This is a genomic window from Salinivibrio sp. ES.052 (genome assembly GCF_900141775.1).
Classification (GTDB): domain Bacteria; phylum Pseudomonadota; class Gammaproteobacteria; order Enterobacterales; family Vibrionaceae; genus Salinivibrio.
Window position 1 is genome coordinate 806,444 of the sequence record NZ_FSRI01000001.1, and the last position, 115,343, is coordinate 921,786.

Consider the following 115,343-nt stretch of genomic DNA (forward strand, 5'->3'; position numbering starts at 1 on the left):
TTGTTTGCGCTTAACGGACACACTCGGTGGCCAAACCGTGTGGCGGCCAAATAGCGGTGCGGTTGATGCGTTCGCGATTGATCGCACTCGCGAGGCGCAAGCGCAATCGTTAGCCGCCAAGAATGGTTTAGCCCGCCGACCGATTGTTCAACTCCCCGAAGGGTTGCTTGTGCCCTGGGTGCCTGGAGAGCCGCTTTCCGATCTAGACGGTGACCATCAATCGATCCTTATTCACCTTTTAGCACGTATACATAATCTGCCTACTGATTTAGAGCGTTCGCCCGTCGAGGCGCAATGTGCCCATTATGAGACGCAGTTGTCTGCGAGCGTGAGATCACGATTGAACGCCTTAAAAGGCTGGGTATTACAGCAGCATCCTTCACCAAAGGGAGAGGAAAAAGTTGTATGCCACATGGATTTAGGGGCTTACAACGTTGTGATCGCGGAGGACGGAACACCATGTGTGCTGGATTGGGAGTATGCGCGGGTGGCAGATGCCCATCTCGATATTGCCTTGTTCTGTCGTGCGAATGGTGAGGTGCCAGACGCCGTGGTCGAGCAATATTGCATGATTCGGCATATCGACAATGTGAGTCATACACTGGCCCGCGTGAATGCATGGTTGCCTTTTACCGATTATTTGGCGCTATGCTGGTATGAGGTAGGCGCAAAACTCTATGGGCTGCCTGCGTATAAAGAGGCCGCTGATGCGCTTTATGAGCAGCTCTCAGCTGAGGGGCAAGCTAAAGCATAACAAGGAGAGAATGATGGACAAAGAGCGCTGTCGACGTTGTCGAATCGGATGGCTGGTGGGCTGTCTGTTGCTACTCGTTGGGTGCACGACTGAGTTGGCTTATAATACCTTGCCTTTTTGGAGCCACTATTATCTCGACGATATCATCCACTTAACACCCACGCAGTCGCGTCATGTAAAAGCGGATCTCGATGCTATCCAACAATGGCACCGGACGCACGAGTTGCCTCGCTTGGCAGAGCAGTTAGGGTTATTAGCGGCACAAAGCACCGAGCATCAGACCTGGGATCAATTGCGAGACCACCAAACTGCGTTCAAGGCACGACTACAAGCCACCTTGAATGAAATGGTGCCAGCCACCACACGCCTACTACAAAGCCTTGATGATCGCCAAGCTGAGCGGTTAACCCAGTTTTTAAAAGAAGAAATTGAAGACGCACAGGCTCGGCGTGACGAGGAATCACCGCAATCATGGCTGTCAGACCAAGAAGAAGAGCTTGAAGAGCGTACTGAGCGTTGGGTGGGGCATACACAAGATAGCCAAATGCCTTTTTATGTAGAGATGGCCGAATATCAACAACGTGCTATGCCGACTTTCATCAAAGTGCGTGAGCAGTTACAAGCGCGTCTATTTGGTTTGATAGAAAACCGTCAACAGGATGATTTGGATACCCAACTCTATCAATGGGTGGACGATCTGGTCGCTTGGCGTGGTGGTAAAGGGACTCAGACGGATATGGCGATTTATCGATCTCGCCGGCTAGATTGGCTGCTCAGATTGGATAAAAGTTTGAATGACGATCAGCGTTTGCATTTGATGGAGGAGTTACAGGAGTGGGAATCTCGGTTGCAAGAGATGGCGGAGCAAAAATAACCCGATCGCCCCTAGGGTGATCTTGCTCATTTTTGCATTCAAGCAGCTATGCTATTGATAGAGGGCGTAACCTTCTCAGCCGAACTAGCAAGGACAGCTTATGATCATCTATCTGCATGGCTTTGACGCCACCAGCCCAGGCAACCACGAAAAAGTGCTTCAATTACAATTTGTTGATGACGACGTTCGTACGATCAACTACAGCACACTTCACCCCAAACATGACATGCAGCACTTACTCAAACAGGTGCAAACGCAGATCGATGCAAGCCGAGATCCTAATCCGCTCGTATGTGGCGTTGGCCTCGGCGGTTATTGGGCAGAGCGCGTTGGGTTCCTGTGTGGGGTGAAGCAGGTGATCATTAATCCAAACTTACACCCTTATGAAAACATGCAGGGGAAAATCGATCGTCCTGAAGAATATGAGGATATTGCGACCAAATGCGTCACGGATTTTCGTCAGCGTAATCAACAACGTGCGCTCGTTATTCTATCACGTGAGGATGAGGTGCTGGATAGCCAGCGGAGTTATCATTTACTCTCTCCGTTTTATCCGGTTTGTTGGGACGAATCACAAACGCATAAATTTAAAAACCTCTCTCCTCACTTGCAAGCGATTGCTCAATTCAAACAGTCCGCTTAATCATTGAGCTCGTAATGAGGCCTTTGTTACGAGCGTTTGTTGTTATTTTCCTACATTAAATCCTGTCATAAAACGAAGACAAGGGTCGAAGTGGCCGCCATTTTACGGCAAAATAAGCATGCGTGATGACGAACAACACAGCAATAAACCACACGCAGTAACACAACTTATGTTGTTAGTGACTGACAAAGTTTGTTAATGACTGGCTTTGTTCATGACTGACAAAGACCCCATTTAGCGAGTCGCCATCGTGCGGCTAGCCTTTGTTTTTTTAATTAGGGTAAGGATGTAGAAGTGACCAAAATTATCGTTGTCGGTGGAGGCGCTGGGGGTTTAGAGCTTGCTACCAAGCTGGGTCGAACCTTGGGCCGCAAACGCCGTGCTGAGATCACTTTAGTCGATAAAAACAGTAGCCATCTATGGAAGCCCTTGTTGCACGAAGTTGCAACGGGGTCGATGGACGAAGGCGTCGACGCACTAAGTTATCGCGCTCATGCGAAAAATCATGGCTTTGACTTTCAAATGGGTACTCTATGGGATATCGATCGTGAGCGTAAGGTGATTACCTTGGCGCCTATGTACGATGAAAATAACGATCTATTGATGCCAGAGCGTGAGCTTGAATATGACACCTTGGTGATGGCGATTGGCTCAACCTCTAACGACTTTAACACCCCAGGGGTCCGTGATAATTGCATCTTCCTGGATAACCCCAAGCAGGCTCACCGTTTTCGTCGTGAAATGAACAATGAGTTTATGCGATTACACGCGAAACACGGAGAAGGCAGTGTTGATATAGCCATCGTGGGTGCGGGTGCAACCGGCGTTGAGCTGTCGGCAGAGCTTCATAATGCGATCAAAGAGTTGCGCAACTATGGCTTCCGTGATTTGGATAACTCTAAACTTAATGTCACCTTGGTTGAGGCTGGGGAGCGTATTTTGCCGGCACTCCCCCCGCGAATTTCTAGCGCGGCGCATCAAGAGCTATTAAAGCTAGGGGTCACGGTGAAAACCAACACCTTTGTGGTGAAAGCGGATGAAGATGGCCTAGAAACCAAATCGGGTGAACGCATTCATGCTGACATCATGGTGTGGGCCGCGGGAATTAAAGCACCTGATTTCCTAAAAGATATTGCCGGCCTTGAGACAAACCGCATTAATCAATTGGAAGTGAAAAATACACTACAGACGACCCGAGATGATGACATTTTTGTGCTCGGTGATTGTGCGGCGTGCACGCAAGAAGACGGCAGTAAAGTACCACCACGCGCACAATCCGCGCATCAAATGGCCAGCCGTTGTTTCAGCAATATCGTTGCCAAAATGCATGGACGTGAACTAAAGCCGTATGTATTTAAAGATCATGGCTCTTTGGTTTCACTCAGCCGCTTCTCGACCGTGGGTAGCTTGATGGGCAATCTGACCAAAGGATCAATGATGATCGAAGGGCGCATTGCACGTATGGTGTACATCTCGTTGTATCGAATGCACCAAATTGCGTTACATGGTTATGTGAAAACCGGCTTGATGATGCTGGTCGGGCGCATTAACCGTGTTTTACGCCCAAGCTTGAAGCTACACTAGAGACGATAACACGCCTTCCTCGAAACTGGGGCTTGTCCCCGGTTTCTTTGTAAGGCAGTGCTTATGCGATAATGGTTGCTCAATGGGGCGAAAGTCGTCACAATGGCGCCGCAATCAAGATTATTGATATCACTTCTAGAGCAACCCTCCTGAACGCCGAGTTTTCCTCATACAACGATATTGATATTCATGCCCCTAAGCGACGGGTAGGGTGTCTACGCGTGGCGACATTTTTTTATTTATTGAGATCAATTGATGAGTTTCTCCTCTTTAGGATTATCTGCACCACTACTTAAAGCTGTGCAAGAGCAAGGCTATACCACACCGTCACCGATTCAGGCTAAAGCGATTCCCGCGGTGATTGAAGGCCAAGATGTGATGGCTGCAGCACAGACGGGGACGGGTAAAACCGCTGGGTTTACGTTACCCATTTTAGAGCGTTTACAAGCGGGTAAACGCGCGCGTCCTAACCACGTTCGTACCCTGATTTTAACGCCAACGCGTGAGTTAGCAGCACAAGTTCATAAAAACGTTGAACAATACAGTCAATATACGCCACTGACATCTTTGGTGGTGTATGGCGGGGTGAAAATCAACCCGCAAATGATGAAACTGCGTAAAGGGGCTGATGTCCTCGTGGCCACGCCGGGTCGCCTATTGGATCTGTATAATCAGAATGCAGTGAACTTTTCGCAGCTTGAAGTATTAGTCCTGGATGAAGCCGACCGCATGCTGGATATGGGCTTTATTCGTGATATCCGTAAGATTTTGGCTGCTTTGCCGGCTAAACGTCAAAATTTATTGTTTTCAGCCACCTTCTCGGATGAGATCCGTCAGCTTGCTAAAGGCATGGTTAACAACCCGGTAGAAATTTCGGTTAACCCAGCTAACCAAGCGGCGACCAGTGTTGAGCAATGTATTTATCCAGCCGATAAAAAACAAAAAGCGCCGATGCTCTTATCACTCATTGCTGACAATAACTGGCAGCAAGTGTTGGTCTTTAGTAAAACCAAGCATGGTGCCAATCGTCTGTCTCGTTATTTAGATGAGTACGGCGTCAAAGCTGCTGCGATTCACGGTAACAAGAGCCAGGGCGCGCGCACCAAAGCGTTAGAGCAATTCAAAACCGGTGATGTACGTGTGCTCGTCGCGACCGATATTGCCGCGCGTGGCATCGATATTGCGCAGCTACCGCAAGTGGTTAACTTTGATTTGCCTCATGTCGCGGAAGATTATGTCCACCGTATTGGGCGTACGGGTCGTGCAGGCGCGGTTGGCCATGCAATTTCCTTGGTCTGTGCCGATGAAGCCAAAGATTTGTTTGCGATTGAACGTCTGACCAAGCAAGTCTTACCGCGCCTTAGCCTTGAAGGGTTCCCGGTGGCTAATCCACTGCCGGAGTCTAAGTTAGATACGCGACCCCTGAAGCCGAAAAAACCGAAGAAGCACGTTCAGCATCAAGATGGACAACGCTCAGGTGAGAAAGCGCGTGGGCATAAGCCGATGAGCAAAAATCGCCGCCATACCGATAAACCCAGTGGTGGCAAGCCGGGCTCTGGCAACACGTCGCGATCGCGCAGCGATGCGAATTCAGACAATAAACCACGTCGCGCTCGCCCATCGGGTACGAAAAGCAGCGCATAATGCGGTGTCTGTTTGCTGATGGTTAAATAGAAAAAACCGGCTTTTAGCCGGTTTTTTTGTCTTATATCACCTTAGCCAGTTGCGCCAATACCTTATCAATGGCATCACCAACCTTCGCCACGTACTCAATGGTTTCTTCTGCCTCATCGATCACTACTTGTGCTTGGCGTGCATGGGCGATAAGGCGATCTAATGCGTGGATATCATGCTCAAGTTGTTCGCTGTGTGCGGCAATCATGGCCGTATGGTAATCGTAGAGCCGCTCACCCAGCTGTTCCCTTTTCTGTTGTAATGGCACCAACTGTGGCCCAACAAGCGTTCGGCTTAAAAAGCGATCGAGGCTGTCGTAATTAGCTTTAAGCAGATGATAGCTCGCTTCTTTTGGGCTCATGGCTTACTCCTCCAACGGTTTTTGAAAGTCTTTGAGCGCATCGAGGTGACGCTTGGTGGTCGCAATGGCACGACGAGCCCCTTGTCGGGAAGCCGTGTTATCGAGCGTGAGCGAGGCAATGATAGCGTCATGCATTACCACATAATCCGAGAGGGCAAGATCTAGTCGTGCGAAGTGGGCTTCCAGCCCGAGTAGCTTTTGCTTGATGAGATAGCCATGATGGTACGCCTTAAGTCGCTGATCATAAGAGGTATGCAGAGTGACACAGCGCGTCTCGTGACTTTGCTGGCAGCGATTTGGATTGTTCAGCAGTTGCATACGAATCGATAAGGCTTGATTCAAAGCCACCCGCGTGGCCATTTGCCAATGCGGTAGATCTTGCCGCAGGCGAGCAATGGTTTGTTGTATCACCGGTTGCCCCGCCTCCATGACTGCACGTAACTGTCGATGGCGAGACGTTTCGGTCAATGCGCGGCCGAGCGCATTGATGCCGGTTGAGACGATTGAGATATCGGCTTCTTCAATCCCTCCTATATCACGAACAAAAGGGTTATCGGTGAGAGAGGTCAGGGTGTCATGTAATTGCTCAGCCTCCTGGTCGATTCGCGCATTGTGCCCGTCTGATGCCAGTGCGTAGAGGAGATTGGCGTAGCGAGTCAGATCGGTTAGGGCTTGTTGTTGCCCCGAATGTTCAATGGCCGTGATGGCGAGATCGGAAGCCGGGATCCCATCGCGTACTGCGCGCGATAGAATGGCGTCGACACGCGCTTGTTCCGCAGAGCGGTAGACAGATGCTAAGGCGTGATGGACGCTGACTGCCTGCGTCGCATAGTCTTTGACCCGTTGCTTCGATGACAGGGATGTGCATCCTGCCAAGATGATGAAAGCGGCAACCATCATAAGACAACGAAATCTTGTCAGTGCAGAGGGAAAAGGTGTTTTCATGTTAGTGCGATCATCCACAGATCAATAAAACTTAATGAAGTGTGGCTGCTGCGTGGTGATTATAAATGCAAAGAAAGGCTTTTTATTGAATGTGGCATCAATAGCAACAAGTGGTGAAATTGATTTCTTTATTTATTACATAAAAGTGAGGGGTATAAAAAACGCCTTGTCATCGCAGTGGGCGACAAGGCGGTTATCAGGCATCCGTTGGTGTGGCTAGTTTGCTTTACGTACTTGAATAATCATTCCCATCATGGGGTTATCCAAATAATGGGTCTCACCACTGCGCATCCGGCGCTTGTGGGTAAAGCCATAAGGCTGTAAAAAACGCTCAATATGGTACTGTTTCTGTACTTTTTGCAGACCCGCAACTTGAACCTCTTCGTTCTGATTAACTGGCGCGTCCGCTGTTTGTAACGGCATGTCAATAATGCCTTCAACGAGGGCTCGACGTTCACTGGGTTGGCGCAAGATCATATCGGCTTCGACAAACAAATAGTGTTGAACGTACACGCGCAATGTACCATCCAGTTCAAATAATCCCTGAGTCGCAGAAGAGGGCGCTGATAAGTTTTCTTCTTCCCAACTTGCCTTTGTTAAACCGTCAGATGTTGTTTTGTCCGGCTGAGGGCGGGCTTTGATAGGGGTCCCGTCGGTATAAAAGCGATCGCTGAAGTCTTGTCCTGCCGTTACGCGTAATAAGGGCAGCGCTGAACGACCGCTGTCATCTTGGCGCCAAGCGACGTGAACCATGGGAGTAAAACCGGCATGGTTGGCGAGTTTATTGTAGGCATTATTTAATTGCCATTGGCTCTTTGGTAGCGGCGTTAAGCCAGCACTTTGTAGTGCACGTTGGCGCGTCACCGAGATCGCGTTTTGTACCTTGAGCGCTTCGGCTTGCGGTGGCCAGTTCTCTTGCACACTGGCAGGATCTTGATTGCGCTTAAAGACGATAAGCTCGACATCATAAAGCCGTTTGGCCCAAACCGGTTGGCTTAATGAAAGCAGCAATAACACCATAAGTCCTTTAAGGCCTGTGGTTGAGCGCCAATCTTTAGTGGGGCGTTGATGATTTCTCACTGGTTACTCCATTTTTAGTGACAAGCGATGAGGGTGTCGCTTGTCACTTTGGTTTGGCAAAAGCCTGATTTGCAGACGCGCTAGGCGACTAACTGATGGCTCGAAAATTGAGTCAACAGCTCATCAATAAAGTTCATTCGCTCCCGGCGATCGGTAAGGGATTCCACAAACTTTATTTTAGTTGGTCCATCGAATTTAAATTTGTCTGGGCGTGATTGTAACAGCCCAACCAAAAATCCGGGATCAATTTGCGCGTTATCATGGAACTCCACCATGCCACCGCGTTCGCTGGCTTCGATCTTTTTCACCCCTAAACTGGCAGCGCGTATCTTGAGTTGCTGGATATGGAGTAGATTTTTGGCGGCATCCGGGAGCAATCCAAAGCGATCGATGAGCTCCACTTGGAGTTCATTAATATCATTGTTGGATTTCGCGCTGGCGATACGTTTGTACATCGACAAGCGCATATTAATGTCCGGAATATAGTCATCGGGCAAGAGCGCAGGGAGACGTAGCTCAATATCGGTTTGCTCGTTGAGCAGGGCATCGAGGCTTGGCTCTTTGCCTTCTTTTAAAGCTTCAACGGCTTGCTCTAGCATATCCATATAAAGGGTAAAGCCAATGGATTGGATTTGACCGCTCTGCTCATCTCCCAGCAATTCCCCGGCACCACGTATTTCTAAATCTTGGGTCGCGAGGGTAAAACCGGCCCCCAAATCTTCGAGTGATGCAATTGCTTCGAGTCGTTTAACCGCATCCTTCGTCATGCGTTTTGGGTGTGGCGTCAGTAAATAGGCATAGGCTTGGTGGTGCGAACGGCCAACACGGCCACGCAATTGGTGGAGCTGCGCCAAGCCAAAGTGATCGGCGCGATCAATGATAATGGTGTTGGCCGAAGGGATATCAATGCCGGTTTCGATAATGGTGGTACACACCAGTACATTGTACTTTTGGTGATAGAAATCACTCATGATCTTTTCCAGCTCACGCTCTCGCATTTGACCATGTGCAACGGATACCCGTGCCTCGGGGATCATGTCGCTGATGTCGTTAGCCGTTTTCTCTATCGTATCAATGTCATTGTGCAAAAAGTACACTTGCCCACCGCGCATGATTTCGCGCAGCAGCGACTCTTTGATCAGGTTGTCTTCGCGTTCGCGGACAAACGTCTTCACCGCTAAGCGACGTGAAGGCGGCGTGGCAATAATCGACAGATCACGCATCCCGCTCATCGCCATGTTGAGTGTCCGTGGGATGGGGGTGGCGGTGAGCGTGAGAATATCAACATTGGCACGCATGGCTTTGATTTTCTCTTTTTGACGAACGCCAAAACGGTGTTCCTCATCCACGATGAGTAAGCCGAGATCCCGTAAGGAGACATCCGACTGCAACAGCTTGTGGGTTCCAATCAAGATATCGACTTTACCTTCAGCACAATCGGCCAAGATGGCCTTTTGCTCTTTCGCAGATTTAAAGCGCGACAGTACTTCCACGCGCACAGGTAGGTTAGCGAAGCGATCTCTAAAGTTTTCAAAATGCTGCTGAGCGAGCAAGGTGGTCGGGACTAAAACGGCGACTTGCTTGCTATTATTGACGGCAAGGAATGCCGCTCGCATGGCCACTTCTGTTTTGCCAAAGCCCACATCACCGCAGACCAAGCGATCCATGGCGATAGGACGGCACATGTCTGAAAGCACGGCATTGATAGCTTGTGACTGGTCCGTTGTTTCTTCAAACGGGAACGTGGCCCGGAACGATTGATAGGCCTCTTTATCGTGTTTGAAGGCAAAGCCGGGCTTGGTTTCTCGTTTGGCATAAACATCAAGAAGCTCGGCGGCCACATCACGGACTTTTTCTGCTGCACGACGGCGGGCTTTTTCCCACGCTTCACCGCCCAGTTTATGTAATGGCGTAGACTCTTCCGCTCCACCCGAATAGCGGCTGATTAAATGGAGTGCACCAACTGGGACATACAATTTGGCTCCCTGTCGGTACTCGAGAGTCATGTACTCGGTTTTTAGGCCACCGGCTTCGAGTGTTTGCAACCCTTGATAACGTCCAATCCCATGTTCTAAATGCACCACTGGTTGGCCTGGCTTGAGCTCTGCCAAGCTGCGGATCACCGCATCATTACTGACGGTTTGTTTGCGTTTATCCCGGCGGCGTTGTTGTACCGCGCGTTCACCAAACATGTCGCTTTCGCAAATGAGTGCAAATTGGCGCTGGTTATCGATGAAACCTTGATCCACGGGCCCAATGATTAAGCTAAAGCGGCCGGATTGTGATAGTGCTTCGGGTAAACTGCTGGCCACCATAGGGCGGATTTTCGCTTGCGCAAGCAGATCAAGCAGCGCCTCACGACGACCTTCTGATTCGACCGAGAAAACCAGATTGCCGCTAAATGATTCGCTAAATTGGCGCAATGCGGCCAGCGGCTCTTTGGCCTGATGATTCACGGTTAGTGATGGCAGTGGCGAGATATCAAGGTTCTCTCTCCCTACCTTTTCAGTGACGCTGTCACTTTCAAGCTTTAAGCGTGGGTAGTTTTTGAGTGTGGCGAACAGTGTGTCTTTGCTCAGCCATAGCGCATCTGGAGGAAGCAGTGGACGAAGAGGATCGACGCGGCGCTGGTCATAGCGAGTGGCAACATCTGCTTGAAAGTGGCTGACAGCCGCATCAATATCGCCAACCGATAACACCAGTGTGTTGTCGGGCAAATAGTCGAACAAGGTTTCTGTTTGCTCAAAAAACAGTGGTAACCAATATTCAATGCCAGCGGGCCACGTTTTTTTACTGACTTGTTGGTAAATGGATTCAGGCTCTCGCCGTGCTTCAAAGTGTTCACGGAAACGGCCGCGAAAGTACTCGACGGCGGCATCGTCAGTGGGAAACTCATGGGCTGGCAGTAATTGGATCTGCGTGAGTTCACCGGTTGAGCGCTGGTTTTCAGGGTCAAATTGGCGAATGGTATCGACTTCATCGTCAAAAAAATCAATGCGATAAGGCTCGTCGCTTCCCATTGGGAACAAATCAAGAATTGAGCCGCGGCTAGCAAATTCACCGTGCTCCATGACTTGATCAACATGGCGATACCCAGCATCAGTGAGCTGATCGCGCAGCTTTTCAAGCGAGAGGATATCGCCTTTTTTCACCATTAATGCATGTTGGTGCAAAAATTGTCTGGGCGTCACCCGTTGCAGTGCGGTGCTTGCTGGTGCGATTAAAACTCCAGTTTGCTGATGCGGCAATTGATACAGGCAGGATAGGCGCGCCGATATAATATCCTGATGTGGGGAAAAGCTGTCGTAAGGCAAGGTCTCCCAATCAGGGAACAGATCGCAATGGCCTTGGGTAAATTGACGGATCGCCGGCTGCAATCGGACGGCCGTTTGGTTATCAGGCACCAATAGAAAAACCGGGCCGGTGTGCTGCTGGACAAGGGTGGCAATGGCGAGCGGTAAGGCTGCCCCTGATAGATTACCGAGTTGTTTAACGTCGCCTGGCCCCGTTGGCAGGGTGAATGCGTAAAGAGGTTGTTGGGTCATGAGTTTAACTGCTTGATTGTTTTCGGTTTTGTGCGCGTTTTTTTAGGAGTTTTTGCTGATGATGTAAGGCGGCACGAATGAGCGTATCTCGATCTTCTTCCAGTAACCGTGTGTACTGGATTTGGATCAAATGTTTTGGCTGATTTTTATCGCTGTCAGCATGCGGCTCACATCCGGTAACCACGCCATAGCAGTAGATTGCTGTGGGTGGATAATCGAGAAAGATCTTCACACGGGCGTGAGCCCCGATTTCTAGTGGTGGTTGGCTAAGATATGAAAAGCTACTGGCCCCAAAAGCATGAGTAATAAAGCGATGAGAGGGATGATCTTCATGACTTAGCATGTAGCCCATCATCAGAGTGATTTTTTCGTTTTGTGCTTGTAAAACGCGGAACAATGCTGAGGCGTTATCTGGTTCGACAGCATGTAAGTCTTTTTCTACATCGGCGTCGAGCTGGCCGCATTGGCTGGCTAAGCGAAATGGCGCAGGGATCTCTGCCATAAATCCATCCGCGTCCGGCTGCGGTTGATTATCTGCGAGTGGCTCAACATTAATACGAATTGCCGCTCGCACAGAAAAATATTCGTCTTGGCTCATCACTGTGCCTTACATTGCAGTTGTATTAATGATTATCACGCACCCGTCGCGAGAGGTAAAGGTTATAGACACTTTCTTCATCGGGCGGGACTTGTGTCTTGGTTGTCATCTCGGGTTAAATGCAGCGGTTAACTTGGCGAGCATCTATTGGACAGGTATGCTTGCAGCGAATCAAAACAATCAGCTAGGTGCGCTATGTATCAACCTTTGTCGGTGTTTATTGGCCTGCGTTATCTACGTGGCCGATCAGCCGATCGCTTTGGGCGTTTTGTCTCGTCAATGTCCACCGCGGGGATCGCGATTGGCGTGTTGGCGCTGATCACTGTGTCGTCCGTGATGAATGGCTTTGAAGCTCAACTCAAAGGCCGAATATTAGGGGTGTTACCCCATGTTATTATCGCTAATGGCCAGTCAGAGCCGTCTCAGGCATCGATAGCGCAATGGCCACATGTTATGGATACGGCACCGATACAAACCACTGACGCGGTGATTCAGAGCCGAACAGGTTTGAGTGCTGGCTTGCTTGAGGGCATTGATCCAGAGGCGAATGAGCCATTGGCCTCGCACCTATTACAAGGCGATATATCGGCGCTGCGCAGCGGGGATTACAAGCTGATGATTGGCCGCAGTATGGCGTCTGAACTGCAGTTACGTATGGGTGACTCAGTCCGAGTCATGGTGACGAGCGCCAGTCGTTTTACGCCCATTGGCCGGATCCCCGCGCAGCGATTATTTACTGTTGCCGGAATTTTTCATACTGGTACGGACGTCGATAGCCAGTTAATGCTTGCCAATATTGACGATGTGGCAAGGCTGAGTGGTATCGCACCGGCTCAAGCTAACGACTTACGTCTGTTTCTCGATGACCCCTTTGCCATCACCCAGCTGAAACAGAAGGCGGATCTTGCGACTTGGACAGACTGGCGCCGTTGGCGTGGCGAACTCTTTCAAGCGGTAAAAATGGAAAAAAACATGATGAGTTTGATGCTAAGCCTGATCATTATTGTGGCGGCGTTTAACATTATTTCTGCGCTTATTATGGTGGTGATGGAGAAGCAATCAGAAGTGGCCATTCTAAAAACCCTAGGCATGCAGGATCGAGACATTGTTGCTGTCTTTGTTGCTCAAGGCAGTTTAAGTGGGGTGTTGGGCGCAGCGGTGGGTGGTTTGCTCGGTGTGCTCTGTTCTTTTTATATCAATGAAATTATGGCTGTTTTTGGTGTAAATTTGTTGGGTGACGGCTTGGCATTACCCGTGGTGGTTAATCCTTTTCATGTGGCCATGGTTTTAAGCTTAGCTGTATTGCTAAGTGTTTTGGCGACCTTATTTCCTGCGTTTAAAGCGGCATCTGTTCACCCTGCTGAGGCACTGCGTTATGAGTAAATCTTTGTTGTCCTGTCACCGTGTCAGTAAAACCTATCAAGAAGGCGGGCTGTCGACGTGTGTGTTAAACCAGGTGTCACTGACCATTGCGCCGGGTGAGCTAGTGGCGATTGTGGGCTCATCCGGCTCGGGCAAGAGCACCTTATTACATACGCTTGGGACGCTTGATGCGCCGAGCGAAGGGGATGTGTGGATCGAGGATGAGTTGGTGAGTGCAATGTCAGCGACCCAGCAAGCTACTCTGCGAAATCAAACGTTGGGGTTTGTTTATCAATTCCATCACCTACTCGCGGATTTCACGGCACTGGAAAATGTCATGATGCCTCTGCTCATCAACAAAGTCAGTCATAAAGAGGCATCTGCGCAAGCCACTGCGATGTTAACAGCGGTGGGGGTTGGGCATCGACTTAGCCATCGTCCTTCTGAATTATCCGGAGGGGAGCGTCAGCGTGTGGCGTTTGCACGTGCGCTGGTGAATGAGCCGAAGCTAGTATTAGCCGATGAGCCAACGGGTAACTTAGACCATGCGACGGCGTTGGAAATCTATGACTTGATGCGAGAGCTAAACGCGAAGCATGACATTGCCTTTTTAGTGGTCACGCATGATAGCGAATTGGCGGCAAAGCTCGATCGCCAAGTCATGATGCAAGATGGCAACCTGGTTGTTCAGGAGGCATCATGAGGCCCTTATCTTTGGCGATAGGGCGTCGTTTTAGTCGGGCTCGGCAACGAAATCGCTTAGTGTCGTTTATTTCTCTCTCGTCGGTGATAGGCATTGCGGTGGGGGTCATGGTGATCATTGTTGGTTTATCGGCCATGAACGGGTTTGAACGTGAACTTAATCAACGTGTACTGTCAGTTGTGCCTCATGCGCAAGTGTTTGGGGTTAATGGCCCTATTGATAACTGGCAGCAAGTACAAAGACAAAGTGAGCAGCATCCACAGGTGGAGGCGGCGGCGCCTTACGTTGAACTCACCGTACTGATGGAGCATGGTAGTGCCTTAAAACCCGCACAAATTCGCGCGGTGGATCCGATGTCCGAACAAGCCGTCAGTCGTATTGGTGAATATATCGATGGGGGGTGGGAAAGTTTGCAACCCGGTCAATCCAGCCTCGTGCTTGGCCAAGGTATCGCATCACAACTAGGAGTCAGTCAGGGAGACTGGCTCACGGTGATGGTGCCGGCGACAGATAGCAGTCTGCACCTACGTGCTCCTAAACGAGTGAGAATGCAAGTCGCTGGACTATTGCGTCTGGGGGGGCAGATCGATCATTCACTGGCATTGATGCGGCTTCAGGATGCACAAGCCATTATGGATATGGGGGCGTCGGTCACCGGTGTGTCTCTCAAGGTCTCGCCCGTTTTACAAGCTCGACACATTGTGCGTGAGGTGGGTCAAACCTTGTCGGCGTATGTATATTTAAAAGATTGGACCAGTGAATTTGGCTATCTCTATCGTGACATACAGTTAGTGAGAGCCATTATGTACCTCGTGATGGTATTAGTGATTGGTGTCGCTTGCTTTAACGTGGTGTCAACGTTAATGATGTCGGTGAAAGATAGGGCTGCGGATATTGCTATATTGCGCACAATGGGTGCGGATGACCGACTGATCCGGCGTATATTTATTTGGTACGGTTTGTTTTCCGGTGCGCTTGGCAGCTTAATCGGCAGTGCCTTGGGGGTGGGGATTGCGAGTCATCTCACCGCGATGTTGTCTCACGTTGAGCAGTGGATAGGGCATCGTTTTTTGTCAGGAGACGTGTATTTTATTAACTTTTTACCCAGTGAGTTACACCTGTCCGATGTGTGTCTGGTGAGTGCGACTGCGATTCTGCTTAGTTTATTGGCGGCGTGGTATCCAGCTCGTCGCGCTTGTCAGTTACAGCCGGCTGCTGTGCTCAGTGCTAAATAATCGTGTTTAGTTGATAGTCACGAGATTGTGCATATCACTGAACGAAAAAGAGCCCGTTTGAAACGGGCTCTTTTTGATCTGTCTCGCCGAGACGAGGCTAGCGTTCATCACTTCTTGTCTAGCATGTATTCTGGCTCGCACTGTCGCAAATCGGTACTTGTACGGAGATAAAAAGGTTGATTAGTCTACGTGCAGATGATTATGAGGGCTTGTTCGGTTTGGGAAGCACTTCTTTGATTTTCTTGGGCAAGCGCAGCTTGCGTTTCTGCCAGCTTCTCACCACGGAATAGCGCCACAAGCCCCGGACGGTGAAATAACCGAAGACCGCTAAGATTAGCCCACTGGTCACACACCCCAACAAAAAAGGTGGGCCAATATGGCTCATTTGTTCTGCAAGATAATGCCACGATAACTCGAAGTGAAACGGGTAAGGCGTGGTGTTCATCATCCAGGTGCCAAGTTTATAGGCAAGGTAGAAGAGGACGGGCATGGTTATCGGGTTACTGACCCAAACCAAGGCCACGGCTAAGGGTAAGTTCACGCCAAACAGAATAGCGAGGCCGGCGGCCATGATCATTTGGCTAGGTAGCGGCACAAACGCCATAAACAGCCCTACCGCAAACGCGCCAGATGCAGAGCGCCGATTAAGGCACCACAAGTTGGGATCATGCAACAGGCTACCAAACACGCGCAGCGCCTTGTTGTCGCGCAATGCCTCACGTTTTGGCATATAGCGTTGAAAAAACTTCTTGGGCATACCTGCTTACATTACCTGGAAATTATGCGATGAAGCTGACCTTTACGCTAACAGCGGCTCTCACTTTGCTATCGCTACCTTGGTGGCCGAGTTTACCGCCGCTTTGGGTCTGCATCATTACATGCATTATGTTCTGTTTCGGATGTAAAACACGCTGGTGGTGGCTTGCTGGGAGCGCGCTAGGGCTCACTTGGGCTGTATTATCCGCAAACCTGTATCAAGCAGACGTGATCCACATCATTTCAAACCAAAAGGATACTACAATCACAGGGACTGTGGGCACCCTTTTTACTGCGAATTCGGGCGCGCAAGCGATTATTTTTGATGTGGATAAAATTAATCAAGTCAAATTGCCGTCTTTTCGCTCAGCACGGATCCGCGTGTATTGGCAATCTGCGCCATATCCGAAGCAAGGTGAGCGCTGGCGACTCGCGGTGCGTCTTAAACCCCCGTACGGGCGTCTAAATGAGGCAGGCTTTGATGCAGAAGCATACTATGTCGCTCAGCGCATGCATGCTAAAGCCAGTCTAAAAAGTGCAACACAATTAACGACAGACATCACATGGCGTCAGCGGCTACTCGATACGCTGACACCCGTATTATCGCCATTAACATTTGGCCCTCATCTTTTGGCTTTGAGTCTAGGCGTTCGTGATTGGCTAACCACAGCCCACTGGGACACGTTGACACACAGTGGCTTGGCCCATCTTATGGCGATTTCTGGGTTACATATTGGTTTAGCTTATGGTGTGGGCTGGCAATTGGGTCGATGGGCGCGTGTTTGGTTACCACAAAAGCGCCTGTTTATGTGGTTGCCATTATATGTGGCGATGGGCATCGCGATACTTTATGCCGCACTCGCTGGGTTTGCACTACCTACTCAGAGGGCACTGATTGCGTTGGTGCTGGTTTCTGTCGCGAAGCGCCTTGGTGCCAGGATCTCACCCTTCAATCTTTTGCAATTGACGTTGCTATTGGTGTTGCTCCGGGATCCATTGGCTGGCTTTTCGATCAGTTTTTGGCTTTCTTTTGCGGCCGTCGGGGCATTGTGTGTCGCGCATTATAGCTTTTCCCGCTCGGCCCCGTCGGCTCGCTCATTTGGGCGGCAATGGCTTTGGCCATTTTGGCAGTTGTTTATTATTCAAATGGTTCTATTGGTCGGCATGTTACCGCTGCAACTAGCGTTGTTTTCAGGGATCAGTGCAGCTGCGACACCGATTAACCTTATTGCCGTGCCTTGGGTAGGTATGGTAACGGTCCCTTTGGTCTTTTTCTCGATCATACTTTCCATTGGGCCGTTTGGTCGCGCCGCACAATGGAGCTGGGAGTGGGCCAATACCAGCCTTAGGCCTGTGATGGCGCTTGCCGATTATGCGACTGAGAGTTGGCTAACCGTTCCCGTGACATCCTCAGCATGGGCGGTAACTGCTGTTGTGCTCGTGGTGGGTCTTTCCGGCTGGCGATGGCATCGATCAGGACGTGTATTAATGGTCTTACTCGTAGCATTGGTTGCTTGGCGTGAGCCCAAGCGGCCTGACTGGCAAGTGGATGTGTTGGATGTCGGTCATGGCTTGGCCGTGCTAATTAGCAGAAACGATCGTGCAATACTTTATGACACGGGTAATCGTTGGCAGGTAGGCGGTATTGCTCAAGCCGTGATTGCTCCCATATTGGCATATCGTCAGATTGAACACCTTGATGGCTTAATCTTGAGTCATGGTGACAGTGACCATGATGGGGGCGCGGACTTTATTTCAACCACCTATTCACCACATTGGCGACGAGCGAGTGAACGACGCTCCGGTTACCAAGCTTGTGTGGCAGGGCAGAACTGGAGGTGGCAAGGGTTACATTTTTCAACGCTATGGCCGCTTGAACAAGCCAGCCGGGCTGATAACAATGATTCGTGCGTGGTACGTATTTCTGACGGTGAGCGCAGCGTATTACTCACGGGAGACATTGAGAAAAAGGGGGAGTTGGCGCTGTTGGCGTCGTTGGCAGATAAGGAAGCATTGGCCAGTGATATCATGTTGGTACCGCATCATGGCAGTACGTCATCGTCATCTCGCCCTTTTATTCGAGCGGTGAATCCGGATTGGGTTGTCGCATCGACAGGGCTGCTCAATCCTTGGCGATTACCTTCACCACAGGTACGCACCACGTACCAAAACGCCGGTATGATCTGGTTGGATACGGCAGCCAATGGCCAAGTGCGTTGGCAGCGTGTCAATACGGGGTGGCAGTTGATACGCTGGCGCCAAGATCGTCGTGATTATTGGTACCGCCAGATGTTTAAACGACGGCCAGTAAATTTGGACGCAGACCGGTAAAAGAGTAGAATGCCGGTCTGTTTTACACATCAAAACGATTTTAATGAGCGAATATCAAGATAAAACGACCTGGCAGACGTTCAAGCAACTTTGGCCCTATATTGCCAATTACAAGTTAGGGTTAATTGTTGCCATTGTTGCATTGGTGATGAATGCCGCCAGTGACACCCTGATGCTCTCCATGCTAAAGCCTCTGCTTGATCAAGGGTTTACTTATGATGATGTAGGGGGCGATTTCCTAAAGTGGATGCCAGTCTATCTCGTGGTTTTGATGGTGGTGCGCGGTATCTCGAGCTTTGTCTCCGCTTATTGCTTATCTTGGGTTTCGGGGAATGTGGTCATGACCATGCGCCGCCGCATGTTTAACCACTTTATGAAAATGCCGGTGAGTTTTTTCGACCAAGAATCTTCAGGGGCACTGTTATCAAGGATTACCTACGACTCTGAGCAAGTCGCTTCGGCGACCAGTAGTGCGTTAGTGAGTTTGGTGAGAGAAGGCGCGTCGATCCTCGGTTTGATGGCACTCATGTTTTGGTCTAGCTGGCAACTCTCCGCCATTTTATTGGTGATTGCCCCCGTTGTCGCTATCTCTATTCGCATTGTCTCCAAGCGTTTTCGTCGTATTTCCTCAAATATGCAAGATGCAATGGGTTCGGTGACTAGCTCAGCTGAGCAAATGCTGAAAGGGCACAAAGTCGTATTGAGTTACGGGGGTCAAGACGTAGAGAAAAAACGTTTTGAGAAGGTCAGTAATCGTATGCGTCAGCAAACCATGAAGTTAGTGTCGGCTCAAGCGATTGCTAACCCTGTGATCCAGTTGATTGCATCGATGGCGTTAGTGGTTGTCTTGATTTTAGCAAACACTGATGCGATTCGATCAGAGTTGACGGCAGGGACCTTTGCCGTGGTTTTCGGTGCCATGTTTGGTTTGATGCGTCCTTTAAAGTCATTAACCAATGTAACCTCACAGTTCCAACGAGGGATGGCTGCCTGCCACAGCCTGTTTAATCTGATGGAATTAGAGACAGAAAAAGATACGGGTACCCATGAGGCTGAGCAGATTAATGGCGATATTCATGTCGAGGATGTGGTTTTTACCTACCCATCGCGTGAAGCGCCAGCGCTGCGTCATGTCAGCTTTGACTTGCCGGCTGGAAAAACACTGGCATTGGTTGGGCGATCAGGCTCGGGTAAGAGTACCATCGCAAATATATTGACCCGTTTTTACGAACTCGACAGTGGTTCAATTACCCTCGATGGTGTTCCGATTGAACAGTATACGCTGGGTAATCTGCGCCAGCATGTCGCCGTGGTATCACAAAACGTACACCTGTTTAACGACACGGTGGCGAACAATATTGCCTATGCAGCAGTCGATAAGTACAGCCGTGAGCAAATTGAACATGCGGCGAAGCTGGCATATGCTGATGACTTTATCCATGAGTTGGATGACGGTTATGACACCATGATTGGTGAAAATGGTGTGAGCCTATCGGGAGGACAACGTCAGCGTTTAGCGATTGCACGAGCCTTGCTGAGAAATGCGCCTGTACTAATCCTCGATGAGGCCACTTCCGCCCTCGATACAGAATCAGAGCGTGCTATCCAAGCCGCATTAGATGAACTACAAAAAGATCGCACGGTCCTTGTAATCGCACACCGTTTATCAACCATTGAAGAAGCTGACCAAATTTTGGTGGTGGACGAGGGTGAAATTGTTGAACGCGGCAGTCACCAAGCACTGCTTGAGCACAACGGCGCGTATGCCCAATTACATCGTATTCAATTTGGTGACTAAACGATGGTAGATCAGCTTTGGTTTGGCCATCAACGTCCTCTTTGGGCACCACTTTTAAAGCCACTCAGTGCCTTATTTGGGATCATTGCGCGTTATCGCCGACGCCAGTATTTGAATGGTCAGACACCTTGTTATCGTGCTCCCGTTCCCGTTGTTGTGGTCGGAAATATCATGGTAGGGGGAAACGGCAAAACTCCCTTTGTCATTTGGCTGGTGGAGCAGCTTAAAGCCCAGGGTTACCGTCCTGGTGTGGTCTCTCGAGGCTATGGCGGAAAGTCAGAGGAATACCCACTGTTGCTTACCCAAACCACATCACCACGGATTGCCGGTGATGAACCTGTATTGATTACACGACGAACAAACGTCCCTGTCTGTGTGGATCCTCATCGTAGCAACGCGGTCAAACGCTTACTGCAAGAAGGCATCGACATTGTCGTGACTGATGATGGTATGCAGCATTATCGTTTGGATCGCGATCTTGAAATTGTGATCATTGATGGCCAGCGTCGATTCGGTAATGGTCACTACCTACCTCTAGGCCCGTTACGAGAGTCGGTCGATCGCCTGAATAGTGTCGATATGCTGGTGAATAATGGGGGGCCGACTGAAGGCGAGGAGTGGCCCATGCATTTGGTCCCGGGACAGGCGACAAACCTTCGTACGGGACAGACGTGTCCCGCCTCCATGTTACCGGCGGTCGTTGCTGTCGCGGGGATTGGACATCCGCCACGATTTTTTGCCACCTTGCAGCAAATGGGCGTGACGCCGGTACACAGTCAAGGCGTGAATGATCATCAGACCCTCAGCGCCGATGAGCTGGACAGGCTAGCCAAGAAGGGGCAACATTTACTGATGACAGAAAAAGACGCGGTAAAATACCAAGGGATCGCACAAGATAACTGGTGGTATTTGCCCGTAGAAGCGCGTTTACCTGAGGCTGCAGCCCGGGCCGTGCTAGCCAAAATCGAACGTTTGACAACAAACGCGAATAAATAAGAAAGGAACGCTATGGATCACCGCTTGCTTGAAATTGTGGCCTGCCCCTCATGCCAGGGCAAATTGTACTACAACCGAGATAACAACGAATTGATTTGCAAATTTGATCGGGTTGCTTATCCCCTAGTAGATGGTATTCCGGTATTACTCGAATCTGAAGCACGAGAGATATCGTTGGACGAGGTTAAGGGATGAGCCCATTTTATGTGGTGATCCCTGCACGGTTTGGTTCGAGCCGGCTACCGGGGAAACCACTGGCAGATATCGCGGGCAAACCCATGATTCAACATGTGTACGAGCGCGCTCAAGCGGCAGGGGCCAGTCAGGTTATTGTTGCCACTGATGATAAACGGATTGAAACGGCTGTTCGCGATTTTGGGGGCAACGTCTGCTTAACGCGTGCTGATCATGAGTCTGGCACAGAGCGACTGGCCGAGGTGGTGGAGCAATATGGTTTCGCGGATGACGATATTATTGTCAACGTACAAGGAGATGAACCCCTTATCCCCGCGTCTGTCATCGGCCAAGTAGCCGATAACCTAAGCCAGCACGCGGATGCGCCAATGGCGACATTGGCCGTTGCGATCGATAACAGAGAACAAGTCTTTAACCCAAACGTGGTCAAAGTCGTGACCGACCAGCAAGGGTTTGCGTTGTATTTTAGTCGCGCCACCATCCCTTGGGATCGTGCGCACTTCGAGGCCGATACTCCAGAGATCCCGCAAGCCTTATTACGCCATATCGGTATTTATGGCTACCGAGCAGGATTCATCAGTCGTTACATCCATTGGACCCCGAGTCCGCTGGAGAAGATAGAGTCGCTCGAGCAGTTACGTGTATTGTGGCATGGTGAAAAAATCCATGTTGCTGTTGCCGCAGAAACCCCACCGCATGGGGTGGATACACAAGCTGACTTAGAGGCCGTGCGCCATCACTTAAGCGCTAATGAGAGCTGATAAAAAAGCCGCGACACGATCGCGGCTTTTTTGTGGGCAGGTGTCCCGTCCTGAAATACGTTGACATAAAGAGGACTTCTTTATGACAACATCAAGTAATTCAAGCCGTAAGCGCACGCAACGTGATTACACCTTAGCCTTTAAATTAGGCGTTGTAGAGCGTGTTGAAAAAGGCGAAATGACGTACAAACAAGCTCAAGCCCGTTTTGGCATTCAGGGCCGCTCAACGGTACTCGTCTGGCTCAGAAAACATGGTAGACTCGATTGGTCGAAGCCATTTCAGCATCCCCTTATGCCACATTCAAAAGAAACCCCATCCGAAACTATCAAGCGCCTTGAGCGTGAGTTAGCCGAAGAGAAACTGCGTAACCAAATCCTCAATGGTATGGTCGATATCATGGACAATGAGTACGGAGCCGGCCTCAGAAAAAAGTACTTATCCGGTACATCTGGCAAGCCAAAGCCAAAAGTAAAATAAAGTTAGCGGCGGCATGTCGTGCCACAGGCATTTCTCGGCAAGGTGTCTATCAAGCCGTTGCTCGAATGGAAAGCCGAAGAGCTGAACTATCAATCATCAGAGACTGGGTCCAATACTGGCGTAAGTATATGCCGAGGTTAGGGGCGCGTAAGCTCTACGCGTTGGTAAAGCCCAAGCTAGTTGAACACGAAATTAAGCTAGGGCGAGACGGGTTTTTTAGCTATCTGAGAAGCGAAGGCTTACTGGTTAAACCCAAGAAAAGCTACACAAAAACTACGTGTAGTAAGCACTGGATGAAGAAGCATCCTAACCTGCTAAAAGAAGACGGACTGCATGATGCTGCGCATATACTGGTCAGCGACATCACTTATGTTGAATCAGACCAAGGTGTGCACTATCTGTCACTGGTGACCGATGCCAACTCACGCAAGATAGTGGGTCATCACGTTAGCGAAGATATGAAAGTCGACAATGTAGTGAAAGCGCTGAAAATGGCCGTCAAAGATAAGCGCTATATCGGCAATGCGGTACATCACTCAGACCGAGGTTCGCAATACTGCTCAGCCGTTTATCAGAGTGCGCTACAGGAGAGTCAAATCCAGCCGTCGATGACGGATGGTTATGATTGCTACCAAAACGCGTTAGCGGAAAGAGTCAATGGCATACTGAAGCATGAGTTTTTACTGTACCGGTGTAAGACACTGACAGAGCTTAAAATATTGGTAAAAGAATCGATAGCGATATACAACGAAATGAGACCGCACCTAAGTTTAAGTATGGCAACCCCCAATCAGGTGCATAATAAAAAAGGCCAGCTACTGGAGCTGGCCTAAAAACTGTCAACCTATATTAGGACGGGACAAGGTTTAGTTTGAGGGTTGAGCGATAATGTCACGTAATCGCTGCCACGCTTGGCCAAGGCGTTCGTGCCAATACCGTTCAAATTGTTCAAGATATTGCGCTCGTGGACTGTATTTTATCCAGGGCTGCTTAATGCTTTTTTGTGCCATAAAGTTAGTGGGTGCAGGCGTAGGATTAAGACCTGCGCTTTGAAACTCATAGATAGCGCGGTCCATATGCGCGGCCGAGGTGACGAGGACCAAATTACTGCTCCCCACCACTGAAGCGGCTTGATAGGCTTCTTCCCACGTATCTTTCGCGGTTTCGAGTAACAGAATACTGTTTTTATTGACCCCTAGCGCCATCGCGACGCGTGCCAGCATGCGAGCATGGCTAACCTCATAGCCGTGATCATAGCCCGATAATATCAGTTTTGAAGTGGGATACATTCTATGAATGCGGATCCCTTCTGTAAGACGCATCAGTGCTGCACGAGACAGCTCCGAGGTCGGTGGCAGTGCGTCATCAACCACATGACTGTTGCCCAATACCATCACAAAGTCGACCGGTTTCTCTGTGGGGAGAAACGCGGCGTACTGACGCTCTAATGGGCGAAGTAACCCAGAGGCGACGGGTTGAAACGAAGTGAGAAAAATCCCAGCAAACGCAACGAAGATAACCAAAGATGCCAGCCTTTTACGCTGGGAGAACCAAAGCAGGCATAGCCCGAAAAGACCCAACAGTAACAGCGCGGGCAAGGGCATTATCAAGGTTGAGATCAGTTTTTTTAATTCAAACATGCAATGTCGCCCGAAATATAGTCAAACGAGGTATAAATCATGCCATAAACCTTTATTAACGTAAGGCTTGTGACAGAATATACCTTCATACCACTCAATGATAACGAATGCCATTGTGACTGAGGATAAAAATTTCGACGACATTGCCCACAAATTTGTTAAAAACATTTATGGATCGGGCAAAGGCGAAATCCGCCAAGCCGTAGTTTGGCATGACATTGAGCAGATCCTGCAATGCTTTCCGCCTGAGCAGACGCTGCATATTTTGGATGCCGGAGGCGGGGTTGCCCCCCTGTCTCGGCACCTCGCGGCACGTGGTCACAGGGTCACTTTATGTGATCTTTCTTCGCAAATGCTTGACTTAGCCCGCCAGGAGATTGAACAACAGGGCTTACTTGCGCAGTATCAGCTGGTTCATTCGTCGGTGCAGACGATTGGCGACCATTTGAGCTATCCGCCGGATGTGATTTTATTTCATGCGGTACTGGAGTGGACCGCGGAGCCGGAGCAGGTGTTGAAAGACTTGCTTAAGCAACTACGCCCGGGGGGGATCGCATCAGTCATGTTTTATAACCAGACCGGCTTGCTGTTTAAAAACCTCGTCTGTGGCAATTTGACCCATGTTGAAGAGGGAATGCCGCATCGTAAACGGTTTAAACTTCAACCACCGAAAGGCTTGGAGCCAGACAGTGTGTATCAATGGATGCAAGCTAGTGGTATCACACTCAAAGGTAAAACAGGGGTGCGCACGTTTCATGATTACATGCGCGATACCAACATTGGTGATTTTACCTTTGAGCAGGTTATGACGCTGGAGCAGCAACTTTGCCGTCAAGAGCCATTTGTGTCTCTAGGTCGGTATATCCATGTCTGGGGACAACATAGTGCCCCCAGCAATCAAAATGAAAACAAGGACAACGGATGAGTGATCAGGCTCAGTCTTCTCTGTATGGGGAAGACGACGCTCAGACCATACCCGAACTGGTCAGTTGGATTAAACAAAGTGACTTAGGGCTTCAATTACCGCCTGAACGCTTGGCATTCTTGCTGGCCATGGCGGTGATGAGTCAAGAGCGATTAGAAGACGAACTGAGTGAGCATGAATTAGTTGATGTTTTTCGACTGGTCAGTGAGCAGTTCGTCAGCGATGAAGACGGCCGTTTAGGTAACGTCGGTTTTCGTGCCAACAATGCAATCAATGAAATGGTGCAAGCGCGTTTATTAAGCCGCTTTACCAGTGAAATGACCGAGGGTGATAGTATTTATCGCCTGACGCCTCTCGCGTTGGGCATTGCCGATTATTATGCTCGCCACCGTGAATACTCAACATTGAAACTGTCAGTGCAGCTATCAATGGTTGCCGATGAGATAGCCAAAGCGCGCCGCGCGGCAGAAGAAGACGGCGATGCGGCCTTCTGGCGGCAAAATGTGTTTGGTGTGTTGAAGTATTCGGTGGCAGAGATCTTTGACCGTATTGATCTTAACCAGCGTGTGATGGATGAGCAGCAACAGCACGTAAAAGAAGACATTGCGGCGTTGCTGACTCAAGACTGGCAAGCCGCGATCGCCAATTGCGAGCATTTGTTGAATGAAACCTCGAACACCCTGCAGGAGCTGCAAGAAACGCTCCAGGCCGCCGGCGATGAACTACAAAGTCAGTTACTTCAGATCCAAGAGGTGGTCCGTCACCGAGAAGAACTCGATTTTGTCGATGCCATGGTATACAGCTTGCAAATGAAGCTTGACCGTATCGTGAATTGGGGACAACAAGCGATAGATTTGTGGATTGGTTACGATCGTCATGTGCACAAATTTATTCGTACCGCGATTGATATGGATAAAAACCGTGCGTTCAGTCAGCGCTTGCGGCAATCGGTATCGGATTACTTTGAATCGCCGTGGTTCTTAACGTACGCGGATGCAGAGCGGTTACGTGACACCCGAGATGAAGCCTTGGTGCTACGTGACGACGAAGTCACCGGCGATATGCCTGAAGAAGTGACATTTGAGCAATTGACCGTGGTTGACGATTCGCTATCACAGGCGGTTTCAAACATGCTCAACCGTCATCGAGAAACCGGACAAGCGATCGACCTAGGTCGTATCCTAAAAGATTATCTAGCCGAGCATCCTCAAGCTCGCCATTTTGATCTCGCGCGCTTAGTGATCAATCAAGCGGTTCGGATGGGCTATTCCCAATCTGATCTCAACGCGATTCAGCCTGATTGGCAGACGATTAACGACTTCGGAGCGAAGGTACAAGCCAATGTCATCGATAAATATTGAACAGCCAATGCCAGAAGAGTTAGCCCAAGCCATTGCTAACCCTCTATTTCCGGCGTTGGATAGTGCACTGCGAGCTGGCCGCCATATTGCCAGCGACGATTTGGATAACCACGCCTTGCTGATTGAATTTGAGCAAGCGTTAAATATTTTTTATCAGCGCTACAATGCAGAACTGGTTCGGGCACCCGAAGGGTTTTTCTACCTGCGCCCTCGCTCAACCAGTTTAATTCGCCGTAGCGTCTTGTCCGAGCTGGATATGCTGGTGGGTAAAGTACTGTGCTTTTTGTACTTGAGCCCTGAGCGTCTGGCTCAAGAAGGCATTTTTACCACGCAAGAGTTATTTGATGAATTGATGGTCTTGGCCGATGAGAAGGCGTTGATGAAGCTGGTTACTCATCGTGCCACCGGCTCTGATCTTGATCGTGAAAAACTGTTCGACAAGGTCAAAACGTCATTACGTCGTTTGCGCCGTTTAGGCATGATTTTACCTATTGGTGAGGGCGGTAAGTTTCGTGTCAGTGAAGCCACATTCCGCTTTGGCGCTGATGTGCGCACCGGGGATGATCCACAAGATGCGCAGCTGCGCTTAATCCGTGATGGAGAAGCGGTGGTACACAGCCAAGAGCACATTCAATCGAGTTTGCTTGATGATGATTTTGATGAAGATGCTGACGCGTCAGCGGTACAACATTTTGAGGAGCCGACAGCATGAGCCAGCGCGGAAAGTATCAATCACTCACCATGGTGAACTGGAACGGCTTTTTTGCGCGAACCTTTGATATTGATTCACTGGTCACCACCTTGTCGGGTGGCAATGGTGCCGGTAAATCCACCACCATGGCGGCATTTATTACCTCGCTGATCCCCGATCAGACCTTGCTACATTTCCGTAATACCACTGAAGCCGGTAGCTCAAGTGCCTCACGTGATAAAGGTTTGCACGGTAAATTGCAGCCGGGAGCCTGTTATGCCGCGTTAGACGTGGTTAACTCACGTCAGCAACGCGTGTTATTTGGTGTTCGTCTACAACAAGTGGCGGGGCGAGATAAGAAAGTCGATATCAAGCCGTTTATCCTACAAGGCTTGCCGTCTTCGGTGACACCGACCGATGTATTAGTTGAAACATTAAACAACGGCCAAGCGCGGGTACGCCAGCTTAACGAGGTCAAAGAGGCGGCAAGCGCGTATGAAACTGCCCATTTTAAAGCGTTTAACTCGGTCACGGATTATCACGCGCAAATGTTTGAATTTGGCGTGCTACCGAAAAAACTGCGTACTCAACAAGATCGCGGCAAATTCTATCGCCTGATTGAAGCGTCCTTGTATGGTGGTATTTCCAGTGCCATTACCAAGTCACTCCGCGAGTACTTGTTGCCACAAAACGGCGGGGTTAAAAAAGCCTTCCAAGATATGGAAGTGGCGCTGAAAGAAAATCGCATGACGCTTGAGGCGATTAAGCTCACTCAGCGTGATCGGGACCTGTTTAAGCATCTGATCACCGAAGCGACGCATTATGTGGCCTCCGATTACATGCGTCACGCCAATGAGCGTCGTAGCAAACTTGAGCAGGCACTGTCGCTGCGCGCGGAGCTTAACGCCGCACAGCAGACGTTGCAGCAAAAGCAGCAGCATGCGGAAACGATGCGCGCAGAATTAACCGAGCTGGAAGCCGGGCAAGACCATCTCGAGCAAGATCATCAAGCGGCGGCCGATCATCTGCAGTTGGTGCAGTCGGCGATGCGTCAGCAAGAAAAAATTCAGCGCTATGAAGAAGATTTGCTCGAATTGTCTGAGCGACTCGAAGAGCAAATCATGGTGGTGGAAGAAGCTACGGAACAGCTCACCGACGCCGAATTGCGCGCGGCACAAAGTGAAGAAGAAGTGGATAGCCTGAAAACCCAGCTGGCTGATTACCAACAAGCGCTGAACACCCAGCAAACGCGTTCGTTGCAGTATCAACAAGCGGTTAATGCACTAGAAACTGCGCGGCGCCTCACGAAGGATGACTCCCTTACCGCCGAAGAAGCCACGACCTGTTTACACACATTAAAAACGAAAGAGTCGATGCAAACCGATTGTGTCCTTTCACTAAAACATAAACGTGATCTCGCTTCTGCCACGGCCAATCAATTTGAACAAGGCTTAAGCTTACTGCACCGTATTGACCCGTCGGTGAAGCGTGCAGAAGCAGGTTTAAAAGCGAAGTACTGGGTTCAGCAAGCCCGGGAGCGTCGTTATCTTGCTGACAGCCTGAGCCAGCGTCAGTATGAACAACGTGAATTGACACAACGTGTTGAACAGCACCAAAAGGCCAGCCAACTGGTTGCAGACTATCGGGCCCTAACCGATGAGCACCTGACAGAGATTGACGCGGTCGAACAAGCCGTTGTCTTACAACAAGAAAGAAAAGAGGCCCTACAGCAGGACAAAGAGATTCAGGCTGAACGATTGCGAGAGCTGACTAGAACGGAGGAAGCTACAGAGGCGGAGATCCGAGGCCTTGAGGCCAAGGCACCAAGCTGGTTTGCTGCTAATGAAGCGTTAACCAAACTGGAAAGCCAAACCGAAAAAACCTTGGCGGACAGTCAAGCGGTGATGGCTGCTATGCATGCCACGCATGAATCGGTGCGTCAGCAAACCCACCACCAAGAGCAGCTCGCCCGTCAAAAAGCCGAGATAGAGCACGCGATTGAACAGCTGGCGCAACCAGGCGGCAGTGATGATGCGCAATTACAAGGATTGGCAGAGACGCTCGGTGGTACGTTGCTTTCTGAAATTTATGACGATATCACCTTGGGCGATGCCCCGTACTTTAGCGCACTGTATGGACCAGCGCGTCATGCGATCGTGGTCCCTGATCTGAAAGGTGTGAAAGACAAACTGACTGATCTTGAGGCGTGCCCGGATGACTTGTACATCATCGAGGGAGAGGCAGATGCCTTTGATGACAGTGTGTTTGATGCGCAAGAGCTATCTGGTGCGGTGTGTGTCCACCTCAATGATCGCCAGATGCGCTATTCGCGCTTTCCTGCCACGCCACTGTTTGGCCGGGCAGCCCGTGAACATCGCCTTGAACAGCTGCGTGAGCAACGCGATGCATTGGTGGAGGAGCATGCCAAAGCCTCGTTTGATGTGCAAAAGTGGCAGCGTTTGTCACACGCGTTTAGTCAGTTTATTGCTGAACACCTTACTACCGCGTTTGAGCCGGATCCTGAACAGGCCATTAAAGCCTGCCGCGATAAACGTACCCAAACTCAGCGTGCCGTGACCGAAGCGAAACAGGCGCTAGCACAGCACGAGTCAGCGATGTCCCGTTGCCAGCAGGCGATACAGCTTTTGGATAAGCTTCGCTACTGTGCCGACGCTCTTGTCGACACAGACCTGGATGCTCGATTACAAGCTGCCAATGCGCACTTGGACGCGGCGAAACAGGCTCAGATATTTATCCAGCAGCATGGCGAGACCTTGGCTGCACTGGAAAGCAGCCTGGCGACATTAGAAAGCGATCCTGAGCAATTTGATAAGTTGGAACGGGCGTATCAAGATGCCGATGAAGCCTTACAAGCGATTAAGCAACAGCTGTTCGCCGTTGCCGATTTAGCGGAACGTCGTCCTCACTTTGCCTACCAAGATGCGGCAGAGATGCTTACACAAAGTAGTGAGCTTAATGAGCAACTAAAGGCGAAACTGAAACAGGCTGAGCAAGTTCGCCAGCGTGAGCGTGACGCGTTGAAACAAGTACAGGGGCAAAATAGCCAGTACCAGCAGCTGCTCGCGTCGCTAAAAAGTGCGCATCAGTCTAAGCAAGAGACGTTGAACGAGTTTAAGCGTGAGCTTAGTGAGTTAGGTGTGCAAGCGGATGAAGAAGCCTTGTTGCGCGCACAACACCGTCGTGATGCCTTGTATGAGCAAATGCATCAAGCCCGACAGCGGCATAGTGAGCTGTCACGGGGGATCACTTCGCTAGAGATGGAAATCAAATCGCTGACCAAAGATTTGCGTAAATCACTTAAAGAGTACAAAGCACTCCGCCAGTTTGTGGTTAATGCCAAAGCAGGGTGGTGCACCGTATTGCGGATTGCGCGTGATAATGGGGTAGAAAAGCAGCTACACCGCCGTGAAATGGCGTATATGTCAGCGGATGAGCTGCGTTCTTTGTCGGATAAATCCTTAGGAGCGTTGCGCCTTGCCGTTGCTGACAATGAAACCTTGCGCGATGCCCTGCGTGCCTCCGAAGACATCAGCCGACCAGAGCGAAAAGTCTTGTTCTATGTGGTGGTCTATCAACATCTGCGCGAGCGGATCCGCCATGACATTATTCGCACCGATGATCCGGTTGAAGCGATTGAGGAAATGGAAGTCGAGCTGGCGCGCCTTACTGAAGAGCTCACGCAGCGTGAACAACGTCTGGCGATCAGCTCCGAGTCGGTAGCGAACATTATTCGTAAGACGATTCAGCGTGAACAAAATCGGATCCGTATGCTCAACCAAGGGCTGCAAAGTGTCGGGTTTGGTCAGGTTAAAGGTGTGCGTCTCAATGTCTCGATTCGTGACACGCATGCGCAGTTACTGATGGGCTTGGCTGAACATGCTGACCAGCACCAAGATTTATTCGGAAATCCAAACCTGACGTTCTCGGAAGCGATGGCGAAGCTATTCCAACGCCTCAATCCGCATATCGATATGGGGCAGCGTTCACCACAGACCTTGGGTGAAGAGTTGTTGGATTATCGCAACTTCCTGGAATTAGGCATTGAGGTTAACCGTGGCACGGACGGCTGGCTAAAAGCAGAGTCTGGCGCTTTGTCGACCGGTGAAGCTATTGGTACTGGCCAGGCGATTTTGCTGATGGTAATCCAAAGTTGGGAAGAAGAATCACGTCGACTCCGTGGCAAAGACGTCATCCCTTGTCGTTTATTGTTCCTGGACGAGGCGGCCCGTTTGGATGCTAAATCGATTTCGACCTTGTTTGAATTGTGTCATCGTCTGGATATGCAGCTACTGATCGCTGCGCCGGAAAATATCAGCCCAGAACAAGGGACGACGTATAAACTGGTGCGCAAGATCTTTAATGATCGCGAACACGTTCATGTGGTCGGTTTACGTGGTTTTGGTGACGAAAAGCGTCGTGAGTTAGCTAGCGAGCCGGTGATGGAATAATCGCGAAGCGAAAAGAAAGGGGTCACCTTTAGGCTGACCCCTTAGTGTTTTAGTCGGTTTTAAAGTGACTGATCCGTTCTTCTAGCGTACTGGCGTGCTCACGCAAATGATTAACGGTTTTTTCTGTGTTACGTGTACGCTCTGAGACATTGTCAGCCGATTGCGCCATTGCGTTGACATTTTGACTGATCTCATCGGTCACTTGTGTTTGCTGATTGGCCGCGGTGGCGATTTGCATATTCATTTCGTTGATTTGCTCAATCATGGTTTTAATTTGACCCAGCTTGTCGTTGTTTTCGTGGCAGTGCTCGACGCTTTGTGTCACCGCGTCATTCGCTTGGGTCATCCCATCGGCAGCGTCGCGGGTTTCTTGTTGTAAGGCGTCGACCTTGGCGCGAATTTCTTCAGTGGACGACTGGGTTCGCGTGGCTAGGGAGCGCACTTCGTCGGCGACCACGGCAAACCCCCTTCCTTGTTCACCCGCTCGTGCTGCTTCAATGGCTGCATTGAGCGCCAACAAGTTGGTCTGTTCGGCAATTTCTTGGATCACATCCAACACCGACCCAATCGACTCGCTCTCGTTAGAGAGTTTTTCCATTGAGCCAGTGGCTTTATCCATGTGATCTTTCAACGTTTGCATTTGTTGTACTAAGGCTTCGCCTTTTTGACTGCCTTCATTGGCGGTTTGGGTAATCGTGTCGGACGCTTCGGAGGCGTTGCTGGCATGCTCTGATACTTCGCTGATGGAGGCGGCCATTTGCGTGGCGGCGGTTGCGACCTGATTCGAGCTCTTGGCCTGATCGTCTACCTGATCACGCACTACAACGACATCTTCACTGATATCGTTAGCCGATGACAACAGCGTTTTTGAGGCACCATGCGTTTTTTGAATCACTTCGCGGAAGCTTTCGAACATGCCATTAAGGCTGTCAGCGAGCGTCGAAAGCTCATCTTTACTGGTGTGGTGTAAAGCGATCGTCAAATCTTTGCTGTCTGCTACCTGTTGGATGTTGGTTGCCAGTTTCAAAATGGGCGCCCCGATGCTTTTACCCAACCAATACGCCGCCAGCGCGGCAGCAGTGCCAAGCACCAGTGCTGTCAATGTAGTCACGATACCGATGTCGGTGCGCAACTTGGTCATGGCAGAGAAAACTTCGTTGGTATCTTGTTGACTGATCACTGCCCATGTCACCCCGTAGACGTTAATGGGCGAGTAGGAAACGAGCACCTCGGTATTACGATAGCTCGTTTGCGTGATAAACCCTTGCTCTCCACGTAGTGCTCTTTTCACCGCGGGGTTATTAAGGGGTTGATTACCCGCGGCAGAGTCTTGGTAATCAATACGGTGGATGGTGTCGGCATTGAGCCCTTGGCTTTCTAGCGCATTGAGGTAGGCCGCTTTATCGTCACTCAATAGGCGTGGCTGAGTACGTAGTCGGTTATCGGGGCCAACCAATAAGATTTCACCGCTTTTCCCCATTCCAGACTCTGCCCACTGGCCATTATTACTGATCAGTTCACTGATACGGTCGATGGGCATTTGAAATACCAATGCCCCAATTTGTTGGTCGTTTTTATAAACCGGGCTGGCGATAAACGAGGCCGGACTGTCATATGACGGAAAGTAAGGCCGAAAATCCACGAAGCCAAGCTCTCCTTGTGGCGCATTTCTCACCGCTTTATAGGCATCAGCCAATCCGCTGGTTGAATATGGGCCGGTGAGCAGGTTGGTCGCGTAATCCAGCTCTTTATAGACGCTGTAAACAATGTTGCCCTGATTATCGACCAGGAAAATATCGTAATAGCCGAAGGTTTTTAAATAATGCTGAAAGTTGGGGTGAAATACACTGTGGATCTCACTGTAGACGCTACTGTCGTTAGCTTTCGCTAAGGCGTCTTTGTTACCTAAAGGGTGGGGGTTGTCGCTGATATAGGCTTGCTGTAACCGTTTAGCCACAGCAGGTAACTGATTATACTTCTCCATCACGTCGGTCGACGAATCATTAATATCCTGATAGGTCGCACCAAACTGATCGCGGTAATAGCGTGCGAGTTGGCTTTCTTTTTCGGGCGAGGTGATGCTGTCTGTTCCAAGGCCTTTAAAGGCTTGGGAGAACTGTGCCAGCGCATCTTCTGTCATGGTTGAGTCTGACAAGGTGTTAATCTGGTTACCGATGAATTTAAAGTAGTTTTTTATTTCTGATTTTTTCGATGATTTAACGGCAACAAGTTGTGATTTTACCTTTTTATCCAGTGATTGTGAGGATAGCTCGATGGTTCTAAACGCTAAAATAGCCGCCACGGTTAACACACAAGTGAGCGACGCTGCGACGATCGCAAGCGTGATCTTATTGCTGATTTTCATTGTGACACTCCTTCCTACCTCACGTTTTTGAATCTAGTTACGGCAGATAAAAAGTGCATAGAAAAGAGTATTAATTTCGCAAAAAGAGTGAGTGCTTGCCCAAGAAGACAGTCGTTATCGATGGTTTCTAGACAAAAGCAGGGGGAGGCTCGGAGGCCTCCCCAAGAAAAGAGGTGGGTATTTATTCAGTTTTAAAGTGACCGATAGTGTCAGCCAGTCGCGCAGAACGTTGGCTTAAGCCGGTGACGGTTTCGGCGGTGTCATGCGTACGCTGCGAGACGGTTTCAGCCGATTGTGCAATGTCTGTGATACTTTCGCTAATCTCCGTTGTGACTTGCGTTTGCTGTTGTGTCGCATTGGCAATGTGTGAGGTCATCTGATTGATTTCGGTGACCATGTTGGCAATATCAACCAGCGCAGCGTTATTTTGCTGACAGTAGTCCACACAAGCGTCGACGGTCTGGCTGGTGGTATCCATATCTGCCACCGCTGACTGCGTCTCTTGACGTAATGCGGCAATTTTATCGCGAATACTTTCGGTCGAGTCTTGGGTACGTGAGGCGAGGGTACGTACCTCTTCGGCGACCACGCTGAACCCGCGGCCTTGCTCGCCCGCGCGCGCCGCTTCAATCGCCGCATTCAGTGCCAACAAGTTGGTTTGCTCGGCAATCGCTTGAATTACATCAAGCACGGTACCGATTTCTTCGCTTTGTTGCGATAAACGGCCCATGGTGGCCGTGGCAGCGTCCATGCTCGATGATAAGGTGCGGATTTGCTCAACCAGATCGTCACCAATTTGCGAGCCGGTGTTAACGGCTTGGGTGATGTCATCCGACGCGGTGGACGCTTGGTCTGCATATTGAGCAACATCCGTGACCGAGGTGGCCATTTCTGTCGCGGCCGAGGCAACTTGATGGGTATGCTTGACCTGGTCGGCGACGCGATCGCGCATGGTGACCACGTCTTGATTGATGTTGCTCGAGGCTTGGCCGAGTAGCCCGGATGCTTGGTGCGCTTCTTGGATCACTTGCTGGAAGCTGGCGAACATATTATTGAGCGAGCGGCCGAGCAGCGCCATTTCGTCTTTACCTTTATCGGGTAAGCGTTGGGTTAAATCTTTATCTTCTGCAATGGTTTTGATCCGTGTAGTGACCGCAATCATCGGTTTGGCAATATTGCCACCGAGAATATAGGCAATCACGATCGCCACGCCAACGAGCACCAATGACGTAATGACCGTGGCTTTTAAAATGGTGTCCTGCATGGCAGCGACTTGTGATAACGCCTCTTGCTGAGTGATTTGATTGACCAGGGCCCAGCGTTTGCCGAAGACATCGATCGGTGAATAAGCGGTATAGACCGTTTGATTGCGATAGCTCTGTTCCTTACCCGTGCCCGTTTGGCCCGCCAGCGCTTGCGCAATACTTTGGGTCTCGATGGACATTTGTCCCGCAGCGGTACCGGTGAAGTCAATGCGGCGAATCAAGTCAGCGTTGACACCGTTGGTGCGTAGTAAGTTTAAATATGCTGATTTGTCTTCTTGCAAGGCGCGCGCTTCGGTGCGGAGGACGTTATCAGGCCCCACCATAAACATTTCGCCGCTTTGTCCAAAGCCTGCTGACTGCCATTGACCCTGACCACTGATCACGCCACTTAAGCGTTGAATCGGCAATTTGAAGATCAGTACCCCCTGCGTTTCACCGTTTTCTACGATAGGGGTGGCGATAAATGAGGCCGGTTCATCGTAGCTGGGAAAGTAAGGGCGGTAATCAACAAAACTGATGGCACCGGCTTGTGCATCAATTGCCTCTAAAAAGGCATCGCCCATACCGCTGGTGGCATAAGGACCGGCAAATAAACTGGTGCCAAAATCAATCTCTTTCGCTACCGAATAGACGATACGACCATTGGCATCGGCCAACAAGATATCTTGGTAGCCAAAGGTGTCGGCAAAGCGATGATAGTTAGGGTGGTATTGGGTATGTACCTTGTCATACGTGGAGCCATCGTTAGTGGTGACCAACTTGTCTTTCTCACCCAAAGGATGGGGACTACCGCTGATATAAAATTGCTGCAGAGTGCGGGTGGCAGGGGCCAGCGCGGCGAGATTGGAGCGTGCATTGGCGTTGGTATCGTTGCGCGCTTGGTAAACATCACCAAAGGTGTCAGTGTAGTAGTCTTGCAGCGCTCGGCGAGCGGCTCTGTCGGTGCGGACTTCACGGCTGTAGCGTCGATAGGCTTGGCTAAAAGACGCCACCGCATTTTCGGTCATGGTGGAGTCGGCCATTGAGGTTAATTGCTGGCCGATAAATGAAAAATAACTGGTTAACTCAGAGTGCTTGGCTTCGCGTACGGCTTTGAGCTGGCTAATCGCCTGTTCCCGCATTTCATCGCCAAATAGTGTGGTGGTTCGGTTTGCCAACACCGTGGCGGTGGCAACAATACAAATAACACACGCGGAGATGATCGCCGCAGAAACCTTGGTGCGAACTTTCATACTACTAAACTCCTGAAACGTCGTTATGACGGCATCAAATCAAGGCACCTTACTGGCGTAAAGTGGAGGTGGGGGCTTATTCGATAGGGAAATGATATGCTCAAACCGTCAGGTCGCACTCTAGCATTGCCACACTGTGGTATTGGCCAAACTTTTCACCGACATCATTTAGTTGTCCAACTTGTTGGAAGCCAAAGCGACGATGCAATGCCAAGGACGCTGGATTAGGTAGCGTGACGAGAGAATAGGCGCGGCGCAGTGCCTTGTCGCGCATGCTGTCGAGCAGCGTACGCATTAGCTGAGAGCCAACACCACGCCTCCCCGCGTCTGGGGCCGCATAAATGGTGATTTCTGAGGCGATGTGGAAAGCCTGCTTAGAATTAAAGGGGGTATTGTAGGCAAAACCAAGGATGTGTTGGTCTTGCTCGGCCACCCAGGCTTGATAGCAGGAGGACGGATCAAACTGAGCGAACCATTGTTCACGTTCAGCTAATTGCCATGGGCACAAGTCAAACGTAATGGCAGTGTGTGTAATGTAATAATTATAAATCGTATTGATCGCGTCACAATCACGCAATTCCATGCGTCGAATAAGCATTTTCGCTTCCTTTTTACTTTTTTTGCGCGGCATAAGATAACGAAGTTCGCGCCATTCGCCAAGTGTTGGTGATAAATCGCTCACTCGCTGTTTACCTGTTGACCAAATCTCAGCGGATTTTGAGGGAAAACAAATTATCGTGCCGTATCGGCGAAAAATGGGCGGGAAAAGATTGTGGAGGCAAAACGATCGGATTAGCATGAGATCTTCACTTCTTGGCATAAAGGACACGTTTTGTCAGAGTTTAAAGCAACATCTATTTCTCCTGTGGGGCCGTTTTTCTCACCGATGGTGCAGGGATACTGGCGATTGGATGATTGGCAGATGACCCCGCAACAGCGGTTGAGTTTTCTCAAGGCCCATATTGATTTGGGGATAACCACGGTTGATCACGCTGATATCTATGGTGACTATCGCTGTGAGAGCTTGTTTGGACAAGCGATAAAATTGGATCCGAGTGTGAGAAAATCGATCCAAGTGGTCTCTAAGTGCGACATTAAATTGGTCAGTGAGGCAGCGCCTAATCGTAAAATTAATCATTACGACACCAGCTACCATCATATTTTGGAATCGGTGGATAACTCACTGTCACGTCTGGGAGTGGAAAAGCTCGATGTGTTGCTGCTGCACCGCCCAGATGCATTGATGGATGCAGATGAGGTCGTGGAGGCCTTTACGACACTTCGTCATCACGGCAAAGTCTCGCATTTTGGTGTATCCAATTTTACCCCGTCGCAGTTCGACTTACTGCAATCGCGTTGGGATGAGTCACTGGTCACTAACCAAGTTGAAATTAACCCACTACGTTTTGATGTGATTCATGACGGGACGTTAGATCAGCTTCAGCGCTTGCGTATTAAGCCGATGGCTTGGTCTTGCCTTGCTGGGGGAGAACTGTTCAATGGTGATTCTGAGCAGGCAGTGCGTGTTAGAGAGATGCTCAATGCGATCGGTGAAGAGCTAGGTGGCGCGAGTATTGATCAAGTCATTTATGCGTGGGTGATGCGTCATCCATCACAACCTTTGCCGATTATTGGCTCAGGTAACATTGAACGCGTGAAAGCGGCAAAACAGGCTTATGAACTTCAGCTAAGTCGTGAGCAGTGGTACCGCATTTGGATTGCGTCAAAAGGCCACAATGTGCCTTAGTCTATAAGACGATAACCAAACAGTTAATGACAGAAGGCGGCATATTGCCGTCTTTTTTCGTTACAATATCAACATGCCTTGGGCTCTGTCGCCGTGAGGTGACGAGGTTGATGGAGTCAATGGCGACGAATAGCGATAATTCCCTTGCTCTCGTACCGCCATGCTTGGCAGGTTGCCCGGTGGAGACGTCCTGTTTACTCGCCGGGAGCAACTATTTTTTAGCCTGATATTGTGAATTGTGAGAGGTGAGTGCTGACACTTCTAGCAATGGTGCAGCGTCGATGTCGTCGGCATTCATCATTGAAGAAATACGTTGGACTGATGACAACAATAAAGACTGCTCCCACTCTTCCAAGCTTTGAAAACGTGAGATAAAGTTTTCTTGTAATGGCTTCGGTGCTTGCTCTAACGCGGCTTCTCCTTGCTCGGTCAGATGAGCATGCACTTTGCGCTTATCAAGCTCACTACGGACACGAAGAATCAACCCGCGCTTTTCCAACCGATCTAAAATTGTCGTGGCAGTTGCTTGGCTCATGTTGGTGTGCACAGACAGCTTCCTAATGGTCACTTGGCCCAGCTCTTTGATGGCGCGCATCAAAACCAGTTGAGGGCCAGTAATGCCTGACACTTTGTTAAGTTTTCGTGAATGCAGATCTATCGCGCGGATGATCTGCCGCAGCGCAACCAGTACTTCTTCGTGTTTTTCCATTTACTCACCTCCACCAGAAAAAATCGCCAACGAAACTTACAATACCCGCGGTTGGAGTGCAAAGACATCGAGATAAAAATCGACTTTTTATGGTTTTTTTCATTATCAAATAATTAACGTGCTTTCAGTCTATTATAACCCTTAGAGTTCAAATTAAATCTAATTTATTGTTATTTTTGACTGTTTCAGTGAGCAAGCGCAAAAAGTGCCATATAGTCATCAATTTAATGATCGAACAGGTCGGATCTGCATTGCAACGGGTTGCATGAAACCTCACGCATAGTATGGGGATCACACTGAGAACAATGAGATAAATTCTTTGTTGCATTCCGTAACATAATGCTTAGAATTCCTTCATACAAACGATAATGGTTATCATAAACGTTCATATCTAAAGTGAAGGACAACGTACGATGGAATTTACCCCGTTTAACCGCAATCTCATTGCGCTCTCATTATTCGCCGCGCCTTTTAGTGTTAATGCTGCCACGCAGCAAGAGGTAGTTGAACATTACGCAGATATTGCACATGCCGTGTTTGCTGATTCCCACGCCACTGCGGTCACGCTTGATAATACCATTGAAGCTTTTACTGCCAATCCTTCTCAAAAAACTTTTCAGGCAGCCAAAAAGGCGTGGTTGGATGCACGTGTCCCTTACCAGCAATCAGAAGTGTTTCGTTTTGGTAATGCCATCGTTGATGACTGGGAAGGGCAGTTAAATGCCTGGCCATTGGATGAAGGCTTAATTGATTATGTCGCAGGCGGCTATCAAGCCGAGCTAGGTAATGCAGGGGCAACGGCCAACATCGTTGCTAACCAAAGTATTCAAATTGGTGCGACCGATTTAGATGTGGCTGATATTACGCCAAAACTGTTGGCAAGTCTCAATGAAGTAGGTGGGTCAGAAGCCAACGTTGCTTCCGGTTACCATGCGATTGAATTTTTGCTGTGGGGGCAAGACTTAAATGGCACTAATCCAGGTGCGGGCGAGCGGCCATACTCAGACTTTGCTTACGAGGAAGACTGCACGAACGGTCACTGCGACCGTCGCCGCGCGTACTTGAAAGCCGCGGCGGATCTCTTGGTGGATGATTTAGCATGGATGCGCGATCAATGGGCTGAAGGCAATAAAGACAATTACCGTGCGAGTCTACTGGCGGATTCCAGTAAAAATGGCTTACGTAAGATGCTATTTGGTATGGGTTCCCTCTCGCTGGGTGAATTGGCTGGCGAGCGTATGAAAGTGGCATTAGAAGCCAACTCGACCGAAGACGAGCATGACTGTTTTTCTGATAACACCCACAACTCGCATTTTTATAATGAGCAAGGCATTTATAATGTCATGATGGGGACCTATCAGCGCGTTGACGGTAGCAAACTGACGGGGCCGTCAGTATTGGATTTGGTCAAAGGCCAAGATACTGACGCAGCGAACGCGATCAAGACAAGCTTTGAGCAAGCACGTGAACAAGTAAAAACGTTAGTGGTATCGGCGGAAGAAGACAATGTTCACTTTGATCAGTTGATTGCTGCGAGCAACACCGAGGGTAACCAGCTTGTGAATGAATCTATTGCCGCGCTGGTTGATCAAACCAAACACATTGAGAAAGCCGCTCAGATCATCGGCATTGATAATCTCAACCCAGATACCGCGGACCATCAATTCTAATTGTCCGCTAATGATGTTAAGCCCCGTGCCGCGGGGCTTTTTTGCTTTGTCAGGATACAACATGAAGTCCAAAGTCATTGTTTACCTCGGTGCAATCGGCATCAGTGCCTTGGTGAGCACGTCAGTGGTTGCTTTTGAACGCACCTCTGGTGGCCGCACCACGGTGATTAAAGAAGGTGCCAACGCTTTCTCCCAACCTGCCGCTAACCTACCCATGAGCGAGCGCATCGACTTCAGTGTCGGCAACAGCTTTTTTCGTAATCCTTGGGTGAGCTCGCCGGCTTCGACCGATGCGCGTGATGGACTTGGCCCTTTGTTCAACACCAACGGCTGTCAGAATTGCCATATTAAAGATGGCCGTGGCCATCCTCCTTCTCCTGGGGATACCAATGCGGTATCTATGTTGGTGCGTTTGAGTGTGCCAGCAGTGAGCGAAGCCGAACGGCAGAAGCTGATCCAATATGGCAATCTTCCTGAGCCAAATTATGGAGGGCAGTTGCAAGACTTTGCGCTCCCGGGGGCCAAACCCGAGGGTAAGGTCACCATTACCTATTCTGCCGTCCCCGTGACCTTTGCCGATGGTGAGACAGTCACCCTGCGCCAGCCGCATTTAACTGTCACCGATCTTAATTATGGGCCGATGGCAGAAAATATTCAGATGTCGGCGCGGATTGCGCCTCCGATGATTGGATTGGGATTACTGGAATCGATTCCTGCGGAAGACATTTATGCACTGGCCGATCCTGAAGATGCCAATGGCGATGGGATCTCAGGCCGACCTAACCAAGTGTGGGATGTCGAAAAGCAGCGCACTGCGATCGGCCGGTTTGGTTGGAAGGCAGGATTACCCACCGTTAACCAACAAAACGCCGCGGCCTTCAATGGCGATGTGGGATTAACTACCTCCATGTTTCCTCACCACAATTGTATGCCGTCACAGTCTGTGTGCGACGAGATGCCCAACGGTGGCGATCCAGAAGTCAGCGACAATATCTTAGGGTTTGTTGAGTTTTACGCCCGTCATTTGGCTGTGCCAGCGCGTCGCAATATGCAGGATCCGGCAGTGAAAAAGGGGCAAGATATCTTCATTCAAGCCGGCTGCAATGCGTGCCATGTTGAATCGTTCACTACCGCAAAACGACCAGATCTTAAAGCTCTCAGCGAGCAACGTATTCACCCCTATACTGACCTGCTTTTGCATGACATGGGAGAAGGGCTTGCGGATCATCGTGGAGAATTTGTTGCCAATGGTCGAGAGTGGCGCACACCGCCTTTATGGGGCATTGGGTATACCAAAGAAGTAAATGCAGATGCCGCCTATCTGCACGATGGTCGCGCACGCACCCTGATGGAAGCCATTTTATGGCATGATGGCGAAGCCGCCAGTGCGAAACAGCGTGTGCTGGCGATGCCGAAAGCTGAGCGTGACGCCTTGATCGCGTTTTTACGTTCATTATAACAACAATATGCTGGAGTCTTGTCGCATGCGTTTTCGACTCAATCCTATCGCCGCGCTCTCTCTGAGCGCCACGGTATTACTCGGTGGGTGTTTATCTCAAACCGAGACCGGGCCTAATCACGGCCTGTGGCAACTACAAAAACAGCGAAGTGCGCAGTTTCTTTCTGCGACCGCTGAGCTGGCTAAGACCACGCAATCGGTCTGTACTCAGGGCACGCCTATTGATGATGCGCGCCAAGCGTGGAAGACGGTGATGGCCAATTGGATGCCGTTACAAGGGGTAGAAAAAGGTGCTGAGCAGGCCTTGGCGCAAAGTTGGCGTATTCAGTTTTATCCTGACAAAAAGAATACCACTGGGCGAAAAATTAATGCGTTACTGGCCAGTGATACACAGTGGACCGCGGCGGCATTGGCTGAGCAAAGTGTGGCCGTGCAAGGCGTCGGCGCGATGGAGTGGTTGCTTTATGATCAGCAGGCTGACTTAAGCCAAGCGAAACACTGTGAAGTGGCGATGGCGGTCAGTGCTCGCTTGCAACACACCGCATCCGCGCTCAATGCGGCTTGGCAGCAAAATCCTTGGTTGGGCATGCCGCCTTCTATGGCGACAGCAGAAAAGTTAGGGGCGCTGACGCATCAACTAGACTATGTCCTTAAAAAACTCTCCGGTCCTCTGGGTAAACCGGGTTTTCCTAATCCTTATCAAGGTGAGGCATGGCGCTCACGGCATTCTCTCACACTGTTAAGTGAGAGCATCAAAGCGATGCAAACCCAGTACCATGCAGAGGGGGGCATCGAACAAGCGCTCCGAGCGCGAGGCGATGATAAAGTGGCGGATCGTGTCAGTGAGCATTGGCAACTCGCCTATGACAGTTTGCCCACGGATGGAACGCCCCTGTTCGATCGCCTGAATACGGTAGAGGGTTATCGGGATATGTTGACGGTATACAACAATCTTGAATATCTCAAATGGGTACTTGGCGGTCAGGTCGCTCAAGATTTAGGTATTATCGTCGGGTTTAATGCATCAGATGGAGACTAGTTTAAAGCGCCGCCGTTTATTAAAAGCGGCACTGATGGGAGCGGCGCTGCCTACAGTGGTGAATGCGTTGAGTGGTTGTCGTGGCAACAGCACGTCAGCGCGTTGTGAGTTACTCGGCTGCGCGCTGAGCAGTGATGGAACGTTCGCGGTTGTCGGCGCTGACCGTATGGGACAGCCCGTCTTCCGTCTTCCGTTACCCGCGCGCGGTCATGGTGTCGCCGCCCAACGTCGAGAGGTTGGGACTCTGGGTGTGGCATTTGCGCGTCGGCCCGGTCATTTTATGCAGGTGTTTGATTATCAACGTGGCGTGACGTTGTCACAGATAACGGCCAGCGCAGAACGCTACTTTTACGGCCATGGTGTGATTTCTGATGATGGTCAATGGTTATATACCACTGAGGGAAAACGTCAAACCAGCGAGGGCGTGGTCGGTGTTTATCGACTGAGCGCGCGCGGCCAGGTGAAAAAAGTGCGTGAGATAAGCGGCTTTGGGATTGGTCCTCATGAAATCGCGCTGGCGGATGCGAACACACTGGTGGTGGGGGTCGGTGGCATGCATACCGATGGCCGCACCGTGCTAAACATCGATTCAATGTCACCGGCGTTGGTGTACATCGACATTGACACGGGTGAGGTGGTTGAACGTGCTGAGTTAGCCAATAAAAAGCTGAGTATTCGTCATTTGATGGTGTCAAATGAGGGGGATGTGGTGACGGGGCAGCAATACCATGGCGAGGATAATGCCCCCTTGGTGGCCATTCACCGTCGTGGTGAACCGATGAAAATGCTCAATGCCACACCGGAACAGTGGTCTCGATTTAACAACTATGTTGCCAGTATTGCGACCCTCAATGGTTGGATTGTCGCAACCTCACCACGAGGCAACTGCTATGGTATCTGGTCACACGATAGTGGAGATCTGATTGGCCTTCACCCCTTGGTAGATGCGTCTGGAGCGAGTCGCGATGGTGATGTGATCAATCTCAGTTCTGGCAGCGGTAAGATGGTCACCTTGAATAGTGCACACCATCCGGATTACAGAATGACGCCAGTGCGATGGGACAATCACTGGATAACGTTAGTGTAATCAACACGTGCTATTGTATTAAACGGCAGTCTCTTGGGGCTGCCGTTTTTTCTTTCAATGTTTAGGCCCGTAATGCGTCAATTCAAACTATGATTTTGCCTCTGTCGAGTGAAATTTTGCCATAATAAGAGAGAGGATAAGGAGAGGCATATGATGAGAGGGCATGATGCCTGTTTGGCAAATCTTCTGATAGTATTTTGCTTTTTGGCGAAACCAGTTGGTGCCACGGACACCACTGACGATGGGAGTATTCGCTTTCTCGTTGAAAAGGTTGAACAGACACAGCGGGATGATCAAACGTTGTCTGCAGATGCCCATCGCCAACGTGCCTATCAATATGCTCGAGATTGGATCGAAGCCGCCGCGCCAGATGCGACTGTTTTAGCCTATGCTAGCGCCCTCACTGAGGACTATTTAGCGCATGGTTTTTCGCTGATTTGGACACAACCTGCTGCGCGCGATGAGCTCGAAACACAAGTGAATGTGATCTCTTTAGCTGGGTTTAGTCCCGAGTTTGAGTGGCGCGCGTGGCAATTAAGGCAGCTTCGAGCACAGAACAGCGATACGGCGTATGACATCTTTGCTACTGATACCGCGTATGCGTTACTTAGTTATCTGGGAGCCATTCCAGATAAAGGGATGCAATGGTTTTTTGGTGCCTCTCACCAAGCACCGCTCGCTGTTCCATCACCTCAGTTACGTACGTCACTTTTCAAGGCCGGATTAGGTCCATCTCTGACACAATTTCTTAGAAAGCGGCGTCCTCAGCACCCACAGTATCGTGCACTTATCAAACAGATTATCCGCCTGCAAGATCAGGCTCAGCCAGTGTGGCCATCCATTCCCGCCGATGCATTGATTTATCCGGACCAAGCGATTACCACACGGTTGGCTTTAAACTTGGTTGATAACCTCCGTTTGCAAGGCTTTTGGGATGGCTCAAAGCGGTTAGAGGCGATTGATGGAAAAGCGGTTCGTTACCGTGGAGACTTACGTGAAGCCGTTGAAACTTTTCAGCAACGGCACGGTTTGACCGTTGATGGCATTATTGGTCCATCGACCGCGAAATGGTTTAATCTGGATGCCAAGTCTCGGATCCGTCTACTCGCACTCAATGCTGAGAGATTGCGGTTATGGCCTAACCGTAACCCCGATCGGATTGTGGTGAATATCCCTGACTACCGAATGCGTTTATGGCATGACGATCAGAATGTGTTTGAGAGCAAAGTCGTGGTGGGTCGACAATCAAGACGCACCCCACTGTTTTCTTCAATGCTTGATTCTGTGGTGCTAAACCCCAGCTGGAACGTACCACGTAGTATTGTGCAAAGAGATATCTTGCCTAAGTTAGCGGATGATCAGCAGTATTTGTCTCAACATCAGTATCGTATTTTGCCTAACTGGCAAAGTGATACGCAAATCGATCCAAGTACCATTGATTGGAAAAACGTACGCACTAACGGCTTTCCTTATCGCCTGCAACAAGCGCCAGGGCACGGTAACGCATTAGGTCAATATAAATTCAATACACCGAATCGGAACGCCATCTATCTTCATGATACACCCGCGCAAGGCTTGTTTAATCGATCACGACGCGCGTTCAGTTCCGGGTGCATTCGCGTTGAGCAAGCCGAGCAACTGGCGGACTTATTATTGGATTTATCCGGTCAAAAACTATCCGACTATCAAGGGTACTTGGATAAGATCCAAACCAAATGGGTACCGCTGCAAAAGCGCCTATCAGTGCAAACCATTTATCAAACAGCTTGGGTTACAGAAGAAGGGAAGGTTGCATTTCGGGACGATGTGTATGCCTATGATGTGCAAACCAAGCGTGAAGTGACCACACAAGAACCTCACTATTTGACCCAGCAGCGAGATCCCTCGTTACTTAGGGCGCAATAGTTGAGTGAAATCATCCGTTGTGCTGCCTCTGGTGCTTAAGGCTATCGTCCTTGTGTGCTGTACTACCGTGGAGGATGAGTGAGGTGAGGCGCAATATAGCGCTGGTAACGTTTTGGTTTTAAGCGAGTAAGATCGACCAAGACGAGGCCATCAATACAGTCCGCAAAATCAGGGTCAACACCAAAGTCCAAGAACTGGACACCACCCGGTTCACACAATTCACTGTACTGTTTGTATAGTGTTGGGATCCCAACGCCTAGGTGATCCAACAACATTTTTAACTGCTTTAGGTCGCGCGCATAATCGTTGCCGCAAAAGTGATCGAGAAGCTCACTCTCTTTACTATCGGCAAGCTTAAAAGGGCGCTTAGATCGCGCGCACTCGCACTCGCTCTCGCCGGTAAAATAGGTGCGATAAAAGAAAATCAGCAGCTCTTTAGCCGCTTGTGGCATGGCGTTGCTGATGGTGACTGGGCCAAATAAATAACGATACTGTGGCTTCTGCGCGAGCAGGGCACCAATACCTAGCCATAAATAATCCAGACTCCGTTTACCCCAATATTTTGGTTGCACAAAGCTACGGCCCAGCTCTAACCCTTGTGCGAGAAACGGTTGCATACCCTGCTCAAAATCGAAGAGGCTCGCGCTGTATATGCCCTCTAGTCCCTGAGTGTTCAGGGTTGACTGTGTATCACACAGGCGATAAGCGCCGACAATATCAAGCTCTACCGGATCCCAGAGTACAAGGTGCCAGTAGTATTGATCGTACTTGTCGAGGTCGCGGCGCTGTCCCGTTCCTTCTCCCACGGCACGAAAGGCCACTTCACGTAGTCGGCCAATTTCTCGCATCACGGGCGAATCCGCTTGATAATCCAACAAGTAAATGCGTTTTCCATCAGGGGTGCTCCCCAGTTGCTGGGCACAATCCAGTGCTTGTTTTAGCGCTAATCGAGGCTCAGGAGAGGCGATAGCCGTTTCTGTGGGAAATAAGCCAGTCTTACGCTTGGCAATTCGGTAAAGATGTTTATGAAAGAGTTTAACACGTGTTTTGACCGGTAAATTTGCAGTGGTGCTGTAACTATGGTGAGGGATCATTTCCCCCACGGTAAAAGCAATGGTGTTGTTCTCCTGCCGGAACATTTCTTCTACCAGTAAAAGGGTAGAAAGCGGTTTATACACCATGGATGCGCCATAAAAACGTGCTGAATTACGGCCCTGAACATGAATAGGAAGGATGGGCGCTTTGGACTTGGTTGCCATGCGTAAAAAGCCAGGATGCCATAGTCCATCTCTGATCCCTGTTGGCGCGACACGGGACACTTCTCCTGCCGGAAAGATGATCAGTGCACCATCGTTTTCTAGCCACTGAGTAATGTTCTGCAAGTTCTGTTTAGGGGTGTGGCCTCCCATATTATTGACGGGCAATAGGCAACTATGAAGGGGGGCAACTTGCATAAGAAGCTCATTGGCCATCACTTTCACATCAGGGCGTACCGAGCGCACCAGTTTGAGCAAAGCCAGACCATCCAGTGACCCGATAGGATGGTTAGCAATAATGACAACCCGACCTGATTCAGGGATCCGCTCTTTTTCCCGGTCGCTCACTCGGTAACTAAAGTTAAAGTAGTCGAGTACCTGTTCAACAAATTCAAACCCTTTGAGGTGTGGGTAACGGCCGGCAAACGCTTGAAACTCTTGTTCATGAAGTAAACGTTTTAGGGTTTTACTGACCGGGCGTTTTAGCCAATCGCGTCGTTCTAACTGTGGATAATGAGACGATAAAACTTTATCAACATCTAACATAAGCAGCCCTGCATACAAAAATGCGTATCTGAGTTGTTCAGATATCCTAGCCTTAGCCTAGATAGTTAACGTGACACCCCCTTGGCAGCACAGTTGCAAACTGATGACAGCGTGGCATAGTGAGGTCCATATATAAGACTCTAGACGAGTGTGATGGGTGGCGCTAGCTGCGGCCATCTCACTTTAAAAACGGAAAGGTTAACTTCATGGCGTTGCATTATGAGATTGTGCCGGTCACGGCATTCCAACAAAATTGCTCTATTATTTGGTGCGATCAGACTCAAGAGGCTGCAGTCGTGGATCCGGGAGGGGATGTTGCCAACATTCGCCAAGCGATCAACACGCTGAATGTGACAGTGACAAAAATCCTTCTTACACATGGGCACTTGGATCATGTTGGTGGCACCATAGAACTTGCGAAGGCACTGGATATACCTGTGGTTGGGCCGCACAGAGAAGATGCTTTTTGGTTGCAAGCGCTACCGGCTCAGGCGCAAATGTTTGGTTTCGCTCATGCAGAGCCCTTTGATCCGGATCAGTGGTTAGCTCAAGGGGACACGGTATCAGTCGGCGATGGCACGCTGTCGGTATTATTTGCGCCAGGCCATACGCCAGGGCACATTGTTTTTGTCGATTTGGAAGGACGTACTGCTTGGGTGGGTGATGTGCTATTTAACGGAGGAATAGGCCGCACCGACTTTCCAAAGGGTGATCATGCAACGTTGATTCATGCGATTAAAAATACCTTGTTACCAGTAGGGGATGATGTCACTTTTATTCCTGGTCATGGTCCCACATCAACGTTGGGACATGAGCGTAAAACCAACCCCTTTCTCACTGGGGTGTTTTAACTCCCGCTATCATTTTGGGCCGGTCAGTATTGACCGGTCTTATTTGTCACTCGCCGCAGCCAGGTAGCGCCTTGCGATACCAATGAAATCTTCAAGTGGCCGATCTAACAAATCTTCGCTGACAAACACATCATATCCCAATAACTCTCTTGTATAGCGCATGCGATTTGCCAACATTGCCATCAGCCCCTTGTATAATACCCCATTGGCACCGCGATAAGGGGTATCATCAAACATCATATCTTCTAACGGCTTACTGGGTTGGCTGCCCGCTCGACGGTATGCCGTGATCAACAACGCACGCTGCGTCATAATAATATGGGTAACCATCCGTAAACTGATGCTATCTAGCAGTGCATCATAGTGTTTGATCTTAATGCCCATCCAAGGAAGAGGTTCACCGATCCCTTGTTGATGGACATGAGGGATACCAATCGTATCGATATTGCGCCACTTCAGTGCCCAGCCACCACGAAAACTATGATGTTGTAAATGCATAAATGAGAGAGAAAACGACAATTGAACACGTTGAAGTAGTTTATTGATGGTGTAAAAGATGGCCACAATGGCGATAAGCCCGAGGACACCTTGGCCGAGCGACAGCGTAGGCTGTACCAAAAAGAAACAAACCAGCACAAAGGCGACAGCCATTGCCGCCAGCATACTCCATCGCGCGGCTTCGAATTGGGGAGGGTAGATTTTAATCGTTTTCAGTGCATCCATGATCATCCGTGTGGCACGCTGCTATATAAATATAAATCAGCGAGCGCTAGTGCCATTCACTCTTTGTCGTCAATCATCATACGGGTAAAGTGTCTGATTAGTTTGCCTAAGAATCACTGGATTGGTAAACATTTATCGCTGGATATCACGATCTTTGTACCGACGAAGGGGCATTCACCTACAAAAGTGGGACAAAATTTGGTATAACACGCGCTTTGTTTTTCACCGGCTGCCTTCAGCAACCCTGAACGCAGTGCATCGGACTAGGATGATTGAATGAAAATCTCTCATAAGCGTAAGGTACAACGTAAACTCAACAAGCGTGTTAAAGCATCATTGCCTGCTCGTCAGCGTCCCGTCAAATCTAAGCCAGTTGCGGCTACTCAACCTGCTACAGCGCCGGCGACTAGCGCTGCTTCAGCGCTCACTCCTAAGCAGCAGCAAGTGTTGGATATTGTAAAAGCGAACCCTGAGGGCATTAACCCTAAAGGCATTGGTCTGGCAGCCGGACAAGAGGACAGTAAAGCGGCCTCTTGGGCAACGGGTGCACTGAAAAAACTGGCGGAAGAAGGCACGGTTGAACGTGTGCAAATGGCTGCAAACAAGGTAATTTACAAAGCTTGTTAACCCTGCGTTTGCGCATCCGCCTAAGTGTCTAGACGCGCACGATCTTATACTTAAGCGGATGCTCCCCTTCTCAAGTTTTTATGACGCCCTAGGGCCAACCCCTTTTTTGTGACAACCGAGTAAACAAGTGTGTTTAATTTCAATCATTTGTTTTTGTGTTGTTAGAAAAGCTTTTCTTTATTGCGTTTTCGCACGCTTAAAGCATGATCAAGCGCAAAATACTGTATAATCTTCCAGACATCCGTTTAAAACTGCCTATAGTGGGAGAGTTGTTTAATGTTCTGTCTGGAGGTAAGCCATGGATGTGCTGTCAACCCAGCTGAAAGCACCCACTGAAGTCGTGTTCGATTACACCCATTTTTTATGTGAAAGTCAGCAACCGACTTGGACCTTTTTTGATATTTTTAGAAGCTTGTTACCTGTTTTCAACACCGTACTTGAACATCAAGCTGGTGGAGGAGAGCAACCACTCTCAGCCCAAGAACGTCTTCAACAGCAAGCAGCGCGTGTGATGTCTGTTCGCAATACCGATACCGCCAACTTGGTTCAGCTAGCGAGTTTGGCGCGCCAAGAAGGCATTGCAGAGCTTACAGTTCTGATGCCTTATGCTTTGGAGTATCGACAAATGGAAGCGATAACCCATCAAACTGGGGCTCAACTTGAGTACAGCAATGAAAATCGTGAATGGGTAAGGTTAACCTTTGCCTAATGCTGAGAACGATCCTGCACAGCCCTTCGTTTTAATGACGTTGCGTTAGGGCAGGATCAATATGTGTGACCCACTGTTTGTTTTGTTCGTAACAGGTGAGCGGCGAAGCGGTTGGTGTAAACACTATAATGGCACACGATGTATCGGCCGCTAGCGCTGCATTAATCAGAGCTTCATTATCGTAGCCTTCACGCGGGTAAATCACTCTTACCTGATCAGTATTTATTCCCCAATCGCCAAATTGCGCTGCGCTTAATGAGCGTGGAGGGTTAATAATGGTGATCCATTTGGGTTGCCGTGCTTTTAATGCCACCGCGCGCAACACTGCCTGCCAATGTGTATCGGCCTGTGTTTGAACGGTCAAAGCAGACTGATAACAGGATAGAGACATCATACGCTTTGAGGCGTGACCGACTGAGTTGCTTGGCACATTGAAAGTCATGGACATAAAACACCTGTGTATATGATCATTACTGTATAAATAGACAGTAATACTTTGTAGCCTCACTCGCAAGTCACTGGATGGCTAATTTGTGATCAGGATCGTGAACAATTCGTAGGCTTTTTTTCTGGTGTTCCAATGAGATTGAGGTAAGAACTTGCTAAACTGGCTCGTTTTACCCCTTTGGAGAAACAATGGAGCAGGAATTCTGGCATCGGCGCTGGGCGGAAAATCAGATAGGATTTCATCGGGATAGTGTGCACCCAATGTTGATACGTCATTGGTCTGCACTCACCCCACGTAGTGATGAAATGGTGTTGGTCCCTTTATGTGGTAAGTCAATAGATTTAAACTGGTTAGCAGAAAAGCATGCGCATGTGGTTGGTGTTGAGTTGAGTGATATTGCGGTGCGGTCATTCTTTTCTGAAAACTTGTATACCCCTCAGGTTCATCGAGCACCGTCAGGGCATGTGCACTATTGTTTTGATGAGTTAGAACTGATTAGTGGTGACTTTTTTACCGCGCATCTAACCCCTGCGCCCTTAATCTATGACCGAGCGGCCTTGGTCGCCATGCCGCCTTCTATGCGCGCCCACTATGTGGATCGGGTGCGTGAATTGTTGGCTCCGGGTGGGCGTCTATTACTGATTACCCTGTTTTATCCGCAAGTCGATAACAGCCCGCCGTTTTCAATTGATACGTCGATAGTGGAAAAGGCGTTTGCGGGCCTGAATATTACGTTATTAGACACACAAAAAGAGCCAGAAAGTGACTATGGCGAACAGGTGTGGTTGATTAAAGCAGCCCCCTAAATAACAGCTCTTCGCTGCGCGACGTTCACACTGACCTTTTTCGACCCTAGTCGAAGGTGCGTAATGATTCAGACGATCGAGTTAGGCTGTTTTGGTTCGGGCTCGGGTATACTGGCGTGATTCCCAATGGGTAATAAAAAAGACCGCCGCAATAATAATGCCTGCGCCCAACCACAGTCGGCCAGGCGGGACCCAGCTAAATACCAGCCAGCCAAACAGAACGTTTAGCGGAAGTTTCGCGTGATCAAACGGCTGAACGAACGAGGCATCCGAGACTGCATACGCTTTAGCAATCGCCCATTGTGCGAGGGCGGTAAGTATCCCGGCACCCAATAACATCCACCATGCTGTTGAGGATGCTGGTAATGTCCAATCCGGTACCGCAAGCAATAAGTTAAAAGGCGTGATCAAGAGCAATAGATACATCACGATGGTTGTAGGCGGGTCGTAGGCCGACAAACGTTTCACCATGAGTGAATAAGTTGCCCAAAAGAAAGCCGCGCCCACGGGTAATAAAGTGGCCCAAGTGAAACCCTTTGACCAGGGCTCTAGGATAATCATTGCACCACAAAAGCCCGCGAGTGTAGCGAGACTGCGTACGATCCCCACTCGTTCACGAAGAAATAGTCCGGATCCTACTGTGGCGAACAGCGGCGATGTCATTAGCAACGCGATCCCTTGCCAGATAGGTACTGGATAGGCCAGCGCCCATAACCAAAGCTGAATACCAATGACGGAAATGAAGACGCGTAAACAGTGTTGCCCCAGATGTTGTGTTTTGAGGGATTGGCGGATGCCTAACTGTTTTAGCCATGGGATCATGGCGACCAACGCAATCGCATATTGGATAAAGGCAACCGTTGTAGAAGGCAAGCCTAATTTGAAGCTAACGTACTGTGAAAGACTGTTGACTAACGCAAAACACAGGCCTGCTGTTAGCATCCAGGCAGCGCCTTGGAGGGGGTTATGAATCTGTTTCATCGCCGTGACAATCGGAAAAAAGACGCACGGATAGTAGCGCAAATTAGGCCTCAGAGCGACTATAAATCCTGAGGCCTAGTCAATAACGCGCTTACGCTGACAGCGTTGAGTAGACTAAAGGGATATCCGGATCTATCGCATCCAAGGTTGCTTGCGTATCTGCGAGATGGCTGACAGTGCTATCTGCAACCTCTGCTAAGGCAACAGAACGAATCTCCCCCCAATGATAGCCCGCCATATTGGCGGCGATAAGCGCGACTTGAAGCGGCGGCAAGCTAGGATTAAACGCGGCGTTTTCAGCATACATGCCAGAGAAAAACTGGCCATCATGGGTCTCAACGGCGACACCACTGTAATTACCAGAGTATGGCGCATGACTCAGATTAGCCGCATCGGCAGCGGCTTTTAAAAGTGGGATATCAATATCTTCGGTTGGTAAAGCGTGTGATTGATCGGCCAATAGTCGAGACTCAATGCCTAAGTCAGCAGGGCCAAACGGCTCTGGCAGATAGGTGTGTAAGGTGTTTGGTTCAGTTTGTGGAAGCTGGATAATTAATGCTTCTGCGCCATTTAGCTCATTCATAAACTGACGGCAATGACCGCATGGGCTGTAATTAATCGTGATATCTGTTAAGCGGGTTGCACCTTTTGTCCATGCATGACTAATGGCACATTGTTCTGCGTGAACCGTTTGGCCTAATTGTACCCCGGTAAACTCAATATTGGCACCCATATACAGGGTGCCGTCTTCGTTACGAACAATGGCGCCAACATTAAAGTGAGAAATCGGTGTTACGGCATATGCCGCAGCCAAAGGTAATAAAGTGAGGCGCAGTGCGGCGTCAGAGAGGCCACTAGCCGCTTCCATTTTCGCCACTTGCTCTGGTGAAAATGTTGCACCAAAGTGTGTGTCAGTTATCCAATCAGAGACAACGCTTTGTAATGCGTCGGGCAATTGTGTCAGTGCATTGGTTAGTGCAGTTCGCATAGCATCACTTCTTCATCATTAATGGATGATCAGTGTAGGGAAGCGTTAGTGATAATTGTGTGATTAAAATCACGCTTGTTATGCAAGGGGGTTTTTGTTGCTGAAAGTTAGAGTGACATCAATGTTTTTTCGTCTGTGAATGTGGCCAAGTTAGGGGGAGGGTTAGACACCTTCTTGCCAGTCAAGGTAAACGGTAGGAGGTCATTCTCGAGAGGCATGATTTGGATCCGCGATTAGGGTTGCCAGTTGACATAGGGGCGGTGAACTTTGCGGTATTCAGCGGTTAACTCGCCGCTTTCACGCAAGCGAGTGATCAGTTGCGTCAGGTATGCATCGATTTCTTCGCCTGACTCACCTTTCGGGATCACGAATACATCCTGGAAGTCAGCGAAATGTGCGCGTTTGATCATGGCCAGATCCAATGCCTTAAGCATCATATCTGCTTCTTCTTGCGCCCAGACAAATCCATCTATGCGTCCAGCTGCCAATCTGAGTAGCGATTGCTGGATGCTATGGGAACGTTGAACCTCAAAAGGCATATAGTAGGGGACCGCTTCGATCGTATAAAGCGAGGGTTGAGCCCATAATTCCTCAACCGCGAGAGGAAGCGCCTTATTGGTATAGAGAACATGGGTCACGAGACCAAATGATACCTCACTAAAGGCGAAGGGGAGATGTGTCACATTACTGGGTGGACGTACCGCGGGTAACCCAAAATCAGCATGTCCTTTCACCACCCCGTTTATTGCGCGATGGATAGGAAAGATCTCAATGTTAATCTTTGTGGTGGGATCTTGTTCATCTAGATAGCGAACAAAATCGACAAACGCGCCAGTACCGTCAGGGTTAATCAAACCTGGAAGTTCGCCAAGGTGGGCAACGTATGTGTTCTCCACTTGGTCATTGGCGTGTATGGATTGGCTGGTGAGTAAAACGAAAACCAGAAGTAGCGGGAAGCGATTACGTCGCATACTCTTCCTTTATGTTGGTGCGTCTTAAATTATTGATTATAATGGATGTCCTGTGTCCGTGTGCGTAGCCCGTTCGGTCATGGCGGACTGAGGCTTACTGCGTTAGTAGTGCTGCGATGCCAATGATGACAGAGGCAAGGGTAATTAACACCGTGAGTGGTTTGGCAATGCTAAACGACGGATCATTGTGTGCCGAAGAGTAGGAGATAGCGGGTGTCTTGGTCGCGGGTTGACCCTCTGATTTAGCGACAGGACGTTCCGCAAACGTTTGTTGTGGCAATGATACGCGAAAACCAAATTCCCCCACGACCTCAAATGGCAGGCATTTTTTGCCATTACGGTAGGATTTTGCCATCAGTGAGGTCACCACACTTTGGTGTTGCGCAAACGAGCTGTCCGGCAGGGCCACTTGTTTGAAGAGTGTGCGGCTAGAAAGCACTTCGCCAGCGTAATAGCATAGCATTTCGAGCATACGCGATTCCTCATAGGACAAAACGGTGATGGCCTGATCCACCCAATAAAGCGTCCTGCTTTCTGGCTCAAAATCAACCTCTGGGAAACGGTAACAGCGTGTATTTACTTTCGTTGTCATTATCAGCCCACTCCAAACAACATCTTTATAAAAGTGTGGACTCAAATCACAGAACTGCAACTCGGCAACGTATCTTTTTTTTGATAAAAGAAGTTAGGCAGGCTGCTAGTATTTTTGGTTATCATTAATAAAAACAGCGCCCTATATAAAAAACGGTCGCTATAGGCTCACAGCGACCGCTTTTTTGCTTAGTTATAATAACGGCTGAGCCGTATGGACTAGGCTAGCCGACCAAGGATTCCACATAGTGATACACCGCCTTGAGGATCCGCACCTGTTGCTCGTCTGCCTGATGTTGATCTGCCAGTTGCTGTAGGTTCTCCATATAGGCAGGAAGGTGGGTCTCAAAGTAATCGCGACGATGCATAAACCACTGTTTTTGTTCCTCGTCGGTGAGTGTCCACGGATAATGACGGGCGCGATAGCGAAACAATAGTGGCTTGATGCGCCAATCGTCGACACTCAAGTCTAGCCCTGCAAGGTTTTCCGGATCACGGGCGCGGATAATTTCCATCGCGCTACGATCACTTTTTGAGAAAAAACCAGCATACAATGCTGAATCGACATCCTGGTCGTCAAACGGCTTCGATTCTGTAAACACGGCGACCAACTTCTCTCTCAGTTCTGGTACTGCTTTTAATGCTTTAAGATGCTGTAGACAAGCTTCTCGATTCACGCCAAGGCGAGCGGCATCTTCAGGGCGTAGTGTCTTTGCATCCGCTAACACAGGACACTTATTGATATGCACCAATTTCAACGGTGCAGGTAACTGGTCGTCGCTAAGTGATTGTTTTGGCGTGTATAAACGTTCTCGAAGCGCGTCAGCATCCAGCTCAAACAATGGTGCAGGATCGCGGGCGAGATCGATGGTGATCACTGCATTGGGATTGTCAGGGTGCCAGGCAACCGGCACGATCCAGCTGGTATTGCCACGCTCGGTTCCAAACATGCCGGAGACGTGTACAAGCGGTGTCATATTGACGACATCAATAAGTTGTTTGACTTTGTTTTTGTTGCGGTGAGTCAGGAGATAATCAAATAGCCGTGGTTGCGCGGCTTTCACTTTTTTAGCTAGCTCAATGGTCGCGTGAACATCGGCCATAGCGTCATGCGCATCGCTGTGTTCAATGCCATTGGCGACAGATAAATTTTCTAGCTTAAAGCTCGGCTTGCCATTTTCATCATGCGGCCATTCAATCCCATCCGGCCGCAGTGCATAGCAGGCGCGCATCACATCGAGCAAATCCCAGCGAGAATTACCGTTTTGCCAACTCCAGCCATAAGGGTCAAAAAAGTTTCGGTATAACGTATAGCGCGTGACTTCGTCATCAAAACGCACGTTGTTGTAACCAAAAACACAGGTATTTGGCTGAGACAAGGCAGCATGAATTTGGGCTATAAATTCTGGCTCAGGGAGCCCTTTTTTTAGCGCAAGTTGGGGCGTGATCCCAGTGATCAAACAGGCTTCAGGCGCGGGTAAGTAATCATCTGGTGGTCGGCAATACAGAACCAGTGGCTCGCCAAGGATATTAAAATCACTGTCGGTGCGCACCCCGGCAAACTGGCAAGGCCTGTCTTTTCCCGGATGGGTACCAAAGGTCTCAAAATCGTAGATAAAAAAGGTTGGCTGGTCCGCGTCGGTCACAATCGAATCCAATTTGATCAAACAAAAGAAAGCAGAGTCAACACCCTGCGATAAGCCGACATGGTAACATTGGCATGGCTTATCACCAATCCCGTCAACGGACGACAAAAAGAGTAAAAGCCTGCAACAAGGCAAGCTTTTATTGATAAAGGCAGTGAGTAGTGTGAATTTATGAGGCTAGGCGCTTAAGCGTTTGCTTTGCCTCACCGATTGCCTTACTCGCGGTTTCTTCACCCATCGCAAGCCCTTCGGCATACACAAATTCCACATCATTGATCCCGATAAACCCTAGAACGGTTTGCATATAACCAGTGACATGGTCGGTACTTCCACCTTTGTGCATCCCGCCTCGAGTAGTGACGACGATCGCGCGCTTGCCTTGTAATAAGCCCTCGGGGCCATTTTCGGTATAGCGGAACGTCACGCCAGCACGCGCGACTAAGTCAATCCAGGCTTTTAGTTGCACAGGGATAGTAAAGTTATACATAGGTGCAGCAATGACGAGGGTGTCGCTTTGCTGAATTTCTTCAATCAATTGATCTGACGCTTGCTGTACCTGCTGCTGAGTGTCGGTGAGATCGTCTGCGCCGCGTAAACCGCCAACGTTGTCACCGTTAAGAATGGGTAAAGGGGTAGACGCAAGATCGCGCTCAATCAGCGTGTCTGGAGATAGATCGTCAACCACACTGTTAATCACAGCGTTTGAGCTTGAATAAGGGCCAAGAATACTTGATTTCAATACCAGCGCTTTCATGCGTTTCTCCTTAAAGTTAGTTGGCGTTAAGCACACACGAAGTGTAAATAAACTAACCGGTAACACCAGCATATAAATTCGTTAAACTTGTTCAAAATTTTTGTTGTTCGTTGAGAACTACCGCCTATAAGTTGCGCTGAACAGGAAGGGGCGTATGATGACGCCCGGCAGTCGTTCATGATGTAAAAATAATGTTATAATGCCCGTTGTGTTGGCCAGGAACCCAAAATAAAGAACGGCAAAGCGCCAGATCAAATTACAAGTCGGTCGCTTGTGGGGCACAACGGGATCTGAGGAAATGTGCGTGAAAAACTTATTTATGCTAGATGTGGATGGCACGCTGGTTGATAGCTGTCAAATGGACCATGCGTGTTTCAGCCAAGCTATTTATGATGTGACAGGCTTATCCGTTCCGGATGATTGGGGTAGCTACACCAATGTCACGGACGCTGGAATTATTGAAGAACTGATTGATTCGCATGATCTTAACAGTGAAAAGATCGTGCTATTCCGAGAAATTAAACGAGTATTTAAGCAAAAACTGGCCGTCGCTATCGCGAATCATGGCTTATCCGCCATGCCTGGCGCCGTAGCGTTTATTAATGAGATGCGCCAGGTCCCTTCGGTTGAGTTGGCGATTGCCACCGGAGGATGGGAAGAAACGGCGCGGATGAAGCTCAAAGCGGCTGGTTTCAATATTGATGGTATTGTCTTTTCCTCGTGTTCAGATGCGATGAGCCGCAGTGAAGTGATGGCGCTGGCTGCGTTTCGTGCCAAGCAAGATTACGGTATGCAATTCCAACGTCGTATTTATTTCGGTGACGGCGTTTGGGATAAGCAAGCGACCCAATCATTAAATTATGAATTTGTTGCGGTAGGCGACAAGGTTGAACACGATGTGCGGGTTAATAACTTTGTTAATCCACGTGCGATTTTAGGCAAACTAGGCATCGAGGAAGCGCAGCGCAAGTACGCCTAACCTCAATCGAGGCCTTATTGTATCAAGCTCCTAAACCATCAAAAGCCGGTGCAGTTTGCGCCGGCTTTTGATTGGTTAAATGATAAGCTGTCAGCTTATGGCTGGGAGCAGGGCTTTTGTGTGTTGGTGACCTCATTCTTCTCCCGCGAGGAAAAATAGGCTTGGGTTTCTGCAATCACTACTTTACGCAACAGTAGCAAACCAATTAGGTTGGGCACCGCCATCAAACCATTGACGATATCGGCAAGAATCCAAATGGTGTTGAGTTGAATAAAGGCACCGGATGCAATCAATCCAATGAAGCAGAGTTTATAGAGATAAATCGCCTTTTTGCCAAACAGGTACGCCACGCAGCGCTCGCCATAGTAGTGCCAGCCCAAAATCGTGGTGAAGGCGAAAAAGAGTAGACCGATATTCACCAACATTGGGCCAACGCTGCTCCCCATGCCCTCCGCAAACGCATGTGACGTCATCGCTGCGCCCGCCAATTCACCAGACCAAGACTGGGTTAATATCAAAGTCAGTCCTGTCATGGTGCAAATAATTAGGGTGTCAATAAAGGTACCTGTCATCGAGACTAAGCCTTGTTCAACACAAGAGTCGGTTTTTGCTGCCGCGGCAGCAATGGGGGCGCTCCCTAACCCTGACTCATTCGAGAACACACCGCGAGCAATCCCTGACTGAATAGCCAACATCATTCCAGCCCCCGCAAAGCCGCCTGTTGCCGCCATGCCGTTGAAGGCAGATTCAAATACTAAACCAACAGCTTGTGGTACTTGTGAGGCATGCGTACCTAATATCCATAGGCAAGCAGCCACATAGACGACTGCCATCACAGGAACGATTTTTGCCGCCACCGCAGAGATGGATTTGACTCCACCTAGGGTGACCAATGCCACAAGCACAGTGAGAATAACCGCGACAGCGACCGTTGGTATGTTAAATAAATGGGTAGCGGCGCTACTGATCGCGTTGACTTGTGGAAAGGTACCGATACCGAAGCAAGCAACGCCTAAGCCGAATAGGGCAAACAGTTTCGCTAAAAGCGGTTGGCCCGCACCTTTAGAGAGGTACATCATCGGTCCGCCTAGCATATTGCCTTTGTGGTCAGTTTCGCGATATTTGACTGCAAGCAAGCACTCGGCATATTTGGTGGCCATCCCTAAAAAGGCAGCAAGCCACATCCAAAAGAGTGCGCCTGGACCACCAAGCGAAATCGCAGTGGCAACGCCTATAATATTGCCAGTACCAATCGTCGCCGACAATGCGGTGCACAGTGCAGCAAAGCCAGACACATCGCCCTGGGTTTTGGCGTCAGAGGGTTTAAAAATTTGCTTAAGCGCAAAAGGTAAATGGCGCAGCTGGAGTAATCCCAGACGTACGGTAAAGAATAATCCTGTACCGGTTAATAACAATAAAAGTGGTGGGCCCCAGATCCAATCGTCAATGGTGCCTAGAAGCGTTGGTATATCCGGTAGTGGTGAAAAAAATGGCATTAATCCCCCTTTAAACATCAAAGGAGAAGATAGACCACACTAATATTAACAAAAGTGCTACATATTGGGGTGGGTATCTCCTCTGTCCTTTTGCCTGAGAGTTTCACTTGAAAACAAGCTTGCTCCTTCGGCGCCCGAGTCAACGGGTCTCTCCAGAGTCTCCTCCAACAGCAGTCCATACAATTAAGTGCCTGAAAGATTTACTTCTTCGGCGGATGGCATTAGCCACCTCTCTCCTGCTGTCTTCATCGGAATGTCGTGATGACGGAAAGTATGATAGATCACAGAATTATGAATGCAATGCAAAATTAAGCGAACAGGGGATTGTTCTTTCTAAACGCTAAAAAATACCGGTTTTTAGTGTGTTTTGCTGGCTAGGGAAAACGGAAGAGACACGGCAACACACGGATGCATTGCGTTAAACTCATCGGTCTGCCACTCAATTTATTCAGACATCGGCCGATAAATTAGCTAATCTGGACGAGCAAGTAATAAAATAACGAGCGGTAACATGATCACGTGGAATGAACTTTTAGGCGTGAATGTCGGCGAGAGTGCCGAGCAAATTAAACAGCGCTATAAGCGACTTTCTAGTCGCGTGCACCCAGATAAAGGCGGGAGCACGGGGTTGATGCAATTGGTCAGTGAAGCTTATCAAGCCATTAAAGCTGGAAAAGGCGATACCAGTGCGTTGGGTCAATCGCAACGTGAAGGAAGCCAGGCGGCACTGCGCAGCCAAATCGCACGTCTACAAAAAGAGCTGGCTGCCTTACAACAAGAAAACCGCATGCTTAAGTCTCGTCAGTCAAGCCAACAGATACCCGCGCACCTGACGGCAAAAATCGCCAAACTTGAATTTGATAACCGCCAGTGGCGAGAGCACTGCCAGAAGTTAGAGCGTCAACATCAATCGTTGGAAGGTCAGCACCAAAGCCTGAAGCGTGAGCACGAGCAGCGTAAGAAAGATGCGATTCAGCTCAATCGTGAGCTGAAAGAGGCGCTCACTCGAGTCGAGCAGTTAGAGACAGAGCTTACCCATAAAGCCACCCCTGTGACACTAAAGCCCGCGAAACCTGGGTTGTCTTGGCGCTGGGTACTTGCATCATGGCTTATTGCGGCAGTCGCGATGCTGCCTATCGGATCGTGGCAACACTGGATAGATCGTCTTTTGGGTCAGGAACAACCTGACACGACGCAGCGAGTGAGAATTATTGACCCGGATCCGCCGGCAGCTGAGCCAGCCACTGCCTTGACGGCAATACAACCCAAATCCGAGCCGCCACCGGCTATACCCGCCGCGCCTATGATCCAACTGACACCCACGGCAAATCAGTGGCATATCGACCAATATGCAGAGACTGCACAGCCTTATCTTGCGCTACGCAGTGAACAAGGCTCGTATGTTGTCGTTAACTGCATGGGTGATTTCTATGTCTACCTTAATCGCGGCTACCAACCATTACGCGTACCACCTAACTTAGATTATGTTGCACAGCGCCAACATTTCCATGTTTATGCGATTCCCTATGGTCAAGGTGCCTCTATCGATAGCTGGCAACTCGCTCGCAAAGTACAAATATTCGATGACACCTTTGTCAGTGCTGAGTTGGCCCCTCAATTGACAGCATTCGAGCAATCATGCCGACAAACTCCCGGGTTAACCGCGGTGAATTTATAGTATGCGGTGAATTGATAGTATTGGTAGCTTCAAAGCGTCAGCCTCGTGACAGTAGGAAATGAATAAACCCCTTGTTGAGCCAGCATGTATTACACTGAACATTAAGCAATAAATTCAGCTTTTTGAGGTTAGTGCAATGCTTGATCAAGCCATGTTTGCGTACCGATACGATCCGCCTCGCCAAGACAGCACCAATGGTGTGTTTCGTCGCCATAAGCTGGCGGTATCACATACTATATCGTTAGAGGAGTGCGTGTCTGGGATAGGCATCCCCGCTTGGTCAGAAGCACGGTCCGCCGCCAGCCAAGACGCGGCTGTGGTGAAAACCATAATGGCACAAGGCGCAAGTTTGCTTGGTCAAATGCAAGTTGATCCGCTTGGCTTTAGTATCACCGGGTTTAATCCGTTTTATGCTGAACTTCGCAATCCCAACTATCGTCAATACCGAGTAGGGGGAGCCAACGCAGGTGTTGCGGTGGCGGTCGCTAAAAAACTTGCCGATATGGGATTAGGCAACGATGCTTTTGGCGGCGTGAGGATCCCAGCCGCGCACTGTGGGTTGTTTGGCTATCGTCCAACGCCGGGGTTAGTTGATACCAATGGGTTCATCGCAATGACGGAAACATTTGACAACGTCGGGGTATGTAGCGCGAGCCTCGGCCCTTTGAGTCAGTTCCAAGAGATGGTTGCACGACCATCAACCGCCGTAACCAACATCCAAGGCGTTGTGATTGCAGAGCCTATTTTTGCTTTATTCTACTCGGATGAAGCGATGAATCATGTTTATCAACATCTAGAGCATTTACCTTTACCGCAAGAAACCACCTTGGCAATGAACAAACTTGTGCTCTCTCGGGTAGAGAAAGCCCAAGTTTCCATTGCTAGCCAAGAGTTTTTGCTGATGTATCAATCATGGTTAGCGGACACTCAGATCGATTTACCAACCTCAACACAGGCCTACCTAGACCGTCTAAAAAAGGTCGACTACAAAGATCACTACCAAGCGAAGAAAACCCGTAAACAGTTACGAGATACCCTATGTGGCATGTGGCCGAGTGATAAAGTGTTGATCATGCCTTCCACTCCTGGTGCAATTTTACCCCGAAATGTTGAGCATTCGGTCAGTGAGTCGTTTAATTTGTCCCAACGTCGTCTTATGGCTCTCGCTGATGTGTGTGGTTTGCCGCAATTAACGGTGCCCTTATTTACGCATAAGGACACTCCGTATGGGATCACTCTGCTAGCACACCCAAATAAAGACAAGTTACTAATGGAAGTAGCACGTCGTTGGTTAGACTAAGGGAAGGATTGCACCCTTATCCCCACAATCGTCAAGAAATTTCTATAAAAAACCTTTTTTAGTATTTATTTGTTTGAAAATAAAGAGAAAAATAAGTATTTCGTCGTGCGTTTACTATCAACAGAAACTGTGGATAACCGGTTGGATTAGTCGGTGTTTAACTCTTTAAGTTTATGAAATAAAAGGTATATATTTAAACTTCCAATACGTTTGGCACATAAGCTCCGTGTTATAAGAAAGTGACAAATTAGCTGTCACGTTCCTGTAACGTCTCGTAGACGTGCAATTAACGCATGATCACCTATCGTGACAAAGAGATTTATCGCCATTTTTGGTCTTTTTTAGAGGATTTTATCTTGTATTGGGTCTTACAGTGACTGCGCATCACACCTCTTAAACGCAAAGATTGATGCTTGGTTTTTCGTCCGCGAGTCCGTGCCCGCCACACCTTAAAACTACGTGGTTTTAATTCACGCCGCATTAACGCAATCACATCGTCTTGGCGTAGGCCATAAAGTGTTTCAATCGCCTCAAACGGGGTCCTATCTTCCCACGCCATTTCAATGATCCGGTCTAAGTCACCCGGCTCAGTCAGTTGCATACGCTCCTCCTTGTATTAGAGCGATATGTACGTATAAGTCGAATCACGCGGATCAATAAATAAGAGTGGATGCCTTAACCCGTTATGACCCTTATTTTTTGTCTTGTAAAAATAACCAATAGATACAGTCATTTATGAAAGGCCCTTTTTAACAAGGGTAAAAGACCATTTTTATCCTAACGGCCTGTTGTCACTGGCGATTGTTACGTTATTCTATTGTTCACTGCCGCACAGGCAGCTTAGAAATTGCTTGGATACGGTGATTTGATCAGCGTGTCGTTCACTGCCGCACAGGCAGCTTAGAAAGTGAAAATCATTAATGTGACCACCATCACACAGTTCACTGCCGCACAGGCAGCTTAGAAAGTCAGAAACATCGCTTTCTGGCACGGTATTTGGTTCACTGCCGCACAGGCAGCTTAGAAAGTGCATTTTGCACCTCAGATCAACATTGAATCGTTCACTGCCGCACAGGCAGCTTAGAAAAGTCAGCTCAGCCATGGCGTCAGCCGCATAGAGTTCACTGCCGCACAGGCAGCTTAGAAACGCCACGACCGGCACAATGTGGATCACATCATGTTCACTGCCGCACAGGCAGCTTAGAAAAACAGCAGCAGTAATGCCTTGGTTCGCTTCCGGTTCACTGCCGCACAGGCAGCTTAGAAAACTCAAGCGGCGCATAATCCATTGCGCCTGTTGTTCACTGCCGCACAGGCAGCTTAGAAATGTTTAAATGACGCGCCTAACGCATCCGTTTGGTTCACTGCCGCACAGGCAGCTTAGAAATTTTTTACCCATTATCGCTATCCGCTTGTCTTGTTCACTGCCGCACAGGCAGCTTAGAAAGACCTGCTCTAATGTCAGGCCAGCTGCCTTTCGTTCACTGCCGCACAGGCAGCTTAGAAATGAAATACCTTAAAGTTTGGGAAGATCATAAAGTTCACTGCCGCACAGGCAGCTTAGAAACCGCGTAAGGTAAAACTCGCGCTCTACGTTGCTGTTCACTGCCGCACAGGCAGCTTAGAAAACTTATGCGGGTTGTCGAATTGGATCCAATGCGTTCACTGCCGCACAGGCAGCTTAGAAAGTCAGTATCACCACCATCAGAGCCGCCGTCGGGTTCACTGCCGCACAGGCAGCTTAGAAATGTTTGTTGCCATCGCCCAGCCCCCACACAAGGTTCACTGCCGCACAGGCAGCTTAGAAATTGTATGTTGGTGATTAGCTCTGATGCGGGTGGTTCACTGCCGCACAGGCAGCTTAGAAACACAAACTAACAAAACGAAATGCCCGTGGATCGTTCACTGCCGCACAGGCAGCTTAGAAATATCGCGTGATGTATCTAATAAACCATTTCGAGTTCACTGCCGCACAGGCAGCTTAGAAATGCTCCTCTTCCCACTCGCTAAGCGGCTTACGGTTCACTGCCGCACAGGCAGCTTAGACACTGAAAATAATTGTTTTTTGATGTCAGTTCATTGTTAGTGGGTCGTGGCATCGAGGGAGTAGGGGACGGTTCAAGGTCAATAAAAGCGTATGACTAGCAATGACCATACACGTCAATTTGATGCATGTTTGTAGCCAAAGTTAAGCTGGCAACCACACGCTTTTGCATAGCCTAGCAGGGTTTTAAGGGTTGGATTACTTTTCCCTTTTTCAAGTCGAGAAATATTGCCTTCTTTCGTCCCCATACGTTCTGCAACCTCTTGTTGAGTTAGCCCGGCCTGCTTACGCATACTGAGCAACATATCTATCAATTCAAACTCAGGCGTCAATTCATTGTATGCTTGTTTCACGTCTGGGTTTTGCAATGCTTTCGCTTTTAATGCCTGTAAGCTATTCACTTTTCACCTCTTTCATACGCCCTGTTGCCAATGCTAAGTCTTTCTTTGGTGTCTTTTGGCTTTTTTTCACAAATGCATGAAGGATATAGATGTTGGGGCCGTCTAAATAACAGAATAGACTTCGCCCAATTCCTTCTTTTGCTTTGGCGCGAATTTCAAACAGGCCGTTACCTATTGATTCTGTGTGAGGAGGACCCAAGTTTGCGCCATGTTTTTCTATTAGTTCAAGCAGCTTGAGCATTCGCGCTTGAATCTTAGGAGGCATGTTGAGAATGCTCTCCTCCACGCCTTGGTAAAAAACAATGTTCCAGTTCATCTTTCACTTCTTGTTATCATATATGATAAGTTTCTGTAGGTCAAAATACACTCATCATACCGAGTAATCTCGAGTAATCTTGGGCGATTAGTGTTATCTGATTCGCATAACAATCGTACAGACAGTAGATTGCGATCTTCCTTCAAACCCTAAACTGTGCCTTGTTTCACGGGCATGCATTGCTATTTTTGTTACCTTTCTAGCGTTTGTGAGTGATCTGCTTTGTCACTCGGGATAATCACGAAAGGGACACCCATGGACGATCTCTCGCCCTCGGATCTTAAAACCATCCTTCATTCTAAACGCGCCAATATGTACTACCTCGAGCATTGCCGTGTGATGCAAAAAGACGGGCGTGTGTTGTACTTGGTAGAGGCGAAACGCGAAAACCTTTACTTTAATATCCCCATTGCCAATACCACGGTGTTGTTGCTCGGGACTGGCACATCAATCACCCAAGCGGCGATGCGTATGCTCTCGCAAGCGGGCGTGCTGGTTGGCTTCTGCGGAGGTGGAGGCACACCGCTGCATATGGCAACCGACGTTGAATGGTTTACACCGCAAAGCGAGTATCGACCCACTGAATATCTGCAAGGGTGGTTGTCATTTTGGTTTGATGATCAAAAACGATTGGACGCTGCGCGAGCTTTTCAGTTGGCGCGCTTGAGTTATCTAAAGCAGGTCTGGCAAGCGAGCCGTGAACTTAAGCTTGAAGGGTTTGATGTCGCCGAATTAGCCGGCGCACTCGACACCTTTGTGGAGCGAACTGACAAAGCCAGCAAGCCGGCGGATTTATTGCTTACCGAAGCGCAGCTCACCAAAGCGCTCTACAAACACGCGGCGAACCGTACTCAAAAAAACGGTTTTAAACGCCAGCATGAGGCCGACGATCTCGCCAATCGCTTTTTAAATCATGGCAACTACCTAGCCTATGGCTTGGCGGCGAGTTGTTTATGGGTGCTTGGGATCCCGCACGGATTTGCGGTGATGCATGGCAAAACCCGTCGCGGCGCGCTGGTGTTTGATGCCGCGGACTTAATCAAAGATGCCATCGTGCTGCCTTGGGCGTTTATATGCGCTAAAGAAAACGCTACCGAACAAGAATTTCGCCAGCAAGTTCTACAAGCCTTTATTGAACACAAAGCGATGGACTTTATGTTCAACACCATCAAAGCCATTGCGTTGCAAGATGACACCGACGATGAGATGACGGAGCCGCAACGATGATGGTGACCTTTATTTCTCAGTGCGAGAAAAAGGCACTGAAGAAAACCCGCCGCGTGCTTGATGCCTTTGCCAACCGAATTGGTGATAACACCTGGCAAACACTGATCACCGAAGATGGCTTAAATACGGTGCGAAAAATGCTGAGCAAAACCGCCAGCCGCAGCACCGCGGTCAGTTGTCATTGGATTCGTTCGCGAACTCATAGCCAACTCGTGTGGATTGTGGGTAATCGCCGCAAGTTTAACTTAGAAGGCAATGTGCCGGTTAATCGCACTGAGCAGGACCTTAGCCACAAAGAATGGGAGCAGGGCTGGCAGTTTAATGAGGTGATTGTGCTGGCAACGGCCATGGCCGGGTTGTTTCACGATTTTGGGAAAGCCAATGCGTTGTTTCAGCAAAAGCTTCGCGGCCAAACGGCACACCAAGGTGAACCGTATCGCCATGAGTGGGTGTCGTTGCGTTTATTCGAGGCGTTTGTCAAAGGCAAGGCGGATCAGCAATGGCTTGATGAACTTAGCGAGCTTACGCCTGAAACCGCCGTCGAGCATGAAGCTGCGATACTAGCGCGACTGTTTACTGAAACGGACGGCTATCAACCTGTCTTTGATGACTTATCGCCATTTGCACGTATCGTGGCTTGGCTTATTGTCTCGCATCATCGGTTGCCCGTGAACTATGATGCCGACAAGGCGCCAGTTGAACTCTCGCAAATCGACCAATGGCTCCGCCGTTGCTTTGGTAGTCACTGGAATGCGCCCAACGCGCTTAACCTTGGTAAATATGATCCGCAAGCACTTGCCGATAACTGGCGTTTTCCCGATGGCACGCCGTTTTTAAGCCAGCCTTGGCAACAAAAAGCGCGCCAATTGGCCCAGCGTGCCCGCCAATATCCATGGCACTCTCATGGAAAAATTAATTGGTTATCACAGCGGTTTGTCAGCCATATGGCACGTTTATCATTAATGCTGGCGGATCATTATTACTCGTCGCTGCCACTGGAGAAATCCAAGCCCAAATGGCGCGATCGCCATTACGCACCGATTGCTAACACAGACCAGTCTCAAGGCAAACGCAAAAACGCGCCGCCTAAACAACAGTTAGATGAGCACAACATCGGTGTGGCCATTAATGCGAGACGCTTTGCAGAGAATTTACCCTCACTTAAATGGACAATGCCGGCGATTGCTCAGCACCGCCGTTTTAGCCAAGGCGCCGAACAAGAAAAGTATCGCTGGCAAGATATCGCTTATCGGAAAACCAAAACTATAGCTACTCAGTCGGAAACACAGGGATTTTTCGGCATTAATATGGCGTCGACAGGTTGCGGGAAAACCATCGCCAATGCGCGCATTATGTATGCGTTATCGGACCCTTGGCAGGGGTGCCGTTTCTCGGTGGCGCTAGGGCTGAGAACACTTACTTTGCAAACCGGCGATGCGTATCGCGACTTGCTAAAACTTGGCGATGACGAGCTGGGCGTCCTCGTTGGCTCGCAAGCGATCCAACGCTTACACGAGGCGCAAAATACGTCACATCAGTCTTCCGGCGGCAGTGAGTCTACCGAAGATTTTCTCGAGCAACTGTTTATTAGCTACGAAGGGCAAATATACGATGGCCGGTTGAAACACTGGCTAAGTAGTCAGCCTAAGCTGGAGAAATTGGTCAGTGCGCCGGTATTGGTGAGCACGATTGATCATCTGATGCCCGCCACTGAAAGCCTGCGCGGCGGCCATCAAATTGCGCCCATGTTGCGTTTGCTCAGTACCGACTTAGTGCTTGATGAGCCTGATGATTTTGGTCTTGAAGACTTACCGGCGCTGTGCCGCTTGGTAAATTGGGCAGGCATGTTAGGGTCACGGGTGCTGCTGTCATCGGCTACTTTGCCGCCTTCGTTAGTAAAAAGCTTGTTTGATGCCTATCGTGCGGGCAGGGCGCAGTTTAATCATGCCCAGTTTGGCGACAACGCTTCGACGTGCGAGGCTGACGATGCGCCTGTGATTTGCGGCTGGTTTGATGAGTTTACCAGCGAGATCCAGACGGTGACGAGTAAAAGCGATTACGTGACTTACCACCGCGAATTTGTCGCCAAACGTGTTAAGCGATTAGAGGGCGCCCAAAAGGTGCTGCGCAAAGGGAAGACGTTAGATACCTCCGCGATTACCTCTCTGGCTGTTCCCCCAACACCCAGCGAACCTAACCTCGATTTTGGGCCGCTAGCGCAACTTATCCATACGCATATTCATCAGTTGCACCATGCACATCATCAAACTCATGCATCCGGCAAAACAGTGTCGGTAGGTGTGGTGCGCATGGCCAATATTAACCCCATGGTCGCGCTGACTCGTACGCTGGTACAAATCTCACCGGAGCCGGATCACGCGCTCTTTATTTGTCCGTACCATTCCCAGTTTCCGCTGGCACTACGTTCTTATCGAGAAAGTCGTCTCGATGCGGCGTTAAATCGCCATGATGAAGCGGCGATTTTCGACCAGCCAGAGATTCGCGATGCCATTTCGAACAGTGATGCCAAACATCTAATATTTGTGGTGGTGGGTACTGCGGTGGTGGAAGTTGGGCGAGATCACGATTACGACTGGGCCATTGCTGAGCCGAGCTCAATGCGTGCCTTAATTCAGTTGGCAGGGCGGGTACAACGTCACCGCCAGCAAGCGCCGACAAGCGCCAATATTCATGTGCTCGCTCAGAATGTCCGTGGGTTAAAAGGCAGGTATCCCGCTTATTGTAAGCCAGGCTTTGAAAGCGCTTCTATCCCGCTTGAAAAAGGTTACAAGGTCACGCTTGATGAAGGGCTGACTGCCATTTCCGCCACGCCGCGTATTCAGGAAATTCCCAAGCTGGAAAAATCTGCCTTTATATTTGATTCGTCGGCAAAAAGAGCGGCCAAGCCGGTGAGCCACTGGGGCGTGCAGGAGCACCGTGCGTTGCGCTTTACGCTAGAACTCACGGGCGGGGAAAAGTATCACTCTGACTTTTTCCGAACCGGTAAGGAAGCCGAGCTTTGGTGGAATGAAACACTTGTCAGTCAAGCCGCTGGACTACGTTACCCCGGTAAATATGCTAGCTGGAGCGGCGAACTGATCCGGCGCACTCCGTTTCGTCACAGCCAGCCCCAAGAAAGCTTTGTGCTGGCCTATAACGACGAGGACACGCTGGCTTGGCAGCAGTTAGATACCTCACGTTATCCCTACCAATACGCCGATCACTCATATCGCTTTAAACCCGTCGAGATATCGCTAGCAGCCGGTTGCCATTGGTGGTTTGACGTTGATCCTGAAGCGGTTTATCAGCACTTTGCTGACCAACTGGGATGGCCGGTTAAAAAAGCGAGCCGGAACTTAGGCGAAATACGTCTTGCGGCTGAGCAGGAAGGCCAAAACATCACTTGGTGTTGGCATCCACAACTGGGTGCTTATCGGGAATAAAAAGGGGGCAACGAGAGTTGCCCTCTGAAAGAAGCTGCCTATGCGGCAGTGTAACTATTTGATAACTATTATAATTTCTAAGCTATCGATGCGATAGAGTTAGCAGTATAACGGACTTTTGTTCCCGAGCTCAAATCTGACCTTGATCACCATTCATGGTTTTAATTTTGATAACTAATATAAGGTTGTTGATGTGTTCTTCTTATGGCGGTAAGCTAGACACTGTTGTCTTGAAGGATAAAAGGAAGCGCTTATGGAACACAGCCTATACGATGCGCTGCTGGCATATATTGAACAGCGCAAACAGGCGAAGCTTGAGCCTTTGCAAAAGGCGCGTGATAAGGCCTTAAAAGCCGCCGCCAGCCCAGAGCAAGAGGCGATCGCCAATGCCGATTATGCGGAAAAAGCTGCCCCGATCGAAGCGAAATTTGAGCCAGTTCACTGGGTCACAGACGCTGCGACGCGAGCCAAGCAAATCAGCCTCGCCACGCATTGCCCAAAATTTGTTCACAGTGATGCTAGAGCGAGCAGCATGCTGGTGACTGAGATCGATAAGAGTGAATCTCACTACCTCACCAGCTATTCGCTGACCGATAAAGCCATTGATGCAGTCGGCAATGCGGCTGCGTTGGATGTGGCGCGTTTTTTAAAAATCACTGTGGAAGGTGAGTCACTCATTTCTCAGTTACAAGCCGGCCATATCAACGTGCTTAAGCCACTCACTGATGACGCCACCTTGTTAGAAGCGTGGCGTGCAGGCTTTTCACTGGCACTCGGCGATCAGGTGTTATCGGCTCATAATTTGATTAAGCAAACCTACTTTCCGGTGAATGAAGGTGAGTACCACCTGCTGTGTCCGCTATATTCATCCAGCCTTGCGCACACGCTGTACACTAAGGTCCGTGCGACACGGTTTGGTGAAAAAATAAAAGCGATTCGTGAGGCAAAGAACAAACAGCATTATCACCCAGAGCGGTTAGAAGCCTTTCCGCGTACTGTTAAACAAACCTTTGGCGGCTCTAAACCGCAAAACGTGTCACAGCTTAATAGTGAGCGTCATGGCGAGGGTTTTTTACTCAATGCCGCCCCGCCAAGCTATCAGCAGCAGCCGGAGGATCCGAGCAAGCAAACCAGCATCTTTAATCGCCGTTTAGCCTACCAAGCCAGTCATTTGCTTCACGACTTTCGCGCCTTTCTGGCAAGCCTTACCGAACGGGATCGTAACTTTGCCACCCGTTATCGGCGTGATCATGACTTTATTCTGCCACTCACTGACTTGGTGTTTGACTATGCCGCGCGGGTTCAGCAGCAAGTTCCAGCCGGTTGGAGTCAAGGCACTGATGATCAAGAATGCCGACTAAAACGTGAACATGCAATTTGGCTGGATGTGCACAACCCCGACGATCAATTTCAGCGAGAGCGTGACGCACAAGCGTGGCTGGAAACTGTCGCCTCTGATTTTGCCGCTTGGTTACTGCGCCAGCTTGAGGACAAACAACACTACCTGCTTGGTGATACGGAGTTCAATTACATCCGCAAAGTGTTCCTAACCCAACTCAAAGCGTTTGAGCGCGACACGCCTCAATTTGAGGAGAACCGATAATGGCACAGTATTTATTGCTTAAGCACATTGAGGTGCAAAACGCGAATGCGGTCGCAGGGCTGACTTATGGTTTTCCGGCGATCACGCACTTTCTTGGCTTTGCCCATGCGCTATCACGTCAACTCTCTGATGCCTTGGGGTTGCGATTAGGTGGCGTGACCGTGGTTAGCCATAAAAACAATGTTCATGTGCGGCAGCCCACAGGGTGGGGCGACTATGTTTTTGCCTTAACCCGCAATCCGGTCACCGCCAAAGGAGAAACAGCGCCGATCAATGAAGAAGGACGCATGAACATGCAAGTCTCTTTACTGGTTGAGGTTGAGGGACTGATTGCTGGTGATAAAGCCACGGCAGCACAGTTGATCGCGGAAGTGAAAGATTTAGCGCCTCAGCGACGGCTCGCGGGTGGGCAAATCTTAACCATTGGCGAGGTTGAACTGCTCGCAGATGCAAGTATGCAGAAAAAAGCGTTGCGCCGCCTCATGCCGGGCTTTGTCCTTTGCGACCGACATGATTATCTCGCCCAATATCATCAACAGCTATTGCAACATAATGCGCAAGCCAGCTTATTTGATGCGTGGTGTGAGTTTGCCATGTTGACGTACCACGCTGTCGCTGATGATGAACACGTACCTGACGACGAGAACCAACCCATTCCGGCGCAATGGCAACGCGTGCCCAAACCTAAGCCAGGATATTTGGTGCCGATCATGACGGGCTACCGCGCGATTTCCCCTTGTTATGCCGCAGGCGAGGTCGCCAATGTGCGCGATCCCGAGGTGCCGGTAAGTTTTGTGGAAGCGGCATACAGCGTAGGTGAGTGGCGCAGCGTCCACCGCCTTAAGGATATCGACGACGCATGCTGGCGTTATCACGGTGATTACCCTTGGTACCTTGCCCGTGTGGTGGCAGCAACACATGACGAACCCATTGAACCAGACGTTGTTCCCACAACGGATGATAACACTGACTTTGACCCTGACTTTTTGTAATTAAGGAGATTTCATCATGGCTGATAAAAAACTGACTACCCCTTCCGTGCTTGCCTTTGAAGCGAAACTGGTACCTTCCGATGCGCTAATGTATGCCGGCAATTGGGAAAAAGGCGATTGGCAATCCATTCAAGTGGGAGAGAAATCGGTGCGAGGCACGATTTCGAACCGCTTAAAAGCGGCCACCGCCAATGATCCCGCCAAGCTAGATGCGGAAGTATCTAAAGCGAACCTACAAACGGTCGATATTGCAGCGCTACCGCATGATGCCGATACGCTCAAAGTGGCTTTCTCACTGCGTGTGCTCAGCGGGCTGCATGTGCCGTCAACCTGTAACAATCCAGACTATCAGCAAGCGCTGGCCGATAAAGTGCGTGACTATCAATCAGAAACCGGTTTTAAAGAGCTGGCGCAACGTTACGCGCACAACATTGCCAATGGGCGTTTTTTGTGGCGCAACCGTGTCGGTGCCGAGCAAGTTAAGGTGGTGGTCACCGCAGGCGAGAAGCAATTTAGCTTTGATAGCTACGAATTTAGCTTGCATGATTTTGATGCGCACCCAGATATCACTGCGCTAGCAGAGGTGATCCAATATGGCCTGACAGAAGCGCATGCACTTATTCATGTTGAAGCCTACTGCCAACTGGGCGAAGGGCAAGCGGTCTACCCCTCTCAAGAGCTGGTAATGGGTGGCGGTAAAGGCGATAAAAGCAAGTTCTTGTATCAATTAGATGGCCAAGCCGCGATGCACTCACAAAAAATCGGCAACGCGCTGCGCACCATTGACACCTGGCATCCTGCCTATGATGAAGTGGGCGCAATTGCCATTGAACCTTATGGCTCAGTAACTAACCGCGGAGCGGCGTATCGTCAGCCAAAAGAAAAGAACGACTTTTACAACTTGCTCGATGGATGGATGTTAAAAGACAAAACCCCAACGCTCGAGCAGCAGCATTACATTATGGCGATGCTGATCCGCGGCGGCGTGTTTGGCGCGTAAGGAGGCACAATGCAGTATTACATTGATATCACCTTGTTGCCCGACACCGATATTTCGGCAGATTTTCTCTGGCACAAGGTGTTTCAGCAAGTGCACATTGCCTTAGCGGAAAACAAAATCGGACCGAATCAATCGGCCATTGCGGTGGGGTTTCCGGATTACCGCCAAGGTGATTTTCCACTCGGCCATCGGTTGCGCCTGTTTGCGCAAACTGAGGCGGCATTTGAGCAGCTTAATATTCAGCGCTGGCTGTCATGCCTGACCGATTACGTGCATATCAAAGCCGTTAAGCCGGTGCCAGACGGGGTGAAAGGCTATGCCTACTTTAAACGCTGGAACTACAAATCGCCGCAGCGACTGTATAAAAACCTCGATCGGCGTGCGGCCGCGATTGCCAGCAAAAATGGTTACGATGAGGAGGAAGTAAAGCGTCGTTTGTTGGAAAACATTAAAACGGACGACAAACGCTGGTCACTGCCTTTTATTCAAGTGACCAGCCTGTCGAGCCAAAAACGAGCGGGGCAGCCAAATACCGAGTTCGCCCTGTATATCGAGCGGGAACTCACCAAACAGCCGGCCAATAATGGCCAACCATTCACCTGTTATGGGTTAAGCAGACGAGAGCCCGACCAGCAAAGTGCGGTGCCGTGTTTTTGAGGGGGAAACCCCTCTTTACCCCTTCTTTTTTGGCTCTTAAAAAATAAACAGAAAATACAGTCAGTTACAGCAGGTGCTTTTTAACAAGGGTAAAAGACGATTTTTATCCTAACAGCCTGTTGTCACTGACGATTGTTACGTTATTCTATAGTTCACTGCCGCACAGGCAGCTTAGAAATTAACGCTTTTTGTTTGGACAAACAGCAACTCGTTCACTGCCGCACAGGCAGCTTAGAAATGCTGCCGCACCTGCCAGTGAACCGCCTAAATGTTCACTGCCGCACAGGCAGCTTAGAAACTAAACAGCGTGAGCTCATGGAGCAATCACAGGTTCACTGCCGCACAGGCAGCTTAGAAAGTATTACCAAGGCCGCTTTGTTCGGCGATGAAGTTCACTGCCGCACAGGCAGCTTAGAAATGTTTGGCAGAGTTGGATCCCATGTGATCGGTGTTCACTGCCGCACAGGCAGCTTAGAAATTGGCGCGCGCTGCTTTGGCCGCTTGGTACACGTTCACTGCCGCACAGGCAGCTTAGAAAACTTTTTGTGCGTTGCCATCGCGGACGCCAGTGTTCACTGCCGCACAGGCAGCTTAGAAAATTCCGCAGTTGTTCTGTTATGCCACTGATACGTTCACTGCCGCACAGGCAGCTTAGAAAAACGAAGCCTTGGTTATCCCGCCTACTTACAAGTTCACTGCCGCACAGGCAGCTTAGAAAACTATGACCACTATCGGTATTGCGGCGGTTGTGTTCACTGCCGCACAGGCAGCTTAGAAAATGATTTCCGCCCCTGTTTCGCCCTCTGTTTCGTTCACTGCCGCACAGGCAGCTTAGAAATACGGTATGCATAGGGCCAGACAGTGCCAATGGTTCACTGCCGCACAGGCAGCTTAGAAATAACATCTTTGCCAACGACCAAACCAACACCAGTTCACTGCCGCACAGGCAGCTTAGAAAATCAAGAGAGTTAACTCGGTCAAGCATTGCGCGTTCACTGCCGCACAGGCAGCTTAGAAAATGAACATGGAAAGAATGGATGAAAGCAGGATGTTCACTGCCGCACAGGCAGCTTAGAAAAAATAATTGCGACGTGGCACGCCGGAAAATTGGTTCACTGCCGCACAGGCAGCTTAGAAAAGCCTCACAGCCCCGCCATGCGGGGCTTTTTTGTTCACTGCCGCACAGGCAGCTTAGAAATCCAGTGCGCAGTGATAGTGCGCGACTCCCAGGTTCACTGCCGCACAGGCAGCTTAGAAAGCCGCCACATCCCACGGTGTCGCTTTTTCAAAGTTCACTGCCGCACAGGCAGCTTAGAAATGTGAGCTTTGCGCCGCAAATCCACATTGCGTGTTCACTGCCGCACAGGCAGCTTAGAAATTAAAACCAAGGCTTGCAATTTCGTCTGACATGTTCACTGCCGCACAGGCAGCTTAGAAATGCATCAAATGTTGATTTTGGCGGCGCGTTCCGTTCACTGCCGCACAGGCAGCTTAGAAATAAATAAGCCAGAATAAAAACTAACCAAAATAGTTCACTGCCGCACAGGCAGCTTAGAAAGCGCAAGAAAAGCGGCAACCACATGCTGGTCCGTTCACTGCCGCACAGGCAGCTTAGAAAGTGATCAGCGCCGCGTTCCAAGCAATCTGTGCGTTCACTGCCGCACAGGCAGCTTAGAAAGTAGCGTTTGGCGTCGCGTTTGCGATGCGGGGGTTCACTGCCGCACAGGCAGCTTAGAAAATAGTGAATAGGCACTTGATATGTAATTGGTGGTTCACTGCCGCACAGGCAGCTTAGAAATTGCTCGGATGTGTCGGTTGCTGAACTTTGGCGTTCACTGCCGCACAGGCAGCTTAGAAATGATTCTTGAAGTAGTTAAACGTGCCGAACTGGTTCACTGCCGCACAGGCAGCTTAGAAAGCACTCAAGGCAATATTTCTCGCTGTGCGCGTGTTCACTGCCGCACAGGCAGCTTAGAAAGCGTCACCGGAACGCGCGCCGGAACGCTTTACGTTCACTGCCGCACAGGCAGCTTAGAAAAACCAACGGCATCGGTAATACGCACGATGTTAGTTCACTGCCGCACAGGCAGCTTAGAAAGCACCAACACGGGTCGCTTTATCTCGCATGTTGTTCACTGCCGCACAGGCAGCTTAGGTGACACAAGCTCGGTACGGTGTTGGATATATAAAAACTGTCAACGGGCACCTGTCACTGTTGGCGCTTATATCAACCGATGTAAATGCACCATACTAGTCTTGATGTTGTGACTTATTAAACAATGAATATGTTGTATATAGGTTGTAGTACAACATTAAAGTTGTTTGAGGGTGTGATGGTGTCACTAAAAAATATCGCGCGTGCATTGCAAGCGCGTCGCAAGTCACTTGGACTAGAGCAGTCTGACATGTACATGCGTATTGGCATGAAACAACAGCAGTACCAGCGAGTAGAGGCGGGGAGTGATGTCCGGCTATCGACTTTGCTGCGTGTGCTCGAAGGGCTCGACCTGACATTAACGCTTACGCCCAAAACGTCTCAGACGGTCGATGAGCAGGTAAACCTCGATCGTTATAAAGATGATGATAACGACGATCTCGACTTTTGGTTAGGGACGGAGCACAGCGATGACCAAAACCAGTGAAAAGGTTGAGGGACTAAACATTCAACTGCATGGCGTTGACGTAGCGATTGTCACCCACTATGCGGGTGGGAAGAATATTCTCACGTTCAACCCAGCGTTTATCGCCACCTCTCAGCATGAGCGTTTAACCTTTTCGTTGAGGCAACGTCGCGATCCGCAATACTTACGCACACCACAAATTCGCACGGACAAACTGCCGCCAGTGCTCTCCAACTTGCTCCCTGAAGGCGGATTAAGAGATGTCGTGTCAAAGGCGTTATCCAGCCAAACCGGGCGCTAAATCGGCGCCTTCTTACCCTTATTTTTTGGCTGTTTAAAAATAAACAATAAATACAGCTAGTTACGGAATCCCCTTTTTAACAAGGGTAAAAGGCCATTTTTATCCTAACAGCCTGTTGTCACTGACGATTATTAAGTTATTCTATTGTTCACTGCCGCATAGGCAGCTTAGAAATCGCCGTCTTGCTTGGCGTTAGGGATACCCTCGTTCACTGCCGCATAGGCAGCTTAGAAAAACAGGCTCTGGTATTGTTTTTGATTTCGTGTGTTCACTGCCGCATAGGCAGCTTAGAAACGGGCAGCTCTTCGGGTAGTACGTTGAAGTAACGTTCACTGCCGCATAGGCAGCTTAGAAACAATGGAGAACACCAAGAACAGCAAGGCGATTGTTCACTGCCGCATAGGCAGCTTAGAAAAACACAAGGAAAGACAGCCCGACTGTTAGTAAGTTCACTGCCGCATAGGCAGCTTAGAAAGAAGCGCCTCAGCGGCCGCGATTTGTATAGCGGTTCACTGCCGCATAGGCAGCTTAGAAATGCCTATCGCTGATACTCAGCAATGCCGCAATGTTCACTGCCGCATAGGCAGCTTAGAAATATTTCGTCAGATAAATCCTCAAACTGCCGCTGTTCACTGCCGCATAGGCAGCTTAGAAATTGGTGACTCTTTTTTTTCTGGGGTGCAATGCGTTCACTGCCGCATAGGCAGCTTAGAAAATCTCCTGCAAATACTGATTGGACGCAAATCAGTTCACTGCCGCATAGGCAGCTTAGAAAACAAAAGAAGTGATTGCTCTGGCGAAAGACATGTTCACTGCCGCATAGGCAGCTTAGAAAGTACGTCTGTTCATTCCATTCGCTGATGTTATGTTCACTGCCGCACAGGCAGCTTAGAAATTTCTCTGTTGGATGTGGGCGAACTTTTATTGGTTCACTGCCGCACAGGCAGCTTAGAAATCTGTGGGATTTGGTCAAGTGGTGAAGAAAGGGTTCACTGCCGCACAGGCAGCTTAGAAAAGCCAAAGAGATCCGATCCGCCGCATTGAATTGTTCACTGCCGCACAGGCAGCTTAGAAAGTCAGCACGTAAGGGGTGGCGCTCCCCGGTATGTTCACTGCCGCACAGGCAGCTTAGAAAGATATGCCATTAGTGCCACATAGATGCAGAAAGTTCACTGCCGCACAGGCAGCTTAGAAATGGTTGATGGCTGGGTGTGCGACACGATCGTGGTTCACTGCCGCACAGGCAGCTTAGAAAATAAACAAGAAGCTCAGGATTTTTAGAGCCAAGTTCACTGCCGCACAGGCAGCTTAGAAATTAGCTAAAAATCGCTTCGTTGTATTTGTTGTGTTCACTGCCGCACAGGCAGCTTAGAAAATTAATCGGCATTGCCAAGGCTTCCAGCGTCAGTTCACTGCCGCACAGGCAGCTTAGAAATTTGCTGTTTACTGTTTGGAATCGAAGTTGCATGTTCACTGCCGCACAGGCAGCTTAGAAATGCGTTCTCGTCGGTGAGTTCGCGCAGTGCTGGTTCACTGCCGCACAGGCAGCTTAGAAAACGCGATTGATAGCCATCGCCGCCGCTTTCGGGTTCACTGCCGCACAGGCAGCTTAGAAAGACGGCCAGACGCCACTGCGTGAGGCCGTATTGTTCACTGCCGCACAGGCAGCTTAGAAATTAACACTCTGGATCAGCTCACCGAACATGACGTTCACTGCCGCACAGGCAGCTTAGAAAATACACGGCGAGGACGTCAGTGAGCGCAGTGGGTTCACTGCCGCATAGGCAGCTTAGAAAAAAACGTGGCATTGCGTAGCAAATTCATCGCGGTTCACTGCCGCATAGGCAGCTTAGAAACTTCTCTTACGTTCGATACGCGTATCCAGCGTGTTCACTGCCGCATAGGCAGCTTAGAAATGAACATGGCGATCTTTGAGCTGCTTGGACTTGTTCACTGCCGCACAGGCAGCTTAGAAAACTGTGTGAACCTACTACTGTGCCCCGTGAGAGTTCACTGCCGCATAGGCAACGACGATGACACAAGCCCCAGCACTATGTTGGAGAGGGGACATAGCCAACGGGCGCGCAGTCCGCTTGGCTAATAGATGGTTGACATCATACTGGCGCTTGTCCGACCTACGTGAACTTTAACGTCGGTGGTGCCATTGGCGATGCTGCCTGTCTGGCTTTTTCATTAAAATGACTAGATTAATGACTCTCTGAGTCACTTAACTTTATGGTTATACATTAATCGTTGCGTTTATTTCTATTGAGTAATCAAAAACTAATTGATATCGAGACTTTTCCTGTCCAGCTTTTTTTAATTGATGGCGAGAATCTATTCTACGATCAAACGGTAGCGGCATTTTGGTTGATGTTGTCTGTTGTTGAGTGGCAGGAGTTGGGTATGAATATCAATAACACCATGAAGTTAGTGTTCTTTATTATTGGTGCAGGGATTGTTGTTAGTTTTATAACTATTATTCAACTCAACGGCCTGATGAATAAAGTCGATGAAATGGCTCAGGTGCGATATGAATCGTATCAAACTGCCGATGAATTAAGGCAAAGCTCTGATGATTTAACCCGTTTGGGTAGAACGTATGTGGTGACGGGAGATGAAAAGTACGAAAAGATGTACATGGATATCCTCGCTATTCGCAACGGAGAGAAACCTCGCCCTGAAGATTATCACACCATTTATTGGGATTTAGTATTAGATTATGGACAAAAGCCAAAACCTGATGGAGAGAAAATCGCGTTAAACCAGCGTATGCAGGCGCTTGGTTTTACGGAGAAAGAGTTTGATTTTCTTAAAAAAGCCCAGGCTAACTCTGATGGATTGGTGAATATGGAAGTGAAAGCCATGAATGCGGTCAAAGGGCTTTATCCGGACAGTAGCGGTAACTATACCGTCCGTGGCGAGCCAGATAGGCAAATGGCGATCGACTTGTTACACAGCCCACAATATCACCAAGAAAAAGCAAAGATCATGAAGCCTATCGAGCGTTTTTTTGTGGCATTGGAAACGCGAACCAATGCGCAATTTAATCAGGCGGCGGCTAGCGTGAAAAAAACCGTTCTCATTGGCAATATTTCGTTGGCCGTTGTGGTTGTGATTGCTGTACTGGGTTATGTGGTCACCAAGCGTAATGTTGTTAACCCCATTGATAGAATGGCATCTACCCTTAAAAGCGTTGATGACAACTCAGATCTAACGTTGCGTGTTGATGATAGTAAAAATAATGAAATTGGCACGATTGGTAGCACGGTAAATAAAGTTATCACTAGCTATTCGTCGACCATTGAAAAAATCAATACTGTTAACCATATGATTTCCCAGATCACAGATAGCTTGGTGAACATCACGGATAAAAACGCTAAGGTGTCGAGCCAGCAGAATCAGGAATTGGAAATGGCTGCGACCGCGATGGAAGAAATGACATCTGCATTATCAACGGTCGCGGAAAATACGTCGATGGCGGAAAAATATGCGGGCAATACCGAGCAAGAAACTGGTTCGAGTAAAGAGGTGTTTGACAAAACAATGCTAGAATTCGGTAGCTTGGAGACGGAGTTCAAGAAAACCTCGGAAGTCATTCAAGAATTGGCTGATGAATCGACCAATGTTGGTAATGTTTTGGACGTGATTAAAGACATCGCTGAGCAAACAAACTTGTTGGCCCTTAATGCGGCTATTGAGGCGGCACGTGCAGGTGACCAAGGCCGCGGCTTTGCGGTGGTGGCGGATGAAGTTAGATCACTCGCACAGCGCACGCAAAAGTCGGCTGGCGAAATAGAGGAAATGATCGGTGGTCTGCAAGGTAAAGCCGAGCAGTCGACACAAACTATTCGTATCAATGCTGAAAAGATCTCATCCACGCGTGAGAATATGACCACGGCGAACGACGCCTTGGGGACAATCAAAGAGTCGGCAATAGAAATACATCGCCTCAATACCTCGATTGCCTCAGCGACCGAAGAGCAGCTGTCTGTCAGTGACGAAATTTCTGGCAACTTATCGAATATAAAGAACTTGTCGAGTGACATGAATGAGGCGATTGAGCAATTAGGCCCGATTGTCTCTAACTTGAAAGAGAATGTTGACTCGCTCAGTGGCGCTATTCGACATATTCGCACGGAATAGCCGCACTTTGGGCTGCTTGCCTGGGTCAGGCAAGCAGCCATTCACCCCGAGGGAGTGGGTGTCTATTTAGAGCGCGCTCTCACGGTCATCTGATTTCTAAGCGGGCGCGAAACTAAACACTCGCGCGTCTTCTAAAGAGGCGATGCCCCATTGCATTGAACAATGCGCCAGAGACAATCAACCCGCCACCGATATATGTCCAGATCGAGGGCACTTCGTTAAATATCCATACCCCAATTAATGTCGAGAACACGATTTGAATATAGGCGTAGGCGGAGGCTTGTCCCGCTTGTTGGGTTTGCATCGCTTTAGTTAAGCCGTATTGGCCAACTTGGGTGAAGACGCCGACTAACACCAACAGCAAGGTCAGTGACAGGCTGGGCAGTACAAAAGACGGCCACATCAGCACGGTGGAAACCGGTAAGGCGATCATCGGGAAATACAAGATGATCACTGAGCTATCTTCGGTGCGACTGAGTTTGCGCACAATCACATAGGCAATCGAGCTGCCGAATGCGCCCATTAACGCCACTACTACGCTAAAGGTAGGAAGCGCATCGTCAATGGATGCATTGAGGTTAGGTTGCACCATGATATAGAGCCCGGTTAAACACAGAGCGATACACACTAACGTCGCCCCTTGTAAACGCTCTTTGAGCAGCACGAGCCCTAGGATGGCGGTAAATACTGGGTGGGTGTATTGCAACACGGTGGCTTCGGCGAGTGGCAGTGTCGTTACCGCATAATACACACACATTAATGCCATAGTTCCCAACACACCGCGCAATAAAAGTAGCGGTTTGTTGTTGCCCCAAGGCGATAGGCCTTTGCGTCTGACATCGGTGTAGCTAATGATTAGCGAGACCAAGGCTCGCGATGCCACAATCTCAAACACAGGGATGCCGTTGAGGCTCACGTATTTTACACAGGCCGACATGAGCGCGAACCCGAGTGCGGAGAGCAGCATATAGCGGATCCCTATCGGGATAGAAGACATAGAGAAGGCAGGCATAATTAAACGGGCTTAGAACAACAAGGCGGTTATGATAACGCGTCTCGGTACTTTTTGCTTGAGGCTTTGCTAAATAAACACGCGACCCTCAAGGCCGCGTGTGGAAAGCGAGTGTGAGGTTAGGGCCAAAGTTGGGTAAGGGAACTGAGCAACCCTTGGCTGGCACCTTGTTGACCAAGGTAATCAAGCACAACCGGCACAAATTGCTGCAAGGTTGCCGCATCAATCCCCAGCTTTTCAGCCACGCTATACAGGCTGCTGAGTGAGCTGATGTTATCACCGAGACCACTGTCACCGAGTAATGAAGACAGTGAACTTAAATCGGGACGGAGACTGGCAAGTTCTTGTTGGTTGTTACCGGTGAGGTTATTGGCTGCCATGGCTAACAACGCACTGGCGCCACCGGCGGCTTGCGTTGAGCTTACATCCACTTGGTCGGTAATTGACTGGACAAGGGGAGACTGACTGGCTTGGTCATCCGCGAATTGGGTCGCCATTTGCGTCATCACATCAGTGGTTTTATCGCCCTGGCCGAACAGTGCGTAGCTTGGGGTTGCGAAAAGAAGGCTTGAGAGGGTGAGAAGTGTCGCCGTGTATTTCATCATGATCATCCATTAAGCAAAAAAGAAAACCGTGATCTAGGTATAGCGAGGATTGCCGCTGAAAGAAAGCTTCTCAGCGGCAAAGCTTTATAGAGTCTCAGGATTAAGCCACGGCACGGACTTTGTCTAAGTGAGCGAGGTACTCATCGTAACTGCCGTTAAAGTGGATCAACTGTTGGTCTTTGATCTCAATAATGTCGGTCGCTAATGAGGAAACAAATTCACGGTCGTGGCTGACAAAAATTAAGGTGCCAGGGAATTGTTCTAGCCCTTTATTGAGTGACTCAATCGCTTCCATATCCATGTGGTTGGTCGGTTCGTCCATCACAATCACATTGATATCTTGCATCATCAGCTTGCCGAACATCAGGCGGTTTTTCTCGCCCCCTGAGCAGCTTTTGGCTTTTTTGTTCACATCATCCGCTGAGAACAGAAGACGACCCAAAATGCCACGAACAATCAAATCATCATGCTTGGCGGTGCGCCACTGAGACATCCACTCAAATACGGTGAGATCGTTATCAAACTCGGCACTGTTGTCTTGTGCACAGTAACCAATTGCGGCGTTTTCTGACCATTTGATCGTGCCTTCACTTTGCTCAAGCTCGCTTACTAAACAACGGAGCAGCGTCGTTTTACCCACACCGTTTTCGCCAATGATCGCCAGGCGCGATCCGGCTTCAAGCAAAAAGTGACCATTTTTAAATAAAGGTGCCTCGTCAAAGGTATGGCCAACTTCGCGTAATTCGACGGCTTGGCGATGCAGCTTTTTGCTTTCCGTAAATTGGATGTAAGGATGCACACGGCTAGATGCTTTGACTTCATCAAGTTGGATTTTTTCCATGCGTTTCGCACGAGAGCTGGCCTGTTTGGCTTTGGAGGCATTGGCCCCAAAACGGTTAACAAAGTCTTGCAGCTCACTGAGCTCGGCTTCTTTTTTGGCGTTACTCGACAGCAATTGCTCGCGAGCCAAGCTGGACGCCGCGACAAAGTCATCATAGTTGCCCGGATACACACGCAGCTCCCCAAAGTCGATGTCGGCCATGTGTGTGCACGTGGCGTTGAGGAAGTGGCGATCGTGCGAAATAATAATCATGGTGCACTGACGCTGTTGCAGCTCACCGGCCAACCAGTTGATGGTATGAATATCCAAGTTGTTGGTCGGCTCGTCCAACAGCAAAATATCAGGGTTCGCAAACAGGGCTTGGGCAAGCAGCACCCGTAATTTCCAGCCCGGCGCGACTTGCGACATCAGGCCAAAGTGCAGCTCTTCGGCAATACCCGCTTGTAGCAGAATATCGCCCGCGCGGCTCTCGGCGGTGTAACCGTCCATTTCGGCGAACTGGCTTTCTAGTTCAGCCACGGCCATGCCGTCTTCTTCGCTCATTTCTGGCAGAGAATAAATGCGCTCACGTTCTTGTTTGATTTCCCACAGTTTGCGATCGCCCATCATTACAGCATCAATCACTGAATATTGCTCGTAGGCAAATTGGTCTTGGCTGAGTTCACCCAAGGTTTGCCCAGGAGTAATAGACACATTGCCTGCGGTCGGAGTGAGCGCGCCACTCATGATTTTCATCAACGTGGATTTGCCACAGCCGTTGGCTCCGATCAATCCGTAGCGGTTACCGTTACCAAATTTGGCAGAGATGTTTTCGAATAGCGGCTCGGCACCAAACTGCATGGTGATATTGGCGATTGAAATCAAAAGACGTTCCTAGCGAATGTGCTCAACCAGGGCGCGTAGTCATGCCAACAAAGCAACTGACTCACGGCCAAGAGAAGAAAGTGTAAAGATAAATATGACTGAGCGGGCATTGTACAGAAGTGTGATGGAATTAACAGATTAACCTGAATAAACCAAGGCCAGCGATGCTGGCCTTGGGGATGCTGTGAGCTTACAAATACCGCCCTTGAATATACTCGCGAAAGTGGGCGGGGTTGAGGGTTTCGCCGGTGGCATCTTTGAGTAGGTTATCGGTTGAGGTGGTGCTGGCGCGTTGCCAGATATGTTGGGACAGCCAATCAAAAATCGGTGACAGGTTGCCGCTGGCGATAATGCCGTCCACATCCAGTTGCTGACGCATGGTTTGCATCAACTGCGCGGCATAGAGGGCACCCAAGGTATAGGTAGGGAAGTAGCCAAAGCTGCCATCAGTCCAGTGGATATCTTGCATGCAGCCGTTTTTAAAGTCGCCAGCAGTGCTCAGCCCAAGGTACTGCTGCATTTCAGTGTCCCAGCGCTCAGGGATATGGTCAACGTCCATTTTGCCACTGATAAGATCGCGCTCAATGTCGTAACGCAGCATAATGTGCGCGGGATAAGTGACTTCGTCGGCATCGACGCGGATATAGCCAGGTGATACCTGAGTGAGCACGCGGTGGAGGTTTTCGACCTGAAACGCGGGATCGTCTTGGCGGTTAAAGGCTTGTTTGGCTTGCTGACAGATTAATGTGGCGAAGGATGCACTACGAGCGAGTTGCATTTCAAAGAACAAGCTTTGGCTTTCATGCACCCCCATTGAGCGCGCCTGACCAACGGGTAAATCTGCAAGTGCTTCAGGCAGCCCCTGTTGATAGCGTGCATGGCCGGTTTCGTGGATCACGCCCATTAATGCCGAAGTAAAGTCTTGCTCATCATAGCGGGTGGTAATGCGCACATCAGTCGGCACGCCGCCACAAAATGGATGCGTGCTGATATCGAGCCGACCATGGGCAAAGCTAAACCCAAGCTGCTTCATGATTTGCTCGCCTAACGCCTTTTGTTGGGCTTGAGGGAAGGGGCCATTAGGCGTGATGATTGACTGCTTGGTTTGCTTATCGACCACCGCTTGAATGGTCTCCGGTAGCCATTGTTTTAATGCACCAAACACGTCATCGATACGCTCAGTAGTCATTCCCGGCTCATATAAATCAAGCAAGGCATCATACGGGCTACACAGTTTTTCGTCGGCGCGAATATGAGCTTCTTCGCGCGCGAGGGCGACCACTTCTTTTAAGTTTTTGGCGAAGCCTTGCCAGTCGTTTTCTTGGCGCTGCTGTCGCCAAGCATGCTCGCATTTGGCCCCCGCTAAGGATTTGGCTTTGACTAGGGTATCGGGTAACACGCTGGCCTTTCGCCACTCGCGCTTCATCTCTTCTAAACTGGCGTGTTGCGTCGTTGTCAGTGACGAGGACTTTGAGTCCACGTCCGCAAACCAATCACCCAGCTCAGGTTGGGTCAGTTGTTGGTGACAGTAAAGGGCGAGTTCTGCCATGGCATCGGCACGGGCGTTGTTGCCGCCATCCGGCATCATGGTGGCTTGATCCCAACCACAGATTGCGGCAAGGTGCTGAAAATGTGACAGGCGCTTAAAATGTGCTTCCAGCTTATCGAGTGGTTCCATTATCACTTCCTTGTTGACAACACTGCCGGATATTCTGGCAATTTGAGTGAGAAAAGCAAGGCAGCCCATTAGGTTCTGCTAACTAATGCAATGAAGGAGTATGCAACGTCATGTATCTATTTGGATACGGAAGTTTAATGAATCCGGCCTCACGGGCACTGACCGGCGAGTCAGGGTGGGCGTGTCCGGTCACCGTGACAGGGTTAAGCCGTCACTGGAGCAATGTCAGTGAGGCGTTTATTTCGCCTCTGGTGGTGCTAGAGGGCGAGGGAGAGTGCAATGGGGTGTTGGTGAGCATCAACCCAGAGTCACTGCCCGATTTTGATCGCCGTGAGGCGGGTTATCAGCGTTTACAGTTAGCCGAATCAAATATAGCTTTGCCTGAAGACGTTGCCCTTGATGGTCCCGTGTTCGTTTACGTCGCAGATAGACAACGTGCCCCTGATGTAGACAAACCCATTGCGCAATCTTATGTGGATACAGTCATGGCAGGATGTCTACGCTATTCAACGGACTTTGCTCGCGCCTTTTTAACCACCACTCAGGGGTGGGAAAGCGCCTATCACAATGACCGCTCAGCGCCAAGATATCCACGGGTGGCGGGCGTGAGTGATCAAGACAGAATCGAAATTGATCGTTTGATGCAAGCCCATTTGCAAGGCTTTGCCGCTCCCGCGGCTAATCAATGATTCATTGTGATGTCCCGTCCTAATATAGGTTGACAGTTTTTAGGCCAGCTCCAGTAGCTGGCCTTTTTTATTATGCACCTGATTGGGGGTTGCCATACTTAAACTTAGGTGCGGTCTCATTTCGTTGTATATCGCTATCGATTCTTTTACCAGTATTTTAAGCTCTGTCAGTGTCTTACACCGGTACAGTAAAAACTCATGCTTCAGTATGCCATTGACTCTTTCCGCTAACGCGTTTTGGTAGCAATCATAACCATCCGTCATCGACGGCTGGATTTGACTCTCCTGTAGCGCACTCTGATAAACGGCTGAGCAGTATTGCGAACCTCGGTCTGAGTGATGTACCGCATTGCCGATATAGCGCTTATCTTTGACGGCCATTTTCAGCGCTTTCACTACATTGTCGACTTTCATATCTTCGCTAACGTGATGACCCACTATCTTGCGTGAGTTGGCATCGGTCACCAGTGACAGATAGTGCACACCTTGGTCTGATTCAACATAAGTGATGTCGCTGACCAGTACATGCGCAGCATCATGCAGTCCGTCTTCTTTTAGCAGGTTAGGATGCTTCTTCATCCAGTGCTTACTACACGTAGTTTTTGTGTAGCTTTTCTTGGGTTTAACCAGTAAGCCTTCGCTTCTCAGATAGCTAAAAAACCCGTCTCGCCCTAGCTTAATTTCGTGTTCAACTAGCTTGGGCTTTACCAACGCGTAGAGCTTACGCGCCCCTAACCTCGGCATATACTTACGCCAGTATTGGACCCAGTCTCTGATGATTGATAGTTCAGCTCTTCGGCTTTCCATTCGAGCAACGGCTTGATAGACACCTTGCCGAGAAATGCCTGTGGCACGACATGCCGCCGCTAACTTTATTTTACTTTTGGCTTTGGCTTGCCAGATGTACCGGATAAGTACTTTTTTCTGAGGCCGGCTCCGTACTCATTGTCCATGATATCGACCATACCATTGAGGATTTGGTTACGCAGTTTCTCTTCGGCTAACTCACGCTCAAGGCGCTTGATAGTTTCGGATGGGGTTTCTTTTGAATGTGGCATAAGGGGATGCTGAAATGGCTTCGACCAATCGAGTCTACCATGTTTTCTGAGCCAGACGAGTACCGTTGAGCGGCCCTGAATGCCAAAACGGGCTTGAGCTTGTTTGTACGTCATTTCGCCTTTTTCAACACGCTCTACAACGCCTAATTTAAAGGCTAAGGTGTAATCACGTTGCGTGCGCTTACGGCTTGAATTACTTGATGTTGTCATAAAGAAGTCCTCTTTATGTCAACGTATTTCAGGACGGGACATGATTCATAGAAAAGGCCACCGTTTTACGGTGGCCTTTTGTGGTTTTAACCCATCGCGTCGATTTAGTTCACTTCCACGTACACGATTTCGGGCGAGGTTACCTCAACGCGGCGGTTTTGCGCGCGGCCTTGTATCGTCTCGTTACTAGCGATGGGTGATGATTCACCTTTACCCATAACGGTTAAACGCTCGGCATCGATACCCGCATCTAAGAAGACATCCGCGACCACTTGTGCGCGTTCCTCTGAGAGTGTTTGGTTGTAAGCCGCTGGGCCTTTGCTGTCGGTATGGCCAACAATCGTTGCTGTGGCTTCTTCATGGCGTAGTAAGCGATCAACCAAGGGCTGTAATGAGGCGACGGCTGGCTCGGACAGCGTGGCTTTGTCAAAACCAAACATTTCGGTTTCGCCGGCCTCTGACAGCACGATCGATTGTGGCTCAACCACGGGTTGTGGCTCTGGTGCCGGTTCTTCCATCATTGGCTCTTCAACCATCGGCTCTGACATCGGCTCGTTATCGGTGCGACCGAAGTGATACGTCATGCCGACGGTGACCAAATTGTTGTCGACACTTGAGAAGTAGCCATCATCCATGTCATTGATGTGCTGATATTCAAGACGAACATTGAGTTTTTCCGTCGCTTGGTGATCAACACCTAACGCCCCCATTAGCGATACATCGTCACGATCGCCGGCGTTGCTATTGAAGTCCCACATGGCACCGCCAAGCTTACCGTAAAGCGCCGTATCGGGTTTGAAGTGATAAGAAAACTTGGGCGCGAGTGTGAGTGCGGTCAGATCGCCAGAGGCACCGACAGTCGTGCCTGATTGATCAAACGCGGTATCAAAGCGGCCTAAGTAATCATAGGTGCCTTCGAGTGCAAACCAATCGTTGAAATCATAACCGGTGATAATACCGGCACCGAGTTCTGAGTCTCCGCAATTGGTGTCACTCACACAACTGTCTTCTAAAAATGAAGGGCCAATGCGGCCACCCATGTACAGGCCACTGTCTTGTTGTGCATAAGCGGTGGGTGCTACCGCCATTAATAAACCTAGGCTTGTCACGATCTTTTTCATGCCACTGTCTCCTCAGTAAGGATATGAAGAATCTTTTTTACGCATTTCATGCTTGTTATAGGCTCACATTAGTTCATGGCAACTGAACTGCCAGCGGACAGGGTCGTTCAGCCACTTATAACGTGACACAGATCCTAGGCTAGACGTCTGCGTAGTGTAACTCAACAGGGGAAAAGGGATTTAACCTTGATTTGACGCGGTTTGACACAAGTGTCTTATTACTGGGAAAGGGCTGACAAAGGCCGGACAAAATCCGGCCAATAATGCGCTGCTGTTAAGACTTGTAGGCGTCCGTAAGGCGCTTTTGTGGGCCTTGGCCACTCACGGGACGACTAACCGAGATTTCACGGCCCTTTTTCATCCCACGCTCGTAATCATCGGTCATGGCCGCCATTGCCTCTCTCAGTTGTTGCTTAAAGGTCTCGCGATCAATATTGGCGAACTCTTTATCAATATAGCTTTTGATTTTGTCATCGCTATCACGTGCATCGAGCTGTGGTAGCTTATCTAATGCGCCTTCAAGCCAGCCGGTGGTAAATGACTGTACGCGTCGCGTCACCTCTTGCGTACTGGTACCTGTGCCTGCAAAGCTATTGCGAAACTGGCCGATATGTTCATTCATATCACGATAGACCACATCGAAGGCAAAGGCGGCAAAGATGGCGCGGTCTGCATCACCAATAAACTCTGCCTGTTTTAGCCCCTTGTGATTGACGAGCACGCACTCCACCCCGAATCGGCTATTGATCCCGCGAATGATTTTTAAGATCGACTGGCCAATCGAAGCGGGCAGCAGCTTTTCTGAGCGCGTTTTGCCCATGCTGATGAAGTCAATGTCGTCTTGATCCAGACCATGCTTACGCATCAGTCGCTCGGCCATTTTTATCGCTTGCGCCGCTTCATTCACATTGGCGGAATTGCTGAGTTCAAGGCACTTAGCAATTTTTTTGAGCGCTTTGCTTTTCGGATCTGACATGCATACTTCCCGATAACGAACAAACTCACATTGTATCGCGTCCGCAAGATACAACAAAGGGTTGAAAGCATTGATGGCAAACAACGGTCTAGCTACAAAGGAATGATCGATGAGGTTAAGCGTGAATGAAGAGGGTGAGTATTGTGGGCATTGCTTTCGTGGTGTTGGCTGTGGTGGCGAATGCCGATATAGGGCGTCGTGTTATCAGCCAGCAAATTGACCCTGCGAGTTATATTGGGTTGTGGTTGCTGTCTGCCGCTATAATTGCATGGTTCATTTATGATGTACGTCGGGGAGAACACACAAGAAACTCTGTTGTGGGGAGGCAAGCTGAGCCAATGATCACGTGGCGATTAGCTGGGTTGGCTTTTTTAACCATAGCAAGTGCCGTTTTTGCCTCTCGGTTGCTTGACATAGGCACGTTAGCCCTAGTGATGATTGCGGGTGTACAAGGTGTTTTAGGTCTGATCGCGGCGCCATATCGTCAAATCTGGCAGTGGGCTGGAGTAATGATGATCTTCGCTGGTATTGGTTATTTATTGGCTCCAGGTATGTACGCGCCTAACACTGTCGGTGTTTTACTGGGGGTGATCAGCGCGAGTGCATGGGCAACTTATTGGCATCAGTTACAACAAGATGCTTCGTACGCGGGGTTTTTGTTTATGTCCAGTTTGCGATTAAGCCTTTTATTGGTGATGCCGTTGCTGATTTTTACCTTGCCCGGTTTACATATATCAGTATGGGGGGGCGGGTTAGCGATGCTCGCCGGTAGTCTATTTGTGGTGGGGAGTGTTGTGTTTTGGCGCGAAGTGCCCCGGTTATATCACCTGCTATGGCAAAAAATGGTATGGGTTGTGATTTTAGTTGTCCTCATTGGCTGGGTCGCCTGGGATCAAAGCAGCATGATGAATATGCGCTTAACCAGTGCAGCGGTGGTCGTGATAGTGGGTGTGTTGGTGATTGGGGGCGCAAACGGGTCAAGCTCGCCGGGATCATCGGGCTAAGGTATTAAGGCTGTTTATCTATACAGTAGTTAGTGGAGTTTGTTACACTGACACAATGATACACTGCCTCAAATGTCGATAACGCCTGTGAGTTTGTCTACGGCTCCCTATATGCAGCAAGGGTTTGTGATCACGCGCCAGCAGCGTGATCGCAGCCATGGCTCTACCATTATTTTATGGCTTTCAACCCCAGATGGCCCTGTCAAACTTTGTATCGACGATCAGCAAAGTGTGTTCTTTGTTCCCTTGGAAGAAAAAGCCCGCGTGGATACCTTATTACCCACGGTGGATCCTCTCGCGCACTGCAAAGCGGTGTCGCTCTCTACCTTTCAGCACACGCCCATGGCGGCTTGCTATTTTAGCAGTGTGAAACGCGCGCAAGAAGGACAGAGGGTGATAAGCGGGGCTGCCATCCCTTTGTATGAAGGAGATATTCGCCTTGCCGACCGTTATTTAATGGAACGGTACATTTGTGGCAGCTTGTTGTTCACCGGTCAAGCACGTCAACGCCAAGGCTACCTAGAAGTAACACAAGGCAAAGCCAAACAAGCCGATTACACCCCGGCATTACACCATGTCTCTTTGGATATTGAATGCTCACAAAAAGGGCAGCTTTATTCGGTGGGGCTAGACAGTGAAAAAGACAGCCGCGTGATCATGGTGGGCGCGCCTCAAGATAACGCGCCTGATTGGATAGAATGGGTCAACGACGAGGCGGCGTTGTTGGGGGCGTTAGAAAGATGGTTCGCCTATTACGATCCTGATGTTGTGGTGGGTTGGAATGTGATTGATTTTGACTTTCGCTTGTTGGTGAAACGCGCACAAATCTATCAACGCGATCTTCGCCTTGGCCGTGGCGGTGAGCGCGCTTTTTGGCGTGAAGGAGGGAGTAATAAACCAGGATTTATCAGTTTGTCTGGGCGTGTAGTGATTGATGGTATCGAGGCGCTAAAAACAGCGACCTACGGTTTTCGCTCATGGGCTTTAGAGGCGGTCGCACAAACGTTATTGGGAGAGGGAAAAGCGATTGATAACCCTCATGATCGTATGGCCTCCATCAATCGGATGTTTCATCATGACAAAGTCGCACTGGCCACCTACAACTTACAAGACTGCGTTTTGGTAAACCGTATATTTGATCACACTCACTTACTCGATTTTCTTATTGAACGCTCGCGGTTAACCGGGGTAGAGCTTGACCGTATCGGGGGCTCGGTGGCGGCCTTTACCAACTTATTTTTACCGCGCTTGCATCGTTCGGGGTATGTGGCGCCTAATCTTGCCAGTGAAGGGTGGATCGCAAGCCCCGGCGGTTATGTGATGGACTCAAAGCCTGGGTTGTACCACTCGGTGTTGGTCTTGGACTTCAAATCACTGTATCCCTCTATTATCCGCACCTTCCTTATCGATCCCTTGGGGCTTATTGAGGGGCTTAAAGCACAAGAAGCCGGTGAAGAGGCCAAGACGGTACCTGGCTTTCGCGGTGGTGTCTTTCATCGTGAAAAACATTATCTTCCCGCCTTGATTGACGATTTATGGCAAGCGCGTGATCGAGCAAAAAAAGCCGGAGAAAAAGCCTTTTCACAAGCGATAAAAATCATTATGAATTCCTTTTATGGGGTGCTGGGCTCACAAGGGTGTCGGTTTTTTGATCATCGTTTGGCATCGTCGATTACCATGCGTGGCCATGAAATCATGAAAACCACCCGTGAATTGATTGAGGGGCAAGGCTTTGAGGTCATATATGGCGATACGGACTCGACGTTTGTGTCCTTGGGCGGTGAGCAATCGAGCGAACAAGCGGACCGTATTGGGCAGCAGTTAGTGAGTGAAATCAATCGCTGGTGGCAAAGCCATTTACGCGACACATATGGGTTAGACTCGGCATTAGAAATTGAATACGAAACCCATTATCAACGCTTTCTCATGCCCACCATTCGGGGTCAAGAAACGGGCAGTAAAAAGCGTTACGCCGGCCGCGTAGTAGACAGACAGTCTGGCGAATCAACGCTGGTGTTTAAAGGGTTAGAAACCGTTCGTACTGACTGGACCCCGTTGGCACAAACCTTTCAAAAACAGCTATACCAACGCGTATTTGATGGGGACGAGGTAGATGAATTTATTCGCGAAATGGTAGAAAGCACCAATCAAGGTGAGCGTGACGATGCATTGGTTTATCGCAAACGGCTTCGCCGTCCATTGATGGAGTATCAAAAAAATGTGCCGCCACACGTTCGCGCGGCGCGATTAGCAGAAAGTGAAAACCATAAACTGGGGCGCCCCGAGCAGTATCAACGCGGTGGCTGGATAGAGTATGTGATCACGGTGAATGGCCCAGAGCCCTGCGATTATCTGCGCAGTCCGATTGATTATCAGCATTATGTTGATAAACAACTTAAACCGATTGCTGACGGTATTTTGCCTTTTATCGGCAAAGAGTTTGATACCTTAGCGTTGCCGCAATTAGGGTTGTTTTAAGCTAAACTTGCAATTCTGTTAACCACCCGCTTGAATAAAAGGATCAGCAGGGAGGGTGACGTGGAACAGCTCGATTTTTTCGAGGTGCCTAATCCGTGTAAAGGCATCTGTCAGGTCAACAATAAAGGCTACTGCAAAGGGTGCTTTCGCAGCCGCGATGAGCGTGTTCACTGGTATGCGTTCACTAACGAGCAAAAACGTAATGTCGTACGCCTTTGTCATCAACGTTACTTGCGTATTTCGCGCGCAAAAAGAAAACAAGCGCAAGAAGCCGCCCTGGATGCTACCCCTCTGCCTTACCAACCCTCTCTGTTTGATGACCCAAACGACGACCCTTCGTCTTAGTTATTCACGTTTCCTCTTCCTTGGTTGAATCGCTCTTTCGCTGGCGTGTTGTCACGTCCTTTCTAAAATAAAAGTAGGGGGGTGGCCAATGAGCGTTAAACTGTGTGTGTTTAAAGCGTGTAACGGATGGCAATGTGATCAGCAAGCGGGTGAGTCGGGTCTTTGTTATTGGCATGATCCTAATGTCGATAAGCGGAACCATGACGTAAGAGCCGCGGTAGAAGCTTGGGCGGCATCGGGTAAGCCGTTAGATGGGTTTCAATTGGCACGGACTGACTTGACGGATATTCATCTAGTGAATCGTGGTGAAAAGCAAGGGTACTCGTGCCAAGGTGCGGATTTCTATCGTGCAAATTTGACCGAAGCCCATTGTTTTGGCTTAGATTTACGCAATGCATCCCTCATGAAAGCGAATCTACTGCGCGCCAATCTTAATTGCACGCGGCTTGATGGTAGCAACTTACTCGGCGCAGATATGGCACGTACGGGGCTCGAAAACGTCGAATGGGGCGATCAATTCAAGCAAGAGCGACTAGCGTTTCGTGAAAAAGATCTGTCTCGGCGTCAGTCTTTGTTCCAAGAGTCGGAAGAGGTATGCCGAAATATTCGCAAGCAATGTGAAAAGCAGGGGTTGTTTGATGTGGCGGGGTCCTTTTTTAAAAAAGAAATGCGTTTTCGTCGCTACCAAATGCCGAAGATTAGCTTTCAGCGCGCATTATCGAAAGCGGTCGATTTATTTTGTGGGTATGGTGAAGACCCGTTGCGGGTGGTCATTTTTTCGGTGTTGGTGATTGTATCTTGTGCGCTGGCGTATTTTGCGCTGGGCACCACACAAGCGAATCCTATTTATCCTGGCCTGACGGGGGGAGAAGCCATTTTTTATGAACTGCTTAATGCACTGTATTTTAGTGTGGTGACGTTTACCACCTTAGGTTATGGCGATATTACTCCATTTGGATTTGCGCGCTTTATCGCTGCTTTTGAGGCGTTTCTGGGGAGCTTTACGATGGCGTTATTTGTGGTGGTGTTTGTGAAAAAGATGACAAGGTAGAGGCAGTCAGTGAGAGCATGATAAACAAGAGACAAAAAAGGCACCGAGAAGGCGCCTTTTTTCATGTCATCATGATCGCAAAGGCGATTAGATGCGGATGAAGTCCATGTGTTCAACTTTTGGCTTGAACGGGTGACGTTGGATGTCTTGTGGCTTCACTTTTACTTCTTGGCCATCAATAACCAGGATGATGCCTTCGTAAAACTCAGGCTTATCCATTTGGTTAACCACCACTGGGTGGTACAGTGCGACGGATACTGGCTCTTGGTTGCCACCGTAAACGATCGCAGGGAATTTCTTCTGATGACGCAGGCGGCGGCTCGCACCTTTACCCTTTTCTGTACGTACTTCAGCTTCGAATTTAAACATAATTAATAACTCTCTTTAGAGTGAAAAAACAGTACTGAGCGTAGCGACCTAACTCAGTACCCAAAAACGAGCGCGGATAGTAGCACTCGTTGACGGTTAAAACAAGCGTTATCATCGGGTATGACAGTGGCTTAACCCGCGATCACCGCACCTTTTACCTTTGTCTGCCCCACAGTGTGATCTTTGCTTTTCAGGAGGCGTCGGATTCTGAGAAGGCTTGCCCTCGGCTTTGCGCTAACATTGCCGTCAGCCTGTCTTGATTAATAAAGCTCTCCACATCAAAGATTTTCTGGCGTAGGTGCCAGAATCGGCCTTGTTTGCGTGCAATCACAAAGTCGGGCGGTCGAAATCGATGCTGTGACGCTGTCACTTTCGTCGGTGCGGTATCCGTGAAGGGACGATGGCGATCAACGAGGTGCGGACCCACAAAACGAGCTAAGAAATCTTGTTTCTGCTTTTTAGTCACGAGCGGCCAGACTTCATGTAAATCGTTACCTTCATGAGTATGATAGGTCACTTTGAGTTGTGGTTTTTGATATCGGTTTTTGCCCGCGGTGAGGGTCATGTCGGTACAAGCGACCACGAGTGCGTCTTTGAGCTTGAGTGCCTCGCGAAGTTTCTTGTCGGGGTCAATTAAGGGGGCATCACATTGGTGACAGCGACGTGCGGCAATGTCATTATCGGCCCCGCATTCATCACAAAATTTGGCGCGAAAGCGATAACCACAGATTTCGCGCTCACTATCCTCGTCTTCAAAATAACCTTGGCACTGGCGACCATAGTGTTCAATCAGGAAGCCATTGTCATCAAGTTTGCCCCAAAAGCTGTTATTAAATCCGCATGCGGGGCACGGAATTGTCACCAGCTCACTGTCACTATCAGGTTTCGGCATGCCTATTTCTGGTTGGTACAAGTCGTAGACATTCCCAGCGTAGTCGAGAATCAAACAATCTTGCTTTCCTGGCGCGAGGCGAAGACCACGCCCGGCAATTTGTTGATAGAGGCTCACCGATTCGGTGGGGCGTAGGATGGCGATAAGATCGACATGAGGTGCATCAAATCCGGTTGTCAGTACAGAGACATTCACCAAGTATTTGAGTGCCTTTTGTTTAAATGCATTGATGAGACGATCTCGTTCGGCGCTAGGGGTATCACCCACGATCAGCGCGGATGATTCGTTCGGCAAGTAATACAGTATCTCCCGCGCATGGTTAACCGTGGCCGCGAAAATCATCACGCCTTGTCGCTCTCTTGCATAATCAACAATTTGTTCGACTATTTGCGGTGTCGCGCGAGGCGCATTGGCGACCACTTTTTCGAGATCGGCCTCGCGATAATAGCCACTGGCTGTGCGTGACACCTGTGAAAAATCGTAGCTAAGCAGCGGTGCATCGAGTACATGAGCGGGAGTGAGAAATCCTTCATCCAAGAGGTGACTTATCGGGAGTTCGAAGACGCAATCGCGGAAAAAGCGGGTTTCGGTGGTACGGACTTTACCGCTGGTGTGGTATTGATAAATCCAGCCTTGTCCCAATCGGTAAGGCGTTGCGGTTAAGCCCAAGACTTTCAGGCCGGGGTTGACCCTTTGTAGATGCTGGATAACACGTCGGTAGCTGCTGTCTTCGCTATCAGGCACGCGGTGACACTCATCAATGACCAGTAATGAGAACTGATCAGCAAAAGCCTCTAAGTGACGAACCACCGACTGAACAGAGGCAAAGACGACTTTTTCATTCGATTCTTTTCGCCCTAAGCCAGCAGAGAAAACACCGCCAGTTAGATCATACCCTTCATACTTCTCATGATTTTGCTCAACCAGCTCTTTGACGTGAGCGAGCACGAGCACTCGACCTTTTGCGATACGTGCTAATTCCGCGATCACCAAGCTTTTACCCGCGCCTGTCGGTAACACGGCAACGGCTGGTGAGGCATGACGGCGAAAATAGTGGAGAATGGCTTTCACTGCGTCAGACTGATAGGGGCGTAAGGTATACATAGTTAAAAAACGGCCTGAATGAGGCCGTTTAGTTTACTGACTTATTCAGTTAGGTACAGGTTATTTGCTCTGCGATCGGTTTGGGTGCGTTAGAGCCGTTTGGTGAGGATGCAATGTTGACGACGTGGTTGATAATCAAATTGCTCATAAAATAGACGAGCACCTTTATTACCAATGTTCATTTCTAAAATCACAGCAACACAATCTCTGGCTGTTGCTTGTTTTTCCACTTCTGGGATCACTTGGGAGCCGACGCCCTGGCGGCGCCAGCTTTGCTTAATAAAGAATTGGTCAATCACACCAACGCTACCGCCATTTTCGACGCTAAAGCTATAGGCTAACACTAAAAAACCAATGGTCTCGGTATCGCCACTATGCTCAACATCAATCAGAAATACATCGCCACGCTCGGGTTGTGCTAGCAGTGCGTTAAAGGTGGCAGCCACAGGCTCGCGATCAAAAGATAAGGCCTCATGCTCATGCTGTTCGTGTGAAAGCGTTAATAAGGTTTCAACGGCATCGACGTCGGGGCGGCGAAGAGAGACAATCATAGTGTTTCCTTTTTTATCACTGATTGGTCAAGACGACCGTATCATACTCGCCAAGCTGGTACGCTCAATCGCGATCAGCATTTGGATTGACACGATGTGACAGACTCGGCGTCTCAACAAAAAGCGTGCGCTAGTGCTTGCATTATTACTCACGCATCGCTCAGATAATGGGATTGAGTTTATGTCATGGCATCATTTTTTGCTGCCAAAGATGGTGAAACTTGATCTGTGTCTTGGCGACGATGTGACGTATAATCGCGCCAAACACAGGTGTAATGAACGGTAATATGCGATTAGATAAGTTTTTATGTGAAACCCTAGGGGTGACAAGAACACAGGCTAGTCGTGTTCTGAAAAGTGAGAGCGTGACTGTTGATGGGAACGTGATCAAATCAGGCGCGGTAAAAGTCAGTGAAGAGGCAGAGATTGAATTTGAGGGTCGCCTTTTAACCTTATCTGGGCCGCGCTACTTCATGATGCACAAACCTGCTGGTGTGGTGTGCTCGCATGAAGATGCCTTTAACCCCACAGTGTTTGTGCTGTTAGACGAAGTGAATGGAGAGAAACTGCATATTGCTGGCCGCCTTGACGCGGATACGACAGGCTTACTTTTGCTGACTGACGATGGCCAATGGTCACATCGCATTACGTCGCCTAAGCATCAATGTACGAAAACGTATCGCGTATGGTTAGCGGATCCGATTGCTGCAGATACTGCCAGTCAATTTGAACAAGGTGTGATGTTGCGTGGTGAGAAACAAGTTACTTTGCCTGCGAAGTTAGAGCAAGTAGATGACTACGAGGCATTGCTGACGATACATGAAGGCAAATACCATCAGGTAAAACGGATGTTTGCGGCGGTAGGTAACAAAGTTGAAGCGTTGCACCGAGAATCGGTTGGGGCACTGGAACTGGATGAAACATTAGAGCCGGGCGAATATCGTCCGTTAACGGATGAAGAAATTGCACTGTTACGCTAATTAACACGCCTGTCTCATCTCGTGAGCTCTCGTCACAATGGAAAGCACAGCATTTGCTGTGCTTTTTTAGTCCGGACAGGGTGTCATAGTGCTAAGACAAGATGACAGAGAGAAAGACATTCTTTCCCACAGCGACACAATAAATTGTTACACTTTGACCACGCTCACGTTATTTCCCTTTTTCCTGTCTTTTACGTTAAGGAGAGTTATGTCGCAACCATCGGCTGTCTCGGCTTCCCCAACCCAATTAAGCTGGCTTTTGATCTTAGTACTTGGTGCGATTGCAGCGCTGACACCCTTAGCGATTGATATGTATCTCCCGGCCATGCCAGCGATTGCCGCGGACTTAAATGCACCAAGCAGCGCGGTCAAATCAACCTTGGTCGCGTACACGGCAGGCTTTGCTATTGGGCAGCTATTCCATGGCCCGATCTCCGACAGTTATGGCCGCAAGCCGGTAATGTTGGCCGGTGTAGCACTGTTTTTCATTTGTGCGGTGATCAGTGCGATGGCACAAGACATAGACGTACTCACGTTTGTGCGTGCGACACAAGGGTTTGCGGGGGCTGCTGCCGCGGTCATTATTCAAGCTTTAGTTCGCGATATGTTTGAGCGCGAGGAGTTTGCGCGCACCATGTCGTTTATTACCTTGGTGATGACCATCGCACCGCTTGCGGCCCCAATGATCGGGGGCTATTTACTGATTTGGTTTGATTGGCGTGCCATTTTTTGGGTATTAGCGGCCTGGGCCTGTTTTGTTACTCTTTGTATTATTTTTAGGATCCCGGAAACGTTACCACGTGAAAACCGGCCACCAATGCGAATTGGTGCGTCATTGCGTAACTATGCGCGTATGTTAAAAACACCGTTTGCAGTGGGGATGATCTTTTGTTCGGGCTTCTCATTTGCCGGGATGTTCTCTTTCTTAACCGCTGGCTCATTTGTTTACATTGATTATTACGGTGTGAGCGCGCAGATGTTTGGTTATCTGTTTGCTCTTAACATTGTTTGCTTAATTGTGATGACGTTTATTAACGGACGCTTAGTGCGCAAAATGGGGTCGCACTGGATGCTACGTCTAGGGCTTGGCCTACAGCTGGCGGCTGGGATAGCGATTGCTGTGTTCCAATGGCTAGATGTTGGGCTTTGGGGTACCGTGGTTCCAGTTATGATGTATGTTGGGGTGATTTCAACCATCGGCAGTAATAGCATGGCTTGCCTGTTGGCCTGCTATCCGCAAATGGCAGGCACCGCGTCTTCTTTAGCGGGGACAATGCGGTTTGGGATTGGCTCGCTGGTTGGTGCAGGGGTTGCAGTCGCCTCAGACGGTACGCCTTGGGGCATGGTTGGCGCGATTGCCCTTTGTGCGATACTCTCTGCTGCTTTCTATTGGCTATTAGCAAGCAAAGAATCATGAGTTATGTCATCGAAATCCAAACTGTGATGGCGGCTGCCTTTGAGGATCTCGCGGCAGCGATTGCAGCAAAAAAAGTGGCTGATGCGCCAAATGCGCGCGAGGCCTTTTTGGGGCGTTGGGTGGCGCAGTCGATGAAAAAGCAGCGTTTTCACTACAGTGTGAAAGCGGACCTTCAGCGTTGGACACAGCGTGCACGTAGCGCGGGCACGCAAGCGGGACTAGACGCAGAGTTTTCTCGTATTCAGCAAGTCTATGCGGATTGGTTTCCGGTGGGCGAAGCGGTTTCACCCATACACCTAAACCAATTACAGCGGTTAATTGAACGAGCCACCAACGCCGGTTGGACGGTCCATACTCAGACTTCGATTGATCGAAAAGTGAAAATTATCTGTGATGGGCAGCATTCGTTGGTGGTGTGCCCACAAGCGACTCAGGCTGCATTTGATGACGATGATCACCTGACGGTCCCTTTGAGCGTATATGTTCGCGGGCCAGAGGTAGAGGTGATAACTTGGGCGCATCAGGCTCGTCTTGCACCGACTAAGGTCACCGATTATAAATCGAAGGTAAAATATCATGCTGAGTATCGTATTTGGCCGAACAATCAAGCCGATAGTTTGATGGTGATGCCGCATTAATGGGTCTCTATTGACTGATAAGAAACCGCTTCCGGGCGGTTTTTTCTATTTTAAAAGCCACGTAAACTACATATGTTCCCTATAGGTTGGAGTCTCGTGTGACCGTACTTTCCCGTCCCTTCTTTGATGCGGTGTTTTTAAAGCGCTTGCTTTTAATTGCGGTGCCTATTGCGCTGCAAACTATGATGTTTTCCAGCCGCAGTTTGGTCGACATCTTGATGGTTGGACAATTGAGTGAAGCGGACGTGGCGGCCATTGGTATTGCCGGTAAGGCGATGTTTGTCTCTACCTTGCTGATTTTCGGTGCCATGACTGGCGGATCGATGTTGGTGGCGCAATATTGGGGGGCGGGTGATAGACAAGGTTTTCGTGAAAAAACGGCGCTGACCGTCACCTTAACGAATGTTACGGCGGCGTTAAGCGCATTTGTCTTTTGGGCCTACGCGGATACCATTATTGGTTTTGCAAGTGATAATCCCACTGTCATTTCACTGGGCCAGGACTACTTGCAAATTGCCGGTTTATCGCTGTTTTGTCTTGCCAGTGTCTCCGGACTGGCTGCTGGCCTACGTGCGATGCACAAACCAGGGATCAGCACCTTTTTTAGTGGAGTAGGGATCAGTGTCAATGTGGTGCTCAATTGGGTGTTCATCTTTGGTCATTTGGGCGCGCCGGAGTTGGGGTCTAAGGGCGCAGCGGTTGCGACCGTGCTCAGTGGCATTGTTGAGGTTGTTGCCTTATACGTCTACTTGTATCGCCGCCAGCATTTGGTTGCCTTCTCTCTGGCTGATTGGCGAGCCTCACTCACCCTGGTCGCTGTAAAGCGCTTTTTGTCACTTTCGTTACCGACGGCGTTTAACTTTTTAATGTGGTCATCTGGCTTGTTCGTCTACCACGCTATCATCGGTCACGTTAACGAAGCGGGTCTTGCGGCTATCGCAGTGATAACCCCTGTCGAGTCACTCTCGCTGTCGTTTCTGATCGGTACTGCTAATGCTGCCGCGGTCTTGGTCGGTAATAACCTCGGGGCGCAACAGACAGAGACTGCGTACCATCAAGCCTGGCAAGTGGCATTATTTAACTTTATCGCTGGGCTGATCATTGCTTGCGTGATGTGGTTGATTCAGCCTTGGGTGCTGGGCTTTTTCCCAGCACTGACGGGGGAGACAGCGCAAATTACAGCGTATTTCTACTGGACGATGTGCGTGCTTATTGTGGTAAAAACCATTCCGATGGCGATGATTGTTGGGGTATTGCGTGCGGGTGGAGATGTGCGTTATTGCTTGGGGCAAGATTTTGTCGCGCAGTGGCTTATTGGCATTCCAGTGGTACTTACAGCGGCTGTTGTGTTCGAGTGGCCGGTTTATTGGGTTTATGCCTTGTTAGCGACAGAAGAGGTGGTGAAATGGGTTGGCTCTTTACTGCGGGTGAAATCGGGCGTATGGCTGAATAATCTTGTCAGTGATGCTCGTGGATAATAGGAAATATAAAATGGGAAGCTGCCCATTATTTTTAGCTCTTTTCTCAGTCCCTTAATTGGGGTACATTGCCAAATTAATTAAACAGTGTGACTTAGTTCTCGTTTATTGCTGTATTTAAGACACGATAAGGGTGTGCATTTGGCATGTTAGCTATTAAAGCGCTTTGTAAGGGTTATCAGGATGGGGGAGATTTTCACCCTGTGCTCCAAGGGGCCGCCATGTCTCTTTCGTCGACTAGCCAACTCGCGTTGATGGGTGAGAGCGGATCGGGAAAAAGTACGTTGCTTAACCTGATTGCGGGACTGGATAAACCAGATAATGGAGAAATTTGGTTTGATGGCACCCCATTACATGCTTTAAATGAACGGGCACGTACACAGTTTCGCCGTCAAAATATCGGTCTTATCTTCCAGCAGTTCAATTTACTTCCCACGCTATCTATCGCCGATAACATCCGATTTTGCCGCCAATTAAAAGGGCTAAAAGGTGATGCGAGCCTTTGGCGACAAATTGTCTCTCAGCTTGACCTGATGCCATTATTAAACCGCTATCCGGAAGAAGTGTCTGGTGGGCAGCAGCAACGTGCTGCGATCGCGCGAGCCTTATATATGTCGCCCAAGTTAATGCTAGCTGATGAACCAACGGGTAGCTTGGATGAGCGTAATGCGGATGCGGTAATGCGTTTGCTGACCACCTTAACGCGCCAGCAAGAGGCGAGCCTTTTGCTAGTGACGCACAGTGATACTGTGGCCAGTTACTTACAAGGCAGTGTTGGGCTGCAAGGAGGCGTGCTCAGTGTTCGGCCCCGTCGCTAACGCATTATGGGGGCACTATCGCCGCCATCCTTTTCAGATCCTGCTTGTTTGGTTAGGACTAACCCTCGGCGTCGCGTTGCTCGTGGGGGTGCTATCGATCAACCAACACGCGCAGAAAAGCTATCGTGAAGGGGCCAAGTTATTCAGTAATCCGTATCCATTCAGTATTCATCATACTCAGCGGACGAGACGCGTCCCGCAAGCGTTTTACATTGACTTGCGGCGTGCTGGCTTTACCCAGTGTGTGCCGGTGGATCGCCTACAAGTTGTGACGCCGTCACTTAATGATATTAATTTAATGGGCGTGGACATCATTGCGATGTTACCGCTTTTGTCTGAACGCGGGTTGGGTGAGGAACCGCAAACTGGGATTTCTCCCGTGAACGCAATGACTCCTCCGTATCCTGTCTATGTGGGTGAGGCCATGGCTAATCATAAAGGTTGGCAAGACGGTCAAATGATCACCTTGCTTGATTATCCTGCGATTGGGCCATTGCGCATCGTAGATAATGATGCGCTGAGTATGGGAACGTATTTGGTTGCCGATATGGCACTGTTACGTTCTTTATCGCCTCACTCTGGGATTGCCGAGGTGTTGTGCGGAGAACTTACTCAAGCGGAACGCCAACACATCCGTAGCGTTTTACCTCCTGCGCTCACACTGACAAAAACTCAAGCGACGCGACTGGGTCCGCTAACCCGTGCTTTCCATCTAAATTTACTGGCGATGGGGTTACTGGCATTTGTGGTGGGGCTCTTTATTTTCTACCAAGCAATTTCTCTTTCGATGACACAACGTCAGCCTCTTGTCGGCTTACTCCGGCAGTTAGGGGTCGATGGTCGTCAACTGTCTTTGGTGATGGTGGCGGAATTATTCGCTTGGGTTTCACTCGGGGTAGTGAGCGGTAATGTATTGGGCATGATCTTGGCGAATCAATTGCTTCCTGCGGTCGCAACGACGTTGTCTGATCTGTACGGTGCTGACATTGATTTGGTGATGCATTGGCAGTGGCAGTGGGGCCTGTACAGTGTGCTACTCGCGATACTAGGGGCGGCAATGGCGTCCGCTTGGCCATTAGTTCGCTTGATCAACACATCGCCCGGACGCTTGTCTCAACGCATGACACTCATTCGAGGGACACACCGTGAATACGCGGTACAAGCGATCTTAGCCATTTTACTGGGCGTCGCTGCTTGGGGCGTGGCTTATTGGGAGAGCAGCCAATGGCAAGGGTTCACCCTTATTGCATTGACGATGTTAAGTGCCGCTTTAGCCCTCCCTTATGTGTGCGGTGGGTTGTTTCATGCGTTAGCAACCCGTTATGCGGGCGCACGGTGGCGATGGTTTTTTACCGATGCAGCGGCGAGCCTTAGTTATCGCGGTGTCGCGGCAATGGCCTTTATGCTTGCCATTTCTGCGCATATAGGTATGGAAACGATGGTGGGGAGTTTTCGCACCAGTACAGAGACTTGGCTGCAGCAACGCTTGGCCGCAGATGTCTATGTACGACCCAGTAATGAGCTGCTACCACGAATGGCGTCATGGCTCGTCGAGCAAGATGATGTCTCGCAATTTTGGGCGACCTATCGGCGCGAACTTGCGGCGCCACAGGGCCGTCTTGAAGTGTTGTCAGTAGGTAATCGTCCACTAGAAAAACAAGCGTTAGCGGTTAAAGCCGTGCAACCGGATTATTGGTCGCAATTGCACCAGCAGCGTGCCGTGCTGCTGAGTGAGTCGTTGGCCGCTAAGTTTGGTGTCAATGTGGGTGAAATGGTGAACCTTCCCGCTCCGATGGGGGAGCGTTGGCAAGTGGCGGGGGTGTATTACGATTATGGTAACCCTTATGGACAGTTGGTGGTTTCTGCTCGAGGTGATGTGGGACAATGGTTGAAACAAGGAAGACCATCGCTGGCTGTGGTGTTGAACGAGGACACTAAAAGCGATCACTTTGTGAATAGGATCAATGCGCGCTTTAGTTTAAGCAATGGGCAAGTACAAAACCAAGCAGACATTATGCGCTACGCCATGCGTATTTTTGATCGTACCTTTACTGTGACAGAAAGCTTATGTGTGCTGATGTTGATTGTCGCCATTGGCGGATTGTTCTTCTCCACGTTGGCCACTGAGCTATCACGGCAACGTCAGTATAGTTTATTGCGTTATCTGGGTTTATCGGGGCGTGAACTGGTTGCTCTTGGGGGCGGTCAATTAGTGCTCTTGGGCCTTGGCAGTGCCTTAGTCGCCATTCCGCTGGGGTTAGTGCTTGCGGGGATGCTGATCCATGTGGTACTCAAAGCCTCGTTTGGTTGGACGATGTCGATGAGCTTCTTCCCAGTGAGCTACGCAACGACGATTGGCCTGTCGATGTTAGCGTTGATGGTAGCGGGAGCTTGGCCCGTTTATCGAATGCTTAAACGCACCGCGGCAGCCTCTTTACGTGATGCGCAATAGGAGACATGCAGTGAGAATGAATCTGAGAGGAATTAGTCACCTCTGGCGTTCGTTATTGGGGCTGGCAGTCATTGTCCTTATTGGTGCATTGATTGGGTGGGGTAAGCCACCACCTCCAGCTTCTGAGTCGGTACGTGGTTTTGATGTTTTTGCTCAGCAAAGTGGTTTTGCTACCGTTACACACGATTATCGCCCCCATTACCCACAAGACATGGTTTCCCACCCAGCATTTGCAACCGAATGGTGGTATCTGACAGCGACGCTCAGTGATCGGTCAGGGCAAGAATATGGTGTGCAATGGACACTGTTTCGTCGTGCGCTTCATCCGAGCACTGAATCAGGGTGGGCGAGCCAACAACTTTACATGGCGCATGTTGCGATCACTCGTGGTGACAAACAATGGGAAGCCGAGCGCTTTGCCCGTGGTGGTATCGGTCAAGCTGGTGTGACGCTGTCACCCTTCCAAGCTTGGCTAGATGATTGGCAATGGCTAGGCGGCGATCAGCCGCTACCTGCTCAAGTTCGTGCGTCATTGCCGAGTCAGAATACACCCGTTGGGTTTTCGCTCCAGGTGGCTGATGGGGGGTTGAGAGTAAAACAAGGTGATAAAGGATACAGTGTACGCCACGCTAACCAACCTTCCGCTTCGTATTATTTCTCGTTGCCTCAATTAATGATTAAAGGTCAACTGACCCTTGATGGTGAGACTATTCCGGTAACGGGTAAAGGCTGGTTTGATAAAGAGTGGTCAAGCGGTGCGATGGCAAAGGGCCAAACGGGCTGGGATTGGTTTGGGCTAAATTTGGATGACGGACGAGCCTTAATGGTCACTCAAATCCGCGGCACTAAGCCATTTGTGTTCGGGTCATTAGCGTACCCCAATGGGCGAGTTGTCTCGCTTCATCAAACGGACATTAAAATGCTACCAGTCAGCCATGCCAAAATGACTCAAGGAGCAAGCTTACCGATTGGCTGGCAAATAAAGGTGCCAGGCGAGGGGATTGATATCACTACCCAGCCACTTAATGTACAAAGTTGGATGGATTTAAGTATTCCCTATTGGGAGGGGCCCGTGCGAGTAAAAGGCAGCACAACAGGCCGTGGGTTTATGGAGGCGACTGGGTATTAACCTAAACCGACCCAAGCTTGGGTTTGATGAGGGCGCCAAATCGGTTGGCGATCGACGGTGATCACACCAGGGTGATTATCACCTTGAGCCGCGGAGATGGCGAGACTCAGTGCCGCGTCACTGATCGCTTCAAATTGTTGAGGGAGTGACTGCACCCCAAACGGCAGAAAGTCCAATATACGGCTGTCACCAAACGTGGCGAAATACAGTGCAGTCGGTGCAATCCCCGTCTGGCGAATCGCATCCAGTACGCCCTCACAAAGGGTAAAAGAGGTGGTTAGCAGTGCATCGGGTAAGTCTCCGGCTTCTATCCATTCGGTCATTAGCCGTTGTCCCTCTGCGCGGCTAAATGCGTGGCCATAACGTACCTGTCCATCGACTTGTTGAGCGCTCAAAGCCTGATGAAACCCCCTTTCGCGGTCTTGTGAAATTGCCAGTGAGGGTACGGCCCCTATCAATCCTGCTTGGTATACATCTGTGGGAGCGATTAGCATTTCGGTCAGCTGATACGCCCCTTTGGCATCGTCACTGAGTACATTGGCAAATTGAGTCGCATCTAAACCCCGGTCAATGGCCACAATGGGTGTGCCCTGGCGTTGAAGTTGGGGATAAAAGGGATGATTGGCGGGTAAGCATGAAGCCACGATCAGGGCATCGATTTTTCTTGAAACCAGCGTTTCAGCGACCACTTTTTCACGTTCTGGATCATCGTCCGACCCCGTAATGATCACCTGATAACCTTGGTCATGGGCTTTACGCTCGAACAATTTAGCCAATGTGGCATAACTGGTATTGGCAAGATCGGGAACCACTAAGCCCAGGGTGTGAGTGGTGCCTGCTCGTAAGGCGGTTGCTGCACGGTTAGGCTGATAATTGTGCTGTTCAACGACGGCCATCACGCGCTGACGTGTCTTTTCGCTGATCCGGTAACGATCAGCTTTGCCATTAATCACATAACTTGCGGTTGTTCGTGACACCCCAGCGAGACGGGCAATTTCATCTAGCTTCATAAAGCAATCCTTGAGTGGCCGATCGTTATTGATGGCTTTGTGAATGCGATCAAAGTTTACGCACTTCCGATCCAGAATATATTTGCATTATAAGCTAAAACGATTCAGCCTTAAAGCTGAAAGGTTTCAGCTGATGATGTTAATCACGTCAGCATCACACGTTTCGAGAAAGAACGATTGCGCCAAACGTCGAGAATGACGACTACAATGGGAATAACAAGGGCCCATCGGTCATTGACGTTGCATTGATGAAGAACTGTAACTCAAAGCTGAAACGATTCAGCTGGTGTGGAGCAGATAACGGCTGCCCGCAGGGCCCACTGATACAGACACACAATGCCATGGCAGCGAACACTGACGTGGCTGACCACTACATCAACCAGTGCACATGGCACTGAAAAAGAGGATAGGCCTCATGCTGGCACTTAATGCACAAGATATTCATATGCAGCAACATGCTGCCTCTAAGCAAGAAGCAATCAAAGCCATCGCCGGAGAGCTGACACAAAAAGGATTGGTGGAAGCAGGTTATCAAGATGGCATGTTAGCCCGAGAGGCGCAAACCAGCACGTTTCTTGGAAGCGGAATTGCCATTCCACATGGCACGACGGACACCCGAGACCAAGTAAAAGCAACGGGTGTTCAAGTTTTCCATTTTCCTAACGGCGTTGACTGGGGCGAAGGAAATATCGCTTATGTGGCGATTGGTATCGCGGCCAAATCTGACGAACACTTAAGCATTCTGCGGCAGCTGACGCATGTACTCTCTCAAGATGGGGTCGAAGCGCAATTGAAAACCATCCGTGGTGCTGAAGAAGTGGTCGCCTTGCTCAATGGCAAGGCAACAGACCCTCAAGCCTTGGTTTTCAAGCCAGAGATGATTCTTACTGGATTTCCTGCCACCGACATGACGACACTCCAAGCGGTCGCCGCGGGGTTATTAAAAAACCATCATTGCTTAGATAGCCATGGCGTGAGTGCACTTATGGCGTCTAGCCCGGTGCATCTTGGTCAAGGTCATTGGCTTTTAGGAGCGGCTGAGGGCGTGCAGAAAACCGGAATTTCTTTGGTGATGCCTGCTTGCTCGCTCACACATCAATCACAGCCTGTTAGTGCGTTGTGGTGTATGGCGGCGAATAATGCATTGCACCTTCCTGTCCTGGAGACCCTGATGGAGTGGAAGATCAGCAATCAACTCTCTACCTGTACGAATGACTCGCCAGACGCTTTGATTGCGGCCTTGACGCAAGGTTCATCCTTACCAAGTGCACCTTGTGAACCCGCGACATTGTCCGATGCAATGGCGATTGATGGCGAAAGTGGCTTATTCACCGTTACCAATGCGCATGGGCTGCACGCGCGCCCCGGTGCGATGTTGGTTAATACCGCGAAAAAATTCAGTGCAGATATCAAAGTTGCAAATGCCTCGACTCAATCACCCGCCGTCAATGCGAAAAGCCTCATGAAGGTGATCGCACTGGGGGTTAAACATGGTCATCAACTGCAGTTTACCGCCAGTGGAACTGATGCTGAGGAGGCAATTGCTGCTTTAGGAGCCGCGATTCAAGACGGTTTGGGGGAACACGCATGAGTGCCATTCTAACCGTGACCTTTAATCCCGCACTCGATATGACAGGTGCCTTGGGTGTCTTACAAGCGGGGGATGTCAACTTGGTGCAAAACTATAACCTGCATCCGGCGGGCAAAGGCGTCAATGTCGCGCGTGTCTTGAGCGATTTGGGTGCAGATGTGTCCGTCTCCGGGTTTCTTGGTGCAGATAACCAAGATCCTTTTGCGCACCTTTTTACCGAGCAAGGGGTTCACGATCACTTCTTGCGGGTGCCAGGTGTTAGCCGCACCAACGTTAAGCTGGTTGAAAAAGATGGTCGTGTCACGGATTTGAATTTTCCCGGCATGGCTGTTGAGCAAACGCATATTGATGCATTCACTGAGGCTTTGCTGTCTCTTGCCGATGACCACGAGTGGATCGTGCTGGCTGGAAGTTTGCCGCCGGGGCTATCGACGGTGCAGTTGAATACTTGGATATCCTCGCTCAGTCAAAAAGGGAAAAAGGTGATTGTTGATACGAGCCAACACGCCTTACGTGCAGCGGTTGATGCGGTCCCTTGGTTAATCAAACCCAATGAAGCGGAGCTGGCACAGTGTCTTAATGCACCGATCACGAATGAGCAAGCGGAATTACTGGCACGGGGTGAGCAGCTCTTTGCCCAAGGTATCGCCAATATTGTGATTTCTCGTGGGGTCGATGGCGTACTTTGGCGTGATCACCAAGGTTGGCTGAAAGCGGTTGCACCTGCGCAAACCGTGGTGAGTACCGTTGGGGCTGGCGATTCGCTGGTTGCCGGTTTGGTATGGGGATGCCAAGCCGGGTTGAAGAAAGAAGCAGCGCTTTGTCGCGCGGTGGCTTTGTCTGCACTGGCGGTTACCCAAGTAGGGGTCGGTGTTGGCGATATTGAAGACGTGAACCAATTAACCGAACAAATCAGCGTGTCGCCGGTTGAGTTGTCTGTGCGCGCGCAATAAAAACCAATCTATGAGTGGGGTAAAAGGTATGAAACTGGTTATTGTGACGGCATGCCCAAGTGGTGTTGCTAATACGGTTATTGCCGCGGGGCTGCTTGAAAAAGCGACCGAGGCCAAAGGATTGACTGCGCAGATAGAGTGTCAGTCGAGTATTCAAGCGACGACGCCTTTGTCGGCTGCTGATATAGAACAAGCCGAACGAGTGCTGCTCGTCGGCGCGCCAGAAAACACCGCACGCTTTAATAATAAATCAGTTTACCAAGCAAGCTTGGATGAGGTGATGGCGGATACGCAAGCGGTGCTTGATGCAGTGTCAGACAACGCGCAGCCTTATCAATCCGACACAGGTACCGCCAGTGTATCGAGTAAGCCGTTAAGCATTGTCGGTATTACCGCGTGTCCAACGGGTGTGGCTCATACCTTTATGGCTGCTGAAGCGATTGAAGAAGCCGCGAAGGCGAAAGGCTACCAGGTAAAAATTGAAACGCGCGGTTCGGTGGGGGCTAAAAATGGCTTAACCGACCAAGAAGTGGCAGAGGCCGACCTGGTCTTTATCGCAGCGGATATAGAGGTTGATTTAAGTCGCTTTGCGGGGAAGCGTCTGTACAAAACCAGTACTGGCATTGCATTGAAAAAAGCGGCGCAAAGCATAGATGACGCCTTGGCTAATGCAGATGTATATCAAACGTCCTCTTCCAATTCGTCGAGTTCAAACGCTGGTCAAGGTGAACGAACCGGCGTTTATAAGCACTTGATGACAGGGGTATCGCATATGCTACCGCTGGTCGTCGCTGGTGGCTTAGCGATTGCGCTATCGTTTGTCTTTGGGATTGAGGCCTTTAAGGAAGAGGGAACGTTAGCCGCCGCCTTAATGCAAATTGGTGGTGGCAGCGCATTTGCTCTGATGGTGCCAGTATTGGCGGGCTTTATTGCCTTCTCGATTGCTGACCGTCCTGGTCTGGCGCCGGGTCTTATCGGGGGGATGCTGGCGGCTTCAACCGGGGCTGGTTTCTTGGGAGGAATACTCGCGGGCTTTATTGCCGGTTACAGTGCCAAGTTTGTTGCTGAAAAAGTGATCTTGCCGGCCTCAATGGAGGCACTGAAGCCTATCTTGGTGATCCCTTTATTGGCGAGTTTGTTTACCGGTTTGGTGATGATCTATGTCGTGGGTGGCCCTGTGTCTGTGGCAATGGACGCTCTTACCACGTTCTTGCAAGGTATGAACTCAACCAATGCGGTGATCTTAGGGGTGTTACTGGGGGCAATGATGTGTTTTGACCTCGGTGGGCCCGTGAACAAAGCGGCGTATACCTTTGGCGTGGGCTTGATTGAGAGTGGTACCTATATGCCTATGGCCGCTATTATGGCCGCGGGCATGGTCCCAGCGCTGGGGATGGGCTTGTCCACCTTCTTGGCTAAGCGTAAGTTTAACGATGCGGAGCAAGAAGCGGGCAAAGCGTCATTTGTTCTGGGCTTGTGCTTCATCTCTGAGGGGGCGATCCCGTTTGCGGCCAAAGATCCAATGCGTGTTATTCCTTCATGTATTGCCGGTGGGGCCCTTACGGGAGCCATGTCGATGCTAATTGGCGCGAAACTCATGGCGCCACACGGTGGCTTATTCGTGCTGTTAATCCCGAATGCCATTAGCCCTGTGTTTATGTATTTGGCAGCTATCGCAGCGGGTACCGTAGTCACCGGGTTGGTGTATGCGGTACTTAAACCGGTCAGCCAACCTTCACCGTTGACAGCCGAAAAGCAGTCTTAGTGATCTCAGCGAAAGACCGTATCGAAAAAGGCCCTGATGGGCCTTTTTTGTTTTGTACATAAGCTCAATGTACGACTGCGATTGATATGGCAGAGTCTTCGATGGCGAGACGACCTATGATAAGGCTTCTGGCTCCGGCACCATTGGGTAACGTACGCCCATCATTTTTTCCATACAGTGGACAACCTGGCAGCTATAACCAAATTCATTGTCATACCATATGTAAAGCACGCAACGGTTATCCTCGGCAATGGTGGCTTGGCTATCCACAACACCGGCAAAACGAGAGCCAATAAGATCGCTTGAGACGAGCTCGGTAGATTGGGTGAAATCAATTTGCCCAGAAAGCGGCGAGTACAGTGCCACGTCTTGTAGATAGGCATTTATTTCATCTTTGTCCGTTGTGTTGTTTAAGTTGAGATTCGCGATAGCCATAGAGACATTTGGGGTAGGGACACGAACAGAGTTGCCAGTGAGTTTCCCTTTGAGGTCAGGGAGTGCTTTGGCCACCGCGCTCGCAGCGCCTGTTGAGGTTAATACCATATTGAGGGATGCCGAGCGTCCTCGACGGTCTCCGTTATGGTAGTTATCAATCAGGTTCTGATCATTGGTGAAAGAATGCACCGTTTCAATGTGGCCATTCTCGATACCAAATTTATCATGCATGGCCTTTAACACCGGCGTAATTGCATTGGTGGTGCAGCTCGCGGCCGAGATGATCGTATCCTCTTCACCAATCACGTCATGATTCACACCGAAGACGACGTTTTTAAGGCTACCTTTACCCGGTGCGGTCAATAAGACTTTCTGCGATCCTTTGCTGTCGAGATGCTGACTTAAGCCTTCTTCATCACGCCACATGCCCGTATTATCGACCACTAAGGCGTTATTAATCCCATACTGGGTATAATCGACCTCGGTAGGATTGTTAGCATAAATCACTTGAATGAAATTACCGTTTGCAATCACAGCATTACGTGCCTCATCGACGGTGATGCTGCCGTTAAATGGTCCATGCACCGAATCGCGACGCAACAAGCTGGCCCGTTTTTCTAAATCGCCTTCTTTTCCGCCCCGGACGACAATCGCACGAAGACGCAATGGATAGCCTGGACCACTTTTTTCGACGAGCAAACGGGCAAGTAAGCGACCTATGCGGCCAAAGCCGTAGAGCACCACATCTTTGGGGTCCACACCATTTCCGGTACCCATTAAATGACTTAGCTGATTGTGGATAAAGTCTGAAATGCCATTCGCATTGTCATGCGATTGCCAGTATGTCCATGCGAGTTGGCCAATATCAATTTTACTGGGGGCCAGATCCAGCTCTGCCATGACCTCGATGAGAGGCAATGTTTGGCTGGGTGCCAATGTGCCGCCGGTATATCGACGTGCGACTCGGTGTGCTTTGATGATATCGATGGTACTGGCATTAATGAGCTGGCGACCAAAAAGTTGAATTTCCACACCTTTTTGGCGGTAAAGCTGACTAAGCAGCGGATACATGGTTTCAGAGTGGGTTTGACTGGTTTGCCAATCGAGCAAGTAGTGTTCTGGACTCATGAATCGACCTTTTTCACGAATGATAGTGGGTGGGCAGGGTGCCCAGTAGGGACGATGACTGATCATTGTCAGCCTTATAATTTTGTGGCGCAGTCTAAATGATGCAGAATTATTCACCTACTAAAAATAAGTCTCTTTATTCAAGCACTAAAGGATCACTATCTTGCGGGTTACAGTGTGAGTAAGGCGATCTAAATGTGATCAATGTTGATACTAAAATGAAACAACTCACAGTTAGTCAATATTACTGTGAGTTAAAGCGAGGGGAATGGCTTTTTATTTTAGGTGGTAAATTAAGTGGGAAAGTGTGCGAGCCCAAAGAAGGAACGAACAAGTGACAGGATTGCCACTTGTTGCTAATCA

91 protein-coding genes, 3 CRISPR repeat arrays and 1 riboswitch (1 of these 95 cut by a window edge) are annotated in these 115,343 nt (G+C 49.6%); of the genes, 55 read left to right on the forward strand and 36 right to left on the reverse strand.

Features of this window, described 5'->3' with window-relative positions:
* From BUQ98_RS03795 to BUQ98_RS03815, 5 genes are all read left to right on the forward strand, one after another.
* Positions 1-754 carry the 3' portion of a phosphotransferase gene (locus BUQ98_RS03795; RefSeq protein WP_074212566.1) on the forward strand. It extends 122 nt beyond the left edge of the window, so 754 of the gene's 876 nt are visible here — the last part of the coding sequence; its start codon lies off the left edge, out of view; the stop codon is at positions 752-754.
* A 10-nt stretch (positions 755-764) separates the two neighbouring features.
* Positions 765-1,628, forward strand: a complete 864-nt coding sequence (locus tag BUQ98_RS03800; RefSeq protein WP_139294624.1) for a DUF6279 family lipoprotein — start codon at positions 765-767, stop codon at positions 1,626-1,628.
* Positions 1,629-1,728: 100 nt separating this feature from the next.
* Positions 1,729-2,271, forward strand: a complete 543-nt coding sequence (gene ycfP, locus BUQ98_RS03805) for an alpha/beta hydrolase YcfP (protein WP_074212568.1) — start codon at positions 1,729-1,731, stop codon at positions 2,269-2,271.
* 294 nt (positions 2,272-2,565) lie between these two features.
* Positions 2,566-3,855, forward strand: a complete 1,290-nt coding sequence (locus BUQ98_RS03810) for an NAD(P)/FAD-dependent oxidoreductase (RefSeq protein WP_074212569.1) — start codon at positions 2,566-2,568, stop codon at positions 3,853-3,855.
* A gap of 255 nt (positions 3,856-4,110) precedes the next feature.
* Entirely contained in the window at positions 4,111-5,499 is a 1,389-nt protein-coding gene (locus BUQ98_RS03815) for a DEAD/DEAH box helicase (RefSeq protein WP_074212570.1), read from the forward strand.
* A 61-nt stretch (positions 5,500-5,560) separates the two neighbouring features.
* Here the strand turns inward: BUQ98_RS03815 and BUQ98_RS03820 are convergent, their stop codons facing one another.
* The 5 genes from BUQ98_RS03820 to BUQ98_RS03840 all read right to left on the reverse strand — a co-directional run bounded on the left by BUQ98_RS03820 (position 5,561) and on the right by BUQ98_RS03840 (position 12,058).
* Entirely contained in the window at positions 5,561-5,890 is a 330-nt protein-coding gene (locus tag BUQ98_RS03820) for a hypothetical protein (protein WP_074212571.1), read from the reverse strand.
* A gap of 3 nt (positions 5,891-5,893) precedes the next feature.
* Positions 5,894-6,790, reverse strand: coding sequence for a hypothetical protein (locus tag BUQ98_RS03825; protein WP_074212572.1), 897 nt, complete (start codon positions 6,788-6,790; stop codon positions 5,894-5,896).
* 261 nt (positions 6,791-7,051) lie between these two features.
* The gene (locus tag BUQ98_RS03830; protein ID WP_254813870.1) at positions 7,052-7,915 is read right to left on the reverse strand and encodes a peptidoglycan binding protein CsiV; all 864 of its coding nucleotides are present in this window, start codon (positions 7,913-7,915) and stop codon (positions 7,052-7,054) included.
* Positions 7,916-7,995: 80 nt separating this feature from the next.
* Positions 7,996-11,460: a transcription-repair coupling factor gene (gene mfd / locus BUQ98_RS03835; RefSeq protein ID WP_074212573.1), complete on the reverse strand. Its 3,465-nt coding sequence runs from the start codon at positions 11,458-11,460 to the stop codon at positions 7,996-7,998.
* 4 nt (positions 11,461-11,464) lie between these two features.
* A complete protein-coding gene (locus BUQ98_RS03840; protein ID WP_074212574.1) occupies positions 11,465-12,058 on the reverse strand; it encodes a hypothetical protein in 594 nt (197 codons plus the stop codon).
* A 195-nt stretch (positions 12,059-12,253) separates the two neighbouring features.
* On the opposite strand from BUQ98_RS03840, the gene BUQ98_RS03845 reads away from it, so the two are divergent.
* Genes BUQ98_RS03845 through lolE form a run of 3 tightly spaced genes read left to right on the forward strand, consistent with a single transcriptional unit; the run spans position 12,254 to position 15,358 of the window.
* Positions 12,254-13,441: a lipoprotein-releasing ABC transporter permease subunit gene (locus BUQ98_RS03845; RefSeq protein ID WP_074212575.1), complete on the forward strand. Its 1,188-nt coding sequence runs from the start codon at positions 12,254-12,256 to the stop codon at positions 13,439-13,441.
* Entirely contained in the window at positions 13,434-14,123 is a 690-nt protein-coding gene (lolD, locus tag BUQ98_RS03850; protein WP_074212576.1) for a lipoprotein-releasing ABC transporter ATP-binding protein LolD, read from the forward strand. Before BUQ98_RS03845 ends, lolD begins: the two co-directional genes overlap by 8 nt.
* Positions 14,117-15,358: a lipoprotein-releasing ABC transporter permease subunit LolE gene (gene lolE / locus BUQ98_RS03855; protein WP_139294626.1), complete on the forward strand. Its 1,242-nt coding sequence runs from the start codon at positions 14,117-14,119 to the stop codon at positions 15,356-15,358. The genes lolD and lolE overlap by 7 nt, the downstream gene beginning before the upstream one ends.
* A 199-nt stretch (positions 15,359-15,557) precedes the next feature.
* Here the strand turns inward: lolE and BUQ98_RS03860 are convergent, their stop codons facing one another.
* Entirely contained in the window at positions 15,558-16,115 is a 558-nt protein-coding gene (locus tag BUQ98_RS03860) for a DUF2062 domain-containing protein (RefSeq protein WP_074212578.1), read from the reverse strand.
* A gap of 29 nt (positions 16,116-16,144) precedes the next feature.
* Here BUQ98_RS03860 and BUQ98_RS03865 point away from each other — a divergent pair, with 29 nt between their 5' ends.
* From BUQ98_RS03865 to BUQ98_RS16755, 6 genes are all read left to right on the forward strand, one after another.
* Positions 16,145-18,445 (forward strand): DNA internalization-related competence protein ComEC/Rec2, encoded by a 2,301-nt coding sequence (locus tag BUQ98_RS03865; RefSeq protein WP_074212579.1) that lies wholly within the window; start codon positions 16,145-16,147, stop codon positions 18,443-18,445.
* A gap of 43 nt (positions 18,446-18,488) precedes the next feature.
* Positions 18,489-20,243 carry a lipid A ABC transporter ATP-binding protein/permease MsbA gene (gene msbA / locus BUQ98_RS03870; protein WP_074212580.1) on the forward strand — a complete coding sequence of 585 codons (1,755 nt, stop codon included), beginning with the start codon at positions 18,489-18,491 and terminating at the stop codon, positions 20,241-20,243.
* 3 nt (positions 20,244-20,246) lie between these two features.
* The gene (lpxK, locus tag BUQ98_RS03875) at positions 20,247-21,239 is read left to right on the forward strand and encodes a tetraacyldisaccharide 4'-kinase (protein WP_074212581.1); all 993 of its coding nucleotides are present in this window, start codon (positions 20,247-20,249) and stop codon (positions 21,237-21,239) included.
* Between the two features lie 12 nt (positions 21,240-21,251).
* A complete protein-coding gene (locus tag BUQ98_RS03880; protein WP_074212582.1) occupies positions 21,252-21,434 on the forward strand; it encodes a Trm112 family protein in 183 nt (60 codons plus the stop codon).
* Positions 21,431-22,195 carry a 3-deoxy-manno-octulosonate cytidylyltransferase gene (gene kdsB, locus BUQ98_RS03885; RefSeq protein ID WP_074212583.1) on the forward strand — a complete coding sequence of 255 codons (765 nt, stop codon included), beginning with the start codon at positions 21,431-21,433 and terminating at the stop codon, positions 22,193-22,195. Before BUQ98_RS03880 ends, kdsB begins: the two co-directional genes overlap by 4 nt.
* An 82-nt stretch (positions 22,196-22,277) precedes the next feature.
* Positions 22,278-23,506, forward strand: a protein-coding gene (locus BUQ98_RS16755) for an IS3 family transposase (protein WP_139294628.1) whose coding sequence is annotated in 2 segments (ribosomal slippage) — positions 22,278-22,629 and positions 22,629-23,506 — 1,230 coding nt in all. Because the reading frame shifts where the segments join, the coding sequence is not laid out codon by codon here.
* Positions 23,507-23,539: 33 nt separating this feature from the next.
* Here the strand turns inward: BUQ98_RS16755 and elyC are convergent.
* Complete coding sequence (elyC, locus tag BUQ98_RS03900) at positions 23,540-24,313, reverse strand: envelope biogenesis factor ElyC (RefSeq protein WP_074212585.1); 774 nt, start codon at positions 24,311-24,313, stop codon at positions 23,540-23,542.
* Positions 24,314-24,428: 115 nt separating this feature from the next.
* Between elyC and cmoM the strand changes: the two genes are divergently transcribed.
* From cmoM to mukB, 4 genes are read left to right on the forward strand one after another with little or no spacing between them, the layout of a single operon-like run.
* Complete coding sequence (gene cmoM, locus BUQ98_RS03905; protein WP_074213571.1) at positions 24,429-25,238, forward strand: tRNA uridine 5-oxyacetic acid(34) methyltransferase CmoM; 810 nt, start codon at positions 24,429-24,431, stop codon at positions 25,236-25,238.
* On the forward strand, positions 25,235-26,599 hold the full coding sequence (gene mukF, locus BUQ98_RS03910; protein ID WP_074212586.1) for a chromosome partition protein MukF: 1,365 nt from the start codon (positions 25,235-25,237) through the stop codon (positions 26,597-26,599). The genes cmoM and mukF overlap by 4 nt, the downstream gene beginning before the upstream one ends.
* Complete coding sequence (gene mukE / locus BUQ98_RS03915) at positions 26,580-27,311, forward strand: chromosome partition protein MukE (RefSeq protein ID WP_074212587.1); 732 nt, start codon at positions 26,580-26,582, stop codon at positions 27,309-27,311. The genes mukF and mukE overlap by 20 nt, the downstream gene beginning before the upstream one ends.
* A complete protein-coding gene (mukB, locus tag BUQ98_RS03920; RefSeq protein WP_074212588.1) occupies positions 27,308-31,759 on the forward strand; it encodes a chromosome partition protein MukB in 4,452 nt (1,483 codons plus the stop codon). Before mukE ends, mukB begins: the two co-directional genes overlap by 4 nt.
* Positions 31,760-31,808: 49 nt before the next feature.
* On the opposite strand, the gene BUQ98_RS03925 is transcribed toward mukB, so the two are convergent.
* The 3 genes from BUQ98_RS03925 to BUQ98_RS03935 all read right to left on the reverse strand — a co-directional run bounded on the left by BUQ98_RS03925 (position 31,809) and on the right by BUQ98_RS03935 (position 37,219).
* A complete protein-coding gene (locus BUQ98_RS03925) occupies positions 31,809-34,124 on the reverse strand; it encodes a methyl-accepting chemotaxis protein (protein WP_074212589.1) in 2,316 nt (771 codons plus the stop codon).
* A 181-nt stretch (positions 34,125-34,305) separates the two neighbouring features.
* Positions 34,306-36,621 carry a methyl-accepting chemotaxis protein gene (locus tag BUQ98_RS03930; RefSeq protein WP_074212590.1) on the reverse strand — a complete coding sequence of 772 codons (2,316 nt, stop codon included), beginning with the start codon at positions 36,619-36,621 and terminating at the stop codon, positions 34,306-34,308.
* A 100-nt stretch (positions 36,622-36,721) separates the two neighbouring features.
* Positions 36,722-37,219: a GNAT family N-acetyltransferase gene (locus BUQ98_RS03935; RefSeq protein ID WP_074213572.1), complete on the reverse strand. Its 498-nt coding sequence runs from the start codon at positions 37,217-37,219 to the stop codon at positions 36,722-36,724.
* 288 nt (positions 37,220-37,507) lie between these two features.
* Here BUQ98_RS03935 and BUQ98_RS03940 point away from each other — a divergent pair, with 288 nt between their 5' ends.
* Entirely contained in the window at positions 37,508-38,368 is an 861-nt protein-coding gene (locus tag BUQ98_RS03940) for an aldo/keto reductase (RefSeq protein WP_074213573.1), read from the forward strand.
* A gap of 211 nt (positions 38,369-38,579) precedes the next feature.
* On the opposite strand, the gene BUQ98_RS03945 is transcribed toward BUQ98_RS03940, so the two are convergent.
* Complete coding sequence (locus tag BUQ98_RS03945) at positions 38,580-39,077, reverse strand: MarR family winged helix-turn-helix transcriptional regulator (protein WP_074212591.1); 498 nt, start codon at positions 39,075-39,077, stop codon at positions 38,580-38,582.
* Positions 39,078-39,490: 413 nt separating this feature from the next.
* Here BUQ98_RS03945 and BUQ98_RS03950 point away from each other — a divergent pair, with 413 nt between their 5' ends.
* The 5 genes from BUQ98_RS03950 (at position 39,491) to BUQ98_RS03970 (ending at position 46,237) form a co-directional block, all read left to right on the forward strand.
* Positions 39,491-40,747, forward strand: coding sequence for an imelysin family protein (locus tag BUQ98_RS03950; protein ID WP_074212592.1), 1,257 nt, complete (start codon positions 39,491-39,493; stop codon positions 40,745-40,747).
* Positions 40,748-40,808: 61 nt separating this feature from the next.
* Positions 40,809-42,206, forward strand: coding sequence for a di-heme oxidoreductase family protein (locus BUQ98_RS03955; protein ID WP_074212593.1), 1,398 nt, complete (start codon positions 40,809-40,811; stop codon positions 42,204-42,206).
* Between the two features lie 25 nt (positions 42,207-42,231).
* A complete protein-coding gene (locus tag BUQ98_RS03960; protein WP_074212594.1) occupies positions 42,232-43,245 on the forward strand; it encodes an imelysin family protein in 1,014 nt (337 codons plus the stop codon).
* On the forward strand, positions 43,235-44,332 hold the full coding sequence (locus BUQ98_RS03965; RefSeq protein WP_074212595.1) for a DUF1513 domain-containing protein: 1,098 nt from the start codon (positions 43,235-43,237) through the stop codon (positions 44,330-44,332). Before BUQ98_RS03960 ends, BUQ98_RS03965 begins: the two co-directional genes overlap by 11 nt.
* Before the next feature lie 150 nt (positions 44,333-44,482).
* Positions 44,483-46,237: a L,D-transpeptidase family protein gene (locus BUQ98_RS03970; RefSeq protein ID WP_074212596.1), complete on the forward strand. Its 1,755-nt coding sequence runs from the start codon at positions 44,483-44,485 to the stop codon at positions 46,235-46,237.
* A gap of 62 nt (positions 46,238-46,299) precedes the next feature.
* Here the strand turns inward: BUQ98_RS03970 and BUQ98_RS03975 are convergent, their stop codons facing one another.
* A complete protein-coding gene (locus BUQ98_RS03975) occupies positions 46,300-48,039 on the reverse strand; it encodes a bifunctional ornithine lipid synthase OlsF (protein WP_074212597.1) in 1,740 nt (579 codons plus the stop codon).
* Positions 48,040-48,245: 206 nt separating this feature from the next.
* On the opposite strand from BUQ98_RS03975, the gene BUQ98_RS03980 reads away from it, so the two are divergent.
* Complete coding sequence (locus tag BUQ98_RS03980; RefSeq protein ID WP_074212598.1) at positions 48,246-48,890, forward strand: MBL fold metallo-hydrolase; 645 nt, start codon at positions 48,246-48,248, stop codon at positions 48,888-48,890.
* A gap of 39 nt (positions 48,891-48,929) precedes the next feature.
* On the opposite strand, the gene BUQ98_RS03985 is transcribed toward BUQ98_RS03980, so the two are convergent.
* Positions 48,930-49,613, reverse strand: coding sequence for a DUF2982 domain-containing protein (locus BUQ98_RS03985; RefSeq protein WP_074212599.1), 684 nt, complete (start codon positions 49,611-49,613; stop codon positions 48,930-48,932).
* A gap of 276 nt (positions 49,614-49,889) precedes the next feature.
* On the opposite strand from BUQ98_RS03985, the gene BUQ98_RS03990 reads away from it, so the two are divergent.
* Together BUQ98_RS03990 and BUQ98_RS03995 are read left to right on the forward strand one after the other, a co-directional pair.
* Positions 49,890-50,240 carry a MarR family transcriptional regulator gene (locus tag BUQ98_RS03990; protein WP_074212600.1) on the forward strand — a complete coding sequence of 117 codons (351 nt, stop codon included), beginning with the start codon at positions 49,890-49,892 and terminating at the stop codon, positions 50,238-50,240.
* A 298-nt stretch (positions 50,241-50,538) separates the two neighbouring features.
* Positions 50,539-50,949, forward strand: a complete 411-nt coding sequence (locus tag BUQ98_RS03995) for a hypothetical protein (protein WP_083605190.1) — start codon at positions 50,539-50,541, stop codon at positions 50,947-50,949.
* Between the two features lie 31 nt (positions 50,950-50,980).
* On the opposite strand, the gene BUQ98_RS04000 is transcribed toward BUQ98_RS03995, so the two are convergent.
* Positions 50,981-51,397, reverse strand: coding sequence for a hypothetical protein (locus BUQ98_RS04000; protein ID WP_139294630.1), 417 nt, complete (start codon positions 51,395-51,397; stop codon positions 50,981-50,983).
* 188 nt (positions 51,398-51,585) lie between these two features.
* On the opposite strand from BUQ98_RS04000, the gene BUQ98_RS04005 reads away from it, so the two are divergent.
* A complete protein-coding gene (locus BUQ98_RS04005) occupies positions 51,586-52,203 on the forward strand; it encodes a thiopurine S-methyltransferase (RefSeq protein WP_074212602.1) in 618 nt (205 codons plus the stop codon).
* Positions 52,204-52,284: 81 nt separating this feature from the next.
* Here BUQ98_RS04005 and BUQ98_RS04010 read toward each other — a convergent pair whose 3' ends face one another.
* The 6 genes from BUQ98_RS04010 to BUQ98_RS04035 all read right to left on the reverse strand — a co-directional run bounded on the left by BUQ98_RS04010 (position 52,285) and on the right by BUQ98_RS04035 (position 58,134).
* Positions 52,285-53,184: a DMT family transporter gene (locus BUQ98_RS04010; protein ID WP_175566283.1), complete on the reverse strand. Its 900-nt coding sequence runs from the start codon at positions 53,182-53,184 to the stop codon at positions 52,285-52,287.
* Between the two features lie 91 nt (positions 53,185-53,275).
* Positions 53,276-54,172 carry a cytidine deaminase gene (gene cdd / locus BUQ98_RS04015; RefSeq protein ID WP_074212604.1) on the reverse strand — a complete coding sequence of 299 codons (897 nt, stop codon included), beginning with the start codon at positions 54,170-54,172 and terminating at the stop codon, positions 53,276-53,278.
* A 233-nt stretch (positions 54,173-54,405) separates the two neighbouring features.
* Positions 54,406-55,143, reverse strand: coding sequence for an ABC transporter substrate-binding protein (locus BUQ98_RS04020; RefSeq protein ID WP_074212605.1), 738 nt, complete (start codon positions 55,141-55,143; stop codon positions 54,406-54,408).
* Between the two features lie 94 nt (positions 55,144-55,237).
* Positions 55,238-55,735 carry a hypothetical protein gene (locus BUQ98_RS04025; protein ID WP_074212606.1) on the reverse strand — a complete coding sequence of 166 codons (498 nt, stop codon included), beginning with the start codon at positions 55,733-55,735 and terminating at the stop codon, positions 55,238-55,240.
* 223 nt (positions 55,736-55,958) lie between these two features.
* Positions 55,959-57,380, reverse strand: coding sequence for an exodeoxyribonuclease I (gene sbcB / locus BUQ98_RS04030; protein ID WP_074213575.1), 1,422 nt, complete (start codon positions 57,378-57,380; stop codon positions 55,959-55,961).
* A gap of 169 nt (positions 57,381-57,549) precedes the next feature.
* The gene (locus BUQ98_RS04035; RefSeq protein WP_074212607.1) at positions 57,550-58,134 is read right to left on the reverse strand and encodes an FMN-dependent NADH-azoreductase; all 585 of its coding nucleotides are present in this window, start codon (positions 58,132-58,134) and stop codon (positions 57,550-57,552) included.
* A 304-nt stretch (positions 58,135-58,438) separates the two neighbouring features.
* On the opposite strand from BUQ98_RS04035, the gene BUQ98_RS04040 reads away from it, so the two are divergent.
* Positions 58,439-59,113 (forward strand): HAD family hydrolase, encoded by a 675-nt coding sequence (locus BUQ98_RS04040; protein ID WP_254813871.1) that lies wholly within the window; start codon positions 58,439-58,441, stop codon positions 59,111-59,113.
* Positions 59,114-59,208: 95 nt separating this feature from the next.
* On the opposite strand, the gene BUQ98_RS04045 is transcribed toward BUQ98_RS04040, so the two are convergent.
* On the reverse strand, positions 59,209-60,609 hold the full coding sequence (locus tag BUQ98_RS04045) for an alanine/glycine:cation symporter family protein (RefSeq protein ID WP_074212609.1): 1,401 nt from the start codon (positions 60,607-60,609) through the stop codon (positions 59,209-59,211).
* Positions 60,610-60,681: 72 nt separating this feature from the next.
* Positions 60,682-60,775, reverse strand: a riboswitch (glycine riboswitch).
* 345 nt (positions 60,776-61,120) lie between these two features.
* Here BUQ98_RS04045 and BUQ98_RS04050 point away from each other — a divergent pair.
* Both BUQ98_RS04050 and BUQ98_RS04055 read left to right on the forward strand, forming a co-directional pair.
* Entirely contained in the window at positions 61,121-62,287 is a 1,167-nt protein-coding gene (locus BUQ98_RS04050) for a J domain-containing protein (protein ID WP_074212610.1), read from the forward strand.
* A gap of 136 nt (positions 62,288-62,423) precedes the next feature.
* Positions 62,424-63,587: an amidase family protein gene (locus BUQ98_RS04055; RefSeq protein WP_074212611.1), complete on the forward strand. Its 1,164-nt coding sequence runs from the start codon at positions 62,424-62,426 to the stop codon at positions 63,585-63,587.
* 319 nt (positions 63,588-63,906) lie between these two features.
* Here the strand turns inward: BUQ98_RS04055 and BUQ98_RS04060 are convergent, their stop codons facing one another.
* The 3 genes from BUQ98_RS04060 to BUQ98_RS04070 all read right to left on the reverse strand — a co-directional run bounded on the left by BUQ98_RS04060 (position 63,907) and on the right by BUQ98_RS04070 (position 66,348).
* Complete coding sequence (locus BUQ98_RS04060; RefSeq protein WP_074212612.1) at positions 63,907-64,188, reverse strand: TIGR03643 family protein; 282 nt, start codon at positions 64,186-64,188, stop codon at positions 63,907-63,909.
* 218 nt (positions 64,189-64,406) lie between these two features.
* Positions 64,407-65,635: a CRISPR direct-repeat array (repeat unit 28 nt; unit sequence GTTCACTGCCGCACAGGCAGCTTAGAAA).
* Positions 65,636-65,747: 112 nt separating this feature from the next.
* Positions 65,748-66,032, reverse strand: coding sequence for a helix-turn-helix domain-containing protein (locus BUQ98_RS04065; protein WP_074212613.1), 285 nt, complete (start codon positions 66,030-66,032; stop codon positions 65,748-65,750).
* A complete protein-coding gene (locus BUQ98_RS04070) occupies positions 66,025-66,348 on the reverse strand; it encodes a type II toxin-antitoxin system RelE/ParE family toxin (RefSeq protein WP_025675167.1) in 324 nt (107 codons plus the stop codon). The genes BUQ98_RS04065 and BUQ98_RS04070 overlap by 8 nt, the downstream gene beginning before the upstream one ends.
* A gap of 255 nt (positions 66,349-66,603) precedes the next feature.
* Here BUQ98_RS04070 and cas1f point away from each other — a divergent pair, with 255 nt between their 5' ends.
* The 9 genes from cas1f to BUQ98_RS04115 all read left to right on the forward strand — a co-directional run bounded on the left by cas1f (position 66,604) and on the right by BUQ98_RS04115 (position 82,338).
* Complete coding sequence (cas1f, locus tag BUQ98_RS04075) at positions 66,604-67,575, forward strand: type I-F CRISPR-associated endonuclease Cas1f (RefSeq protein ID WP_074212614.1); 972 nt, start codon at positions 66,604-66,606, stop codon at positions 67,573-67,575.
* A complete protein-coding gene (gene cas3f, locus BUQ98_RS04080) occupies positions 67,572-71,018 on the forward strand; it encodes a type I-F CRISPR-associated helicase Cas3f (protein WP_074212615.1) in 3,447 nt (1,148 codons plus the stop codon). Before cas1f ends, cas3f begins: the two co-directional genes overlap by 4 nt.
* Before the next feature lie 253 nt (positions 71,019-71,271).
* Positions 71,272-72,621, forward strand: a complete 1,350-nt coding sequence (gene csy1 / locus BUQ98_RS04085; RefSeq protein ID WP_074212616.1) for a type I-F CRISPR-associated protein Csy1 — start codon at positions 71,272-71,274, stop codon at positions 72,619-72,621.
* Complete coding sequence (gene csy2 / locus BUQ98_RS04090; protein ID WP_074212617.1) at positions 72,621-73,613, forward strand: type I-F CRISPR-associated protein Csy2; 993 nt, start codon at positions 72,621-72,623, stop codon at positions 73,611-73,613. The genes csy1 and csy2 overlap by 1 nt, the downstream gene beginning before the upstream one ends.
* A gap of 16 nt (positions 73,614-73,629) precedes the next feature.
* Positions 73,630-74,613 (forward strand): type I-F CRISPR-associated protein Csy3, encoded by a 984-nt coding sequence (gene csy3 / locus BUQ98_RS04095; RefSeq protein WP_074212618.1) that lies wholly within the window; start codon positions 73,630-73,632, stop codon positions 74,611-74,613.
* Positions 74,614-74,622: 9 nt separating this feature from the next.
* Positions 74,623-75,270, forward strand: coding sequence for a type I-F CRISPR-associated endoribonuclease Cas6/Csy4 (cas6f, locus tag BUQ98_RS04100; protein WP_074212619.1), 648 nt, complete (start codon positions 74,623-74,625; stop codon positions 75,268-75,270).
* 150 nt (positions 75,271-75,420) lie between these two features.
* Positions 75,421-77,428: a CRISPR direct-repeat array (repeat unit 28 nt; unit sequence GTTCACTGCCGCACAGGCAGCTTAGAAA).
* A gap of 175 nt (positions 77,429-77,603) precedes the next feature.
* Entirely contained in the window at positions 77,604-77,912 is a 309-nt protein-coding gene (locus tag BUQ98_RS04105) for a helix-turn-helix domain-containing protein (protein ID WP_074213576.1), read from the forward strand.
* Positions 77,896-78,192 carry a HipA N-terminal domain-containing protein gene (locus BUQ98_RS04110; RefSeq protein WP_074212620.1) on the forward strand — a complete coding sequence of 99 codons (297 nt, stop codon included), beginning with the start codon at positions 77,896-77,898 and terminating at the stop codon, positions 78,190-78,192. The genes BUQ98_RS04105 and BUQ98_RS04110 overlap by 17 nt, the downstream gene beginning before the upstream one ends.
* Positions 78,193-78,338: 146 nt before the next feature.
* A CRISPR array of direct repeats spans positions 78,339-80,228; the repeat unit is 28 nt; unit sequence GTTCACTGCCGCACAGGCAGCTTAGAAA.
* Between the two features lie 370 nt (positions 80,229-80,598).
* Positions 80,599-82,338 carry a methyl-accepting chemotaxis protein gene (locus tag BUQ98_RS04115; RefSeq protein ID WP_074213577.1) on the forward strand — a complete coding sequence of 580 codons (1,740 nt, stop codon included), beginning with the start codon at positions 80,599-80,601 and terminating at the stop codon, positions 82,336-82,338.
* A gap of 112 nt (positions 82,339-82,450) precedes the next feature.
* On the opposite strand, the gene BUQ98_RS04120 is transcribed toward BUQ98_RS04115, so the two are convergent.
* The 4 genes from BUQ98_RS04120 to BUQ98_RS04135 form a co-directional block, all read right to left on the reverse strand.
* On the reverse strand, positions 82,451-83,350 hold the full coding sequence (locus tag BUQ98_RS04120) for a DMT family transporter (RefSeq protein WP_074212621.1): 900 nt from the start codon (positions 83,348-83,350) through the stop codon (positions 82,451-82,453).
* A 119-nt stretch (positions 83,351-83,469) separates the two neighbouring features.
* Positions 83,470-83,955 (reverse strand): DUF2780 domain-containing protein, encoded by a 486-nt coding sequence (locus BUQ98_RS04125; RefSeq protein ID WP_254813872.1) that lies wholly within the window; start codon positions 83,953-83,955, stop codon positions 83,470-83,472.
* 100 nt (positions 83,956-84,055) lie between these two features.
* Positions 84,056-85,660 carry an ABC-F family ATPase gene (locus BUQ98_RS04130; protein WP_074212623.1) on the reverse strand — a complete coding sequence of 535 codons (1,605 nt, stop codon included), beginning with the start codon at positions 85,658-85,660 and terminating at the stop codon, positions 84,056-84,058.
* Positions 85,661-85,850: 190 nt separating this feature from the next.
* The gene (locus BUQ98_RS04135) at positions 85,851-87,338 is read right to left on the reverse strand and encodes a carboxypeptidase M32 (protein ID WP_074212624.1); all 1,488 of its coding nucleotides are present in this window, start codon (positions 87,336-87,338) and stop codon (positions 85,851-85,853) included.
* Between the two features lie 110 nt (positions 87,339-87,448).
* On the opposite strand from BUQ98_RS04135, the gene BUQ98_RS04140 reads away from it, so the two are divergent.
* Positions 87,449-88,027: a gamma-glutamylcyclotransferase family protein gene (locus BUQ98_RS04140; protein ID WP_074212625.1), complete on the forward strand. Its 579-nt coding sequence runs from the start codon at positions 87,449-87,451 to the stop codon at positions 88,025-88,027.
* 39 nt (positions 88,028-88,066) lie between these two features.
* On the opposite strand, the gene BUQ98_RS16760 is transcribed toward BUQ98_RS04140, so the two are convergent.
* The 3 genes from BUQ98_RS16760 to BUQ98_RS04160 all read right to left on the reverse strand — a co-directional run bounded on the left by BUQ98_RS16760 (position 88,067) and on the right by BUQ98_RS04160 (position 91,392).
* Positions 88,067-89,295, reverse strand: a protein-coding gene (locus tag BUQ98_RS16760; protein WP_139294610.1) for an IS3 family transposase whose coding sequence is annotated in 2 segments (ribosomal slippage) — positions 88,067-88,944 and positions 88,944-89,295 — 1,230 coding nt in all. Because the reading frame shifts where the segments join, the coding sequence is not laid out codon by codon here.
* 104 nt (positions 89,296-89,399) lie between these two features.
* The gene (locus tag BUQ98_RS04155; protein WP_074212626.1) at positions 89,400-90,416 is read right to left on the reverse strand and encodes an outer membrane beta-barrel protein; all 1,017 of its coding nucleotides are present in this window, start codon (positions 90,414-90,416) and stop codon (positions 89,400-89,402) included.
* A 274-nt stretch (positions 90,417-90,690) separates the two neighbouring features.
* Positions 90,691-91,392: a DUF2786 domain-containing protein gene (locus BUQ98_RS04160; RefSeq protein WP_074212627.1), complete on the reverse strand. Its 702-nt coding sequence runs from the start codon at positions 91,390-91,392 to the stop codon at positions 90,691-90,693.
* 125 nt (positions 91,393-91,517) lie between these two features.
* On the opposite strand from BUQ98_RS04160, the gene BUQ98_RS04165 reads away from it, so the two are divergent.
* The 4 genes from BUQ98_RS04165 to BUQ98_RS04180 all read left to right on the forward strand — a co-directional run bounded on the left by BUQ98_RS04165 (position 91,518) and on the right by BUQ98_RS04180 (position 96,270).
* Positions 91,518-92,396, forward strand: a complete 879-nt coding sequence (locus BUQ98_RS04165) for a hypothetical protein (protein ID WP_139294632.1) — start codon at positions 91,518-91,520, stop codon at positions 92,394-92,396.
* A gap of 111 nt (positions 92,397-92,507) precedes the next feature.
* Complete coding sequence (locus BUQ98_RS04170) at positions 92,508-94,874, forward strand: DNA polymerase II (protein WP_074212629.1); 2,367 nt, start codon at positions 92,508-92,510, stop codon at positions 94,872-94,874.
* Between the two features lie 60 nt (positions 94,875-94,934).
* Entirely contained in the window at positions 94,935-95,219 is a 285-nt protein-coding gene (locus tag BUQ98_RS04175; RefSeq protein ID WP_074212630.1) for a DUF1289 domain-containing protein, read from the forward strand.
* An 88-nt stretch (positions 95,220-95,307) separates the two neighbouring features.
* A complete protein-coding gene (locus BUQ98_RS04180; protein WP_074212631.1) occupies positions 95,308-96,270 on the forward strand; it encodes an ion channel in 963 nt (320 codons plus the stop codon).
* An 87-nt stretch (positions 96,271-96,357) separates the two neighbouring features.
* Here the strand turns inward: BUQ98_RS04180 and rplY are convergent, their stop codons facing one another.
* From rplY to BUQ98_RS04195, 3 genes are all read right to left on the reverse strand, one after another.
* On the reverse strand, positions 96,358-96,639 hold the full coding sequence (gene rplY / locus BUQ98_RS04185) for a 50S ribosomal protein L25 (protein WP_074212632.1): 282 nt from the start codon (positions 96,637-96,639) through the stop codon (positions 96,358-96,360).
* A gap of 190 nt (positions 96,640-96,829) precedes the next feature.
* The gene (locus tag BUQ98_RS04190) at positions 96,830-98,635 is read right to left on the reverse strand and encodes a DNA repair helicase RadD (protein WP_074212633.1); all 1,806 of its coding nucleotides are present in this window, start codon (positions 98,633-98,635) and stop codon (positions 96,830-96,832) included.
* An 89-nt stretch (positions 98,636-98,724) separates the two neighbouring features.
* A complete protein-coding gene (locus tag BUQ98_RS04195; RefSeq protein ID WP_074212634.1) occupies positions 98,725-99,186 on the reverse strand; it encodes a GNAT family N-acetyltransferase in 462 nt (153 codons plus the stop codon).
* A gap of 287 nt (positions 99,187-99,473) precedes the next feature.
* On the opposite strand from BUQ98_RS04195, the gene rsuA reads away from it, so the two are divergent.
* From rsuA to BUQ98_RS04230, 7 genes are all read left to right on the forward strand, one after another.
* Positions 99,474-100,166: a 16S rRNA pseudouridine(516) synthase RsuA gene (gene rsuA / locus BUQ98_RS04200; RefSeq protein WP_074212635.1), complete on the forward strand. Its 693-nt coding sequence runs from the start codon at positions 99,474-99,476 to the stop codon at positions 100,164-100,166.
* A gap of 208 nt (positions 100,167-100,374) precedes the next feature.
* A complete protein-coding gene (locus BUQ98_RS04205) occupies positions 100,375-101,583 on the forward strand; it encodes a Bcr/CflA family multidrug efflux MFS transporter (RefSeq protein WP_074212636.1) in 1,209 nt (402 codons plus the stop codon).
* Positions 101,580-102,221 (forward strand): DUF2913 family protein, encoded by a 642-nt coding sequence (locus tag BUQ98_RS04210; protein ID WP_074212637.1) that lies wholly within the window; start codon positions 101,580-101,582, stop codon positions 102,219-102,221. Before BUQ98_RS04205 ends, BUQ98_RS04210 begins: the two co-directional genes overlap by 4 nt.
* Positions 102,222-102,319: 98 nt before the next feature.
* A complete protein-coding gene (locus tag BUQ98_RS04215; protein WP_254813874.1) occupies positions 102,320-103,699 on the forward strand; it encodes an MATE family efflux transporter in 1,380 nt (459 codons plus the stop codon).
* Positions 103,700-103,845: 146 nt separating this feature from the next.
* Positions 103,846-104,517, forward strand: a complete 672-nt coding sequence (locus tag BUQ98_RS04220; protein WP_074212639.1) for an ABC transporter ATP-binding protein — start codon at positions 103,846-103,848, stop codon at positions 104,515-104,517.
* Complete coding sequence (locus BUQ98_RS04225; protein ID WP_074212640.1) at positions 104,498-106,969, forward strand: ABC transporter permease; 2,472 nt, start codon at positions 104,498-104,500, stop codon at positions 106,967-106,969. The genes BUQ98_RS04220 and BUQ98_RS04225 overlap by 20 nt, the downstream gene beginning before the upstream one ends.
* A gap of 16 nt (positions 106,970-106,985) precedes the next feature.
* Positions 106,986-108,098 carry a lipocalin-like domain-containing protein gene (locus BUQ98_RS04230; protein WP_074212641.1) on the forward strand — a complete coding sequence of 371 codons (1,113 nt, stop codon included), beginning with the start codon at positions 106,986-106,988 and terminating at the stop codon, positions 108,096-108,098.
* On the opposite strand, the gene cra is transcribed toward BUQ98_RS04230, so the two are convergent.
* Positions 108,095-109,108: a catabolite repressor/activator gene (gene cra / locus BUQ98_RS04235; RefSeq protein WP_074212642.1), complete on the reverse strand. Its 1,014-nt coding sequence runs from the start codon at positions 109,106-109,108 to the stop codon at positions 108,095-108,097. The genes BUQ98_RS04230 and cra overlap by 4 nt on opposite strands.
* 415 nt (positions 109,109-109,523) lie before the next feature.
* Between cra and fruB the strand changes: the two genes are divergently transcribed.
* The 3 genes from fruB to fruA are packed head-to-tail and all read left to right on the forward strand — an operon-like array spanning position 109,524 to position 113,417.
* Positions 109,524-110,699, forward strand: a complete 1,176-nt coding sequence (gene fruB / locus BUQ98_RS04240; RefSeq protein WP_074212643.1) for a fused PTS fructose transporter subunit IIA/HPr protein — start codon at positions 109,524-109,526, stop codon at positions 110,697-110,699.
* On the forward strand, positions 110,696-111,652 hold the full coding sequence (gene pfkB, locus BUQ98_RS04245) for a 1-phosphofructokinase (protein ID WP_074212644.1): 957 nt from the start codon (positions 110,696-110,698) through the stop codon (positions 111,650-111,652). Before fruB ends, pfkB begins: the two co-directional genes overlap by 4 nt.
* A 28-nt stretch (positions 111,653-111,680) precedes the next feature.
* Positions 111,681-113,417 (forward strand): PTS fructose transporter subunit IIBC, encoded by a 1,737-nt coding sequence (fruA, locus tag BUQ98_RS04250; RefSeq protein ID WP_083605192.1) that lies wholly within the window; start codon positions 111,681-111,683, stop codon positions 113,415-113,417.
* 114 nt (positions 113,418-113,531) lie between these two features.
* Here the strand turns inward: fruA and BUQ98_RS04255 are convergent, their stop codons facing one another.
* On the reverse strand, positions 113,532-114,980 hold the full coding sequence (locus tag BUQ98_RS04255) for a glyceraldehyde-3-phosphate dehydrogenase (protein ID WP_074212646.1): 1,449 nt from the start codon (positions 114,978-114,980) through the stop codon (positions 113,532-113,534).
* Between the last annotated feature and the right edge of the window lie 363 nt (positions 114,981-115,343).

Excerpts from the sequence above, each read along its gene's own strand:
- BUQ98_RS03800 (WP_139294624.1), top strand. The coding sequence starts at position 765 with ATGATGGACAAAGAGCGCTGTCGACGTTGTCGAATCGGATGGCTGGTG.
- ycfP (WP_074212568.1), top strand. The coding sequence starts at position 1,729 with ATGATCATCTATCTGCATGGCTTTGACGCCACCAGCCCAGGCAACCAC.
- BUQ98_RS03815 (WP_074212570.1), top strand. The coding sequence starts at position 4,111 with ATGAGTTTCTCCTCTTTAGGATTATCTGCACCACTACTTAAAGCTGTG.
- BUQ98_RS03820 (WP_074212571.1), bottom strand. The coding sequence starts at position 5,890 with ATGAGCCCAAAAGAAGCGAGCTATCATCTGCTTAAAGCTAATTACGAC.
- BUQ98_RS03825 (WP_074212572.1), bottom strand. The coding sequence starts at position 6,790 with ATGATGGTTGCCGCTTTCATCATCTTGGCAGGATGCACATCCCTGTCA.
- mfd (WP_074212573.1), bottom strand. The coding sequence starts at position 11,460 with ATGACCCAACAACCTCTTTACGCATTCACCCTGCCAACGGGGCCAGGC.
- BUQ98_RS03840 (WP_074212574.1), bottom strand. The coding sequence starts at position 12,058 with ATGAGCCAAGACGAATATTTTTCTGTGCGAGCGGCAATTCGTATTAAT.
- BUQ98_RS03845 (WP_074212575.1), top strand. The coding sequence starts at position 12,254 with ATGTATCAACCTTTGTCGGTGTTTATTGGCCTGCGTTATCTACGTGGC.
- lolD (WP_074212576.1), top strand. The coding sequence starts at position 13,434 with ATGAGTAAATCTTTGTTGTCCTGTCACCGTGTCAGTAAAACCTATCAA.
- BUQ98_RS03860 (WP_074212578.1), bottom strand. The coding sequence starts at position 16,115 with ATGCCCAAGAAGTTTTTTCAACGCTATATGCCAAAACGTGAGGCATTG.
- BUQ98_RS03865 (WP_074212579.1), top strand. The coding sequence starts at position 16,145 with ATGAAGCTGACCTTTACGCTAACAGCGGCTCTCACTTTGCTATCGCTA.
- msbA (WP_074212580.1), top strand. The coding sequence starts at position 18,489 with ATGAGCGAATATCAAGATAAAACGACCTGGCAGACGTTCAAGCAACTT.
- lpxK (WP_074212581.1), top strand. The coding sequence starts at position 20,247 with ATGGTAGATCAGCTTTGGTTTGGCCATCAACGTCCTCTTTGGGCACCA.
- BUQ98_RS03880 (WP_074212582.1), top strand. The coding sequence starts at position 21,252 with ATGGATCACCGCTTGCTTGAAATTGTGGCCTGCCCCTCATGCCAGGGC.
- kdsB (WP_074212583.1), top strand. The coding sequence starts at position 21,431 with ATGAGCCCATTTTATGTGGTGATCCCTGCACGGTTTGGTTCGAGCCGG.
- elyC (WP_074212585.1), bottom strand. The coding sequence starts at position 24,313 with ATGTTTGAATTAAAAAAACTGATCTCAACCTTGATAATGCCCTTGCCC.
- mukF (WP_074212586.1), top strand. The coding sequence starts at position 25,235 with ATGAGTGATCAGGCTCAGTCTTCTCTGTATGGGGAAGACGACGCTCAG.
- mukE (WP_074212587.1), top strand. The coding sequence starts at position 26,580 with ATGTCATCGATAAATATTGAACAGCCAATGCCAGAAGAGTTAGCCCAA.
- mukB (WP_074212588.1), top strand. The coding sequence starts at position 27,308 with ATGAGCCAGCGCGGAAAGTATCAATCACTCACCATGGTGAACTGGAAC.
- BUQ98_RS03925 (WP_074212589.1), bottom strand. The coding sequence starts at position 34,124 with ATGAAAATCAGCAATAAGATCACGCTTGCGATCGTCGCAGCGTCGCTC.
- BUQ98_RS03930 (WP_074212590.1), bottom strand. The coding sequence starts at position 36,621 with ATGAAAGTTCGCACCAAGGTTTCTGCGGCGATCATCTCCGCGTGTGTT.
- BUQ98_RS03935 (WP_074213572.1), bottom strand. The coding sequence starts at position 37,219 with ATGCTTATTCGACGCATGGAATTGCGTGATTGTGACGCGATCAATACG.
- BUQ98_RS03940 (WP_074213573.1), top strand. The coding sequence starts at position 37,508 with ATGGTGCAGGGATACTGGCGATTGGATGATTGGCAGATGACCCCGCAA.
- BUQ98_RS03945 (WP_074212591.1), bottom strand. The coding sequence starts at position 39,077 with ATGGAAAAACACGAAGAAGTACTGGTTGCGCTGCGGCAGATCATCCGC.
- BUQ98_RS03950 (WP_074212592.1), top strand. The coding sequence starts at position 39,491 with ATGGAATTTACCCCGTTTAACCGCAATCTCATTGCGCTCTCATTATTC.
- BUQ98_RS03955 (WP_074212593.1), top strand. The coding sequence starts at position 40,809 with ATGAAGTCCAAAGTCATTGTTTACCTCGGTGCAATCGGCATCAGTGCC.
- BUQ98_RS03960 (WP_074212594.1), top strand. The coding sequence starts at position 42,232 with ATGCGTTTTCGACTCAATCCTATCGCCGCGCTCTCTCTGAGCGCCACG.
- BUQ98_RS03965 (WP_074212595.1), top strand. The coding sequence starts at position 43,235 with ATGGAGACTAGTTTAAAGCGCCGCCGTTTATTAAAAGCGGCACTGATG.
- BUQ98_RS03970 (WP_074212596.1), top strand. The coding sequence starts at position 44,483 with ATGATGAGAGGGCATGATGCCTGTTTGGCAAATCTTCTGATAGTATTT.
- BUQ98_RS03975 (WP_074212597.1), bottom strand. The coding sequence starts at position 48,039 with ATGTTAGATGTTGATAAAGTTTTATCGTCTCATTATCCACAGTTAGAA.
- BUQ98_RS03980 (WP_074212598.1), top strand. The coding sequence starts at position 48,246 with ATGGCGTTGCATTATGAGATTGTGCCGGTCACGGCATTCCAACAAAAT.
- BUQ98_RS03985 (WP_074212599.1), bottom strand. The coding sequence starts at position 49,613 with ATGGATGCACTGAAAACGATTAAAATCTACCCTCCCCAATTCGAAGCC.
- BUQ98_RS03990 (WP_074212600.1), top strand. The coding sequence starts at position 49,890 with ATGAAAATCTCTCATAAGCGTAAGGTACAACGTAAACTCAACAAGCGT.
- BUQ98_RS03995 (WP_083605190.1), top strand. The coding sequence starts at position 50,539 with ATGGATGTGCTGTCAACCCAGCTGAAAGCACCCACTGAAGTCGTGTTC.
- BUQ98_RS04000 (WP_139294630.1), bottom strand. The coding sequence starts at position 51,397 with ATGTCCATGACTTTCAATGTGCCAAGCAACTCAGTCGGTCACGCCTCA.
- BUQ98_RS04005 (WP_074212602.1), top strand. The coding sequence starts at position 51,586 with ATGGAGCAGGAATTCTGGCATCGGCGCTGGGCGGAAAATCAGATAGGA.
- BUQ98_RS04010 (WP_175566283.1), bottom strand. The coding sequence starts at position 53,184 with ATGAAACAGATTCATAACCCCCTCCAAGGCGCTGCCTGGATGCTAACA.
- cdd (WP_074212604.1), bottom strand. The coding sequence starts at position 54,172 with ATGCGAACTGCACTAACCAATGCACTGACACAATTGCCCGACGCATTA.
- BUQ98_RS04020 (WP_074212605.1), bottom strand. The coding sequence starts at position 55,143 with ATGCGACGTAATCGCTTCCCGCTACTTCTGGTTTTCGTTTTACTCACC.
- BUQ98_RS04025 (WP_074212606.1), bottom strand. The coding sequence starts at position 55,735 with ATGACAACGAAAGTAAATACACGCTGTTACCGTTTCCCAGAGGTTGAT.
- BUQ98_RS04035 (WP_074212607.1), bottom strand. The coding sequence starts at position 58,134 with ATGAAAGCGCTGGTATTGAAATCAAGTATTCTTGGCCCTTATTCAAGC.
- BUQ98_RS04045 (WP_074212609.1), bottom strand. The coding sequence starts at position 60,609 with ATGCCATTTTTTTCACCACTACCGGATATACCAACGCTTCTAGGCACC.
- BUQ98_RS04050 (WP_074212610.1), top strand. The coding sequence starts at position 61,121 with ATGATCACGTGGAATGAACTTTTAGGCGTGAATGTCGGCGAGAGTGCC.
- BUQ98_RS04055 (WP_074212611.1), top strand. The coding sequence starts at position 62,424 with ATGCTTGATCAAGCCATGTTTGCGTACCGATACGATCCGCCTCGCCAA.
- BUQ98_RS04060 (WP_074212612.1), bottom strand. The coding sequence starts at position 64,188 with ATGCAACTGACTGAGCCGGGTGACTTAGACCGGATCATTGAAATGGCG.
- BUQ98_RS04070 (WP_025675167.1), bottom strand. The coding sequence starts at position 66,348 with ATGAACTGGAACATTGTTTTTTACCAAGGCGTGGAGGAGAGCATTCTC.
- cas1f (WP_074212614.1), top strand. The coding sequence starts at position 66,604 with ATGGACGATCTCTCGCCCTCGGATCTTAAAACCATCCTTCATTCTAAA.
- cas3f (WP_074212615.1), top strand. The coding sequence starts at position 67,572 with ATGATGGTGACCTTTATTTCTCAGTGCGAGAAAAAGGCACTGAAGAAA.
- csy1 (WP_074212616.1), top strand. The coding sequence starts at position 71,272 with ATGGAACACAGCCTATACGATGCGCTGCTGGCATATATTGAACAGCGC.
- csy2 (WP_074212617.1), top strand. The coding sequence starts at position 72,621 with ATGGCACAGTATTTATTGCTTAAGCACATTGAGGTGCAAAACGCGAAT.
- csy3 (WP_074212618.1), top strand. The coding sequence starts at position 73,630 with ATGGCTGATAAAAAACTGACTACCCCTTCCGTGCTTGCCTTTGAAGCG.
- cas6f (WP_074212619.1), top strand. The coding sequence starts at position 74,623 with ATGCAGTATTACATTGATATCACCTTGTTGCCCGACACCGATATTTCG.
- BUQ98_RS04105 (WP_074213576.1), top strand. The coding sequence starts at position 77,604 with ATGGTGTCACTAAAAAATATCGCGCGTGCATTGCAAGCGCGTCGCAAG.
- BUQ98_RS04110 (WP_074212620.1), top strand. The coding sequence starts at position 77,896 with ATGACCAAAACCAGTGAAAAGGTTGAGGGACTAAACATTCAACTGCAT.
- BUQ98_RS04115 (WP_074213577.1), top strand. The coding sequence starts at position 80,599 with ATGAATATCAATAACACCATGAAGTTAGTGTTCTTTATTATTGGTGCA.
- BUQ98_RS04120 (WP_074212621.1), bottom strand. The coding sequence starts at position 83,350 with ATGCCTGCCTTCTCTATGTCTTCTATCCCGATAGGGATCCGCTATATG.
- BUQ98_RS04125 (WP_254813872.1), bottom strand. The coding sequence starts at position 83,955 with ATGATGAAATACACGGCGACACTTCTCACCCTCTCAAGCCTTCTTTTC.
- BUQ98_RS04135 (WP_074212624.1), bottom strand. The coding sequence starts at position 87,338 with ATGGAACCACTCGATAAGCTGGAAGCACATTTTAAGCGCCTGTCACAT.
- BUQ98_RS04140 (WP_074212625.1), top strand. The coding sequence starts at position 87,449 with ATGTATCTATTTGGATACGGAAGTTTAATGAATCCGGCCTCACGGGCA.
- BUQ98_RS04155 (WP_074212626.1), bottom strand. The coding sequence starts at position 90,416 with ATGAAAAAGATCGTGACAAGCCTAGGTTTATTAATGGCGGTAGCACCC.
- BUQ98_RS04160 (WP_074212627.1), bottom strand. The coding sequence starts at position 91,392 with ATGTCAGATCCGAAAAGCAAAGCGCTCAAAAAAATTGCTAAGTGCCTT.
- BUQ98_RS04165 (WP_139294632.1), top strand. The coding sequence starts at position 91,518 with ATGAAGAGGGTGAGTATTGTGGGCATTGCTTTCGTGGTGTTGGCTGTG.
- BUQ98_RS04170 (WP_074212629.1), top strand. The coding sequence starts at position 92,508 with ATGCAGCAAGGGTTTGTGATCACGCGCCAGCAGCGTGATCGCAGCCAT.
- BUQ98_RS04180 (WP_074212631.1), top strand. The coding sequence starts at position 95,308 with ATGAGCGTTAAACTGTGTGTGTTTAAAGCGTGTAACGGATGGCAATGT.
- rplY (WP_074212632.1), bottom strand. The coding sequence starts at position 96,639 with ATGTTTAAATTCGAAGCTGAAGTACGTACAGAAAAGGGTAAAGGTGCG.
- BUQ98_RS04190 (WP_074212633.1), bottom strand. The coding sequence starts at position 98,635 with ATGTATACCTTACGCCCCTATCAGTCTGACGCAGTGAAAGCCATTCTC.
- BUQ98_RS04195 (WP_074212634.1), bottom strand. The coding sequence starts at position 99,186 with ATGATTGTCTCTCTTCGCCGCCCCGACGTCGATGCCGTTGAAACCTTA.
- rsuA (WP_074212635.1), top strand. The coding sequence starts at position 99,474 with ATGCGATTAGATAAGTTTTTATGTGAAACCCTAGGGGTGACAAGAACA.
- BUQ98_RS04205 (WP_074212636.1), top strand. The coding sequence starts at position 100,375 with ATGTCGCAACCATCGGCTGTCTCGGCTTCCCCAACCCAATTAAGCTGG.
- BUQ98_RS04210 (WP_074212637.1), top strand. The coding sequence starts at position 101,580 with ATGAGTTATGTCATCGAAATCCAAACTGTGATGGCGGCTGCCTTTGAG.
- BUQ98_RS04220 (WP_074212639.1), top strand. The coding sequence starts at position 103,846 with ATGTTAGCTATTAAAGCGCTTTGTAAGGGTTATCAGGATGGGGGAGAT.
- BUQ98_RS04230 (WP_074212641.1), top strand. The coding sequence starts at position 106,986 with ATGAATCTGAGAGGAATTAGTCACCTCTGGCGTTCGTTATTGGGGCTG.
- cra (WP_074212642.1), bottom strand. The coding sequence starts at position 109,108 with ATGAAGCTAGATGAAATTGCCCGTCTCGCTGGGGTGTCACGAACAACC.
- fruB (WP_074212643.1), top strand. The coding sequence starts at position 109,524 with ATGCTGGCACTTAATGCACAAGATATTCATATGCAGCAACATGCTGCC.
- pfkB (WP_074212644.1), top strand. The coding sequence starts at position 110,696 with ATGAGTGCCATTCTAACCGTGACCTTTAATCCCGCACTCGATATGACA.
- fruA (WP_083605192.1), top strand. The coding sequence starts at position 111,681 with ATGAAACTGGTTATTGTGACGGCATGCCCAAGTGGTGTTGCTAATACG.
- BUQ98_RS04255 (WP_074212646.1), bottom strand. The coding sequence starts at position 114,980 with ATGAGTCCAGAACACTACTTGCTCGATTGGCAAACCAGTCAAACCCAC.